This is a genomic window from Corynebacterium sp. 335C, from assembly GCF_053525695.1.
Window position 1 is genome coordinate 573,017 of record NZ_JASTTB010000001.1, and the last position, 115,343, is coordinate 688,359.

The following is a 115,343-nucleotide window of genomic DNA, read 5'->3' on the forward strand; positions in this document are numbered from 1 at the left end:
CGGCGAGCTCGTCGCGCGTCGCCCCGGCGATGGCGTCCAGCGACCCGAACTTCTGCGCCAGCGCGCGGGCGGCGGTCGGGCCGACGTGGCGGATGGACAGGCTGACCAGCACGCGCCAGAGGTCGACGCCCTTGGCGGCCTCGATGTTGGCGAGCAGCTGCTTGCCGTTGGCGTTGACGTCGCCCTTCGTCGTCACGTAGGCGGTGGAGCGCTTGAGCGCGTCCTCGTCGAGCTCGAAGACGGCGCCGTCGTCGACGATGATGCCGCGGTTGACCAGGTCGGCGACGCCGGTCTCGCCGAGCTTCTCGATGTCGAATCCGCCGCGCGACGCGAGGAACTCGACGCGCCGGCGCAGCTGGCCGGGGCAGCGTCGGGTGTTGGGGCAGCGCCAGTCGGCGTCGTCCTCCTTGGACGGGGCGAGCGGGGTGCCGCATTCGGGGCAGAGGTGCGGGTAGATGAAGCGGCGTTCGGTGCCGTCGCGCAGCTGGGCGACGGGTCCGAGGACCTCGGGGATGACGTCGCCGGCCTTGCGGATGGTGACGCGGTCGCCGATGAGGACGCCCTTGCGCTCGACTTCGGTGGGGTTGTGCAGGGTGGCGCGGGCGACGGTGGAGCCGGCGACGGAGGCGGGCCGCAGGACGGCGTAGGGGGTGGCGCGGCCGGTGCGTCCGATGGAGACGCGGATGTCGAGGAGGTCGGTGGTGACCTCCTCGGGCGGGTACTTGTAGGCGATGGCCCAGCGGGGCGCGCGGGCGGTGGCGCCGAGCGCGCGCTGCCCGGACAGCGCGTCGACCTTGACGACGAGCCCGTCCATCTCGTGTTCCGCGTCGTGGCGGTGCTCGCCCCAGTGCTGCATCTGCTTGACGACGTCATCCGCCCCGGCCACGCGCCTCGTGTACGGCGAGACGTGGAAGCCCCACGTGGCGAGGGCCTCGTAGGCGGCGTGCTGGGATTCGGGGCGCCAGCCGGAGATCTCGCCGATGCCGTGGCAGATCATGTTGAGGTTGCGTTCGGCGGTGACGGACGGGTCCTTCTGGCGCAGGGATCCGGCGGCGGCGTTGCGGGGGTTGGCGAAGGGCGTCTGGCCGGCGTCGGCGCGGGCGGCGTTGATGCGCTCGAACTCGTCGGGGCGCATGTAGACCTCGCCGCGGACCTCGAGGAAGGCGGGGACGGGGAGGTCGTCGCCGGGGGTGAGCTCGTGGGGGATGTCGGCGATGGTGCGGGCGTTGGCGGTGACGTTCTCGCCGACGCGGCCGTCGCCGCGGGTGGCGGCGCGGACGAGCTTCCCGTCCTCGTAGACGAGGTCGATGGACAGGCCGTCGATCTTCAGCTCCGTGAGGTAGGCCTCGGCCGGGGTGCGGGCGAGCCAGTCGCGCAGCTCGGCCTCGTCGAAGACGTTGTCGAGGCTGTAGAGGCGCTGGGGGTGCTCGACGGGCTCGAAGACGACGCCGTCGGCGGGGCGCGCTCCCCCGGCGGCCCCGGAGCCGTCGCCGTCTCCCGCCCCGTCCCCGGCCGCCGCGGCGGAGCCGTCCGCGGGGCGGGTCCCGTCGTCAAGCTCCTCCACGGGCGCGCCGACGGTCTGCGTCGGGCTGTCGGGCGTGGCGAGCTCCGGGTGCTCGGCCTCGAGCTGCTGGATGCGGCGGAAGAGCCGGTCGTACTCGGCGTCGGAGACGACGGGCTCGCCGGCGTAGTAGCGGGCGGAGTGGCCGCGGAGATCCTCCGCCAGCTCGGCCCATTCGCGGCGGACGTCGGACGGGGTGGTGTCGCTCACGGGGACCCAGTGTAGGCGCCCGGGCGGACGCGGCCGCGCGGTGTCGGGCGTCCGCATAGACTGGCCCGCATGTACAGCTTCGACGTCGCCAAGATGGTCGCCTTCGACCTGGAGACCACGGGCAAGGACCCGCTGACCTGCCGGATCGTGACGTCGTCGCTGGTGCGGCTGACGTCGGGGCAGGCGCCGGACAAGGCGGCGATGCTGGCGGACCCGGGCGTCGAGATCCCGGAGGAGGCGACGCGGGTGCACGGCATCACCACGGAGCGGGCGCGCGCGGAGGGCCGACCGCACGCGGAGGTGCTGAACCGCACGATCGGGATGCTGCAGTCGGCGTGGAACGACGGCTACGCGGTGGTCGCCTACAATGCGGCGTACGACCTGACGGTGCTGCGGGCGCAGGAGCCGTCGTTCACGGTCGACGGGCTGGTGGTGGACCCGTTCGTGCTGGACAAGCACTTCGACCGCTACCGGAAGGGCAAGCGGACGCTGGAGGCGACGTGCGCCCACTGGAACGTCCGGCTGGATTCGGCGCACGATTCGACGGAGGACGCGCTGGCGGCGGCGCGCGTGGCGTGGATGCTCGCGCGGGCGCATCCGGAGCTGGCGACGATGGACGGCGAGGAGCTGATGGAGCTGCAGGCCGTCGCCGCGTGGGAGCAGGCGGAGAGCTTCCGGGAGTACCTGACGGGCCGGGGACGGGACGCCTCGGACGTCGACGGTTCGTGGCCGATGCGGGGCTGAGCGGGCGCCGATGCTGGTCGTCTGGGACATCGATCTGACGCTGCTGCAGCCGAACCGGTTCGGGCACGGGTGCGCGGAGGAGGTCATCGCGGCGCGTGGCGGGTCGGTGCCGGCGGACCTGGTGTTCGCCGGGCGCACCGACCACGCCATCTGGGGCGAGGCGCTGGCGCGGTCGGGGGTGCCGGCGGCGGAGCTGCCCGGGGTGCTCGCGGACTACGGGCGGGCGTGCGCGGCGGCGCCGTGGGAGGGGCGGGTGCTGCCGGGGGCGCGGGAGGCGCTGGCGGCGGCGGCCGCGGTGGCGTCGGCGCAGACGGTGGTGACGGGCAACGTCCGCGCGACCGCGGAGCTGAAGCTGCGGCACGCGGGGTTCGCGGTCGCGGGTGCGGTCGCCGGCGGTTCCGGGGTGTCGCGTGACGACGTCCCCCGCCCCGGCTCCTCCCCCGCCGCGGCGGCGGGGCCCGTGCTGGATCTGGGGCTGGGGTCGTTCGGCGACGAGTCCGACGACCGGGCGGCGCTGCTGGCCTCGACGCTGGAGCGGTGGCGGGGCCGGGTGCGCGCCGGCGGGGCGGTCGGCGGTGCCGGCGGCGCGGTCGGCGGTGCCGGCGGCGCGGTCGGCGGTGCCGGCGGCGCGGTCGGTGGTGGCGTTGCCTGCGGCGACGCGCGGGCGGTGGCCGTGGGCGACACGGTCCACGACGTCGCGGCCGCCCTGGCGTGCGGCGCCGGGATGGTGGCGGTGGCGACGGGGCCCGATGACGCGGCCCGGCTGCGCGACGCCGGCGCCCACGCCGTGCTGCCGGACCTGCGGGACGCGGGCGCCGTGGTGGCGGCGCTGCGCGCGGCGGCGAGGTAGCGGCTGCGCCGCCGACCCGGGTCGTTTCGACCCCGTTGCGCACTCCCCTGCCGGCCCATCCGGACCCCGGTCTGGCCACCCCGCGTTCCAGCCGGGTCATTTCGACCCCGTTGCGCACCCTCCCCGATCCTTCAGACCCCGTTCTGGCCGTTCAGACCCAGTTGAAACGGGGTCTGAACGGCCAGAACGGGGTCTGGACCGCGGAGCGGGCGGAAACGGGTCGGAACCGCGGGGCCGAGAGGCCGAGCCTCCCCAGGCCCGAGGGATCCGGGCGGCCCGGACGGCGTCTATGTCCGCTCGGCCGCGGCCGGCTTCCCGTCCGCCGGCTCCCCGTCCGCAGGCTCCTCGTGCGCCGGCGTCGAGGGCCACAGGGCCCGCCGGCCGAACAGCCGCACCAACGCCGGGACCATGAGCGGGCGGACGACGAAGGTGTCCAGCAGGATGCCGATGGCCATGGCGAGGCCGAACTGGAACAGGTCGCGCACCGGCATGACCGTCAGCACCGCGAAGGTGGCGGCGAGGATGAGGCCCGCCGACGACACGACGCCGCCGGTGCGGGTCAGCGCCACGTTCATGGCCTCGCGCGGCGGGTGGTCGGCGAGCTCCTGCCGGTACCGGGCCATGAGGAAGATCGTGTAGTCCACGCCGAGGGCGACGGCGAAGATGAGGACGTAGGCGGGGACCTGGGAGCCGATGCCCTCGTCGCCGCCGATGAGGACGGCGGCGATGACGGTGGCGCCCATCGTCGCGGCGTAGCCGAGGGCCTGCAGGGCCATGAGGTACACCGGCGCCAGGACGCTGCGCAGCAGCACGCCGAGCACGACGCCGACGACCACGATGAGCAGCGGCAGCAGCACCAGCAGGTCCCGCTGGACGGCCTGCTGGAGGTCGCGGTTGGTGGCGGCGTCGCCGGCGGCGGCGAGGCGGAGGCCGGTCACGGCCTCACCGGCCGTGCCACCCGCACCGCCGGTCACCTCCGCCGGCAGCGCCTCCGGGTAGGCGCGCTCGAGCACCGCCACGTCGTCCATCGCGGCCTGCCCGTAGGGGTCGTGGGCCAGGACGACGGTGAGCTCGGCGGCGGTGCCGTCGTGGGCCACCGCCCCGGGCTCGGCGCGGGCGACGGTGTCCGGGAGCTTCTCCGGCATGTCGGCGGCGATGGCGGCGACGGTCTCGGGGGTCAGGCCGCCGTCGGCGGTGAGCAGCACGGGCTCGGGCGAGACCTCCCCGGGCCCGATCTCCTCGGAGATGACCTTCTGGCCTTCGCGGGCGTCGGATTCGACGCGGAGGCCGGAGACGATGTCGTAGCTCTCCCGGTAGCCGGCCAGGCCCGCCGTCAGCGCAAGAAGCAGCGCCAGGCACCCGGCGAGGACGGCGACGGGCCGGCGGTCCACGACGTCCGCGACGCGGCCCCAGACGCCGTCGCCGCCGCGGCGTACCGCCTTCGCCCGGCCGCCCGGCCAGAACACCGCGTCGCCGCACGCGACGATGGCCGCGGGCTGCAGGGTGACGCCGGCGAGCAGCAGCACGACGACGCCGACGGCGAAGTACGGGCCGAAGTCGCGCAGCGTCGGGGTGACGGCGACGACGAGGGCCAGCAGTGCCAGCACGATGGTGCCGGCCGAGGACATCAGGGCGGAGCCGGCGCGGCCCATCGCCCGCACCATCGCGGGGCCGTGCGGGCGACGGCCGCCGGTGACGTCGCGTTCGTCCACGGCCACGGCGCCGCCGCGCGCCGCGCCGCGCCCGTCCTCCCCGCCGGCGCCGGGCGAGGGGGCGGGGAGGGTGCCGTCGTCACGCGACGCGCGCGCCAGCTCCTCCCGGTAGCGGGCGTTGACGATGAGCGCGTAGTCCGTGCCCACGCCGAACAGCAGGACGGTGAGGATGGCGGTCGACTGCGTCGTGATGGTCACCACGCCCGCCTGCGCCAGCCACGCCGCGACGGCGTTGGCGGTGAACAGCGCGACGGCGACGACGAGCAGCGGCAGCACCGCCAGCACCGGCGAGCGGTAGACGGCCAGCAGGATGACCAGGACGATGACGGTCGTCGCCGCGCCGAGCACCCAGTCGGCCTGCCCGAACGCCGCGGCGAGGTCGTTGGAGACGCCCGCGGGGCCGGTGACGTGCGTCTCCGCGCCCGGGGTCGCCGACGCCGCGGCGTCCTGCACGCCGGCGCGGAGGTCCTCCATGAAGGCGTCGTAGCCGTCGTCGTCGGGCTTCCCCTCGAGCACGGCGGTGATGGTGCGCGTCGTCCAGTCGTCGGAGATGGTCCCCTCGCCCCGCGCCGGCGCGCAGTCCGGGCCCGGCCGCAGCCCCGCCGCCGGGTCCAGGCACAGCGGGGTGGCCACCGTGATCACGCCGTCCCGCTGCTGCAGGTGCTTGACGACGGCCACCGCCGCGGCGTCCGTGCCCTCCGCCGACGGGGTGGTCACGGTGACGATGCCGGGCGGGCCGGCGTCGGCGCCGCCGGAGGCGCCGGGGCCGGGGCCGGCGCTCTCGCGCGCCCGCGCCTCGTCCGCGCGGAGGGCGTCGAGGCGCTCGGCCGCGACGACGGAGCGGGAGTCCTCCGGCGCCCCGCCCCCGCCGCCGCCCTCGCGGACGTCCGACGTCGACGGCGACACGAGGATGAGGACGCCCGCGACGACGAGCCAGGCGACGATGGTCAGCAGCGAACGTTTACGGGAGGACAGCGCGGCGGCCATCGTCTTTTCGAACATGCGTCAACGATGTCACGCCGGCGGGGAAAAGTACATGGCGGGCCGCGGATCGTTCCGGGGCGGCGCCGGCGCCGGGCGGATCGGGACGGCCGGGCCACGGGCATGCGCGCGGCCGAATCGGTTGCGCGGCATCGCATATGCGCAATGCAACATATGCGTCACGATAGTATTGAAAACGTTTTTCAACAGTGCAATGGTGTTAGCGCGCCGCCCCGCCGTGCCGGCCGCCGTCACCGGGCGACCGCCCGTTCGGCTCCATCCGGGCCCGCCCCGCTTCCAGACGGCCATCCGATTCCCGCCCGGCGGGCGGCGCGCACCATCCCCCGTTCCTTCCCGTCACGAGGAGAACCACGCACATGACCCGTCGCCTCCGCACGTCCGTCGCCGCCGCCGCGCTCGCGGCCGCCGCCCTGGCCGGCCCCGCCGCCCTCGCCCCGCAGACCCTGGCCGCCGCCGACGCGGCCCCGATCGTCGACGTCGACGGCGCCACCAAGGAGCGCCAGGGCGACGTCGCCTTCACCGACCCGAAGGTCGAGTACCGCGACAACGACTCCAGCTACGGCAAGGTCATCCGGATCACCTGGACCGTCCGCAACGACTCCAACGTCCACGTGAAGTCGATGGGCACCGCCTACTCCGCCGCGGGCCAGCGCTACAACGACGCCGCCGGCGACGAGATGCTGATGCACTGCACCGACCGCGCCGTGCCGTTCCGCCCGGGCGTCACCGCCACCTGCCACCAGTACCGCCTGGTCACCGACGCCGAGCTGGCGCTGGGCCGCACCGCCCCGGACGTGCCGAAGTACAACGTCCTCTACGGCCTGAACGAGCAGTCCGGCGAGCGCGCCTGGGTCAACGCCGAGGCCGTGCCGTCCATCGACCTGCCGGGCGGCCAGGCGCCGGAGCAGCCGGGCCAGCCGGGCCAGGAGCCCGAGCAGCCGGGCCAGCCGGAGCAGCCGGGTCAGCCGGGTCAGCCGGGCGGCGGCATCCTCGACGTCGTCCGCACGTTCGCGGAGGCCATCTTCGGCGAGAAGATCGGCGGCGCGCTCGTCGACGTCATCGCGAAGATCGCCGGCGCCATCGGCCTGGGCGACGGCTTCGGCTCCTCCGCCGCCGTCGTCGGCCGCTAGGCCGCATCCGCGGAAGGACCCCGGGCCGGTCCCGGGCGCACGATCACGGTCGTCGCCCCGGGGCCGGCCCTCCGTCGTCTCCTCCCCCGGCGAGCGCGGCCGGCGTGGCCGCCCCCGGCCGATCAGACCGGCGCCGACCCCGGCCGGCCCGAACGCCGCCGGATCCGCCCCTACAGGTCGCCGGCGGCGCGGGCGACGAGCTCCGCCGCCCGGCGGCCGCACCGCAGCGCCATGGCCGGCCAGTCCGCCGCCTGCCGCTCGAAGCCGCCGGCCGGCGTCAGCGTCACGTCCCCGGCCAGCTCGGCCCGCGGGAACGACAGCTCGTCCCACAGCCGGGCCGCCGCCTGCGCGGGCCCTCGCTCGTCGGGCGCGATCCACGCGCCCGTGACGGGGTCGCGGCCCGCCTCCGGGGCATCGGGGACGACGCCGAGCTCCGGGCGCACCCCACCGGACAGCAGCTCCCCCAGGCAGTCGAGGCGCTCCGTGCCGGTCACCCGGCCGGCGCGCACCCACACCGCGTCGGGCGCGGCCTCCGCGATCGCGCCGGCCGAGACCCGGTCCGGCGGCGTCGCCGGGCGCAGCGTCACCGCCGCCCCCGCGTCCCGCACCGGGTCGATGACGGCGCGCAGCAGCGCCGCGGCCTCGATGCGCCCGAGCGCCGGCAGCGTCGCGCCGCCGGTGGCGTCGGGGACGGCGCCGCGCAGCACGTCGTCAAGCACCGCCTCGTCGAGCTGCACCACCACCCGGGCCCCGTGCCGGCGCCGCGCGTCGGCGATGCGGGCGCGCAGGCCCTCGCCGAGCGCCTCCGCGAGGTAGCGGGTGGCGCCCATGTCCGTGAGCATCCGGTGCCCGGCGGGCAGCTCCACGACCGCCGCCATGGTCAGCGGCCCCACCGCGGGCAGGCGCACCACGTCGGGCGCGGTGCCCCAGGCGGCCTCGCACGCGTCGGCGTCGGCGTCGAGCAGGTCGCGGGCGACGGCGCCGAGGTGCGTCGCGGTGCCCGCCGCGCGTGACGACGCCACCCGCAGCCCCCTCGGCCCCCGATCCAGCGGGAGGTCCGCCAGCATCGCGCCGGTGCGCGCCACCGGCCCGGCGCCGAGGCCGCGCGCGGGAAGGACCGGCAGGTGGACGACGCCGCCGGACTCGCCGCCGATGACGTCGGCGGCCTGCACCGGATCCGTGCCCGGCATGGGGCCGAGCCCCGCGAAGGCGGTCATGCGGCGCTCCCCCCGGAGTCGGCGTCGGTGGAGGCGGCGGCGGAGTCAGCGTCGATGGCGGAGTCGGCCGAGTCGGCGTCGGAGTCCGCGGGGGCCGGCGTCGCGGAGGCGCCGTCGGCGGTCCCGTCCGCGCCCGTGCGCGCCGTCGACCGGATCGTCCCGGAGCCCAGCACCACGTCCCCGCCCGGCTCGGCGCGGTAGAGCACCGCGGCCTGGCCGGGGGCGACGCCGCGGATGGGCTCGTCCAGGAGCAGGCGGAAGGCGCCGCCGCGGCCGGTCTCCGCGTCGTCGGGTCCGGCGAGGACGTCGATGCGGCAGCCCGTGGCGCGGCCGTGGGCGCGGACCTGGACCTCCAGGCGGCCGGAGGCTGCCGCGATCTCCACGTCCTCCGGGTCGGCCGGCCACACGGCGCGGTCGACGTCGAGGACGTCGACGTCCAGCGCCTCCGCCGGACCGACCGTCACCGTCGCCGTCGCGGCGTCGAGCGCCGTGACGTAGCGCGGCCGGCCGTCGGCGGCGGGACGGCCGAGGCCCAGGCCCTTGCGCTGGCCGATGGTGAAGCCGTGGACGCCGTCGTGGCGGCCCAGCACCTCGCCGGTGGCGCCGTCGACGATGTCGCCCGCCCCCGCGGACAGGCCCGGCCGCATGCCGATGCCCGCCCCCAGGAACGCCCGCGTGTCCCCGTCGGGGATGAAGCAGATGTCGTAGCTGTCCGGCTTCGACGCCGTCGTGAGCCCCAGCTCGCGGGCCTCGGCGCGGATGGCGGGCTTCTCCGTGTCGCCGCACGGGAACAGCGAGCGGCCCAGCTGCACGCGGTCCAGCACGCCGAGGACGTAGGACTGGTCCTTCGCCGGGTCCGCGGAGCGGCGCAGCAGCCCGTCGTCGCCGACGACGGCGTAGTGGCCCGTCGCCACGGCGTCGAAGCCGAGCGCGACGGCGCGCTCCAGCAGCGCCGCGAACTTGATGCGCTCGTTGCAGCGCAGGCACGGGTTGGGCGTCTCGCCGCGGGCGTAGGAGTCGGTGAAGTCGCCGATGACCTCCTCGCGGAACCGCTCGCTGAAGTCCCACACGTAGAACGGGATGCCCAGGGCGTCGCACACGCGGCGCGCGTCGCCGGAGTCCTCCAGCGAGCAGCAGCCGCGCGAGCCCGCCCGCAGGGTCTCCGGGTCGCGGGAGAGGGCGAGGTGGACGCCGGTGACGTCGTGGCCGGCCGCGATGGCGCGCGCCGCCGCGACGGAGGAGTCCACTCCCCCGCTCATCGCCGCGAGCACCCGCATGCGCTTCCCCTCTCCGTCGTCAGGCCATGCCCGCCGCGCGGGCACGGGCGACGGTATCACCCCATGCGGCGAGCACCGCGTCCACGTCGGCGTCCGCCGTCGTGTGGCCCAGCGTGAAGCGCAGGGCGCCGCGGGCGGCGCGCTCCGGCACGCCCATCGCCAGCAGCACGTGCGACGGCCGGTTGACGCCCGCGGAGCACGCCGATCCCGTCGAGCATTCGATGCCCGCGTTGTCCAGCAGCATGATGAGGCTGTCGCCCTCCGCCCCCGGCACCCCGACGTGCAGGTGCCCCGGCAGCGACGGCTCCGTCGTGTGCACCGTCAGGTCGGGGGTGAGCTCCAGCAGTCCGTCGCGCAGGCGGTCGCGCAGCGCCCGCAGGCGCGCGTCCTCCGCCTCGTGCGTTGCGACGGCCTCCGCCAGCGCCGCCGCCATCCCCGCGGCGGCGGCGACGTCCGGCGTGCCGGAGCGCAGCCCCCGCTCCTGCCCGCCGCCGTGGACGTGCGGCACGGGGGCGACGTCGCGGCGCACCAGCAGCGCGCCGATGCCGCGCGGGCCGCCGAACTTGTGTGCCGACACCGCGAGCGTCGCCGCCCCCAGGGCGTGGAAGTCGACGGGCAGGTGCCCGGCGGCCTGGACGGCGTCGACGTGCAGCGGCACGTGGGCGGCGCGGCAGGCGGCGGCGACGGCCTCGACGGGCTGGACCGTGCCCGTCTCGTTGTTCGCCATCATGCAGGCCACCAGGGCCGTGCCGCGCCGGTCGAGCTCCGGCAGCCGGTCCACGTCGATGCGCCCGTCCGCCCCGACGGGGGCCTCCGCGATCTCCGCCCAGTGCTCCTTCTCCAGGTGCCGGGCGGCCTTCCGCACCGCGTCGTGCTCGATGGCCGGCAGGACGATGCCGGAGCCGGAGCGGGACAGGTACAGGCCCTGGACCGCGAGGTTGTCGGCCTCCGTCCCGCCCGAGGTGAACACGACTTCTACCGGGTCGGCGCCGAGGAGGCGGGCGACCGTCTCGCGCGACTCCTCCAGGATGCGGCGCGCCTCCCGGCCCGACGCGTACTGGCCGTTGGGGTTGCCGGCGCCGAGGGCGGCGGTGAACGCGTCGCGGGCGGCGTCGCGCAGCGGCGACGTCGCGGCGTGGTCGAGGAAGTGCCGGGCCTGCGTCATGGCTCCACAGCGTAGCGGCCGCGGACACGGCGAAGCCCCCGCCTCGGCCGTGGGGCCGGGCGGGGGCCGTCGTCACGCACGCGATGGTGCGCGGGCGAAGGAGCCGGAGGCTACTTCTTGATCTCCTCGGTCAGCTTCGGCGCGACGTCGAAGAGGTCGCCGACGATGCCGAGGTCGGCGATGTCGAACATCGGGGCCTCCTCGTCCTTGTCGACGCAGACGACCAGCTTCGAGGTCTGCATGCCGGCCTTGTGCTGGATGGCGCCGGAGATGCCGAGCGCGAGGTACAGGTCCGGGGAGACCGTCTTGCCGGTCTGGCCGACCTGGAACTGGCCCGGGTAGTAGCCGGCGTCGACGGCGGCGCGGGAGGCGCCGACCGCGGCACCGAGGGCGTCGGCCAGCGGCTCGACGACCTTCTCGAAGTTCTCGGCGGAGCCGACGCCGCGGCCGCCGGAGACGACGATCTTGGCCTCGACCAGCTCCGGGCGGTCACCGCCCTCGGCCGGGGTGAAGGAGACGATCTCGACGGCGTCGCCGCCGATCTCCGGGAAGTCCACCGGGGTGACGGTGGCGTCGCCGGCCTGCTCGACCGGGTCGACGGAGCCCGGGCGCAGGGCGTAGGCCGGGGAGGCGCCGAAGCCCTCGCCGTCGACGAGGAAGTCGCCGCCGAAGATGGCGTAGCGGACGGAGCGGTCGTCCTTGATCTCCACGACGTCGGAGAGGATGCCGGAGCCGGTCATCGCGCCGACGCGGCCGGCGATCTCCTTGCCCTCCGCGGTGGCGGACACGAGCACCGGGACCTGGTACTCGGAGGCCAGGGCGATGAGGGTGTTGGCCTGCGGGGAGATGAGGTACTTGTCCGCATCGTCGGACTCTGCCGCCAGGACGGAGCCGGCGCCGTACTTGCCCAGCTCCGGGGCCAGCTTCTCGGCGGTGCCCGGGGCGCCGACGACGACGGCGGCCGGGGTGCCGAAGACGCGCGCGGCGGTCAGCAGCTCGAGGGTGTTGTTCTTCAGCTCGCCGTCGACGTGATCGACGAGAACGAGGACGTCAGTCATGTGATTCTTCTCCTGGTATCCGTGTTCGGTGTTCTGTCTTCGCGTCGCGGCTTAGATGAACTTGTTGGTCTTGAGGAACTCGGCGACCTTGACGTGGGCGTCGCCCTCGTCGACGACCTTCTCGCCCGCGGACTTCTCCGGCTTGGCCTCGAAGGCGGTGACGTTGGTCGCGGCGTTGGCCAGGCCGACGGTCTCCGGCTCGACGCCGATGTCGGCCAGGGTCAGCTTGTTCAGCGGCTTCTTCTTCGCGGCCATGATGCCCTTGAAGTTGGCGAAGCGCGGCTCGTTGGCCTTCTCGGTCACGGACACGATGGCCGGGAGGTTGGCCTTCAGCTGGTGGATGCCGTCCTCCGTCTCGCGCTCGCCGGAGACGGTGGAGCCGTCGGTCTCGACGGAGCGCATGTGGGTCAGGACCGGCCACTGCTTGTAGACGCCCACGATGGCCGGGACGGTGCCCGTGCCGGAGTCGGTGGAGGCGTTGCCGGTGATGACCAGGGAGACGTCCTCGAGGGTGTCGAGGAGCGTGGACAGCACGTAGCCGGTCGCGATGGCGTCGGAGCCCGCGAAGGCCTCGTCGGAGAGCAGCACGGCGTCGTCGGCGCCCATGGACAGGGCCTTGCGCAGGGCCTCCTCGGCGCGCTCGGGGCCGATGGTGGCGACGGTGACCTTGCCGCCCAGCGTGTCCTTGAGCTGCAGCGCGGCCTCGACGGCGTTCTCGTTGATCTCGTCGAGCACCGCGTCGGCGGAGTCTCGGTCGAGGGTGTGGTCGTCGTCCGAGAGCTTGCGCTCGGACCAGGTGTCGGGGACCTGCTTGACCAGAACAACGATGTTCGGCATGTGTGTGTCGTCCTTCACTGTCGGTTGCGTTCACTGGGCCGCGCGGTGGCGCGGCCCCCGGTTGAGGTCGAACCTAACAGAGCCGCGGCCGCTAATCGCGTGATCCAGATAACAAACTGGTTATTTTTTCGGACGCGTCTCACATACGGGGTATGTGGGGCGCGAGGGACGGACGGGGCGCGGACGGCGGCTGCGGGGGCGCGGCCGCGGTCCGGCAGACGCCGTGGGCGGCAACGGGTGCGGGGCGGAGTGCGGGGCGCCGCGCCCGGCCGGGTCACGCCGGCACGGTCTCGCGCGGTCCGCAGATGAAGGCGGTGCCGCGGTCGCCGATGCGCGTGACGACGACGGCCAGCGCCGCCCGGCCCTTCAGCCGCCACGACTTCCGCAGCCGGTCCGGGTCGGCGTCCAAGCCGCGGACCAGGATCTCCGCCGACCCGCAGTCCCGGGCGGCCAGCGCCGCGCGCACCTTCTTCAGCGGCACCTCCTCCAGCACGGGGAAGCCGGAGGCCCCCGGCGGGACGGCGTCGCCGGTGAGGTGCGCGATGCGCTCGTCGAGCTGCCGCAGCCCGTGGCGGCGCGCCCAGTGGCGGACCAGCCCCGCGCGGACGACGGCGCCATCGGGGTCGATGATGTACGCCCCGGCGTCGCCGGCTCCGCAGTCGTCGTCCATCGCGTCGTCGACGAACTCCGGCGCGGAACGGGCGCCCCCGAGCAGCGCCGCCGAGCGGGTGACGCCGGGCCGCGACAGCCCCGGCGTGTACAGGCACGCCTCCTTCACCCCGCCGGCGACGGAGGCGACGCACACCTCCCCCTCCCACCCGGAGAAGTCGAGGCCCGGGGCGCACTTCACCGACAGCTCGCGGCCGGCGTACGCGTCCAGCAGGTCCGGCAGCGGCGGGACGAGGTCCTCCGGCCGGGCGATGCGGCGGCCGCCGGCGCGGCGGGCGGGGTCCGCGACGACGACGGCGTCCCGGCTCACCGGCGCGAGCGCGTCGGCGACGGCGACGAGCGCCCCCGGCGCGGCGCCCGCGAGGTTGCGGCGGGCCATCTCGGCGCGGGCGGGGTCGAGGTCGGTCGCGAGCAGCGCGGCGGGAGCGGGCGCGGCATCCGCGGGCGCGGCAGCCGCGGGCACAGCGGGCGCGGCATCCCCCGCCGCCGGCTCCCCCGCATCGGCCGTCCCGCCGCCGGCCACCATCGCCATCGCCGCGATCTCCGTGCCCGCGGCGCACGTGACGTCGTGGACGACGCGGCCCGGGGCGAGCTCGGCGATCCGCCGGGCGCGCAGCTCCGCGACGGCCCACGGCGTCGCCTGCTGCGCGGCGTCGGAGTCGAGCAGCCACGCCCCCTCCCCCGACAGGAACGCCTCCGGCAGCTTGCCGGCGGCGGAGCGGCGGGCGGCGCCGACCTCCGCCGCGGCCCGCGCCAGCTGCGGATCCCCGGCGGCCTCGCGCAGCACGCCGAGGTCGGCGAGCATCGTCTTCCTCGTCAGCGCCAGCCCGTCGGCGGCGGCCAGCAGCTCCGGCCGCGCGGCGAGGGCGCGCACCTCCTCGCGGGTGAGGCTCACCGGCCCTCCCGCAGGTGGCCGAGGTGCGTGGCGACGGCGAAGAAGCCGTCCATGAACGGCTCGCCCAGGAAGTCGCTGCTGGTGCGGGGGATCGGCGTCCCGTCGGCCAGCGCCAGCGCCGCGTCGACGTCGGCGGCGTGCTCCAGCCGGCGCAGCTGCGCCCACGTCGGCGGCATGAGCCCGACCTCGCCGGCGGCCCACCGCTCCAGCAGGTCGGCGGGGCGCGCCCACCCGGCGGCGTCGGCCTCGCCGGTGCGCCCGTCGGGGTCCTGCCCCTCCGGCACGGCGGCGAGGAAGAAGAACGTGTCGTAGCGGATGGGGTTCGACTCCGGCGTCAGCCAGTTCGCCCACGGCCGCAGCAGGTCGGCGCGCAGCCGCAGGTCCCGCCCGGCCAGCAGATCGGCCAGCGCAACCTCGCGCGATTCCAGCGCGCGCCGCGCGTCGTCCGCCTCCGCGGGGTCCAGCGGGTGCCTTGCGACGTCACCCTCCCCGGCCCGGCGCGCCAGCAGCACGCCGGATTCCTCGAAGGTCTCGCGCACGGCGGCGCAGACCAGCGCCCGCGCGGTGCCCGGCTCCACGCCCAGGACATCGCCCCACCAGGACGATTCGGGGCCGTCCCAGGCGATGGCGGGGCTCGGGCGGCCGTCGCCGTCGACGTCGCCCGGGAAGTCCCGGTCGTCGACCCCGCCGCCCGGGAACACCGTCATGCCGGCGGCGAAACGCATGGACGCCCGCCGGCGCTGGACGAAGACCTCCGGGCCGGCGTCGCCGTCGCGCAGCAGCAGCACCGTCGAGGCGAGCCGGGGCGTCGCGGGCCCGCCGGGGCGGGTCCCGTCGTCACGCGCATCCGCCGGGGACACGTCAGCCCCTCCTGCGGTGCCGGCCCGCCTCGCGGTCCCGGCGGGCGAACCAGCGGCCGTCGATGCGGTCGACCCGGATGGCCTGGTGGAACGCCTTCGTGAGGTTCTCCGACGTCAGCACGTCCTCGATGAGGCCCTGCGCCACGACGCCACCCTGATCCAGCAGCATCGCGTGGGTGAAGCCGAACGGGATCTCCTCCACGTGGTGGGTGATCATCACCATCGCCGGGGCGTCCGGGTCCAGCGCCAGCTCCCCCAGGTAGCCGACGAGGTCCTCGCGGCCGCCGAGGTCCAGGCCCGCGCCCGGCTCGTCGAGCAGCAGCAGCTCCGGGTTCACCATCAGCGCGCGGGAGATGAGGACGCGCTTGCGCTCGCCCTCCGACAGCGTCCCCCACGTCCGGTCCGCCAGATGCTCGGCGCCCATCCGCTCCAGGATGTCCGCCGCCTGCGCGAAGTCCATCTCCTCGTACGTCTCCCGCCAGCGGCCCAGCACGGAGTACGACGCGGAGATGACCAGATCCGCCACCTTCTCCTCCGCCGGCACGCGGTGCGCCAGCGCCGAGGACGTCAGGCCGATCATCGTGCGCAGGTCGCGCATGTCGGTGCGGCCGATGCGCTCGCCCATGACGTACGCCTCGCCGCCCGACGGGAACTCCTCCGCCGCCGCCAGGCGCATCAGCGTCGTCTTGCCCGCGCCGTTGGGACCGAGCACCACCCAGCGCTCGTCCAGCTCCACCCGCCAGTCCAGCGGGCCGACCAGATCGCGGCCCCCGCGCGTGTACCGGACGCCGCGGAAGTCGACGAGGAGGTCCTCGTCGAAGTCCATGTCGTCGAAGTCGTCGATGTCGTCGTCAATCGCAGCCACGTCCCCATCGTGCCCCATCCCCGCGCCCCCATGTGGGATCGACACTGCTCATCTACGCTTGGTGGCACCGTTCCCGGCGGTGCCCGACGCGACGCCTCCCGGCAGGGCGGCGGACGCGGGCCTCCCCCGCGGCGACGTGCACCGACGGACGGCGATGAACGACAGAGCAACGACCACGACGACGACGCGACACGGCGAACAGAAGGAGACGGCAACGGTGACTGGACGACTCGGCATCGACGACGTACGGCCCCAGGTGGACGGGGGCGCCACCCCCGCCAAGGCGGTGGTCGGGGAGGTGGTCCCCGTCTTCGCCGTCGTCTGGCGCGAGGGCCACGACCGCTTCAACGCCACCCTCAACGTCAAGGGCCCGGCCGACTCCCCGTCGGCCGCCCGCACCCAGCGCATCCCCATGAAGGTCTCTGAGGCCGACCCCAACCAGGTCAACGCCACCTTCGTGCCCGACGCCCCGGGCCTGTGGACGTTCCGCGTCGACGCCTGGTCCGACCCGATCGCGACGTGGCGCTACGCCGTCGTCAAGAAGATCGAGGCCGGCCAGGGCGAGGCCGAGCTGGCCAACGACCTGGCGATCGGCGCCCGCCTCTTCGACCGCGCCGCCGCCGGCGCCGCGACCGTCCACCGCCCCCACCTGCGGGCCGTCGCCCAGCAGCTGCGCGAGGGCGGCGAGGACATGCGCGCCCGCGTCTCCCTCGCCCTGTCCGACGAGACGCTGCGCATCCTGGAGATGCACCCGCTGCGCGAGCTGCTCACCCGCGGCAAGACCCGCAAGGTGAAGGTCGACCGCCGCGCCGCCCTCGTCGGCGCCTGGTACGAGTTCTTCCCCCGCTCCACCGGCGGGGTCGACGAGGCCGGCGTGCCGGTGCACGGCACCTTCGCCACCTCCGTCCCGCAGCTCGACCGCGCCAAGCGCATGGGCTTCGACGTCGTCTACCTACCGCCCATCCACCCCATCGGCGAGATCAACCGCAAGGGCCGCAACAACACCCTGACCCCGGAGCCCGGCGACGTCGGCTCCCCGTGGGCCATCGGCTCCGCCGAGGGCGGCCACGACGCCATCCACCCGGAGCTGGGCGACGAGAACGACTTCAAGGCGTTCGTGAAGGAGGCCGAGGACCGCGGCCTCGAGGTCGCCATCGACCTCGCCCTGCAGTGCGCCCCCGACCACCCGTGGGCCGCCGCCCACCCGGAGTGGTTCACCGTCCTGCCCGACGGCACCATCGCCTTCGCCGAGAACCCGCCGAAGAAGTACCAGGACATCTACCCCCTGAACTTCGACAACGACCCGAAGGGCATCTACGAGGAGATCCTCCGCGTCGTGCGCCTGTGGGTCCGCCGCGGCGTCAAGACGTTCCGCGTCGACAACCCGCACACGAAGCCGGGCAACTTCTGGGAGTGGCTCATCGCCACCATCCACGAGACGAACCCCGAGGTCATCTTCCTCGCCGAGGCGTTCACCGCCCCGGCCCGCCTCTACGGCCTGGCGAAGGCCGGCTTCCAGCAGTCCTACATCTACTTCCCGTGGAAGACGACGAAGGAGGAGCTGACGGAGTTCGGCGAGGAGATCGTCCGCCACTCCGACATCGCCCGCCCGTCCCTGTGGGTCAACACCCCGGACATCCTCCACGAGTTCCTGGTCACCGGCGGCCGCGCCGCGTTCGCCATCCGCGCCGCGCTCGCGTCCACCATGTCCCCGCTGTGGGGCATGTACTCCGGCTACGAGCTGTACGAGAACGTGCCGGTGAAGATCGGCTCCGAGGAGTACCTGGACAGCGAGAAGTACCAGGTCCGCCACCGCGACTACGACGCCGCACTGGAATCCGGCAACTCCCTCGAGCCGTTCATCGCGCTGCTCAACCGCCTGCGCCACGAGCACCCGGCCCTGCAGCAGCTGCGCACCCTGCGCTTCCACGAGGTCGACAACGACAAGATCATCGCCTACTCCAAGTTCGACCCGCTGACCGGCGACTGCGTCCTGGTCGTGGTGAACCTGGACCCGTGGAACGCCCAGGAGGGCACGCTCACCATCGACATGAACGCCGTCGGCCGCCGCAGCGTCGACCGCATCGAGGTCAAGGACCTGGTCACCGGCCAGACCTTCGACTGGGCGAAGCACAACTACATCCGCCTCGAGCCCTGGAACAACGTGGCCCACGTCGTCTCCCTCCCGGAGATCCCCGAGGGCCTGCGCCGCACCCTCGCCTGGCGCGACGTGCCCGACTACGCGGGCTAGGCGCGCCGGCGGGTCCGCAGGGCCCGCCCGGCGCGGCCGGCGGCCGGCCCGCTGAACCGGCGGCCGCCCGCCGCACCGCCTCCCCGACACCGACGGAAACGACCTCGACGACAACCCGAGAAGGACGAGCATCACCGTGACCACCCCCTCCGACCCCCGCCTGGGCATCCCCGAGGGCGACCTCGAGCGCCTGCGCACCTGCACCCACCACGACCCGCACGCCTTCTACGGCGCGCACGTCATCGACGGCGACACCGTCATCCGCGCGCGGCTGTTCGGTGCGGAGGCGGCGACCGTCGTCACGCCCGGCGGCGAGCACCGCATGGAGGCGATCGGCGACGACGTCTTCTCCGCGCTCGTCCCCGGCGAGACCGGCTTCGACTACCGCCTGCGCATCACCTGGTCCGACGGCAACGTCGAGGAGCGCGCCGACGGCTACGCGTTCCTGCCGACCGTCCGCGAGGGCGACCTCCACCTGCTCCTCGAGGGCCGGCACGAGCGCCTGTGGGAGGTCCTCGGCGCCCACCCGGTGACCTACGAGACCGAGATGGGCGAGGTGTCCGGCACCTCCTTCGCCGTGTGGGCCCCCAACGCCCGCGGCGTCGCCGTCATCGGCGACTTCTGCGCCTGGAACGGCGCCCAGCACCCGATGCGCTCCATGGGCTCCGCCGGCGTGTGGGAGCTGTTCATCCCGAACGTCGGCCCGGGCGAGGTGTACAAGTACGCCATCACCACCCAGGAGGGCCACCGCCGCGACAAGGCGGACCCCATGGCCTTCGAGACGGAGGTGCCGCCGTCGACGGGTTCCGTCGTCACGCGCTCCGAGTACCAGTGGGGCGACACCGAGTGGATGGCGCGCCGCGGCCGCGTGGACTGGAACGCCGCGCCGATGAGCGTCTACGAGGTCCACCTCGGCTCCTGGAAGCAGGGCCTGTCCTACGAGGTGCTGGCCGAGCAGCTGGTGAACTACGTCGTCGAGATGGGCTACACCCACGTGGAGTTCATGCCCGTCGCCGAGCACCCGTTCTCCGGCTCCTGGGGCTACCAGGTGTCCTCCTACTACGCCCCGACCTCCCGCTTCGGCTCCCCCGACCAGCTGCGCTACCTCATCGACGCGTTCCACCGCGCCGGCATCGGCGTCATCGTCGACTGGGTGCCGGGCCACTTCCCGAAGGACGACTGGGCGCTGGCCCGCTTCGACGGCACCGCCTGCTACGAGCACCCGGACTGGCGCCGCGGCGAGCAGCGCGACTGGGGCACCTACGTCTTCGACTTCGGCCGCAACGAGGTCCGCAACTTCCTGTACGCCAACGCCCTGTACTGGGCGGAGGAATTCCACGTCGACGGCCTCCGCGTCGACGCCGTGGCCTCCATGCTGTACCTCGACTACTCCCGCAACGATGGCGAGTGGCTGCCGAACCAGTACGGCGGCCGCGAGCACCTCGAGGCCGTGCAGTTCCTGCAGGAGTTCAACGCTACGGTGCACAAGCACTTCCCCGGCTTCCTCACCATCGCGGAGGAGTCGACGTCGTGGCCGGGCGTCACGAAGCCGACGTCCGAGGGCGGCCTGGGCTTCTCCATGAAGTGGAACATGGGCTGGATGAACGACACCCTGGAGTACTTCGCGAAGGACCCGATCCACCGCTCGTACCACCACAACGACGTGACGTTCTCCATGGTCTACGCCTACAGCGAGAAGTTCGTGCTGCCGTTCAGCCACGACGAGGTCGTCCACGGCAAGGGCTCCCTGTGGACCCGCATGCCGGGCGACAACTGGAACAAGGCCGCGGGCCTGCGCACCCTGCTGGCCTACCAGTGGGCGCACCCGGGCAAGCAGCTGCTGTTCATGGGCCAGGATCTGGGCCAGGAGCTGGAGTGGAACCACGACGCCTCCATCTCCTGGGACGACCTGGAGGGCTGGGGCGGCGAGTTCCACCGCGGCATCCAGCTGTTCGTCCGCGACCTCAACGCCATCTACCGGGACACCCCGGCGCTGTGGCAGCGCGACGACCGGCCGGACGGCTTCCGCTGGATCAACGCCGACGACGCGCAGAACAACGTGCTGTCCTTCATCCGCGAGGGCGAGGACGGCTCGAAGCTGGCGTGCGTGCTGAACTTCTCCGGCACCACCTACCCGGAATACCGCGTGGGCCTGCCGGACGGCGGCCGCTGGACGGAGGTCCTGGCGTCCGACTCCGAGCGCTACCAGGGCGCGGGCTACTCCAACGACGGCGGCGTCGACGCCGTCGACGAGGGCTGGAACGGCCTGCCGCATTCGGCGGACCTGTTCCTGCCCGCCATGTCGGCGACCTGGCTGAAGCTGGAGCGCTAGGCCCGCATGGCCGCGGCGGCACGCGAGCACCGCGCCCCCTCCCCCGGTGACCGCCGCGGGGAGGGGGCCGGTCCGCGCGCCGCTTCCGCGTCCGCGGGGGATACGCGTCATTCGCGTGACGACGGGACCCGCCCCGGGTCCCGCGCCGCCGCGGACTCGGACGGCGGTGCGGCGCGCACGGAGTGCGCCGGCGGGGACCGTGCGGGCGGCGACGCCATCCCCGAGCGCGGCCCCGGCAAGCGCGTGGAGATGGAGAAGCGCGTCGCCCGCATCCTCGCCCGCACCGTCACCCGCCACGAGCGGTGGAAGCGCGGGCGGCTGCGGCACTTCGTCGGCCCGGCGACGCTGGTGGCCGGGTTCGTCATGCTGATCGTCGGCATCATCATCCTGCCGACGCCCGCCCCCGGATGGCTGCTCATCTTCACGTCGGTGGCCATCCTGTCGCTGGAGCTGCGCCGCGTCCGCGGCTTCGTGCTCATGGCGGCCCGCCGCTTCGACGACGCCGAGGACTGGTTCCGCGGCCGGCACCCCGCCCTGCAGGCGGTGCTGACGCTGGCGGTCGTGGCGTTCATGATCGCCGCGATGGGCTCGGCGTGGTACTTCGTGGCGCCGGACGGGCTGCCGCTGACGAACGGCGCGGCCACGGGCGCGGTGGCGGCAGCGGCGTAGCGGGCACGGCGGCGGCAGCGGCGTAGCGGGCACGGCGGCGGCAGCGGCGTAGCGGACGCGGCCACGGGCGCGGTGGCGGCTCCCCCCAGCCCGCCCTCCCCGCGGCCACCGCGCACGACGACGGCCCCGGACCTCGACTGGTCCGGGGCCGTCGTCGTGCGCGGCCGCTCGCTGCGGAGCGGCTCCTAGAACAGCGCGGAGGCCATGCGGCGCCGGGCGGACAGCGCCACCGGGTCTGCCGGGTCGATCATGGCCAGCAGGTCGAGCAGCCGGGCCTTGACGCGCTCGCGGTCGTCGCCGAAGACCGCCGGCAGCAGCCGCAGCAGGCGGTCGAGCGACGCCTCCGGCTCTCCGATGAGCATTTCCACGTCCGCGGCGTCGAGCGCCAGGTCGACGTCCTTCGGGTCGGCGTCAGCCCGGCCGACGGGGTCGGAGGTCTGGTCGATGCGCCCGGCGCGCGCCAGGAACGCGACGTTCGTGCGGGCGAGCTTCAGCTGCGTGTTGGCGGGCTCGGACTCCAGGATGGCGTCGTAGACGGCGACGGCGCCGTCGAAGTCGCCCTCGTTGAGCTTCTCCTCCGCCTCCGCCAGGCGCGGGTCGTCGGTGACGGGGTCCGGCTCGGGGTCACTGCCGCCGGAGCCGCCCTCGCCGGCCATCGTCGTGCCGGCCGGGAGGCCGCGCAGGCGGCCGCGGGTGGCCTCGAGGACCTGGCCGACCCACTGCTCCAGGAAGTCGCGGGTCTGCTCGCCGGCGAACTGGCCGATGGGCCCGCCGCCCGCCACCGCGATGACCGACGGGATGCCCTGGATGCCGAACGCCCGGGCCACCGCCGGTTGCGCGTCGACGTCAACCCAGCCGAGCAGCCAGTGCAGGCCCGCGTCGCGGACCATCGTCTCCAGCGTCGTGCGCATGCGCGCCGAGCCCGGGTCGCCCGGGGAGCCGACGAGCACGACGACGGGCACCTGCTCGGAGCGGATGACGACCTCGGCCTCGAGGTTCTCCGCCGTCACCTCGACGACCGGCGGGATGCCGTCGCCCTGGTCGCCGGTGGCGCGCTCGATTTCGGCCTTGCGGGCGGCCTCGGCCTCCGCGCGGCGCTTCATCTCCTCCAGGTCGACGGTGCCGGGCGGCGGCGGGGGCGTCGAGCACTCGCGGTGGCCGTGGGCGTGGCCGTGCGAGTGGCCGTGCCCGTGGGAGTGGCCGTGTCCGTGCGCGTGGGTCATGGGTTCGCGTGTCCTCCTGTGCGGCTGTTCGTGGTGGTTGTTCGCGTCGTACCGGCGCGCCCGTCGTCGGCGCGCCCGTCGTCAGGCATCCGTCGCGTCCGCGGCGCCGCCGGCCAGGTGCGCCTCGACGCGCTCGACCTTCGACGCCAGCTGCCCGGAGTAGCCCGGGCGGATGTCGGCCTTCAGCACCAGGGAGGTGCGCGGCGAGACCTTCGACACCGCCTCCGTCGCCCGCTTCACGACGTCCATGACCTCGTCCCACTCGCCCTCCACCAGGGTGAACATGGCGTTGGTCTCGTTGGGCAGGCCCGATTCGCGGACGACGCGGACGGCCTCGGCCACCGCCTCCGACATCCCGGCGTCGGGGTCGGCGGTCGCGGGGGCGACGGAGAAAGCGACGATCATGGCCGCCATCGTAGCGGCGCGGCGACCGTCGCCGCGGGGCGGTGGCCGTCGTCAAGCACCCGACCGTGACGCGGGCACCCCCGTTCGTGGCGAACGCGGCCCGCACCCGGCGCCCGCATGTCCGCCGCGCGCCTAGGATCGGGCGCATGAGCGAAGCCGCCAACACCCCCGTCCCCCACGAGTACGTCACCCACGTCGACCACGTCGGCGTCGCCGTGCCCGACCTCGACGCCGCGCTGGAGTTCTACCGCGAGTCCCTCGGCTGGGTCGCCCACCACACCGAGACCAACGAGGAGCAGGGCGTCCGCGAATCCATGGTCGGCCCGAAGACGATGCCGGAGGGCGGCGCGATGGTGCAGCTGCTGGCGCCGCTGAACGAGGAGTCGACGATCGCGAAGTTCATCGGCAAGAAGGGCCCCGGCCTGCAGCAGTACGCCGTGCGCGTCAGCGACCTCGACGCGCTGATGGAGCACCTCGCGTCCGTCGGCACGCGCGTGCTCTACCCCGAGCCGAAGCGCGGCACCGCCGGCTCCCGCATCAACTTCATCCACCCCAAGGACGCCGGCGGCGTGCTGCTCGAGCTCGTCGAGCCCGCCAAGTAGCCGCATTTTCGCGTCCTCTGCGTGACGACGGCCCCGCGCCGCCCCCTCGACGGGGCGGGCGGGGGCCGCGTTGCGCTTGATGGCCGTCGCGCCGAGCGGCCTGACGCGGACCGTCTGGTCCGCCTACTCGGCGCCGTCCTACTCGGCGCCGTCCTTCGGGGCCAGCGCCAGCAGCATGTCGCCCGGCTCCACCCGCGTGCCCGCACCCGGCCCGGTCACCGGCCCGAAGCGGCGGTGGTTGGCGATGACGACGGGGCTCGCCGTCGGCAGGCCCGCCTCCGCGATGGCCGCGCGGTCGAACCGCAGCACCGGCTGACCCGCCGCGACGTGCTCGCCATTGCGGACCAGCACGTCGAAGCAGCCCTCCGGCATGTCGACGGTCCCCAGCCCGACGTGCACCAGCAGCTGCACCCCGCCCGCGAGCTTCAGGCCGATGGCGTGGCCCGACGCGACCGTCATGACGACCTCGCAGTCCTGCGGCGCCACGACGACGTCGCCGTCCGGCTCGATGGCGACGCCATGGCCGACGCGCCCCGCGGCGAACACCGGATCCGGCAGATCCGCGAGGTCCACCACCGTGCCCGACATCGGCGACGGGATGCGCAGCCCGTGGGCCCGCACCGCGTCGGGTCCGTCGGGGACGGAGGGGCGGGCGTCGTCACGCACCCCCGCTGCGGCCGCGGCACCCGGGGCCTCCGCGTCGGCGGCGAGCAGCTCACGGGCGTGGCGGTAGGTCGACGCCTTCGGGACGACCTCCAGCAGCGGCTCGCCCGGGCGGATGGGCCCCGGCGCCGCGAGCGCCTCGATGGAGCGGCAGCGGCGGTGGTTGACGACGATGACCGGCGTCATCCGCGAATGCCCCGCCGCCTTGATCGCCGCGCGGTCGAAGCGCAGCAGCGGTTGGCCCGCGGTGACGCGATCGCCCTGCTCCACGAGGTAGGCGAAGCCCTCGCCGCCCATGTCCGCCGTGTCGACGCCCACGTGGACGATGAGCTGCACGCCGCAGTCCAGGCGCAGCGCGATGGCGTGGCCGGTCGGGAACATCGCCGCCACGACGCCGTCGCCCGGCGCGACGATCTCCTCCCCCCTCGGGTCGATGGCCAGGCCGCGGCCGACGTGGCCGCCCGCGAAGGCCGCGTCCGGGACGTCGGAGAGCGGCACGACGTGGCCCTCCACCGGGGCCGTGACGACGGTCGCCGGGACGTCGGCCTCCGGGTCCGCCGCCGACGTCGGCGACTTCAGCGGCCACCAGCGGCGGCGCGGCTTCGGCTGCTCCAGCTCGCAGCGCAGGAGCGGGTCGCCGGGGCGGACGGAGGCGGCTTCGGCTTCCGCCGCGGGCGTGACGGCGCGGAAGCGGCGGTGGTTCTCCACGACGACGGGCGTCAGCGGCGACAGGCCGGCGGCCTCGATCGCGGCGCGGTCGAAGCGAAGCAGCGGCTGACCGGCGGTGACGTACTCCCCCTTCGCGACGAGGTACTCGAAGCCCCGCCCCGCCAGCTCCACCGTGTTCACGCCGACGTGGACGATGATCGTCGCGCCGTTGTCCAGGCGCAGGCCGATGGCGTGGGCCGTCGGGAACGCGACGACGACCTTGCCGTCCGCGGGCGCCGTGACGACGTCGCCGTCCGGGTCGATGGCCACGCCCTCGCCGACGCGGCCGGCCGCGAACACCGGGTCCGGGACCTCCGACAGCGGGACGACGCGGCCGGACAGCGGCGCGCCGACGATGACGGGGGCGCCGGGGGCCGGCGCGCCGGCGGCGGTCTCCCGCGAGCCTGCTGCGTCCCGCAAACCTGCGGTGTCCGGGGCGGCCGGGGAGCCTCCGCCGGCTCGCGCGCTCCGGGCGTCCGGGGTGGCGTCCGCCTTCTTCGGGAACATGGTCTTCTCCTCCGTCGTGTCCTTCGTCGGCGCCGGGCGACGGCCGTCCGGGCCTGGCGGCGGGGTCCGCTGCGCCGCCCGGCTCTCGCCGACGTTCGCCGTCCGGCTCGCGCCGGCCGCACCGATGCCGCCCGGCACCGGCCGTCCAGCCCGCGCCGACGTTCTCGGTCCGGCTCGCGCCGGCGTTCGACGATGTCCGCCGCGGGCGGGCGCGGATCCCTCCGAGACCATCTTCGCCGGGCGAATCATCGGCGGGCGAATGGTTGCACGACGTTGCCGGAGCTCGGTGCCGGCTCCGACTCCCCGTCCTTCCCGCCGGTACCCGTGCACAAGTGGCCAGATATCCGCCGCGGAGGCCGGAGAAAGCCCAGGTCGCGTCCCCTGTCACGGCGGCAGGATGGCACAAAGCGCACGAGTACCCGGGGTAGTCGCCGCGGATCCGGCGCCTCGGCGGACGTCCAACGTCCTCACCGAGCATTCGGCGTCCTTGCGGCAATCAACCCAGCGGGTTCTCGGGGCAAACTGCGCTTCGTGGCCAACGAACCACCGCATCCCGCGGCGTTTACCCAGGTCGGATACCGACCTCGCGGTAGTTCGCCGGCCACTTGCGCACGGGTGCCCGGCAGGCGGGCCGGAACGGCCGCAGAGCGACGGTCCGCGGGCACTCGTGCACGACGTGCCAGATATCCGCCGCGGCGGGCGGAGAAAGCCCAGGTCGCGTTTCCGGGCGCGGCGGCAGGATGGCACACATTGAACGAGTACCCGGGTTTGAGCGCGACAGCCGGCGAACTGATGACGCGGATACGAGCGGATACGGGCGAATACGAGCGAAATGGCCGAAGCGTGCCGGGGTGGGCGGACACGACGCCGCCCCGGCCCGCGGAGTGCGGGGCCGGGGCGGCGATTCGTGTGATTCGGGCCGGGGCCCGGGTGGCCGGCACCGCGCCGGTCACGCGGCCGGAGCCGGGTGGCCGGGCCGGTGCCAATCGGGCCGGGGGCTACTCGGCGGCCTTCGGCGTCGGCGGCTTCGGGACCGCGCGGATGAGGCCCGCGCCCGACTCGACGTCGCCGGACTCGATGAGCGGCTCGATGACGTCGAACTTCCTGTGGTTCGTCACCAGCACGGGGGTCACGGCCGGATGGCCCGCCGCCTCGATGGCGGCGCGGTCGAACCGCACCAGCGGCGTCCCCGCGGTCACGTGGTCGCCCTTGGCGACGAGGAACTCGAAGCCCTCGCCCTCCATCTGCACCGTGTCGATGCCGATGTGGATGAGGATCTGCGCCCCGTCGTCAAGCTTCATGCCGACGGCGTGGCCGGTCGGGAACGTGACGACGACCTTGCCGTCCGCCGGCGCCACGACCGTGTCGCCGGACGGGTCGATGGCCACGCCCTTGCCGACCGCGCCGGAGGCGAAGGCGTCGTCGGGCACCTCGGACAGCGGGACGACGCGGCCGGACATCGGCGCGTAGAGGACGGTGCCGGGCTCGTCGTCGGACTCGTCGAGCTCATGGAGGCCGTGGTGCGCGCCCGCCGCGGCGCCGGCCGCACCCGCACCCGCCGCCGCGGCGGGGGCGACGGAGCCGGAGCGGGAGGCGTCGTCAAGCGACTGCGCGGCTCCCGCGCCGACCAGCGCAGGCTCGCGATCCTCCGCAACCTCGGCGGCCTCCGCGTTCTCGCGCGCGATGCGCTCCCGCGCCTCCGCCTTCTCCGCCGCCGAGCGGTAGTCGAAGAACAGCACCAGCAGCATCGAGGTGAAGAACGCCACCGCGATGCCGATGGCGTAGCCGCCCATCGGGTCGAACGCCGGGATGGTCAGCAGCGACGTGAACACGAACGCGTTCGCCTTCACGTTGAACAGGCCCATGACGATGCCGCCCGCCAGGCAGCCCGGCAGCAGCCGCGCGTACGAGTTGCGGAAGCGCAGCAGCACGCCGTACAGCGACGGCTCCGAGATGCCGCCCAGCAGGCCCGCGAACATGCCGCCCGACGCGACCTGGCGCATCGACCGGTCCTTCTCCTTGATGGACAGGATGGTCACGCCCGTGATGACGCCGAAGCACGCGAAGTTCCACGCGCCCATCGGGCCCTGGATGAAGTCGTAGCCCAGCGTCGCGATGTTCTGGATCATGATGGCGTTCAGCGGCCAGTGCAGGCCCAGCGGCACCATGAACGGGTAGATGAGCGGCACGACGATGGCGAGGATGAACGGGCTGAACTCGTTGATGGCCAGCAGGCCCTGCGAGATGCCGTTGCCGACGCCGATGCCGAACGGGCCGACGATGAACGCCGTCAGCGGGATCATGATGAGCAGGGAGAAGAACGGCACGAACACCATCTGGATGGCGCCCGGGATGATCTTCTTCAGGCCCTTCTCCACGAAGAACAGCAGCACCGCCGCGAACAGGGGCGGGAACACCTGGCCGGCGTAGTCGTTGAGCACCAGCGGCAGGCCGAACACGTGGGTGGTGTAGATCTCGACGCCCTCGGCCGCGCCCTGCGTGACGTCGGCGGTCTCCTTGAGCTTCAGGAACTCCGGCGTCATCAGCGCCGCGGGGATGGCGGCGCCGACCCACTCGTTCGCGCCGAGCTTCCGGGCGGCGGTGGCGCCGACCATGATCGGCAGGAAGTAGAACACCGACCGCCACATGGCGTGCAGGAACTGCCACGTCGGCGGCAGCGTCTCACCCTCCGGCGGGCTGAAGGACTGGATGCCGAACGTGTCCGCCAGCACCAGCAGCGTGATGATGAGCGACGCGCCGAGCAGCGCCCACAGGATCGGCCGGAACGTGTCCGACAGGAACTCGAAGCAGTAGTCGACCCAGCCGAAGCGGCCGCGGACGCCGCCGTACTCCTTCTTGCCGTCGGCGCCGCCGGGGGCGGGCTTCGCGCGGCGGGAGCCGCCGTCGCCCTTCGCCCGCATCTCCGGGGTGGCCAAGATGGCCTGGTGGTAGTTGCCGACGTCGCCGCCCATGATGACCTGCAGGCCGTCGGAGCTCTGCGGCACGACGCCGAGGACCTTCGGGTCGGCGTCGATGGCGTCGCGGTCGACCGCGGACGCGTCGTGGAGGTGGAAGCGCAGCCGGGTGGCGCAGTGCGTGAGCGAGACGATGTTGTCGGCGCCGCCCACGCCGTCGAGGATGGTCTTCGAGGTCTTCGCGACGGTGTCCGCCACGGTGTCCCCTTTCTGTCCGCGGCGCGGCCCGTGTTCCGGGGCGCCGCCTTCGCGAACCGGGGACACGGTCGGACCCCGGCAGCCCCGCCCCGTCGTCGTCTCCCCCGAGGCGCCTGGCGGGATGACCGGGACCGTCACGTGGATACTACCCCCGCGGCGGGCGCGAACGGAAGACGCGATGCCCGGGTTCCGGTGGGGTCTGCGCATATTGCGGTCGCAACCGGACACGCGGGTGTTGCGTTCGTGCGTGACGACGGCGACCGCCCCGGCTCAGCGGCGCCGGTGCACTCCCCTGTCGGCGCGCTTGCGCCAGCAGTTCCGGTGCCAGTGGCGGCGGTCGTCGGCGCGGCCTCCGTAATCGACGGGCCACGCGACGACGTGCGCGACGCCCGGCGGGATCTCCTGGTCGCAGCCCGGGCAGCGGTACCACTTCGTCGCCTGCCCGGCGGTGATGTCGCGGACGTGGAACTCCTCGCCGGACAGGCGCCCGGGGCCGGCCTCGACGCGGGTGGCGGCGAAGCTGGAGCCGAACGACGGCAGCGGGCGCGGCCCGGCGCCTCCCCGGCCGCCGCCGCGGCCCCCGCGCCCGCGCGAGCCGCCGCGCGCTCCCCCGGGGCCGCCTCCCCCGCGCCGGTTCCGGCGCGGCATCAGAACAGCCTCAGCTCGCCGGATTCGGAGCCGCGCAGCTCCTCGTAGTCGACGACGACGCAGTCGATGCCGCGATCCTCGGCCAGCGTCCGGGCCTGGGGCTTGATCTCCTGGGCGGCGAAGACGCCGCGGACGGGCGCGAGCAGCTCGTCGCGGTTGAGCAGCTCGAGGTAGCGGGTGAGCTGCTCGACGCCGTCGATGCCGCCGCGGCGCTTGACCTCCACGGCGACGACGGCGCCGGTGGCGTCGCGGCCCAGCAGGTCGACGGGCCCGATGGCGGTGGGGTACTCGCGGCGGATGAGCTCCCAGCCGGCGCCGAACGTCGTGAAGTGCTCGGCGAGCAGCTCCTGGAGGTGCGCCTCGACGCCGTCCTTCACCAGGCCGGGGTCCTGCCCGAGCTCGTGGCTGACGTCGGAGTACACCTCGGAGACGGTGATGCGCAGCTGCTCGCCCTTCTTGTTCTCGACGACCCAGAGCTGCTCGCCGGTATCCTCGCCGTCCTCGTCGAGGATGGGGCTCTCCCGCAGCGTGCACGGCGGGGTCATCCAGTTCAGCGGCTTGTAGGCGCGGTCGTCGGCGTGGACGGACACGGAGCCGTCGGCCTTGACCAGCAGCAGGCGCGGGGCCTCCGGCAGGTGGGCGGTGAGGCGGCCGACGTAGTCGACGGTGCAGCGGGCGATGACAAGGCGCATTCCCCCACCCTAACGGTCCCCCCCGCTGCCGCCGCACCGGCCCGGCCCGCACGCGGTCGGCGGGTGGCCGGGGAGGCGCCCGTCGTCACGCATCGCATCTGCTTGCGTGACGACGGCTGCCGCGCCGGCTACGCGCGGCCGACCCCGCGGCGACGGATTTCCCGGTAGCGGCGCTCCATGTCGGACGGCAGGCGGCGCGTCTGGCGCGTCGACGGCGACGACTCGATCCACGCGACCAGCGCGGTGTCGGCGCCCGAGTCGACGGCGAACTCCCAGCCGGCGCCCGACTCGCAGGCGATGCCGATGACGTGGGACCCCCGATCGAAGAATCCCGCCTCGACCTCGGTCAGGTCGCGGCGGGACGTCACGTGCGCGGAGCGGCGGTCGATGAAGAAGTCGGCCGACGGACGCAGCGAACGGAGCTTGTACATGCCGGCGCAGTCGTTGGTGAACGTGAGGACGCCGTGGCGCCACCCATGGCCGTCGCCCGCGGTGCCGAGGGGGCGGACGGCGACGGGGAGGCCCTTCGAGCGCAGCAGCACGAAGCGGAGCAGCGCGGCGGCGACCACCGCGGCGAGCAGCAGGACGCCGCCGATCAGGAACGCGAAGAAGGCGGTCACGGTGACCTCGACTTTCCGAAGGGCTGGAGGCCGCGCCGGGTGGGGGCGCCGCCAAGGTAAGCCGTCACGTACATGAAAAACAGGTGAGAAATAGCTTAGCCCACGGTGGATGGTCCGCGAAACCGCGCCGCCGACGCGGGGTTCGCCCGCGCATCCCGCGCGACCGGGGGTCTTCGGTGTGCCGAACTTCTCGGGGCAGACTAACACGGATGCGCGACGACGGCAGGTGGGGCGGCGAAACGGGGCGGTCCCCTGGGGACGTCGTAGCGCTCCCCCGACGGACGTCGTAACGCTCCCTGACGGCGTCGACGTCCGCGACGGGCGGCGGCCCGAGCGTCGCCGGACACGACGGAGCCCCGGCCCTCGGAAGAGGACCGGGGCTCCGGCAGCCGAGTGAACGGCGGGGTGCGGCGTGCGGGGCCGCAGGCCGGCCTAGGCCGAGGCGGCGCGCTCCTTGGCGCGCAGCTCGGACTGGGCCTTCGCCACGACTTCCTCGTCGTCCGAGTCGAGGGCGGCCTTGGCGGCGGACTCGTCGACCTCGTCGGCCCAGACCGCGCGGTCCGCGAGGACCGTGATCTTGGTGCGCGACACGGACAGGAACCCGCCCTGGACCGCGGCGACGAGGGTCTCGCCGTCGGCGGTCTTGATGGTCACCGTGCCGTTGTCGACCAGCTGGCCGAGGAACGGCTGATGGCCGGGCAGCACGCCGATCTCACCCTCGGTGGTCTGCGCGGAAACCAGGGAGGCCTTGCCCTCCCAGAGCTTGCGCTCGACGGCCACCAGTTCAGTGGTGATGTCAGCCATGAGGTTCGCCCCTTACTTGCTCTGCATGTCGGCGTACTTCTTCTCGACGTCGTCGAGGCCGCCGAGGCCGTCGAAGGCCATCTCCGGGTAGTTGTCGAAGTCGCCCTTGCAGATGCGGTCGAACGCCTCGATGGTGTCCTTCAGCGGCACGTAGGAGCCCTTCAGGCCGGTGAACTTCTCCGCGACGAAGAAGTTCTGGCCCAGGAAGCGCTGGATGCGGCGCGCGCGCTGGACGGTGATCTTGTCCTCCTCGGACAGCTCGTCCATGCCCAGGATGGCGATGATGTCCTGCAGCTCCTTGTTCTTCTGCAGGATGTTGATCACCGTCTGGGCGACGCGGTAGTGCTCCTCGCCGACGATCGACGGCTCCAGGATGCGGGAGGTCGAGGTCAGCGGGTCGACGGCCGGGTAGATGCCCTTGGAGGCGATGGAGCGGGAGAGCTCCGTGGTCGCGTCCAGGTGGGCGAAGGTCGTCGCCGGAGCCGGGTCGGTGTAGTCGTCGGCGGGCACGTAGACGGCCTGCAGCGACGTGATGGAGCGGCCCTTGGTGGAGGTGATTCGCTCCTGGAGGACGCCCATCTCGTCGGCCAGGGTCGGCTGGTAGCCGACGGCGGACGGCATGCGGCCCAGCAGGGTCGAGACCTCGGAGCCGGCCTGGGTGAAGCGGAAGATGTTGTCGATGAAGAGCAGCACGTCCTGGTGCTGCACGTCACGGAAGTACTCCGCCATGGTCAGGCCCGACAGCGCGACGCGCATACGGACTCCCGGGGGCTCGTCCATCTGGCCGAACACCAGCGCGGTGTCCTGGAGCACGCCCATCTCCTCCATCTCGAGGAAGAGGTCCGTGCCCTCACGGGTGCGCTCGCCGACGCCGGCGAACACGGAGGTGCCGGAGAACTCGCGGGCGATACGGGTGATCATCTCCTGGATGAGGACGGTCTTGCCGACGCCGGCGCCGCCGAACAGGCCGATCTTGCCGCCCTTGACGTACGGGGTCAGCAGGTCGATGACCTTGATGCCCGTCTCCAGGATCTCGGTCTTGCCCTCGAGCTGGTCGAAGGCCGGGGGCTCGCGGTGGATGCCCCAGCGCTCGCCGTCCTGGCCGACCGACGGGTCGTCCAGGCAGTCGCCCAGCGCGTTGAAGACGTGGCCCTTGACGACGTCGCCGACCGGAACCGAAATCGGCTTGCCGGTGTCGACGACCTCCTTGCCGCGGACCAGGCCGTCGGTCGGGGCCATGGCGATGGTGCGGACCATGTTGTCGCCCAGGTGCTGGGCGGTCTCGAGGACGATGGTCTTGGCGACCGACTCGAGGTCGACCTCGACGGTCAGGGCGTTGTACAGCGCCGGAAGCTCGTTACGCGGGAACTCCACGTCGACGACGGCACCGATGACACGCGCGACGCGACCATGGGTCGTCGCAGTGTCCTGCTTGAGAGCTGTGCTCATATCTAGTCACTTTCTCCGCTGTCGTCGAGCGCACCGGCGCCACCGACGATCTCTGTGATTTCCTGGGTGATCTGCGCCTGACGGGCCTGGTTCGCGACCCTGGACAGGTCCTTCACCAGCTCCGTGGCGTTGTCCGTCGCGGACTTCATCGCGTTGCGTCGAGCGGCCGACTCGGAGGCGGCCGCCTCCAGCATCGCGGCGAAGAGCGTCTTGGACACGTACTGGGGAAGCAGCTCCGACAGGAGGGTGTCGGCGTCCGGCTCGAACTCGTAGTCCGGCTGGACGTCGGCGCCCGAATCGCTGAGCATGTCCTCCCCCAGCTCGAGCTCCTCATCCTGGATGACGGGCTCGATCGGCAGCATCCGATGCGCGACGGGCTGCTGGGACAGCATCGACACGAACTTCGTGTACACGACGTGCACCGTGTCGAAGCCCTGGATTCCCTCGCCCTCGGCGACGCCACGCAGGCCGTCGCGCCACTTCGCGGTGTCGCCGGAGCCGGCGACGAAGCCGTCGATGAGGTGGCGGCGGACGTCGTGGGTCAGCGCGTAGTCGGGATCCTGGGAGAAGCCCTCCCAGGTGCCCGACAGCGGGACCTCGCGGAAATCGTAGTAGTCGATGCCCTTCTTGCCCGTCACGTAGAGGGCGACCTCGTAGCCGTCCTGCTCCAGCTTGGAGCGAAGCTCCGCGGCCTTCTTCAGGACGTTGTGGTTGTAGCCGCCGCACATGCCGCGGTCGCTGGTCACGACCAGGACGGCGGCGCGCTTGGCGTCCTCGCGCTCGTGGAGCATCGGGTGGTCGAGCGAGGATGCCGAGGCGAGCCGCCCGATGACGGACTCGATCTCGTCGGCGTACGGCTGGGAGTCGGCGACGCGTCGCTGCGCCTTGGTGATGCGCGACGTCGCGATGAGCTCCTGCGCCTTGGTGATCTTCTTCGTCGAGTTGACCGACTTGATGCGGGCCCTCAGTTCACGAAGATTCGCCATTGCCTAACGCCTCCCTTCTTTTCCGATGTTGGTCTCTGCCTGCATGTCCCGCCCTACTTCTGGGCGGACTTGCGGGAGACCTTGATCTGCTCCTTCTGCACGTCCTTCTCGTCGATCGGGTCGGCGGGGGCCTCGGAGGCCACCGGGGCGCCCTCGGAGGTCTGGAAGGACTTCTTGAACTCGTCCGTGGCCGACTCGATGGCGGACTTCGACTCGTCCGAGAACGCCTTGCCGCCCTCGATCTGGTCGAACACGGCAGCGTTGTTCGCGTGCAGGTGCTCGAGGAGCTCGGCCTCGAAGCGGCGGACGTCCTCGACCGGGACGTCGTCGAACTTGCCCTCGCCGGCGAGGTAGATGGAGGTCATCTGATCCTCGACGGCCTGCGGGTTGTTCTCCTTCTGCTTCAGCAGCTCGACCAGGCGCTGGCCGCGCTCCAGCTGGCGCTTGGAGGCGTCGTCCAGGTCGGAGGCGAACATGGCGAACGCCTCGAGGTCGCGGTAGGAGGCCAGGTCCAGACGCAGGTTGCCGGACACCTTCTTCATGCCCTTCGTCTGGGCCGCGCCACCGACTCGGGAAACGGAGATGCCGACGTTGATGGCCGGGCGGACGCCCTGGTTGAACAGGTCGGACTCCAGGAAGACCTGGCCGTCGGTGATGGAGATGACGTTGGTCGGGATGAACGCCGACACGTCGTTGGCCTTGGTCTCGATGATCGGCAGGGCGGTCAGCGAGCCGGCGCCCATGTCGTCGGACAGCTTGGCCGCGCGCTCCAGCAGGCGGGAGTGCAGGTAGAACACGTCGCCCGGGTAGGCCTCGCGGCCCGGCGGACGGCGCAGCAGCAGGGAGATGGCGCGGTACGCCTCGGCCTGCTTGGTCAGGTCATCGTAGATGACCAGGACGTGCTTGCCCTGGTACATCCAGTGCTGGCCCAGGGCCGCGCCCGCGAACGGGGCGAGCCACTTGAAGCCGGCGGAGTCGGACGCCGGGGCCGCGACGATGGTCGTGTAATCCAGGGCGCCGTGCTCCTCGAGGGTCGCGCGGACGCCGGCGATGGTCGAGCCCTTCTGGCCGACGGCGACGTAGATGCAGCGCACCTGCTTCGTCGGGTCGCCGGACTCCCAGTTCGCCTTCTGGTTCAGGATCGTGTCGAGGCACACCGCGGTCTTGCCCGTCTTGCGGTCGCCGATGATCAGCTGTCGCTGACCGCGGCCGATCGGGGTCATCGCGTCGATGGCCTTGATGCCGGTCTGCATCGGCTCCTCGACCGGCTGACGCTGCAGCACGGTCGGGGCCTGAAGCTCGAGGACGCGGTCCTCGTCGGCCTTGATGTCGCCCAGGCCGTCGATCGGCTGGCCCAGGGGGTTGATCACGCGACCGAGGAACTCGTCCCCGACCGGGATGGACAGGACATCGCCCGTCCGCTTGACCTCGTCGCCCTCGGAGAGGGACTCGAAGTTGCCCAGGACCACGACGCCGATCTTGTCGGTGTCGAGGTTCTGCGCGACGCCGATGACGCCGCCCGGGAACTCGAGAAGCTCGTTGGTCATGACCGACGGCATACCCGAAACCTGCGCGATGCCATCAGCCGCGCTGATGACCACGCCGACCTCCTCGCGGGAGGCCTCCGGGGAGTAGCTCGAGGTGTAATTCGCAATCGCGCTACGGATCTCGTCGGAGGAGATCGTCAGCTCCGCCATGTTCTTCCTGCTCTCGCTTAATTCTCTTCCAGTGTTACTTCGTGAAACCATCCGTCAGCCGAGGCCGACGCGCAGCTTCTCGAGCTTCCTCGAGAGGCTGCCGTCGATGACCTCGTCGCCGACCCGGATGACCAGACCGCCCATGATCGACTCGTCGATCTCGGTGTGGATGGACATCTCGCTGCCGTAGACACGGGCGAGCTTGTCCTCGAGCGTGCGCTCCTGCTCCCCGGTGAGGGGCGCGGCGCTGGTCACTCGGGCGACGGTCCGGTTCCGGAGGCCGGCGGCCTGCCGGGACAGGGCGTCGATGTCGTCCGCGGGGCGGGTATCGGGGCGGCCGACGGCCTGCAGTGCCAGGGCCTCGGTCACGGACGTGACCTTGCCGTACAGCACGCTGGCCAGGAGACCGCGCTTGGCTTCGGGGGTTGCGGCCTTGTCGGCCAGCAGCTGCTCCAGCTGCGCTTCGTCGACGAGGAGGCGTCCCAGGCGGAACAGCTCCTCCTCGACCGTCTCGAGCTGGCCCTGGCCCTCCGCGGAGCGGAGCAGCGCACGGCGGCCGAGGTCAACCAGGCCGGCGCGGAACTCGCGCGTGTTGGACCAGTCCTGCGCGGCGGCCTCCGTCAGGACCTCGAGGGTCTGAGCGGCGACCTTGCCCTCCAGCAGGGACCGGACGATGCCGGTTCGCTGCTCGGCCGGCGTCGCGGCGTCGGCGACGGCGACACGCAGGCCGCGGTCGGAGTCGAGGAGCTCGACGACGTCGAAAAGCTCGGAACCGATCTGGGCCGCGGCCGCGACGGAGTCGCCGGACCCGCCGAGGCGGGCGTCCAGCTCCGTGCGGAGCTTCGCCAGGGATTCGCGGCTAGCTGCGTGCATGTCGCCTACTTTCCGTTCGGGGCCACAGAATCGAGGGAGCCGAGGAAGCTGTCGATCGTGCCGGACTTCTTCACGCCGTCCGACAGCTCCTCGCCGAGCAGGCGCTCGGCCAGGTTGATCGAGTTCTGGCCCATCTCCTTGCGGAGATCGGCAACGATCTGCTCGCGCTGGGCGAGCAGCTGCTTCTCGCCGGCCTCGATGATGCGGGCCTGCTCGTCGTTCGCCTTCGCCGTGGCGTCGGCGATGATCTTCTGGCCCTGGACACGGGCCTCGTCGCGAATCTTCGCGGCTTCGGTGCGGGCCTCGGCGAGCTGGCTGTTGTACTTCTCGAGAGCGGCCTTGGCCTCGTTCTGCGCGGCCTCGGCGCGCTCGATGCCGCCCTCAATCCGGTCCTCCCGCTCGGTCAGGACCTCCTGGAACTTCGGAAGGACAGCCTTCCAGAAGATGACCAGGATCACGACGAGCGGGACAATGGACCAGACGATGTCGTAGTTCATCGGCAGGAGGGGGCCCAGCTGGTTGTCCAGCGGCAGCGCCCCTTCCGCCAGGAAGGTGAAATCAGTCATGGTTCAGTGTTCTCCGCGTCGGGTCCGGACTTAGAAGATGAAGCCGGCGACCAGGCCGATGAGGGCGAGGGCCTCGGTGAAGGCGATGCCGAGGAACATCGTGGTGCGGAGCTGACCGGCCATCTCCGGCTGGCGCGCCATGCCCTCGACCGTCTTGCCGGCGAGGATGCCGATGCCCAGGCCCGGGCCCAGGGTCGAGATGCCGTAGCCGATGGTCTTCAGGCCGCCGGTGGTGTCGACAGCGCCCTGGGCGAGGTTGATGACGTCGTTCATGGTGAACCGTTCCCTTTCTGAGGAGTCCCGGGTGAAGGTGTCGAAGTTGAAGGGCACCCGGGGCATGGAAGTGGGGTCGTGTATTCAGTTGGAGTTTTCAGCCCCCGGCGAGAGCCGGGTTCCGGGTGCCTAGTGCTCGTCCGCGTGCAGCGACAGCTCGATGTACACCGCGGTCAGCAGGGCGAAGATGTACGCCTGCAGGAAGATGACCAGCAGCTCGAACAGCGTGAACAGGATGGAGGCGACCAGGGTCAGTCCGGCGAAAGCCGTCCAGCCGTTCAGCTGCCAGAAGAAGAAGTTCGTGGCGCCGAACAGGAGGACGAGGACCATGTGGCCCGCCAGCATGTTGGCCATCAGACGGATGGTGAGGGTGGCGGGGCGCAGGACGAACGTGGAGAAGATCTCGATGGGAACCACGATGACGTGGAGCAGCGGCGGCAGGTTCGGGATGACGACGGAGGACTTCACGTAGCGGAAGAACCCGTACTTCTTGGCGCCCGCGTAGATCATCGTGATGTACGCCAGGATCGCCAGAACCAGCGGCATGCCGACTCGTGCGTTCGGCGAGATGTTGAGGCCCGGAATGACGGCCGCGACGTTCATCGCGAAGACCAGGAAGAAGATGGTGGCGATGACCGGCAGGAACCGGCGCCCCTCCCTCTTGCCCAGGATGTCCTCGGCGATGTGGATGCGGACGAAGTCCAGGAAGTACTCCGCGACGTTCTGCAGGCCCGACGGCACCAGCTTCGGCCGCCTCATGGCGATGAGGAAGAACACGCCGACGACGACCGCCATGAGCAGGCGGACGAGCATCAGACGGTCCAACGCGTACCAGTCACCAGCACCGCCAAGGATGAACTGGTCGTAGTACTCACCCGGGAAATACTCCTTCTCCAAGGTGGGGGCGTGGAATCCGCCCCGCATCTCAGCAAGTGTTGTAACGCTCAGCGTTCTCTCCCGTGTTTGGGCCGCATGAACAAGGTCAAGCGGTGCGAGGGATGGCGTTTAACGTGGGCCGCCGGGGATTCCTTCGCACATCCGATCGGCGCTCACGGGGTCCGCCGGCCCGGTCCGCCGCATCCTCCTCGGGGGATGCCGCGGGGCCGTCCGGACGCACCCGTGCCCCACGCGCCTCGCGGCGGTTCTCATGGGGCGGCGGGGAATCCGGCGCAGGCCGTCTTACCCATCGCTCAGGATAACAGTTACGTTGCGACGTTTCCCACCCGGCACCCCCCGGATCCGAGCGGGTTACGGGCATTCGCCGGAAAGCGCGGTGCCCGTACCCCCTCCCCGATGGGTGGGTACGGGCACCGCGCTCCGTGGTCCGCATGCTCGGCGCAGGTGACGGGCCTGCGCGCGTGTCCGGGGGCGGCCTGCGGCGCCACCCCCGGTCCCGCTCAGCGGGATCCGTAGTACGTGAGGTTCTCCTGCGACATTCCCCACATTTCCGCGCCGAGGGTGACGGCCATGGCCAGCAGCACCGTGACGAAGAAGGCCCAGCGATCGTAGAAGGCCATGCCGTCGATGACGGCGAGGATGACGATGAGGACGATGATCTTCACCAGCCAGCCGCCCATGACGACGGCGCCGGTGACGGTCGGGGTGGTCTTCGCGGTCGCCCAGATGAGCAGGACGGTCACCAGGACGAAGCCGCCGCCGATGGCGCCGCCGAGGACGACACCCCAGATGCCGGGCATGCCCTCCTTGCCGCCCCAGGCGAGCAGCGACAGGACCACGACGCCGAGCAGGGCGAGGGCGCCGGTCCGCGCGGCCGCGGCGAGCGGGCGGCGGGAGTCGTCGTACTGCGAGATGGTCGCGGCGTCGGCCTCGGCCTTCGCGCGCTGCCGGTCGGCGAGGGACTCGCCGGCGGCGTCGTCGGTGGGCTGGTCGTCGTGTTCGGTCACGTCCGGGGATCATACCGGCGGGCGGCGCCGCGGCCGCGCCGCGGGTCCCCGCCGCTCCCCCGGCCCGGGTCCCCGGCCCCGGTGCCGCGCGCGTCGGCGCCAGCCGCGCGCCGGTTCCGGCCGGCGTGGCGCCCCGGCCCGGCGATGCGGTCGGCGCGGACGAGGCCGCGGCGGCGCCAGCCGTCGCGCGCCGCCTCCCGCCGCTCGTCGCCGTAGCGGCGCGACAGCAGGCGGCGGGTGGGGCCGAACGTGACGACGGCCGCCGCGATGAGCGCGAGCCCGAAGGTCACGGCGACGAACGGCAGCGGGAACATGGTGGTGCCGACCGCGCCGTAGGCCACGACGGACAGCCACATGTACAGCACGAGGACGACGTCGCGGTGCGAGTGGCCCATCGCCAGCAGCCGGTGGTGGAGGTGCCGCTTGTCCGGGGAGAACGGGGACCGCCCCTGGGAGGTGCGGCGGACGACGGCCATGAACAGGTCGAGCAGCGGCACGGACAGGGCGGCGACGACGATGATGACCGGGGCCATGAGGGCGAAGACGTCGGCGGTGCCGTACATCGACGGGGAGATGCGGCCGGACGCCGAGGTCGAGGCGGCGGCGAGCATGAGGCCGATGAACATGGCGCCGGAGTCGCCCATGAAGATGCGGGCCGGCTCGAAGTTGTGGGGCAGGAAGCCCGCGCAGGCGCCGAGCAGCACGGCGGAGATCATCGCCGGCGGGTAGGCGGAGACGGCGCCGCCCTGGTCGTAGAGCATGATCATGGAGTAGACGAGCAGGGCGGCCGCGGCGATCATGCCGAGGCCCGCGGCCAGCCCGTCGATGCCGTCGACGAAGTTCAGGGCGTTGATGAGCGCGACGGTGAACACGACCGTAAGCACCGTCGACAGGACGGGGTCGAGGATTACGGTGCCGACGCCGGGGACGTAGATGATGTACCAGGTCAGGCCCATCACCGACATGGCGAGGGCGGAGGCCACCTGGCCCAGCAGCTTCGCCAGGGCGTCGAGGTCGAACAGGTCGTCCAGCACGCCCGTGATGAGCAGGAAGAACGCGGCGACGACGACGGCGGGCATGTCGCCCGTCGACGGCGGGAACCCGCGGGTCAGCGCCGGGAGCTCGCTGGCCAGCCAGATGGCGGTGAGCGCTCCGGTGAACATGGCGACGCCGCCGAGGCTGGGCTTCGGCATGTCGTGGACGTCGCGGGTGCGCGGGGCGTCGAGGCGGCCGGAGCGGATGATCGCCCACCGGACGACGCCGGTGAGCAGGTAGGACACGGCGGCGGAGACGAGCGTGAGCAGTGCGAGCTCGCGCAGGGGCACGCCCGCCCCGGCGCCGGCCGCCGCCAGCGTCATCGTCGCCGCCTCCACGGATGGGTCCCCTGGTCCGGGGTCAGCGGCCGCGGAGGGCGTCGGGGGACTTCGACAGGACCTCGGCGATGCGCTCGACCGGCACGGCGCCCTCGCGCAGGACGCGGGGCTCCTGGCCGGACATGTCGACGATGGTCGACGGCTCGCCGATGGTGGCCTGGCCGCCGTCAAGGTAGACCGCGGCCTCGTTGCCCAGCTGCTGCTTGGCGCGGACGGCGGTGAGCGCCGGGTCCTGGCCGGAGATGTTGGCCGAGGAGACGGCCATCGGGCCGGTCTCGCGCAGCAGGTCGATGGCGATGGGGTGCAGCGGCATCCGCACCATGACGGTGCCGCGCGTGTCGCCGAGGTTCCACGGCAGCGACGGGGCCTGGTTGACGACGAGCGACAGCCCGCCCGGCCAGAACGCCTCCACCAGGGCCTCCGCGGCCGGGGTAAACTCGCGGACCAGGCCGCGGACGGTCGTCCAGGAGCCGACGAGCACCGGCACCGGCATGTCCGGGCCCCGGTGCTTCGCGCGCAGGAGGTTCGCGACCGCCTGGTTGTCGAAGGCGTCGCAGCCGAGGCCGTAGACGGTGTCGGTGGGCGTGACGACGAGGCGCCCGGCCTTCACCGCGTCGACCGCGGCCCGCAGGCCGTCGGCGCGCCCCTTCTCGGTGGAGCAGTCGTAGATCCTGGCCATGGGGCCGTCCCCTTCCGTGGTGGTTGGTCGTCGTCGTGTCGTCCGTCGCCGCCCGGGTCGCCCCGGTCCGGCCCGTGCCCGTCCGGCGCGTCCGGGCCGGTCCCGGCCGTTCCCCGGACCGCGCCGGCTCAGGCCCGGCGGGCCGTCGTGTACCGGTCGCGGCCGGCGAGGTCCCGCCGGCAGGCGACGCCGCGGAAGCCGCCGGCGTCCGCGAAGGCCGCCGCGGCGCCCTCCGCGCCGTCGTCGTCGTGCTCCACCGCGGCGAACCCGCCGGGGCGCAGCAGCGCGCGCACGACGCCCATCATAGGACGGATGACGTCCAGGCCCGTCTCACCCGCGAAGACCGCGTCATGGGGGTCGGCGCGGACCTCCGGGTCGACGGGCGTCGGCTCCGGCACGTACGGCGGGTTCGACAGGACGACGTCGGCCAGGCCCGCGAGCCCGGCCAGCGCTCCCCCGTCCTCCAGGATGGCGGGGTCGGTGACGTCGCCGGAGACCAGGGACACGTCGCGCTCCGGGCCCGGCGCCTCCTCCCAGCGCCTGCGGCAGACCGCCGCGTTGCGCAGCGCCCATTCAAGGGCGGCGTCGGACTTCTCCACGCCGACGACGCGGGCCGACGGCACGAGATCCGCCACCGCCAGCGCGATCGCCCCCGACCCGGTGCACAGGTCGACGACGACGGGCCGGCGGACACCGTCGCGGATCATCTCCCGCAGCACCCCCGCCGCCTCGTCGACCATCAGCTCGGTCTCCGGGCGGGGCACGAACACCCCGGGGCCCACGGCCAGCTCCAGGCCCATCATCGGCGCCGTGCCGAGGATGTGCTGCAGCGGCTCCCGGGCCGCCCGGCGCCGCACCAGATCGGGCAGCGCGGACGCCAGGGGGTCGCCGTCGTCAAGCGAATCGTTGCGGGAGAGCAGCAGATCGGCGCGCGACCTGCGGGAGCAGTGCAGCGCCAGCGCCTCCGCGTCCGCGCGCGGCGAGGCGACGCCCGCGGCGGCGAGCTCCGCCTCCGCGGCCGCCAGCGCCGCGCCGACGGTGCGCGGCGCGTCCGGGGCCGTCACCTACTCGGCCTCCAGGCGCTCCCGGCGCTCCGCGTCGTGCAGCGCGGTCAGCAGGTCCGACATGTCGCCGCCGAGCACGGCGTCGAGGTTGTGGGCCTTGTAGCCGATGCGGTGATCGGACACGCGGTTCTCCGGGAAGTTGTAGGTGCGGATGCGCTCCGAGCGGTCCATCGTGCGCACCTGCGAACGGCGGGTGTCGGACGCCTCCGCGGCGGCCTCCTCCTCGCGCATCTGCTGCAGGCGCGCGGCCAACACCTGCATGGCGCGGGCCTTGTTCTGGATCTGCGAGCGCTCCTTCTGGCACGTCACGATGAGGCCGGTCGGCAGGTGCGTGATGCGCACCGCCGAGTCGGTCGTGTTGACGCCCTGGCCGCCCTTGCCGGAGGCGCGGTAGACGTCGACGCGGATGTCCTTGTCGTCGATCTCCACGTCCTCGACCTCGTCCGGCTCCGGGTACACCAGCACCGCCGCGGCGGACGTCTGGATGCGGCCCTGCGACTCCGTCACGGGGATGCGCTGCACGCGGTGGACGCCGCCCTCGAACTTGAAGACGCTCCACGCGCCATCGCGCGACGGGTTCTTCGCGCGCACGGACATGGACATGTCCTTGACGCCGCCCAGATCGGACTCGGAGACGCCGAGCACGTCGATGACGAAGCCGTTCTTCTCCGCGTACCGCTGGTACATGCGGGCCAGCTCGCCGGCGAACAGCGCCGCCTCCTCGCCGCCCGCACCGGACTTGATCTCCATGACGATGTCGTCCGCGTCATGCGGGTCGCGCGGGGCGAGCAGATCGGCGAGCTCCTCCTCGAGCTCCACCCGCTCCGCCTCCAGGCGCTCCGCCTCCTCGGCGAACTCCGACTCCTCGCGCGCCATCTCGCGCGCCGCCTCCAGGTCCTCCGTCACCTGCGTCAGGCGCCGGTGGCACTGGATGATCGGCTGCAGCTGCGAGAAGCGCTTGCCGACGCGCCGCGCCGCGGCCTGGTCGTTGTGCAGCTCCGGGTCGGCCATCTGCTGCTCGAGGCCGTGGTACTCCGCCAGGACGTCGTCGACGGCGGTCACCTGCTGTGCCATGTGAATTCTCCTTAGACCATCTCGTCGACGTCGACGTCCGCGGCCATCGGCGCCGACGACGCCACCTGCATGAGGAACTCGCGGTTGTTCTTCGTCTTCTTCAGCTGCTTGATGAGCAGGTCGATCGCGGCCTGCGGCTCCAGCGCCGACAGGATGCGGCGCAGCTTGTGCATGATGCGCGCCTCCTCCGTCGACAGCAGCAGGTCATCCTTGCGGGTGCCCGACGGGTTCACGTCGACCGCCGGGAACACGCGGCGCTCCGAGATGCGGCGATCCAGCTTCAGCTCCGCGTTGCCGGTGCCCTTGAACTCCTCGAAGATGACCGTGTCGCCGGCCGAGCCCGTCTCCACCATCGCCGTGGCGATGATGGTCAGCGAGCCGCCCTCCTCGATGTTGCGCGCCGCGCCGAGGAAGCGCTTCGGCGGGTACAGCGCGTTCGAGTCGACGCCGCCCGACAGGATGCGGCCCGACGCCGGCGAGCAGTTGTTGTACGCGCGGCCCAGGCGGGTGATGGAGTCCAGCAGGACGACGACGTCCTGGCCCTGCTCCACCAGGCGCTTCGCCCGCTCGATGGCCAGCTCCGCAACGGCCGTGTGGTCCGACGGCGGACGGTCGAACGTCGAGGCGATGACCTCGCCGCGCACCGACCGCTGCATGTCGGTGACCTCCTCCGGGCGCTCGTCGACGAGGACGACCATCATGTAGCACTCGGGGTTGTTCGTCGCGATGGCGTTCGCGATGTTCTGCAGGATCGTCGTCTTGCCCGCCTTCGGCGGGGACACGATGAGCGCGCGCTGGCCCTTGCCGATCGGCATGATCAGGTCGATCACGCGCGTCGTCAGGATCTTCTGCTCCGTCTCCAGGCGCAGGCGTCGGTTCGGGTACAGCGGCGTCAACTTCGCGAACTCGCGGCGGCGCGTCGCCTCCTCCGGCGCCAGGCCGTTGACCTTGTCCACCTGGACCAGCGGGTTGTACTTCCGCTTGTTGCGGCCCGAGCCGTGCGTGACCTGGCCGGCGGTGCCGCCGTCGCGCGGCATGCGCACCTGGCCGACGACCGCGTCGCCCTTGCGCAGCCCGTGCTTCTTCACCATCTGCTGCGAGACGAACACGTCGTTCGGGCCCGGCAGGTAGCCGGAGGTGCGGACGAACGCCGAGTTGTTGTCCAGCACGTCGACGATGCCGGCAACGGGCTGCAGGACGTCGCCCTCGCGGATCTCGTCCGGGCCTCCCCCGCCCTTGTTGTCGCGGCCCTTCCGATCGCGGCGGTTGCGGCGGTTGCGGCGCCCGCGGCGGCCGCCCTGCTCGTCGTCGTCGCCGTGGCGGTTGTTGTTCTTGTTGTTCTGGCCGCCGTTGCTGTTGCCGTTGCCGCCGTTGTTGTTCTGGCCGTCGTTCTTCTGGCCGCCGTCGCCCTTGTTCCGGCCGCCGTCGCCGTCGTTGTTCTGGCCCTTGCCGCCGTTGCCGTCGTTCCGGTTGCGGCCGCCGTCGTCGTTGCCGTTGTTCTGGCCGCCGTTGCCGCCGTTGCCGCCGTTGTTCTGGCCGTCGCCGTCGTTGCCGCGGTTGCGGTTGCGGGTGCGGCGGGCGCGGCGGGCCTGCGAGCGGGACTGGGGGCGGACGTCGCCGTCGTTGCCGTTGCCGCCGCGGTCGTCGTTGCCGCGGTCCCCCTTGTCTCCGCGGTCGCCGCGATCCCCCTGGTCGCCGCCCTTGCCGGACTTCCCGGAGCCGCCGTCGCCGGCGTCGCCGCCCTTCTTCGGGGCGTCGTTCTTCGGCCCGTCGCCCTTCGGCGCGTCGCCGCGGTCGGCCGCGCGCTCCTGCGCGGCGGCCTTCTTCGCGGCGCCGCCGCCGTGACCCTGGATCGCCGCGATGAGGTCGCTCTTGCGCATGCCGGAGATGCCCCGGATGCCCTTCTGCGCGGCCATCGCCTTCAGCTCCGGCATGCGCAGCGCGGCGAGGTTGTCCTGGCCCTTGTCCTGGGCGGTGGTGTCCGTATCGCTCACGGAATTCCTTTCATTCGGCTGCCCGCCTCGTGGCCGTGCCGGCGGATTCGCATCCGGCGGTCGCCTCCCGGCGGTCGGGCTCCCCCGCCCGCGGCCGGCGACGTCGGATCCGTCGGGGCGCCCGCGCGCCGTCGTCGGCGCGGGGATGCTGCGGGGGCGTGCACGGCCGGATCGGCGGGCGAACAACTCCCTCGATGCGGTCCTGGTCGGCGTGGGGCGTGTGCGGCGGGGTCCTCCCCCGGAAGCGGTCGCCGGCGTCGCCGGTTCGCTCGGGGCCCCGCCCCGGTGCCGTGGCTTGCGCCGACCGGACGGCCGTATCCCTGACAGGGTAACCCCGCCGCCGCGGGTCGGGCAACACCCGGGCGCCCGACGCGTCGCGGGCGCCCGTGGCGGGCGCACCCGCGCGATAGGCTGGGCGCATGCGCAGCACGATGCAGGAGATCCCGCTGTCCGTCGCGCGGATCCTGGAGTACGGCAGCACGGTCCACGGCGGCACGACCGTCACGACGTGGGGCCCGTCGGGACCGGAGGTGACGACGTTCGCGGCGATCGGCGCCCGCGCCGCCGCCCTGGCCAACGGCCTGCGCGATGATCTGGGGATCGACGGCGACCAGCGCGTCGGCACACTCATGTGGAACTGCGCGGAGCACCTGGAGACCTTCCTGGCCGTCGCCTCGATGGGTGCGGTGTTCCAGCCGGTGAACAAGCAGCTGATGCCGGACCAGATCGCCCACATCATCCGGCACGCGCACGACGAGGTGCTGATCGTCGACCCGCGGATCGCCCCGTCGCTGGGGCCGATCCTGAAGGAGACGCCGTGCGTGCGGGCGATCATCTTCATCGACGCGGAGGGCCACACCCTGGCCGACGCCGCCGCCCACGTGCCCGACGGCATCGAGGTCCACTCCTACGAGGCGTTCCTCGACGGCCGGCCGTCGTCGTTCGACTGGCCGGTCATCGACGAGACCGAGGGCGCGGCGATGTGCTACTCCACCGGCACCGTCGGCGCGCCGAAGGGCGTCGTCTACTCGCAGCGCTCCATCTACCTGCATTCGCTGAACCTGCGGACGACGGACGCGTTCGGCATCACCCACGGCGTGCCGTGGCTGTGCTGCGTGCCCATCTACCACGTCCTGAGCTGGGGCGTCCCGCTGGCGGCGTTCGCGTGCGGCGCCCCGCTGGTGTTCCCGGGCGCCGATCTGTCGGCGCCGCGCCTGGCGGAGATCGTCGAGACGTCGATGCCGCGCGTGGCGCAGGGCGTGCCGACGTTGTGGATCGGCCTGATGGTCCACTACCTCAACAACCCGCCGGAGAGGATGTCGCTGCAGGAGATTTTCGTCGGCGGCTCGCCGTGCCCGCCGGGCCTCATCCGGGTGTGGGAGGAGCGCTACGGCGTCGACGTCATCCACCTGTGGGGCATGACGGAGACGTCGCCCATCGGCACGGTGTCGCGCCCGCCGTACGGCGCCTCCGGCGAGACCCGCGAGCGCTACCGCGTCAGCCAGGGCCGCTTCCCGGAGCTGATGGAGTTCCGCATCGTCGACGAGAACGGCGAGGTCCTGGAGCTCCACGACCGCAACTCGGGTGAGCTGCAGGTCCGCGGCAACACGGTGACGGGCCGGTACTACCACTCCCCCGACCAGGACGACGGCGGCGACGCCCACGTCTTCCGCGGCGACGAGGTCGACGACGCGGAGTCGAAGTTCACCGACGACGGCTGGCTGCGCACCGGCGACATCGGCTCCATCACCCGCGACGCGTACCTGACGGTGCAGGACCGGGCGAAGGACGTCATCCGCTCCGGCGGCGAGTGGATCTACTCCGTGCAGCTGGAGAACCTGGTCATGGAGGCGCCGGAGGTCGTCGAGTGCGCCGTGATCGGGTACCCGGACCGGAAGTGGGGCGAGCGCCCGCTCGCGGTGACAGTGCTTATCGACGGGACCCCGCGCGACGAGTCCACCGCCCACGCCCTGCGCGAGCGGCTGAAGAAGAAGCTGCCGAACTGGATGGCGCCGGAGTACTGGACCTTCGTCGACCACATCGACAAGACGTCGGTGGACAAGTTCGACAAGAAGGACCTGCGGAAGCACCTCGCGGACGGGGACTTCGACATCGTGGAGCTGCCGGGCCCGGGCTCGATCTGACGGGCGGCGGCGCGCCGGCCGATTCCCCGCCGCCCCATACGGAGCCCTTCCGGCGAACGGGACACTTTCCGCCAAACCGGACCCACCTACGACACGACCCACCGGCCCCGGCCGTGCGGTCCCGCTCGCGGTCGCCCATCGGCCGCGGCGGCCCCCTCACAGACGGAGCCGTTCCGGCGACCGCGACCCTCGACCCCGCCTCGGGCGCTCCCCGACCCCTCCGCGCGCGTCTCCCCGCCCGAGCCGTCGGCCCCTCCCCGATCCCTTCCCCAGCGGTTCCCCGCCCGCCTCCCCGCGGCCGGCCCGGGCACAGTACCTTTCAGGGGTTCCCGATGACCCCGACGGCCGTTGCGCATGACCGAAAAGCGCGCGCGGCGAAAGGTGATGCTCCGTGAAAGCCCAGTTCTTCGGTTCGATCGCGGTCGGACTGGCCATCTCGGCGGTCCTCTGGCTGCCGCTCCTGGTCTGGCAGTACCGACGGTACGGCCGCGGCGATCTGCTGCGGATGCTCTGGACGTTCGCCGGCTTCATCTACATGGCGGCGATCGTGGCGTTCACGATCTTCCCGCTGCCGGAGTTCGGCCCGGGCTACTGCGAGAAGTACGGGACGTCGCCGCAGCTGGACATCCTGAACTTCCCGAAGGAGGTCGCCGAGTACCTGTCGGCGAACAGCGCGGCGGCGTTCGCGCGCAGCCCGCTGCTGTGGGAGGTCGCGCTGAACGTGCTGCTGTTCGTGCCGTTCGGCGTGATCGTGCGGCGCCTGTTCGAGATCCCGCGCTCGGTCGTCGTGGTCCTGGCGTTCCTGACGTCCCTGCTCATCGAGGCGACGCAGCTGACGGGCAACTGGGGCCTGGCGCCGTGCAGCTACCGCGTCCCGGACGTGACGGACCTGGTCTCCAACACGTCGGGCGCCGTCATCGGCCTGGTCGTCGAGCGGGTGACGCCGCGTCTGCTGTCGAAGAAGGAGTACCTCCTGGAGCACCGGGAGAAGCCGCGCCCGGTCAGCCGCTTCCGCCGCCTGGTCGGCATGCTGCTCGACGTCGTCATCCTGTTCTTCGCGGCGGCCGCGGGCAACACGCTGGGGTCCGCGGCGCACCGTGCGTGGGAGGAGTCCTCGGGCTCCCCGGTGCCGATGACGGTCGAGCAGGCCGGCGCGACGGGCACGTGGATCGCGGGCATGCTCGTGGTCCTCATTCCGGCGATGATCACGACGGGCGCGTCGCTCGGCCAGCGCATCGTCTTCCTGTGCCCGTGGAGCGGGGACGGTTCCCGTCTCCACCTCCTGTGGCGCGCGCTGTCGGTGCAGGGCCTCATCCTGACGACGTTCCGGCTCGGCGCGGTCGCGGCCATCCTGGGCGTGGCGTGGACGGTCGCCGCGATCGTGACGGTGCTGTTCACCCGCCGCGGTCTCAGCGGCCTGCTGTCGGGCTGCGACATCGTCGACTCCCGGCTGCTGGTCCGCGCGGACGGTCCCGCGACGGGCGAGGAGTCGCCGCGCGCGGAGGACGCCGGGTCGTACTGACCCCGCATCGTCCGTTGCGTGACGACGCCCCGGGCGTTTCGCGGTGGTCATCCGCGGGCGCCCGGGGCGTTCAGCGTGCCCGGCGGCGCGGGCGGGCCCGGACAGCGGGGGCGCGGCCGGATGCGGCGACGCCCGCCGCACCACGTGGTGCGGCGGGCGTCGTCACGCGCGCGGACCGGGCCCGGCCGGGCCCGGTCGGCGGCCTATGCCTCGACGGTGACCTCGACGGGTCCGGCGACGGTGAGGTGCTCGACGCGGATGCCAGCCTCGCGGGCCTCGGCGAGCACGGACTCCGGCACGCCCTCGGTGTCGAGGACCAGGCAGGTCGGGCCGGCGCCGGACAGGAACGCCGCGTAGCCGCGGTTGCGCAGGCGGTTGACCCACTCCGCGGTGACGGGCAGGACCTCGGCGCGGTACGTCTGGTGCAGGCGGTCGCGGGTGCCCTCCCACAGCAGCTCCGGGTGGTCGGTCAGGGCGGTGACCATGACGGCGACGCGGGAGACGTTGAAGCGGGCGTCGACGTGGCTGACGTCGGACGGCAGCACCTGGCGCACCGCGTTGGTGGAGGCGTGGAACGACGGGATGAGCGCCGTCGCCTCGATGTCGGGGTGCACGTCCAGGCCGACCGCGTGGTACTGCGGGGCGGTGCGGCCGTCGACGGGCTTGTCGGTCCAGCTGACGACGGCGCCGCCGAGCACGGAGGCCGCCGCGTTGTCCGGGTGGCCCTCGAAGACGGAGGCCTCCTGGATGACCTGCTCGTCGGTCAGCGCGAAGCCCGCCAGGCCGTTGGCCGCGGCGACGCCGGCGACCGCCGCGGCGGCGGAGGAGCCGAGGCCGCGGGACTGCGGGATCCGGTTGTGGCAGACGACGCGCAGGCCGGGGGCGTTCATGCCCGCGGCGCGGAGGCCGGCGCGGATGGCGCGGACGACGAGGTGCGAGTCGTTGCGGGGCAGGTCCTCGGCGCCCTCGCCGTGGACCTCGACCTCGACGCCGGACTCGATGACCTCGACCTCGACCTCGTCGTGGATGGACAGGGCCAGGCCGAGGGTGTCGAAGCCCGGGCCCAGGTTCGCGGAGGAACCGGGGACGCGGACGCGGACCTTCTGGCCGGGGAACAGCTCCTGCGCCATGCCTAGACGTCCATCCCCTCGATGCGGATGACGGAGTTGACCGCCAGGACGGAGTCCTGCTGCTTCAGGGCGTCGACGGTGTCGCGCAGCTCGGCCTCGCGGGCCTTGTGCGTGATGATGACCAGGCGGGCGCCCGGGGTCGCGCCCTCCTGGCGGACGGTGCGCAGGGAGATGCCGCGGTCGGCGAAGACGCGCGCGATGTCGGCGAGGACGCCGAGGCGGTCGTCGACGTGCAGGTCGATGTGGTAGCGGCTCTCCACCTGGCCGAAGTCGAGGATCGGCAGGTTGGCGTAGGTGGAGTCGCCCGGGGCGCGGCCGCCGTGGACCTTGTTGCGGGCGGCGGCGACGACGTCGCCGAGCACCGCGGAGGCGGTCGGGTTGCCGCCGGCGCCGCGGCCGTAGAACATCAGCCGGCCTGCGGCGTCGGCCTCGACGAACACGGCGTTGAAGGACTCGTGGACCGTCGCCAGCGGGTGACGGCGCGGCACCAGCGCCGGGTAGACGCGGGCGGAGACGCCCTCGGTGCCGTCCTCGGAGACGACGCGCTCGCAGGTGGCCAGCAGCTTGATGGTGCAGTCGGCCTCCTTCGCCGCCTCGAAGTCGGAGGCGGTGATCTCCGTGATGCCCTCGCAGTGCACGTCGTCGGCCGTGACGCGGGTGTGGAAGGCGAGGGAGGACAGGATGGCGGCCTTGGAGGCGGCGTCGTGGCCGCCGACGTCGGCGGTCGGGTCTGCCTCGGCGTAGCCCAGGCGGGTGGCCTCGGCGAGCATCTCGTCGTAGTCGGCGCCGGTGGAGTCCATGGCGTCGAGGATGAAGTTGGTGGTGCCGTTGACGATGCCGACGACCTTGTTCACCTGGTCGCCCGCCAGGGAGCGGCGCAGCGGGCCGACGACCGGGATGGCGGCGGCGACGGCGGCCTCGAAGAAGAGGTCGGCGCCGGCGGCCTCGGTGGCGTCGGACAGCTCGGCGCCGCAGGCGGCGACGAGGGCCTTGTTGGCGGTGACGACGGACTTGCCGGCGGCCAGCGCCGCCAGCACGACGCGGCGCGGGTAGTCGATGCCGCCGATGACCTCGACCACCACGTCGACGTCGTCGCGCTCCACCAGGGAGAACGCGTCGTCGGTGAGCAGGTCGCGGTCGACGCCCGGGCGGGGCTTGGACTTGTCCCGCACGGCGACGCCCTTGATCTCGACGGGGCCGCCGATGCGGCGCTCGAAGTCCTCGGCCCGCTCCTGCAGCAGGCGGAGGACCTCCTGGCCGACGGTGCCCAGGCCCAGGATCGCGACGCCGACGGGCTGTCCCTCGCCCTTTCCGGGGTTGTAGGTGTTATCGGTCATTCGGGTTCTCACACTCCAGGCTGATCAGATCGGTCAGGGTCTCGCGCCGCAGGATGGCACGTGCGGCGCCGTCGCGCACGGCGACCACGGCGGGCCGGCCGAGCATGTTGTAGCGGCTCGACATGGCGTAGCAGTACGCGCCCGTGGCCGCGAGGGCGAGCAGGTCGCCCTCCGCGATGTCGTCGGGGTACGACGCGTCGGGGATGAGCACGTCGCCGGATTCGCAGTGCTTGCCGACGACGCGCGTCGGAATGCGCCCTCCCTCGACGCGGCGGTTGATGACGCGGCCATCATACGGGGAGCCGTACAGCGCCGGGCGGATGTTGTCGCTCATCCCCCCGTCCACGGCGATGTAGCGGCGCGTGACGTCGTCGCGGACGTGGACGTCCTTGACGGTGCCGACCTCGTAGACGGTGACGGCCGACGGGCCGGCAATGGCGCGGCCCGGCTCCACGGCGACGGTCGGGGCGGGCACCCCCAGGTCGTCGGCGACGTCCTTCACCGCGGCGAGGATGGACTCCGCCAGGGGCTTGACGTCCAGCGGCCGGGCGGTGGCGACGTAGGCGATGCCGAAGCCGCCGCCGAGGTCCAGGGTGTCGAAGTGGTCGGCGATGCCGGGGCCGTGGGCCTCGACCAGGTCGCGGACGACGCCGAGGACGCGCTCGGCGGCCAGGACGAAGCCGTCCGGGTCGAGGATCTGGGAGCCGATGTGGCAGTGCAGGCCGGTCAGGCGCAGGTGGGGGTCCCGCTCCGCCTGGTCGGCGGCGCGCAGCGCGGCGCCGGAGGCGACGGAGAAGCCGAACTTCTGGTCCTCGTGCGCCGTGGCGATGAAGGAGTGGGTGTGCGCCTCGACGCCCGGCTTCACGCGGATGAAGACGTCCTGCACGACGCCGAGCTCCTCCGCCACCTTCGAGAGGCGGTCGAGCTCGGAGAAGCTGTCGGCGACGATGCGGCCGACGCCCTCGCCGATGGCGAAGCGCAGCTCCTCCATCGACTTGTTGTTGCCGTGGAAGGTCATGTCGGACGCCGGGAACCCGGCGTGCAGCGCGACGGCCATCTCGCCGCCGGAGGCGACGTCGAGGTGCAGCCCCTCCTCCTTCACCCAGCGGGCGACCTCGCCGCACAGGAACGCCTTGGAGGCGTAGTGCACGCGGTCGGGGCCGCCGAAGGCCTCCGCCATCGCGCGGCAGCGGGCGCGGAAGTCGTCCTCGTCGTAGACGAAGACGGGGGTGCCGTAGTCGCGGGCGATCTCCGCCAGGGCGACGCCGCCGACCTCGACCTCGCCGTCCTCGCGCCGGGTCGCGCCGGCGGGCCAGACGTGGGCGGGGATCTCGTTGAAGTCGGAGCGGTCGCGCCGCTTGACGCCGGTGAGCTCGAAGCCGGATCCGTCGACCGTCATCCGCTACATCCTCTCCGGCGCGTCGACGCCCAGCAGGCCGAGCGCGTTGGCCAGCGTCGTCCGGGTGGCCTGCGCCAGCGCGAAGCGGGCGACGTGCAGGTCCGCGACGTCCTCGCCCTGCTTCGGCAGGACCTGGCAGGAGTCGTAGAAGCGGTGGAAGGTGCCGGCCAGCGTCTCCGCGTAGCGGGCGACGCGGTGCGGCTCGCGCAGCTCCGCGGCGGCCTTGACGACGGCGGGGAACTCGCCGAGCGTGCGGATGAGGTCGCCCTCGCGCTCGTGGTCGAGCAGGCCGTAGTCCGGCTCCGCGCCCTCGAGCGAGACGCCGGCCTCGGCGGCGCGGCGGGCCAGGGAGCACAGGCGGGCGTGGCCGTACTGCACGTAGTAGACGGGGTTGTCGTTGGACTGGGACTGCCACAGCTCCAGGTCGATGTCCAGGGAAGAGTCGACGGAGGAGCGGATCAAGGAGTAGCGGGCGGCGTCGACGCCGATCGCCTCCACCAGGTCGTCGAGCGTGACGACGGTGCCCGCGCGCTTGGACATGCGCACCGGCTTGCCGTCCCGGACCAGGTTGACCATCTGGCCGATGAGCACCTCCACGACCTCCGGGTCGTGGCCCAGGGCCGCCGCGGCGGCGCGCAGGCGCGCGATGTAGCCGTGGTGGTCGGCGCCGAGCATGTAGATGCACAGGTCGTGGCCGCGCGCGATCTTGTCCTCGACGTAGGCGATGTCGCCGGCGATGTACGCGGCGTTGCCGTCGGACTTGATGACGACGCGGTCCTTGTCGTCGCCGAAGTCGGTCGACTTCAGCCACCACGCGCCGTCCGCCTCGTACAGGTTGCCGCCGTCCTTGAGCTTGGCGACGGCCGCGTCGACGGCGCCAGACTCGAACAGGGAGTTCTCGTGGAAGTACACGTCGAACTCGGTGCCGAACTCGTGCAGCGTCTCCTTGATGTGGGAGAACATCATCTCGACGCCGCGGGAGCGGAACGCCTCGTTCTGCTCCGCCTCCGGCAGGTCGAGCACCCCCGGGACCTCGTCGACGATGCGCGCCGCGTAGTCGTCGATGTACGCGCCGGAGTAGCCGTCCTCCGGCGGCGGCTCGCCCTTCGCGGAGGCGATGAGGGACTTGGTGTACCGGTCGATCTGGTTGCCGTGATCGTTGAAGTAGTACTCCCGGGTGACGTCGGCGCCGCGGGCGGCGAGGACGCGGCCCAGCGCGTCGCCGACGGCCGCCCAGCGGGTGCTGCCGAGGTGGATCGGGCCCGTCGGGTTGGCGGAGACGAACTCCAGGTTGACCTTGCGGCCGGCGTACTCGTCGCCGCGGCCGAACGCCTCGCCCGCGGCGAGGATGTCGCCGACCAGGCGGCCCTGCGCGTCGGCGGCCAGGCGGATGTTGATGAAGCCGGGGCCGGCGACGGAGACCTCGGAGATGCCCTCCGCCTCGCCGATGCGCTCGGCGAGCCAGCCCGCGACGTCGCGGGGCTTCGCGCCGGCGCGGCCGGCGGCCTGCATGGCGACGTTGGTGGCGTAGTCGCCGTGCTCGGGGTTGCGGGGGCGCTCGACGACGACCTCATCCGGCAGCACGGCCGGGTCCAGGTCGTGCTCCGTGAAGACGTCGACGGCGGCGGCGCGGATCAGGGCGGACAGTTCGGCTGGAGTCATGGTTGCACATCTTAGCGCCCGGCCCGACACGCGATGCCCCGGGCCGAGGCGCGCCACGGGCCGCTCCCCCCGCTGCCGCGTTCCCGCCGGTCCCGGGCGCGCTGCGGCGCCCGTGTCGGCCCCGGACGTAGAATCGGCGTCCACCCATGATCACCGGCCGCGGACCGCCCTCCGCGGCCACCTGCAACGGAGCCGCCCATGAAGGTCGCGATCTTCGCCACCTGCATCGGGGACGTCATGTTCCCCGGTGCGGTCCAGGCCACCGCCGCCGTGCTGACCAGGCTCGGCTGCGACGTCGTCTTCCCGCCCGCGCAGACCTGCTGCGGGCAGATGCACGTCAACACCGGGTACCAGAAGGAGGTCCTGCCGCAGCTGGACCGGTACGCGGACGCGTTCCTGGATCGATCCATCGACTACGTCGTCGCCCCGTCCGGCTCGTGCGCCGGCGCGGTGCGCGACCAGCACCCGTTCATCGCCCGCCGCCACGGCACCGCCGCCCAGGCCGACGCCGCCGACCGCACCGCCGGCAAGACGCTGGAGCTGTCGGAGTTCATCGTCGACGTCGCCGGCGTCGTCGACGTCGGCGCGTGGTTCCCGCACCGCGTCACGTACCACTCGACGTGCCACAGCCTGCGGGTCCTCCACGTCGGCGACCGGCCGCGCCGCCTGCTGGAGGCCGTCGACGGACTCGAGTTCACCGAGCTGCCGGGTGCCGCGGAGTGCTGCGGCTTCGGCGGCACGTTCAGCGTGAAGAACGCCGCGACATCGCAGGCCATGGTCGCCGACAAGACCGCGTCCATCCGGTCGACGGGCGCGGAGTTCGTCACCGCCGGCGACGCGTCGTGCCTGATGAACATCGGCGGCGCCCTCGACCGGCAGACCCGCGACGGGGCCGCCCCCGTGCGCGCGATCCACTACGCCGAGATCCTGGCGTCGACGCGCCGCCGCCCGTGGCGCCCGGCCGACGGCGCCTCCCCGGCGGCCGCGGCGACCGCCGGCTCCGCCGCGCCGACGGCGGGGCCCGGCCCGGCCACCGCGTGCGCATCGGCCGGCGACGCGGCGCGGTGCACGTCGTCAAGCAACCACTGCGCGACCGCGGGAGGTGCGCGATGAGCGCGCCGGCGACCCACGCGGTGCCCCTCGGCATGCCGGCGATGCCGCCGACCGCGCCCGACGGCGTCGGGCACCTGCGCGGCGCCGAGACGTTCACCTCGGCGGCGGTGCACGAGCTGGCCAACGGCCAGCTGCGCGCCAACCTGCGGAAGGCCACGCACACCATCCGCGCCAAGCGCGCGGGCGTCGTCGCGGAGCTGCCCGACTGGGAGGACCTGCGGCTCGCGGGCTCCGCGGTGAAGCGCGACGTGATGGCGCGGCTGCCGGAGCTGCTGGAGGAGTTCGAGCGGCAGGTCGTCGCCCGCGGCGGCCACGTCCACTGGGCCCGCGACGCCGTGGAGGCCAACCGCATCGTCACGGACCTGGTGGAGGAACGGGGCACCCGGGACGTCGTCAAGGTCAAGTCCATGGCGACGCAGGAGATCGGCCTCAACGAGGCGCTCGCCGACCGCGGCATCCACGCGCAGGAGACCGACCTCGCGGAGCTCATCGTGCAGCTCGGAGGCGACGCGCCGTCGCACATCCTCGTGCCGGCCATCCACCGCAACCGCGACGAGATCCGGGACATCTTCCTCGACGGCATCCCCGGCGTGCGCGGCGACCTGACCAACGAGCCCGCCGACCTCGCGGAGGCCGCCCGCCTGTTCCTGCGGCGGCGGTTCATGGAGGCCGACGTCGCCATCTCCGGCGCCAACTTCGGCGTCGCGGAGACCGGCACCGTCGGCGTCGTCGAATCCGAGGGCAACGGGCGCATGTGCGTGACGCTGCCGCGGACGCTCATCACGGTGATGGGCATCGAGAAGCTGCTGCCCCGCTTCACCGACCTGGAGGTGTTCCTGCAGCTGCTGCCCCGGTCCTCCACCGGCGAGCGCATGAACCCCTACACCTCCCTGTGGACCGGCGTCACCGACGGCGACGGGCCGGAGGACTTCCACGTCGTGCTGCTGGACAACGGCCGCACCGCCGCGCTCGCCGACCCGGTGGGCCGGGAGGCGCTGAAGTGCATCCGCTGCTCCGCCTGCCTCAACATCTGCCCCGTCTACGAGCGCGCCGGCGGCCACGCCTACGGCTCCGTGTACCCGGGGCCCATCGGCGCGATCCTGTCGCCGCAGCTGACCGGCATCGACTCCGCGAAGGACCCGAACGCGTCGCTGCCGTACGCGTCGTCGCTGTGCGGCGCCTGCTTCGAGGTGTGCCCCGTGCGCATCGACATCCCCGCCGCCCTGCTGGAGCTGCGCAACCGCAAGGTCCGCGACCACCGCCCGCCGGTGGAGGGCCGCCTGTTCGGGCTGCTCGGCGCCGTGATGGGCGACCGGCGGCTGTGGGCGACGGCCGTGCGGTCGGCGTCGATGGCCCGGCTGCTGGGCCACGGCCCCTTCGGCGGCGACGGCGCCATCACGGACCTGCCGGGGTTCCTCGGCGGCTGGACGGACGCCCGCGACACGCGCGTGCCGCCGAAGCGGCCGTTCCGCGCGTGGTGGGGCTCCGACGACGCACGCGCGGAGCTGGCCGACGAGCGCGCCCACCAGGTGCCGAGCCGGGTGAACGGGCGCGTGGGGGCTGTTTCGGATGGTGCCGATGGTGCGGGTCCGCGCGTGGCGCGGGATTCGCGTGACGACGAAGGGAGCGCCCGATGAGCGGCGACGCCAAGGCGGAGATCCTCGCCCGCATCCGGGCGGCCCACGCGGCCGGCGCCCCGGGCGCGGACGACTGGACGCGGGAGGTCCTGGCCGGGGAGGCCCTCGTGCCGGGGCGGGAGCACCCCGTGCCGCGGGACTACGTCTCCGGCCGGGCGACGCCGCCGGAGGAGCTGGTCGACCTGCTCGTCGACCGGCTGGAGGACTACGGGGCGGCCGTCGCCCGCTGCGGCGGGTCGGACGCGGAGATCGCGGCGGCGGTGGCCGCAGCGGTCGGGGCCGCGCTGGCGGCGGCGGAGGGCTCCCCCTCCCCCGCCGCCGGGCGCCGGCCCCGCATCGGCGTGCCGCCGGGCCTGCCCGCGGCGTGGACCGCGGAGCTGGAGGCCGCGCTCGGCGCGGAGATCCTCGTCGACGACGCGGCGACGGACCCGCGGGAGCTGGACGCGCGGGACGCCGTCGTCACGTCGTCGGCGGTCACGGCCGCAGAGACCGGCACGATCATGCTGGACGGCACCGCCGCGTGCGGCCGTCGCGCCCTGACGCTGGTGCCCGACGTGCACGTGTGCATCGTGCCGCTGCCGACGCTGGTCCACGGCGTGCCGGAGGCCGTCGCGACGCTCGCGGAGCACCCGGAGCGCCCGGCGACGTGGATCTCGGGCCCGTCGGCGACGTCCGACATCGAGCTCAACCGCGTCGAGGGCGTCCACGGGCCGCGGACGCTGTCGGTCATCATCGCGGGCTGACGGCGGCGGCCCACGGACGCCGGCCCGTGGACCACGGTCCGCCGGCCGCCCCGTCGGCGACGCGCGCCACCGGCGTTCCGCGAGCCCGGCGGGGGGAATTTCGGCACCGCCGCCGCGCGGTGCTAATATGGCCCGCGTTGCCTCGCAAGGGGCGCACGCCTCCGTAGCTCAGTGGATAGAGCACCGGTTTCCGGTACCGAAGGTCGCACGTTCGACTCGTGTCGGGGGCACCCCAGGACAGGGCCGTCCTCCTCCGGGAGGGCGGCCCTTCCGCATGTCCGGGGCCGCACGGGGCGGGGCGGGAGCGCGGGGCACGGTGCGCACGGGGATGCGCCGACCCGGGCGCGTGCCGGAGGGGCCGGAGGACGGCGTCGGGCACCGAGGCGGGCGTGGTGGACGTCGTCAAGCAACTCTTGACCTGCGGAGACGGAAAATCGGGGCGTTTCCGGATTTGTTGTTGACACGACAGCCCTGCAGACTTATAGTCAATGTTGTTGACGCGCCAACGCCGGGTCGCCCGGGGCCGCGTCACCCGGCTCCCCCGCACCCCGACGGGCGCGGCGCGAGAAGCCGGGACAACCGAACGAGCAACGCACGACAACGAACACTCAGGAGAATCATCATGGCCCTGCCCACCGCTTTCGCCGGCACCTGGAACGTCGACCCCACCCACACCAGCATCGGCTTCATGGTCCGCCACGCGATGGTCACCAAGACCCGCGGCGAGTTCACCGATTACCAGGCCTCCTTCACCATCGACCCGGAGAACCCGGCCGCCTCCTCCGCCGAGGCGACCATCCAGGCCGCGTCCGTCGACACCCGCAACGCCGACCGCGACGCCCACGTCAAGGGCGACGACTTCTTCGCCGTCGAGGCCCACCCGGAGATCACCTTCCGCGCTACCGGCGCCGAGCTGACCTCCGAGGACGAGGGCACCCTGACCGGCGACCTGACCATCCGCGGCGTCACCAAGGAGATCACCCTCGACGTCGAGTTCGGCGGCACCGCCGTCGACGCCTTCGGCGCGGAGCGCATCGGCCTGTCCGCCACGGGCGTCATCAACCGCAAGGACTTCGGCGTCGACTGGCAGGCCCCGATGAACTCCTCCGGCCTGATGGTCTCGGAGAAGGTCACGCTGGAGCTGGAGATCTCCGCGGTCAAGGCCGACTAGCACGAGGTCCCGGGCCGAGGCTGTCCCGGTTCGCCGGCTTCGGCCCGGCCGGCTTCGAGCGGCCGGGGGCCAGCCCCGGCCCCGCCGACTCCGCCTCTCCCGCGCCATCATCCCACCCGTCTCACCGCGGCGCGGGAGGGACGGCGCCGGCGACGGCACCCACCCCGCCACGCAGCACCCGACTGGTGCGCGCGGCGGGGTCCGTCGATCGCGGGGCCGATGCGGGACTGCGGGAAGACGGCGAGGGGCGACGGGGTCGTTCAGACCCGGTTGCCGACCGCCCGCTTTCCGGCCAGACCCACTTTCGGCCGTTCCGACCCAGATAGAACAGGGTCGCAACGGCCGAAAGTGGGTCTGACCATTCAGGGGACTGTTCGGGACGGGGTCGAAACGATGGGGTTGCGACGGACATCGCCTGCACCGGACGCTGCTGCCGGTGTTCGGGGCCCCGCTGCCATCGACCCGGAGTAGTTGGACGTACTTCGCCTCCGGGGCCGCCGGAGTTGGACATAGTTGGCCGAACTTGGACGTAGGTAGAAGTACGTCCAGGTGGCGCTACCTATGTCCAGGTTGCGTGGGCGCCGGGGCCAAGTACGTCCAGGTTGCGCCGACGATGCGGCGAAGTACGTCCAGGTTGCGCCGACGATGCGGCGAAGTACGTCCAGGTCGGCGAGCCGTGACGAAGGACGGCGCTGACGAGGGCCGGGGAGCGCCGCCCTCCCCTACTCCGGCCAGGTCTCGCCGCCCGAGACCTCGCCCAGGCGGACGGGCGCCCACGCCCCGCGGAAGTCGGCGCGGGGGTCGGACAGGTCGCGGGGGCCGTCGTCACGCCAGACGCGGGTGACGCGCGCACCCGGCTCGTACGCGTCCCACCCGGGCCCGGCGCCGGCGATGAAGGCCGACCAGGCGCGCCGCATTGAACGCGCCACCTCGCGGAACGTCTCGCGGCCGCCGAAGCGGAGGGCGTACCAGCCGAGGCCCCGGTCCTCGCGCAGCAGCAGCGGCAGGTCGAGGGAGTGGCACGCGCCGAGGCCCGTGCGACGCAGCGCCGGCGGCGCGTAGTCCAGGCGGTACATCCACGTCGGGCCGGCGTGACGCTCGGCCAGGCGCACCGACGGCGCCCAGAACAGCGAGTCCGACAGCATGCGCGCGTAGTCGACGCGGGGGCGCGCGCCGCGGTAGGCGCCGAGGAGCGCGCCGGCGTCGGCCTCCGGGTCGATGCGCTCCACGAACCGGCGGGCGGAGGATTCGCGCGCCGACGGGCCCCGCTGCACGAGCGCGGCCATGGAGAACTCGTCGGCGGTGGTGCCGATGAGCAGCGGCGGGCCCGGCTCCCCCGCCGCGGCCGGGTCCAGCGGATGACGCGGCAGCAGGTCGCCGTCGACGACGGGCGCGAAGCAGCCGGCGTGCGTCGAATCGCGATCCTTGCGGGCGACGAGCTCGCGCCCCGCCGCGACCAGGGCCTCCGGCGACATGCGGCGCAGCTCGCGCAGCGCGTGACGACGGTCCACGCCGGCGATGGCGGGCACCTCGCGCGCCCACCCGGCGGCCTCGTCCGGGAAGTGCGTCGAGCACACCGCCGGCGACTGGGCGATGGCCCCGGCGGCGATGCGCCGCACCCGGGGCACGGCCAGCATGTGCGCGATGGCGGCGCCGCCGGCGGACTGGCCCATCAGCGTGATGCGATCGGGGTCGCCGCCGAATGCCGCGATGTTGGCGTGCACCCACTCCACCGCCGCGACCTGGTCGGACAGGCCCGGGTTGGGGTCGGCGCCGCCGAGGGACGACAGGTCCAGCTGGCCAAGGAGGCCGAGACGGAAGTTGACCATGACGACGACGGCGCCGACGGCGCGGGCGAACTCCTCGCCGTCGTAGAGCGGCTCCGCCGCCGACCCGGAGATGAACGACCCGCCGTGGAAGAACACGACGACGGGCAGGCCGCGGCCGGTGCTGCCCTCGGGAAGCGCGCCCGACGCCGCGCGCGAACCCGAGCCCGCCGCGCCCCACGCCCGCTCCGCCGCCGCGACGGCGTCCGGGTGCGCGATGCCGCGGTCGACGACGTCCGCGTCCGGGACGACGACGCTCAGCCAGGCGGCGTCCTCGGAGCCGCCGGAGCGGCCGCGCGGCCGGGGCTGGACGGCGAAAGGGCCGGAGGCGGAGGCGTCGTACGGCTCCCGGAAGGCCTCGGCCGGCACGGCGTGGCGGAAGCGCAGCTCCCCGGTGGCGGGCCGGGCGTACGGGATGCCCCGGAACGCGGTCACCCCCGCCCCGCGGATGCCGCGGACGGGCCCTGCGGGCGCGTCGGCGACGGGTCGGCGGTGGTCGGGGGTGGTGCGGGGCCGGGCCGTGTCCATGCCCGGGAGGTTACCGGCGGGTGCCGGGGCCGATCAGGCCTTCGGCAGGAAGTACCAGCCGGCGATGTAGAGGGCGACGGAGACGGGGAAGGCGACGACGAGGCCGATGGCGAAGGCGGCGCGGAGATAGTTCGGGTCGAAGCCGAAGGTCTCGCCGATGCCGCCGGAGACGCCGGCGATCCACTTGTTGGAGTGGCTGCGGCGGACGGTCTTTCCGGTGAGGGAGTCGAGCTTGCGGGAGACGTCGTCGGGGTTGAACGAGGACTTGTCGATGGCCATGTCTCCCAGGGTACGGACTCCGCACAGGCGCGCAGGTGACGTTCGCCACGTGAGGCTGGCCCAACCTGACATAAAACCGTATTCTGGATTCTCATTAAGAATTCCCCCCGCACGGCCGGTCCCGCGCCCGGGGAGCACCGGACGAGGAGGACGCCATGACCGGGAACCTGCCCATGCACGACCGACGCATCGAGGACCTGCCGGGCCACTGGCTGCTGGCCCGCCTGGGCAAGCGGGTGCTGCGCCCGGGCGGCCGGGAGCTGACGGAGAAGCTCATCTCCGCCGCGTGGACCGCCGGCGCCGACGTGGTGGAGCTGGCCCCCGGCCTGGGCAAGACCGCGAAGCTGCTGATGGCCACGAAGCCGAAGTCCTACCGCGGCGTCGACGAGGACCCGGGGGCCGTCGCCATGACCCGCGCCACCGTCGGCCCCGCCGGCCACGTGACGGAGGCGAAGGCCGCCGACACGGGCCTCGACGCGGAGTCGGCGGACGTCGTCTTCGGCGAGGCGATGCTGACGATGCAGGGCGACAGGGCAAGGCCGCCATCGTGGAGGAGGCCCACCGCATCCTGCGCCCGGGCGGCCGCTACGCCATCCACGAGCTGTGCATCGAGCCGGACACCCTCGACGACGAGGAGAAGCTGGAGATCCGCCGCGCGCTCGCGCGCTCCATCAAGGTCAACGCGCGGCCGCTGACGACGCGGGAGTGGACGGAGCTCTTCGAGTCCCACGGCTTCACCGTGCGGTCCGTGCAGCACAACGGCATGGAGCTGCTGAAGCCGCGCCGCAACCTCGCCGACGAGGGCGTCCGCGGCGTCGCGACCATCGCCGTGAACCTGCTGCGCAACCCGGGCGCCCGCAGGCGCGTGCTGGGGATGCGGAAGGTGTTCAACCGATACTCGGACAACCTGTCGGCGATCGCGATCGTCGCAACGAAGGACGCCTGACCGTGGCCGCGCCGGATCGCAGGTACGTCGCCCGCCGCCGCGACCGCACGTCGGTGCTCGCGTAGACGGGTGTGGCGGTGCTCGCCGTGATCCTCCTGGTCGCGGTGGGTGCGCTGGTGTGGACCACGCGTGACGACGGCTCCCGCCCCGGCTCCTCCCCCACTGCCGCCGGGGGAGGCCTCCCCCGGCTCGTCGGGCACGCCGATGCCCGGCGGCGAGACCGTCCACCATGCGGACGCGGCCGGGGCGGCGGGCGCCGCAGGCTCCGGCACCGGCGCCGGCGCCGGCACGGGCTCTGGTTCGGGCGTGGCCGGCGGCGCGACGAGCGGCCGCTCCCCCGACGCCGGCCGGCGCCGCCCGCTGCTCGCCCGCGCCATCCGCGCCGAGGCCGTGCGCCTGGCCGGCCGCCGCGGCCCGTGGGTGCGCGTCATCCTGCCGCTGGCGCTGGTGCTGCCGGTGGCGGTGACGCCGGGGGCGGCCGCGGCGGCGGAGGCGCTGGCGCGCACGGGCGGGCTGCTGCGGGTGCGGGCGGCGACGACCGACAACGCCATCTACTGGGTCATCCATCTGGGCGTCGCCGTGCACGCGATGGCGGCGGCGCACGCGCAGGCCTCGGCGGACCGGGGCGCGCCCGGGGAGCTGGCGCGGGCGCTGCTGCCCGGGCCCGTGTCCGTGCCGGCCCGGTGGGCCGTCGCCGGCGCGGCCGGCGCCGCGTGCTCGCTCGTGGCCGTCGCGGTAACGCTGACGCTCCTGCCCGCGCTGTTCCCCGGCGTCTACGGCGGCGTGTCGGCGCTGTCGCCGGCGGGCCTGCGGTTCCTGTGGGCGGTGCCGGTCTACTGCGTCGCGGCGTGCGGCATCGGCGTGGGCGTCGGCGCGCTGGTGCGCCCGCCGGCGGCGGCCGTGGCCGTGGTGGTGCTGTGGTCGCTGCTGCTGGAGGGCGCCCTGGTGCACGTGCCGGGCGGGGCCGAGGTCATCTCCTGGATGCCGTTCCTCAACGGCGTCTACGGCACGGGGCAGGTCATCGCCCTGGAGCCGCCGTGGGGCCCGGACGGGGCGCTGGCGTGGACGATGCTGGTCGCCGCCGCGCTGGTCGCGGCGGGGATGGCGCGGGCGGCCCGCCGCGGGTGATGCGGCGGGGCCGGCCGCGCTACTCGTCGGCCAGGATGGCGTCGAAGGCGGCGCGCAGCCGCGGGATGTCCTCGTCGGACAGCGGCGCGAAGACCTCGTTGCGGACGGTGGAGACGTAGTCGGGCGAGGCCTCCTGGAAGACCTTGCGGCCCACGCCGGTGAGCACGACGGTGTAGTCGCTGTCGGGGTCGGCGCCGCGGTCCTCGATGGCGATGACGTCGCGGGCCTCCATGCGGCTGGTGTGCAGCAGGGCGCGGGGGTGGTTCCACTTCAGGCGCTCGCAGAGCTGGTCGACGTGCATGACGCCGTCCTCCGTCTCGTGGAGGGCGATGAGCACCGTGAAGTCGCCGAAGGAGAGGCCCGTGCGGTCGCGGAGGGACGTCTCGATGTTGCGCTCGACGGCGCGGAACGTGGCGACGAGGGTCTGCCAGAAGTCCTGCTCCTCGTCGGTGAGCCAGGCTGCGTCGGTGTTCATTCGTTCGGCCATGGGGGAAGGCTAGCGACACGCGCGCGAAATGTTTCGAAAACAGAAAGAATCCGCGGGGTTAATTTCCCCGCGGACGTCCGCGCGCGGCGTGCGGCCGGCGCGCGGGTTCCGCGTGACGACGGCCCCCGCCCCGGCTGCGCGCCTACTGCGCGTCGGCGTCGTCCCGGCGGTTCCGGCCGACGGGCGCGCTGTTGATCGCGACCTCCTCGCCCCGCAGGCGGGCGGAGGCGGTGGCGATGCGCTCGAACATGGCGACGGAGCGCTCCAGGTCGATGGGGCCCATCTGGTCGAAGACCATGTGGCGGACGCTCTCGACGTGGTCGGGGGCGGCCTTCCGGACGACGTCGAGGCCCTTGTCGGTCAGCGCGACGTTGATGCCGCGGTTGTCACCCTCGCACTTGCACTTCTCGACGAGGCTGCGCTTGCCCATGCGGGTGATCTGGTGGGACACGCGGGAGCGGTCCCAGGCGAGATGCCGGCACAGCTCGCGCATGCGGATGCGGCCCTCCGGCGCCTCGGAGAGGACGACGAGGACGGCGAAGTCGGCGGAGGAGATGCCCGCGACCTCCTGGAGGCGGTGGTCGATGGCGCGCTCGACACCGCGGAAGGCGGCGATCACCACGCGCCACAGCTGCTGCTCATCGTCGCTGAGCCAGTTCACGTCCTGCATAGCGGGTCACCGTAACCGATTCCGGTGGCACGTCGCCAGCTTTGCGACCTCCCGCACAGTGGGAAGGTGACGAATCTACTGTAAGTCACCCCCAATCAGGGCAAGAGGTTCGCCCGACGAACGGATGGGCGACTCCCGGCCCCGGCCGCCCGCCGCGCCACGTGCGGCGACGGGGAGGCCACGCGGGGTTCGTCGTCACGCACGGCGGCGTCCGGCCGTCATTCCGCGGCTCCGGCTGCCGTCGCCGGCTCCGGCTGCCGTCGCCCGCGCCGCCGTCACGCCCCCTCACCGGGTGCGGCGAGGCGGCGGCGCTCGGCGCCGACGTACCGGAACCGGTCCGGGTCGCAGGTGAGGATGATGACCTGCGCGTCGGCGGCGGTGCGCCCGATCGCCGCGCCCATGCCCATGAGCCGCTCCTGGTCGGAGTACGTCAGGGAGTCGTCGAGGATGACGGGGGCGGATTCGCCGACGTCGATGACGGACGCGGCGGCCAGGCGCATGAGGATGTCGCACTGCTCCTGCGCGCCGCCGGACAGCGACGCGAAGGGCACGGGCTGCTCCCCCGGCAGGGTGCGGTCGACGATCGCGAGGGTCGACTCGTCGAGCGTGAAGTCGACGCCCGGGCCGAACACCGGCGCGGCGAGCTCCCGGAGGCGGCGCAGCAGCGGCCCCTGGTACTCGCGCATCGCGGCGGTCTCCGCGCGGCGCAGCGTCTCGCGCAGCAGGCGCCACGACTCGGCGTCGGCGGCCTCCTCCTCCGCTGCCGCCTCCCCGGCGGTGATGCGGGCGTCGAGGTCCGCGATCCGGTCGTCGAGGCCGACGGCGCCGGAGATGCGCTCCTCCATGCGGGCCCGGGTCATCTCGTCGTCCTTCATCCGCGACAGGCGGTTGGCGACGGCCGCGGCGGTTGCGTCGGCGGCGACGCGGGCCATGTCGGGCGAGGCCTCGTCGACCGCGGCGCGGGCCGCGTCGCAGTCGGCGGCGGCCTCGCGCAGCGCGGCGGAAGCGGTCTCCGCGGCGGCCTCGAGGTCGGCGTCGGCGACGGCCTCCCGGGCGGCGGCGAGCTCGCCGGCGGCGCGGCCGGCCTCCTGGCAGGCATTGTCCAGGTTCGCCTGGGCGCGGGTGCGGTTCTCGAGGGCGCCGGTGGCGCGGCGCTCCTCGGCCAGGCCCTCCCACTTCCGCAGGCCGGTGCGGGCGTCGGCGGCATCCGCCTCGGCGCGGGCCACGGCCTCCGCGGCGGCGGCGGAGTCGGCGGGCGGCTCCGGCGGTTCGCCCTCGCCGCTCCAGGCGGCGGCGCGACCGGGGTCGGCGGGCACGGCGGGCACCGCGTCGGCGTCGTCCACGTCGTCCGCATCCGCGCCGGCGCCGGCCCCGGCATCGTCGGCGTCCGGCGAATCGGCGCCGGCGCCGGACACCGCCCCCTCCCCCAGCACCCGGGCGACGAGCTCCCGGTCGGCCTCCGGGTCGGCGGCGCGGCGGGCGGCGGCCAGGTCGGCCTCCGCCCCGCGCAGCGCGTCGTCGGCCGCGGCCCGGCGGGCGGCGGCCTCCCGCACCTCCCCGGCGTCGGCGCAGCCGGCGCGCTCCAGCAATCCGGCGAGCGCGGCGGCCGCGGCGTCGCGGTCGGCGGCGACGCGGCCGACGTCGTGCCCGGAGCGCACCACCACGGTGACGTCGTCGATGGTCAGGGTCGTCTCCCCGTCGACGGTGCGCTCGACGGCGTCGGCGCCGATCTCGACGTCCTCGCCGTCGACGCCGACGACGCGGGCCGATTCGGCGGTCAGGGTCATCGACGCGGCGGCGGCCTCCAGCCGGTCGGCGGCGATGCGCAGGTCGGTCTCGGCGGCGCGGACCCGCTCGGCGAGCTCCGCGGTGACGGTCTCGGCGTCGCGGGCGCGCAGCGCCTCGTCGCGCACGCCGGTGAGGCGGTCCAGCTCGGCGAGGCGGCCGCGGGCGGCGAGCGCCCCGTCGACCTGCGTCAGCCAGGCGGCGTCGCGGCGGGCGAGCTCCAGGCGGGCGTCGGCGGCGGCGAGCGCCGTCCGGGCGGCGCCGAGGTTCTCCTCCGCCTCCGCGAGCGCGGCGTCGGCCTCCTGCGCCTCCTCCTCCGCGCGGGCGAGGGCGGCCTCCGCCTCGGTCGCGGCGGTGGCGCGGGCCACGGCGGCGGCGGCCGCGGCCCGGCGGGCGTCGCGGGCCGCGACGGCGGCGGTGACGGCGCCGCGGCGGGCCTCCAGGCGCTCGGCGGCGGCGGTCAGCCGGGCCTGGACCTCCTCCACGCGGGCGAGGCGCTCGGCGGCCTCCTCCGCGGCGGCCTTCTCGGCGGGCAGCTTCTCCGCGTGGGCGGCGAGCGCGGCGGTGAGGCGCTCGTGCTCGCCGATGGCGTGGTCGAGCTCCCGGCGCCGCCGCTCGACGCCGGCCAGCTCCTCGCGGGCGGAGGCCAGGGCGTCGGCGGCCTCCTGGCGGGCCCTGGTCACCCGGCCACTGTCGGTGTAGTAGCGGCGGAAGCCCTCCTCCACCCCGTCCATGACGGCGCGGGCGGCGGCGGAGGCGACGCCGGCCTCGGCGGGCCCGGCGAGCGTCTCCCCCGCCGCGCCCGCGTCCCCGCCCGCACCGGACGCGGCCGCGGCGCGGGTGCCGTCGTCACGCGCTCCCGCGGCGGCGAGCGCCCCGGTCATCGCCTCGACCTCGTTGAGCTTCAGGGTGTTGAGGTCGCCGCGCTGGCCGGCGGTGAAGGCGTTCCACAGGTCGCCGAGTCCCGCGGCCTCGCAGCGCTCGTGCAGCCAGTCGTCGGCGGCGCCCTTCTTCAGGGTGCGGCGCTCGGCGGCGGGCTCGAGGATCTCGACGGTCGCGTCGGCCTTCGAGATGAACGTCTTGTCGACGATGAACCGCCGCCCGTCCAGCGTCATCTCCAGCCGGATGCCGACGGGCTCGGAGGTGCCGTAGGTGACCATGTCGCGGATCGCGGCCTTCTTCGCGCTGTGCTTCTCCGTCAGGCACACGGCGACGGCCTCGGCGACGGAGGACTTGCCGGATTCGTTGGGCGCCTCGATGACCAGGGCGCCGGTGTCGGGGATGTCGTCGATGACGGCGTGGCGGATGCCGCGGACGTTGCGCAGTTCGATGGAGTGCAGCTTCACGGGTCAGCGCCCCTTCGCGGTCAGGTGGTACAGGTGCGCCAGCGCGCGGCGGGCGGCGTCGGCGTCGGCGTCGGCGCCGCCGGCGCGGACGAGGCCGGCGAGTTCGGCGGCGGCGTCGGCGATGAAGCCGCCGGGGCCCCAGTCGAGGTCCTCCAGGTCGTCGGGCAGCAGCGTCAGGTCGTGGTGCCGGGACCATTCGGCGACGTAGGGGAAGCGGCTGCGGTAGTTCTCCAGCCGCCGCTCGAGCTCGAGGTGCTGGGCGAACGTGACGGTGCCGGTGAGGTGGTAGCGCAGCATGGTGCGCGACTTGTCGGGCACAGCCTCCACCGCGTCGAACCACGCGCGCAGCGACTCCCCCGAGGAGACGTGGCCCGGCAGGTCGAGGAAGGTCCAGGCCCCCACGTGATGCGTGACGACATCCACCGCCCCGGCGGGGTCGGCCTCGTCCACCTCCACGACCAGCACGTTGCCCGTGTCGGCGGGGTCGCCGCGGAACTCGGTGGGCTCGGGGCTGCCGGAGTAGCGGATGCGGTCGGCGACGCGCTGGGTGAGGTGGCGGTCGCCGAAGGCGGCGTAGTGGATGCGCCCGTCGTCGAGCGCGGCCTCCACGGCGGCGAGGTCGGGGCGCTGGGCGGAGGTGCGGCGGGTCGCGTCGTCCTCGTCGTCGGCCCCGAAGCCCTCGAACTGGCCGTGGCCGCAGAAGACGCGGACGACGCCGTCGGGGGCGGGGTCGAGGGCGGCGAGCGCGGCGGTGGCGGGGTCCTCCACGGGGAAGCGGGTGAGCAGCGGGGCGCCGACCAGCTCGACGCCGTCGGCCACCGTGATCGGCTCCGCCGAGTCGATGACGTGGACGCCCGGCAGGTCCCCGAACTCCTCGCGGCGGTAGACGCTGCCGCGGTCGAGGCTGTCGTGGTTGCCCGGCAGGAGGTAGACGGGCACGGGCAGGGCGGCGAGGGCGTCGACGCTGCGCTGCAGGTTCCGCTCGTCGGGGTTGTTGGAGTCGAAGACGTCGCCGGCGACGACGATGAACGCGCAGCCCTCGGCCTCGGCGAGTTCGCCGATGCGGGCGACGGCGTCGAGGCGGCCCGCGGCGAGCAGGCCGGGGGTGTCGGCGTCGGTGCGGGCGTAGCGGGGGTTGCGCTTGCCCAGGTGCCAGTCGGAGGTGTGCAGGAACTTCATCGTCGGTCTCCCGCGCCCGCGGCGCGTCGGTGGTCGTGCAGGTGGTCGTCGTGCGGGTGGCCCGTGCCGCGGCGGAGGCCGGCGGGCCGGTGGCCGGCGTCGTGCCGGGGTCCGGCGGGCCGGAGGCGGTCGGCGGTCATCCGCCGTCCCCGTCGCCGTCGCCGTCGTCGTCGGGCGGCCCGTCCGCCGACCATTGCCCCATCAGCCGCTCGTAGAGCTCCTCCAGCTGGGAGTAGCCGCGCAGCTCGTCGGCGGGGCCGTGGCTGACGACGTCGAGGGCGTCGTGCAGCAGGCCCGTCTCCGTGTCCCGCAGGGCGGGCTCCGCGCTGATCTCCGGACGCGGCGGCCGCGCCCGGGAGGCGCCCCAGAAGTCCAGCGCCGGCACGTCGCCGTCGGCGGGCACCGGCTGGACGGGCCGGGAGGCGCGGATGGCGGCGTCGGCGCCGCGCCGGGCCAGCCGGTCCTGCAGCTCCTCCTGCGTGATGCCGCGCAGGGCCAGCAGGTCCTCCGGGCTCGCGTCGATGCGGGCGGCGAGCTCCAGGGCGACGGCGACGATGTGCTTGCACGGCGCCGTCGCGTCGGGGCAGTCGCAGCTGGCGTGGATGCGCTCGTCGGGGTCGATGAGCAGCTCGTCGGCGAAGTCCGGGGCGTCGCGCCCGGCGAGCGCCGGGCCCATGCCCTCGGGGGCGCCGAGCAGCGCGTCCAGCAGGGCGTCGCGGCGGCCGCCGCGCCGGGCGGGCAACTGCAGCACGACGGTGAACGGCTCCAGCTGGGAGCCGGCGACCTGCGCGACGACGGTGCCGGCGCCGAGCTGGACGTCGACGACGTGGCCGTCGCGGTGGTAGTCGGCGCCGCGGGCGGCGCGGCCGTCGGTGACGCCGTCGAGCAGCTCCTTCAGCAGCCGGCGCGATGCCCACCCGCGGGCGCGGTCGTCGCGCGGGTCGCGGGTGCGCCCGCCGGTGCGCGACGACGATCCCGCGATCGCCCTGCCCCGCGCCGCGGCGGCGGACCCGGCTCCGGCGGAGGCGCCGCGGCCGCCCGGCGCGGCGACGCCGCCGGGCAGCCCCGGGATCCCCGGCAGGCCCGGCCTCCCGGGCAGTCCCGCCTGCCCGCCGGGCCGGCCCGGCCCGGGGGCGGGACGGCGGATGCCGCCCCACGCCTCCGCGCCGGTCAGGGGCCGGGAGGTGGGGTGCGTCGGCGGGGGCACGGTGCCCGGCGCGGGGCGCCGCCCCCGCGAGCCGGAAGCGCCGCCGCGTCCGCGGTCGGCGGGGCCGCCGGAGCGGGAGGCGTCGTCACGCGAACCGTGATCGGGGCCGTCGGCGTCCGCGTCGCGCCCGGCGGCGCCGGCCCCCGGGTCAGCGCCTGCGCCCGTGCCTTCGCCCGCATCGGAGGCGTCGGCGGAACCGGCGGCCTCGTCGCGGCGGCGCCGGCGCGCGGCGAAGTCCGCCCAGATGACGTTGTCGTCGCTCACCGGCCGTCCACCTCCTCCGTGTCATCATCGCCGACCGAGTCCGGCCGCGCGGCGTCGTCGACCGCCGACCCGGCGTCGACCTCCGCCCGCGCCCGGCGCGCGTCCTCGGCCCGCATGTCGGCGCGGATGCGGTCGAACAGCTCGCGAGACATCAGCTCCTGCGCCTCGCGGGCGCGGATGCGCTCCGCGGCGGCGGCCTCCCGCTCGGCGCTGCGCTCCTCCACCACGGCGCGCAGGTCGACGATGCTGGCGATGGCCTCGTCGTCCAGCTCCGTGATGGCGCCGCCGGAGCGGCCGCCGAGCACCGCGTCGGCCAGGTCCGTCTTCTCGTCGATGATGGCGGCGATGCGCTCCTCCAGCGTGCCGATGGTCGTCAGCTTGTGCACCGTCACGTCGCGCTCCTGGCCGATGCGGAAGGCGCGGTCGGTGGCCTGGTTCTCCACCGCCGGGTTCCACCAGCGGTCGACGTGGATGACGTGGTTCGCGGCGGTCAGGGTGATGGCGGTGCCGCCGGCCTGCAGCGACAGCAGGAACACCGGCGGGCCGTCGGGGCCGTTGAACTCGTCGATCATCTGCTGCCGGCGCTTCGCGGGCACCCCGCCGTGCAGGTACGGGATGTCGGTGCCGAAGCGGCGGCGCAGGTACGGCAGCAGCATCTCGCCGAAGCGCCGGTACTGGGTGAACACGAGGGTGCGCTCGCCGGCCGCCATCGCGTCGCCGATGAGCCGCTCCAGCTCCGCGACCTTGGTGGAGCGGTGCATGCCGCCGTCGAGGATGGCGGAGCCGTCCTTGAGGTAGTGCGCCGGGTGGTTGCAGATCTGCTTGAAGTCCGTCAGCGCCGCCAGGATGAGCGCCCGGCGCTGGATGCCCTGGGCGTTGTCCAGGTCCTCCAGGAACGCGTCGAGCCGCGCGCGGTACAGCGCCGCCTGCTCGCGGGTGAGGCCGACGCGCACGACGTGCTCGGTCTTGTCCGGCAGCTCCGGCAGCAGGCCCGGGTCGGTCTTCGCGCGGCGCAGGATGAACGGGTCGATGAGCCGGTGCAGGCCCTCCATCGCCCGCTCGGAGCGATCGCGCTGGATGGGCAGGGCGAAGGCGGTGCGGAACGACTTCTCCGTCCCCAGCAGCCCCGGATTGCAGAACGACATGATGGAGTGCAGCTCCAGCAGGTCGTTCTCGACCGGCGTGCCGGTCATGGCCAGGCGGTGGCGCGACGGCAGGGCGCGGGCGGCGCGGGAGACGCGGGCGCGGGGGTTCTTGATGTTCTGCGCCTCGTCCAGCGCCACCCGGTCCCACTCCACCGACGCCAGGTCGGCGATGTCGCGGCCGAGGACGCCGTAGGTGGTGACGACGACGTCCGCCGACGCCGCCAGCTCCCGCAGCTTCTCCCCCGCCGCCCGGTCGGGCCCGTGGTGCAGGACCACGCGCAGGTCCGGCGTGTGCCGGCGGGCCTCGGCGACCCAGTTGCGGGCGCCGGACAGCGGCGCGACGACGAGGGTCGCCGCCACGCGCGGCCGGTTGCGCGGCCGCCCGTGCGCCACCGGGTCGGCCGCCGCGCCGGGGCCGCCGTCGCCGCGGGGTTCGCCCGCGGTGCCGCGCGGGTCGCCGTCGTCACGCGCCTCCCGCTCCCCCGCGTCCTCCGCGTCGTGCTTTACGACGGTGACCTCCCCGGCGGCCTCCCGCAGCCCGCGCTCGAGGGCGATGAGCGACAGGACCTGCAGCGTCTTGCCCAGGCCCATGTCGTCGGCCAGGATGCAGCCGAAGCCGGAGGCGGACATCCACCGCAGCCACGCCAGGCCCTCCAGCTGGTAGCCGCGCAGCGTCGCCGCCACCGACTCCGGCTGCGCGACCGGCTCCGGCCGGGGCGGCACGCCGCCGTCCATGAGGCGGCGCAGGGCGTCGTCGCCGCCGGCGTCGACCAGCACTTCGGCGTCCAGGCGCTCGCGCTCCAGGGCGCGGCGGACCTCCTCCAGCTCCCGCAGCAGCGCGGCCTTCGACCCCGCCCCGTCGTCGCCGGCGTCCTGCCCGGCCTCCGCGCGGCGGGCGAGTTCCTCCCGGAACTCCGCCAGCCGCCGCAGCTGCCCGACGACGCGGGCGAGCGAGGTGTCGCGCGTGCGCACCCACCGGCCGCGCATCCGCACCAGCGGCGACGCCGAGCGCAGCAGCAGATCCATCTCCGCCTCGGAGAGCTCCTCGCCGTCCAGCGACATCCGCCAGTCGAACGCCGCCAGGTCGTGGGCGCCCGCGCCCGCGCCGTCGGGGGCGCGGTCGACGGTGCCGCGGGCGACCGACACCGACGCCGTCGCCCGCGGGTTCCACTCCGCCGGCAGCAGCACCGTCACGCCCGCCTGCTCCAGCGCGGGGACGTCGCGGGAGACGAACGTCATGAAGTCGTCCAGGCCCAGCCGCAGGTCGCAGCCGCCGGGCTCCGCCTCCGCCGTCCGCAGCGTCGGCGCCGCGTCGAGCGCCGCCGCCAGCAGGGGCTGCAGCTGGGCGCGGACGCCGGAGCGCAGCATGTCCGGCGTCACCCGCACCGGCGCCGCGACGCCCGTGCGGTAGTGCAGGCGCACCAGCCAGCGCAGGTCGGAGAGATCGGGGGCGGGCTCCGCCTCCTCCCGCGCGGACTCCGCCTCCGCGAACCCCGGCACCAGGCCCGCCATGCCGCGCGGGTCCTCGTGGACGCCCTCCGGGTCCTCCACCTCCAGCACCAGCTCGACGCTGCGGCCGCCGAGGCTGTCGCGCCACCGCGCGAGCTTCGCCGCCAGCTCCGCCGGCGCCGAATGCAGCGGCGAGGAGTCCAGCAGCGCGGAGACGAACCCGTGGCGCACCCGCGTCGGCCCGCCGTCGGAGTGCAGGATGCGGGAGGCGACGGCGTGCGCCATCTCCTCGCACATGTCGTCGACGAAGCCGGGTCCGCCGTTGACCGTCAGCACCGGCGGCGCCGCCGCGGCCGTCGCCGACCGCCACGCCGCCTCGTCCAGACCGTCGGCCAGCTTCCACCGCGGGTACCACTCCCCGTCGTCCCAGGCGACGGTGACCAGGACCCGGCCGGCGCGGACCAGGTCGCGGATGCCGGCGGCGACGTCGACGAGGAACCGCAGGTCCGGCGCCACCGCCGCGTGATCCGCGTGCGGCTCCAGCTCCGCCAGCACCTCCGCGGCGGTGAACGGGTCGAAGCCCCAGGCGGGGATGGGCTGGCGGACGCGCCGGCCCTTCGGCGTCTGCAGCGTCACCGCCGGCCGGCCCCGCGGCACGCGGCCGCCCAGGCGCAGCGCCGCGGCCTCCGGCAGCTCCGCCAGCGCCGGCTCGGCGGTGCCCAGCACGCGGTGGCCCTCGACGCGCTCCAGCCACACGTGCAGGCCCCCTCCCGGGAGCCAGAGACCGTGCAGCAGGTGATTCGCCATGGCCCCCATGATGCCGCACGACCCGACATCCGCCCGGCGGGCGGCCCGTCGTCACGCACCATCCGTCCACCGCCGCGCACCCCCGATTCGACGGTCTTAATCGATCAACCGCGGACTTTTTTCAGGCCGCACACATAACCGCAGGTCAGCACACCCCCATGGGGTACCGCGAAACGGCTCCAAGCAGGGCCGGGGATTTGCCAGAGACCCCGGTCACATGAAACTTTCGCCATAAGCACCCACGTGCGACCATCCGCCCTTCCACCGGGGGTCGCGCGCACGACCCCGCGCGGCGTCCGGTGCCTTTTTCGGGCCCGGGGCCCGCCGCGCCGACCAGAGAAAGGACGGATATGGCGGACCACACCTGGTTCCTGATCGCCATCGCGATCTACATGGCCGTGATGCTCTTCATCGGGTGGTCGGGCTACCGCAAGACCTCCGAGTACGACGACTACGTGCTCGGCGGCCGCGGCCTGAACCCCTTCGTCGCCGCGCTGTCGGCCGGCGCCTCCGACATGTCGGGCTGGCTCCTCATGGGCCTGCCCGGCGCCATCTACCTGTCGGGCCTCAACCAGACCTGGATCGCGATCGGCCTGCTGGTCGGCGCGTTCCTCAACTGGACGCTGACCGCGCCGCGCCTGCGCGCCTACTCGCGCGTGTCCCGCAACTCCATGACCGTGCCGACGTTCTTCGAGAACCGCGTCCGCGACACCTCGAAGGCGCTGCGCGTCACCGCCGGCCTGGTCATCCTGGTGTTCTTCACCTTCTACGTGTCCTCCGGCATGGTCGCCGGCGGCCTGTACTGGGAGTCCACCTTCGGCGGCGACTACCTCACCGGCATGCTCATCGTCGCGACCGTGACCATCCTGTACACCCTGTTCGGCGGCTTCGTCGCCGTCTCCAACACGGACGCGGTGCAGGGCGTCATCATGTTCATCGCGCTGCTGCTGGTCCCGATCTTCGCGCTCTTCGCCATCAAGGACCTGGGCCAGGATCCGGCCGTCATCTTCTCCTGGCCGACCGAGCACGCCTACCCGGGCTCCGAGGGCCAGCCGGTCGAGGGCTTCTTCAACATGTTCACCGGCATCCCGCTGATCACCATCATCGGCCTGGCCGGCTGGGGCCTCGGCTACTTCGGCCAGCCGCACATCGTGGTCCGCTTCATGGCGCTGCGGAAGCCGTCGGAGGCCAAGCAGGGCCGCCTCATCGGCACCGTCTGGCAGCTGCTGTGCCAGATCGGCGCCCTGTTCGTGGCGCTCGCCGCGACCGTGTTCTTCGCGCTGTCGCCGAACGCGTCCATCTCGGACATCGACTCCTACGAGTCCATCTTCCTGGACATGACCCGCGTCCTGTTCCACCCGCTGGTCGCCGGCCTCATCCTCACCGCGGTGCTGGCCGCCATCATGTCCACCATCTCCTCCCAGCTGCTCGTCTCCTCGACGGCGCTGGTGGAGGACCTGTACCACGGCATCTTCAACCGCCACCTGAAGGCGAAGCAGTCCCTGCTGCTGTCCCGCCTGGCGGTGCTCGCCATCGCCGTGTTCGCCGCGTTCCTGGCGTCGAACCCGAACAACTCCATCCTGGATCTGGTCGGCTTCGCGTGGGCGGGCTTCGGCTCCGCGTTCGGCCCGGTGATGCTCGCGTCGCTGTACTGGCGCCGCCTCAACGCCCCGGGTGCGCTCGCGGGCATGATCACCGGCACGGTGGTGTCCTTCGCGTGGGGCTCCTCCCCGCTGACCGACACCCTGTACGAGATCGTCCCGGGCTTCGCCGCCGCGACCGTCGTCATGGTGGTCGTCTCCCTGGCGACGAAGAAGCCGTCGCAGGAGGTCCTCGACGAGTTCGAGGAGGCCCGCGAGGCCGCGAAGGTCTAGCCGGGAACCTCCCCCCTCCCCTCCCCCGGGGAACCGCGGGGCGGCGGGCCGCGTCCATTGAGGGCGTGGACCGCCGCCCCGTTTTTCGCGCCCTTTTCCGCTCCCCCGCCCCCGCTCCCGGCCGCCCCTCGCGCGCCCCGCGCCCGCCGTCCGCGTCGCGCGCCGCCGCGTGCGCCGCGCGCTCGCCGTCGCCTCCTGCATCCTCTGCTTTGCGACGCTCCCCTCCTGCGGCGCCGGCCCCGATCCCGCCGACGCCCGCCTGGCCGCGCAGGCGCTGCCCACCGTCGCCGTCGTCGCCGAGCGCCCCACCGTCGTCGGCTACTCCCGCGAGCTGTTCGGCGGCTGGGGCCCGGTGGGCGCGTGCGACGCCCGGGAGGTCGCCGTCGTCACGCTCTTCGGCGCGGGCGACGGGCCCTGCCTGCCGGCTCCGGGGACCGCGCGCTGCCCCTACACCGGCCGGGAGCTGCGGCCCGGCGCGGTGGAGGTCGACCACGTCTACCCGCTGGCCGCGGCGTGGGACCACGGCGCGCACGCCTGGGAGCCGCGGCGCAGGCGTCGGTTCGCGTCCGACCCGGCGAACCTGCTGGCCGTCGAACCGGCGGCGAACCAGGAGAAGTCGGACCTCACGCCCGGCGAATGGCTGCCCGACGGCGGGCGGCGGGCCTGCGCCTACGCCGCCCGCTACGCCCGCGTCGCCGCCGCCTGGGGACTGCCCGTCACCGGCGGCGACTGGGCGGCGATGGCCGAGTCGTGCGAAATCCGGGCCGTTCGTTAGAGTTGCGGGCGGACGTTGATTTTCTGAATAGGTCGCCCAGCCCGGCGACGGTTCGGACTATCGCCGCGGGCCACGCGCCCGGACCCGCCCCGCACCCGGGGCCGCGGTCCGAGGTCCGCGCAGGCCCGCCGGCCCAGCCCACCAGCCCCACCGACCCGCACCGAGGAGACGCCCCTCCCCATGACCATCAACATCGTGCTCATCGCCCACGTCCTCGCGGCCCTGCTGCTGCTCGGCCCCGTGACCGTGGCCATCTCCATGTTCCCGAAGGTCGCGCTGGCCGCGAAGAACGGCGAGGCCGGCACCATCGGCTCCGCCCGCACCCTCCACGCCATCACCCGCACCTACGGCATGATCTCCCTGCTCGTGCCGGCCCTCGGCGTCGGCGTGATGTTCACCGACCTGGAGCTGTACCTGAAGAGCGGCATCGTCCACACCTCCATCCTCCTGTCGGTCATCGCCTGGGCCATCCTGTTCTTCGCCATCATCCCGCAGCAGCGCCTCATGATGGCCGGCCTCGGCGTCGGCGACGAGGACGAGGACGTCGACGACCCCGAGTTCCGCGACCGCGCCGAGAAGGCCCGCACCGCCGACTGGGGCAAGATGAAGTCCAAGCTGGCCATGCTGTCCGGCATCTTCTCCCTCATCTGGGTCGTCATGGCCGTGCTGATGTTCTTCATCTAGCAGCCGCGGCCGGCGGGGTCGCCCGCTCGTCGCCGCTCCGCGTGCGCGTGACGACGGCACCCGCCCGCCCTCATGCCGAACGCCCCGCCCGGGACCTGCCCGGGCGGGGCGTTCGTCGTGTGCGGGGCCGGCGCGGCCGGCGACCGCCGGCGTCGCTCAGTCCTCCTCGTCGTACGGGCGCGGCGGCAGCGTCCACACCACCGCCTGCATGACGGCGACGATGAGGGCGACGGCGGCCATGCCGGCCCAGAAGCCCATGTCGACGCCGAAGAGGCGGTCGGTGCCGAACACGTCCAGCCAGAGGTCGTTCCAGTCCACGAACACGGGACTCTCCTTTCGGTAGGGGGATGCTCCGCAGCAGCCGCCCGTCAGAGCAGCTCGCCGTAGCGGCGGACGTAGGCCTTCTTCAGGCTCGTCGCCAGGAGCATGTAGAGGATGATGCAGGGGATCAGGTAGGCGAAGAACGCCCCGGGCAGGGCCACGAAGCCCAGCGCCCCGCCCAGCGGGGTGAACGGGATGGCGGTCAGCACCGCGATGCCCGCCAGGGTCAGCAGCGTCAGCGGCGCGGAGGCGCGCGACTGGATGAACGGCAGCTTCGGGGTGCGGATCATGTGGATGACCAGGGTCTGGCTCCACATCGACTCGACGAACCAGCCGGCCTGGAACAGCCCGATGTACATCGCCTGCACCGCCACCAGCTCCGCGCCGGAGTAGTGGGCGGGCAGGTCGTTGAACAGCACGCCGTCGGAGACGAACTGCGGGCGGATGACGAAGTACATGACCAGGTACGTCGTGAAGTCGAAGATGGAGCTCGTCGGGCCGAGCCACAGCATGAAGCTGCCGATGCTGCGGGCGTTCCACTTGCGGGGCTTGACCAGGAACTCGCGGTCGACGTTGTCCCACGGGATGGCGGTGCAGGACGGGTCGCAGATGAGGTTCAGCAGGATGAGGTGCAGGCTCATCATCGGCAGGAACGGCAGCAGCGCGGACGCGGCGAGCACGGAGAAGACGTTGCCGAAGTTCGACGACGCGGTCATCTTGATGTACTTGATCATGTTCGCGTAGGTGCGGCGGCCCTCGACGATGCCCTGCTCCAGGACCATGAGGTCCTTCTCCAGCAGCACGACGTCGGCGGCGTCCTTCGCGACGTCGACGGCGGTGTCGACGGAGATGCCGATGTCGGCGGCCCGCATCGCGCCGGCGTCGTTGATGCCGTCGCCCATGAACCCGACGACGAGGCCGGATTCGCGCAGGACGGTGACGACGCGGACCTTCTGCTCCGGGTCAGCTTCGCGAACACCCGGGTGTCCCGCACCGCCTCCGCCAGCTCCGCGTCCGTCATCGCCTCGATGTCGGGGCCGAGGAGCATGGTGCCGACGTCCATGCCGACCTGGCGGCAGATGGTGCGGGTGACGCGCTCGTTGTCGCCGGTGAGGATGCGCGTGTCGACGCCGTGGCCGGCCAGCGCCGCGATCGCGTCGGCGGCGGAGTCCTTCGGCGGGTCGAGGAACGCGAGGTAGCCGATGAGGATCATGTCGCGCTCGTCGTCGACGCCGAAGGCGCCGGGCGGGGCGTCGGTCGGCTTCTGGGCGATGGCGAGGACGCGGAAGCCCTTGGCGTTGAGTCCGTCGACGGTGTCGAGGATGCGGCGGCGGACCTCGTCGCCCAGCGGCAGGATGTGCCCGGCGAATTCGGCGCGGTCGCAGATGGCGAGCATCTCCTCGACGGCGCCCTTGGTGACCAGGCGGGTGGTGCCGTGGACGTTGCGGACGACGGCGCTGAGGCGGCGGCGGGAGAAGTCGAAGGGGATCTCGTCGATTTTCTCGTAGTGCTCGGACAGGTCGACGAGCTCCGGGTCGGCGGCCTCCTCCTCTTCCGTGCGGGCGATGATCGCCTGGTCCATGGCGTTGCGGTAGCCGGTCTGGAAGTAGCTGTTGAGGTAGGCGTAGCGCAGGACCCGGGAGTCCTCCTCCTCCGCGATGTTGAGGTGGTACTGGAGCACGACCTTGTCGCGGGTGAGGGTGCCGGTCTTGTCGGTGCACAGGACGTCGATGGCGCCGAAGTTCTGGATGGAGTTCAGGTTCTTGACGATGGTCTTCTTGCGGCTCATCGCCACGGCGCCCTTGGCGAGGCTGGTGGTGACGATCATCGGCAGCATCTCAGGCGTCAGGCCGACGGCGATGGAGATGCCGAAGAGGAACGCGGCGAGCCAGTCGCCCTTGGTGATGCCGTTGATGACGAAGACGACGGGGACCATCACCATCATGAAGCGGACGAGCACCCAGGACACGGCGTTGACGCCGCGGGGGAAGCTCGTCTCGGCGGCCTCGCCCGCGACGGAGCGGGCCATGGCGCCGAACATGGTGTCGTCGCCGGTGCGGACGACGACGCCGCGGGCGGTGCCGGAGATGACGTTGCTGCCCATCAGCGCGAAGTTCGGGGCGTCGGACGGCGAGGCGCCGGGGGCGCCGGCGTCGGCGACCTTCTCCACCGGCTCGGATTCGCCGGTCAGGCTCGCCTGGCTGACGAAGAGGTCCTTCGCCTCGAAGATGCGCATGTCGGCGGGAACCATGTCTCCGGCGGAGAGGCGGACGATGTCGCCGACGACGAGGTCGTCCATGGGGATTTCGCGCTCGACGCCGTCGTCGCGGACGACGCTGCAGGTCATGGAGATGAGCGACAACAGCCGCTCGGCGGCGTCGCCGCTGCGGGACTCCTGCACGAACCGCAGGGTGCCGGAGATGGCGACCATCGCGACGATGATGGCGACGGCGGTGCCGTCGGCGTCGGCGGGTTCGCCGCCGAAGAGGCCGAGCAGCGGGAAGACGATGTCCGTCATCGCGGAGACGACCGCCAGCACCAGCAGGATCGCGGTGAAGGGGTTGATGAAGGCGGAGAGGATGCGGCGCGCCAGGGGCGCGCGCTTCTCGTGCGTGACGACGTTGTCCCCGTACTTCACGCGCCGCAGCTCGACGTCGCGGGGGTCGAGTCCGCCGGGGCCGACGCGCAGGCGGTGGAGCACGTCGGCGGGGTGCTCGGCGACGGCGACGGCGACGCGGGCGTCGGTGTCGGGGCCGGCGGCGGGCACGTCAACGCGGGCCTCGTCGTCGAACGTCCAGGCCATGGTCATGGGGTTCACCTCGCTTCGGTGAGGTCGGGCGCCACGGGCGTTTCCCGTGGTCGGCGCCAGATTAGGAAGCGGGGCGCGGCGATCCCATGGCCCGGATCCTGCGTTCCCCTTGCGATTCCGCAAGGGTGCGGCGGGGCCGTCAGTCGGCGTACTTGTAGCCGATCCCCCAGATGGTGAGGATGCGCCGCGGGGCGTCGGGGGCGGGCTCGATCTTCTTCCGCAGCTTGCGGATGAACGCCATGGTGTTGCTGTCGTCCATGAGGTAGTCCTGCTCCCACACGGCCCGGTAGATCTGCTCCTTGGTGAACACCTGCCCGCGGTTGACGGCGAGCAGGTGGAGGATGCCGTACTCCTTCGGGGTGAGCCGCACCTCGCGGCCGTCGACGATGACGCGGCGGCTGAGCGGGTGGATCTCCACCCCGTCGGCGACGATGACGTCCGGCTCGGCGGGCGCGGCGGCACCGTCCTCCGGCACGAGCAGGACGGAGGCGACGCGGCCATCGGCGAGGTCGCGGAGGCCGCCGCCGAGTTCGGCGGCCGCGGCGGAGCGCGGGACGCGGGCGGCCAGGGCGTCGGCCAGCCAGCCGAGCAGGGGCCGGTCGGCGGCGATCATGGTGAGGTTGCGCGCCATCAGAAGGTGACCTCCCGGTCCGGGGCGGGGGCGGTTCGCAGGACCCGCTGCTTCACCGCCGTGGTGGCCAGCATGTAGGCGGCGGCGACGAGCAGCAGGAACGCAAGGTACCAGGTGGGCAGGACGACGAGGCCGACGACGGATCCGGCGCTGGTGAACGTCAGGGCGGTGAGGGCGACGAGGCCGAGCAGCGTCGTCGCCAGGACCGGGGCGGACGGGCGGGACCGGATGAAGGGCAGCTTGCGGGTGCGGAGCATGAGCAGGATGAGCACCTGCGTCCACAGCGACTCCAGGAACCAGCCGGTCTGGAACGCCTGGACGTAGGCGGCCCGCAGCGCGGGGTCGGCGATGTCGTGGAACGTTGCGCCGCCGGCGACCGAGGGGGCGAGGACGTGGTACAGGAACGCGAACGTCGCGATGTCGAACACGGAGCTGACCGGCCCGAACGCCAGCATGAACCGGGTGAGGCGGGCGCCGGACCAGCCGCGGGGCCGGGCGACGTCCTCCGGGTCGACGGAGTCCCACGGCAGGACGATGCACAGCAGGTCGTAGACGAGGTTGAGCAGCAGGATCTGGATGGCGGCCATCGGCAGGAACGGCAGGAACGCCGACGCCAGCGCGACGGACAGGATGTTGCCGAAGTTCGACGCCGCGGTGATGGACACGTACTTCTGCATGTTCGCGAAGGTGCGGCGGCCCTCGACGATGCCGTCGGCGAGGACGGTGAGGTCCTTCTCCAGCAGCACGACGTCGGCGGCGTCCTTCGCGGCGTCGACGGCGGTGTCGACCGAGATGCCGACGTCGGCCTCCGTCAGCGCCGGGATGTCGTTGATGCCGTCGCCGAGGAAGCCGACGGTGCGCCCCGAGCCGCGCAGCGCCGCGATGATGCGGACCTTGTGCGCCGGGGCCAGCTCGGCGAAGACGTGCCGGCGCTCGACCACGTCGCGGAGGGTCCCGTCGTCAAGCTCATCGATGCGCGCGCCGGTGACCACCGCATCCGCGGCGATGCCCACGCGCCGGCAGATGTTCGCGGCGACGGCGGCACGGTCGCCGGTGAGGACCTTCGGCGCCACCGCCAAGTCCCCCAGCGCCGCGACGGACGCGGCGGCGGTGTCCTTCGGCGCGTCGAAGAAGGCGAGGTAGCCCAGCAGCGTCAGGTCCCGCTCGTCCGCGAGCGTGAGCCGGTCCAGGCCGCACGCGTCGTGCTCGGCGACGGCGATGACCTTCATCCCGTCGTCCAGCATCTCGTCGACCACCGCGGCGACGCTGCCCGCCGCGTCCTCCGGCGCCCCCGGGCCGCGCACCGGGATGCGGCCGCCGCGGTGCGCGACGTGCGAGCACCGCGCGACGACCTCCCGCACGTCGCCCTTGACGACGAGCGACCGCCCGCCCCCGTCGTCCTCCACCAGCACGCTGACCAGCGACCGGGCGTAGTCGAAGGGGATCTCGTCGACCTTGCGGTGCGCCCGCTCCAGCTCCGCGAACCGGCCGCGCTGCCCCGGCCGCGACGCCACCGCCAGCACCGCGTCGTCGACCGGATTGCGCACCCCCGAATGGTGGGCGGCGTTGAGGTAGGCCAGATCCAGCACCCGGGCGTCCTCGTTGCCCAGCACGTCCATGTGGTACTCCAGCAGGATGCTGGCGTGCGTCAGCGTGCCCGCCTTGTCCAGGCACAGCACGTCCATCGCCCCGAAGCCCTGCATCGCGTCGATGTCCTTCACCAGCGCGCGGCGGCGCAGCATCGCCAGACCGCCCTTCGCCAGGCAGGCGGTCACCACCATGGGCAGCAGCTCCGGCATCAGCCCGACCGCGATGGACAGGGAGAACGCCAGCGACGTCAGCCACCGGCCGTGCGCGACACCCAGCAGGATGAACACCACCGGCACCAGCACCGCCATGAACCGCAGCATCACCCACGCGATCGACGTCGCCCCGCGGTGGAACGCCGTCGCCGGCCGGGACCCCGGCGACGCCGCGCGGCCGTAGACAGTCGCGTCGCCGACCGCCGCGACGACGCCCTCGCCGCGGCCGCCGATGACGGCGGTGGACATGAGGGCGACGGCGGGGAGGTCGACGGCAGTGGCGGGGACGGCGGTGGCGGGGACGGCGACGGCACCGTCGGGCGCGGTGCCGTCGATCGCGGCGCGGGCGTCGTCGGGCGCGGCAGCGGCCAGGTCCGCAGGCGCCGGGGACCCCGCGGCGGTCTTCTCCGCGATGGCGCTCTCCCCCGTCAGCGACGCCTGGGAGACGTAGAGGTCGTGGACGTCGGTGAGCACGATGTCGGCGGGCACCCGGTCGCCGGCGGCGAGGCGGACGACGTCGCCGACGACGAGATCGCGGGCGGGCACCTGTTTCCAGCGGCCGTCGCGGCGGACGTCGACGTCGTCGTCGATGAGCCTGTTGAACTGGTCGGACGCGTCCTTGGCCCGCAGCTCCTGCGTCAGCCGGATGGTGCCGCCGACGAGGATCATCGTGAGGATGACGGCGGCGGTAGTCCCCTCCCCTCCCGGGTTGCTGGTCTGGGCGACGTCGGCGACCAGGCTGACCAGCGCGACGGCGGCGACGATGCCGTTGAAGGGGTTGAGGAAGGCGCGGCGCAGCCGGTGCGCGACCGTGTCCTCCCTGCGCCTGCCGACGGCGTTGCGGCCGTGGCGGTGGCGCATCCGCTCGACGCCCTCGTCGTCCAGGCCCCCTGCGGGCGCGCCGAGTTCGACGTGCACGGCGGCGGGGTCCATGGCCGCCAGCCGCGCCAGGCGGTCCTCGGTCCTCGTGGCCGCGGGCATCGCGCTCACCTCCCGGGATGTGGTGGAACGCCGGATGCTAGCACCGCGCGGACCTGGGCCTACCTGCCTTTTCTTGCGATTCCCTTGTTTTCCGGGGGCACGAACGGCCCCTCAACAGCCGGCCATCCGGGGCTTCACCACCCGCCGCTCCATTGCACCTGCAGGAAGGTACGGTATGACCCATGACGATGATGCGCGCGACGATGCGAGGGGCCGGCCGGTTCACGATGGCTACGTCCCCGCGCCTGCACGCGATCACGGAGGAAGCCCACCGGCGCAACCGCACGCGAACGGCCCGGTCCTTCCAGACGGTCGGCACGTCGATCCGGGCGCGGCTCAACCCCCGCTTCCCGGCCTAGACGTCCTCCGCTCCTACGAGCTGCAGTATCACGGGCCACTGCCGCCACCGGGGATCCTCGAGGAGTACGAACGCTTCGTACCCGGTTCCGCCCGGCGCATTCTCGATGACGCCCACGCCGATGCCGCCCTCAATCGCGGCATCACCCGCAATTCATTCGACGCCGCGGTCCGGCTCGAACAGGCCGGGTTCGCCGTCGCCGCCACGGTGGTCTTCGTGTGCCTGGCCCTCATGGGCCTGTGCCTGCTGTTCCTGGATTTCCCGGAGTCGGCGATCGGTGTAGCGGCCTTCGGTTTCACGGGTGCGACGCCGGTCGTCCTCGGTTTCCTGGGTAATCGCCGGGGTCACCGGAACGGAGGCGACCAGCGGACGAATTCCGGCGGCGAGTGATTGCAGGCATGCGTGCCGGCATCGGCGCCACGCGTTGGGGCTTCGACCGCCCGTTACTATGTGCGCGGCCTACCGGCGTCCCGTATCGGCACGGCCGTCAGATGGTCCCTGACCTGATGCGCCCCGGACGTACATGGCCCTTCGCCCGCGGGAACCCGGACGTACATAGCCCTTGGCCTGCGGCAACCTGGACGTACGTAGCCGAACCTGGACGTACTTCCACGTACGTCCAGGTTCGGCTAACTGGGTCCGGGTCGGGCCGGGCCGGAGGCCAACTACGTCCGGGTCGGCGAACTCTCCCGCGAAGACCGGGTGCTGCACGCCGTCGCCGTCTCCTCGTGCACATGACGACGGCCCCTCCCCGGCTCCCATGCCGAACGCCCCGCCCGGGTGCTGCCCGGGCGGGGCGTTCATCGTGGTGCGCCGGCGGTCAACCGCCGGCCGTCAGGCGCAGGCCGTCAGTCTCGGCCGCGGTTCTTGAAGCCGCCCTTGAAGCCTCGGCCGCCACGGCGGTCGCCGCCGTCGCGTCCGCCGAAGCCTCGGTCGCGCCGGCCGCCGCGGTCGCGGTCGCCGAAGTTCCGGCCGCCGCGGTGGCCGCCGCGGCCACCCCGGTCGTCGCGGTCGCGGAAGCCGCCGCGGTCGCCGCCCCGGTGGCCGCGGTCTCCGCGGTCGTCCCGGTCGCGGTCGAAGCGTCGGCCGTTGCCGCGGTCGCGGTCGAAGCCGCGGCCGCCGTGGCCCCGGTCCCCGCGGTCGCGGTCGCGGTCGAAGGCGCGATCGCCCCGGTCGCCCCGGTGCCCGCCGCGACCGCCATGGCCATGGCCACCGCGCCCGTGATCGTCGCCCTCCGGCGCGCCCTCGTCGACCTGGATGTTGATGTTCCGGCCGGCGATCCGGGTGTCGGCGAGGTTGTCCAGCACCTGCTTCGGCAGGTTGGCGGGCAGCTCCACCAGGGTGAAGAACTCGCGGATGTCGATGTGGCCGAAGTCCTTGGAGTTCAGGCCGCCCTCGTTGGCGATGGCGCCGACGATGGCACCCGGGCGGACGCGGTTCCGGTGGCCGACGTTGATCTTGTAGATCTCGGTGCCCTTGCGCTCGAACTGCACGGGCTCGGCCTTCTTGCCGCGGTCGCCGCCCCGGTCGCCGCGATCCCCGCGGTCGCCGCGGCGGTCGCCGCGGTCCCGGTCGAAGCGGTCGCGGTCGCGGTCGCGGCGGCGCTCCTGCTTCGGCGCCTCCTTCATGTAGAAGTCGCCGGCCTGGCCCATCGTCGCCAGGGCGGCGGCGATGTCGGCGACGGGGGTGTCGTGCTCCTCCGCGTAGCGCTCGATGAGCTCGCGGAACAGCGGGACCTGCGAGTCGGCGAGGGCCTCGGTGATCGAGTCGGCGAACTTCTCGCGGCGGGAGTCGTTGACCTCGTCGACGGACGGCAGGTGCATCTCGTGGAGCTTCGACTTCGTCGCCTTCTCGATGGACCGCAGGAGGCGGCCCTCGCGCGGGGTGACGAAGAGGAGCGCCTCGCCGGAGCGTCCGGCGCGGCCGGTGCGGCCGATGCGGTGGACGTAGCTCTCGGTGTCGTGCGGGATGTCGAAGTTGACGACGTGGCTGATGCGGTCGACGTCGAGGCCGCGGGCGGCGACGTCGGTGGCCACGAGGATGTCGAGGCGGCCGTCCTTCAGCTGGTCGATGGTGCGCTCGCGCTGGGACTGCGGGTTGTCGCCGTTGATGGCGGCGGCGGTGAAGCCGCGGGCGCGGAGCTTCTCGGCGAGCTCCTCCGTGTTCTGCTTGGTGCGGACGAACACGATCATCGCCTCGAACTCCTCGACCTCGAGGATGCGGGTGAGGGCGTCGAGCTTGTTGCGGTGGGCCGTCATGAGGAACCGCTGCCGGATGTTGTCGGCGGTGCGGGTCTCGGACTTGACGGTGATCTCCTCCGGGTCCGTCAGGTACTGCTTGCTCAGCCGTCGGATGGCGGCGGGCATGGTGGCGGAGAAGAGGGCGACCTGCTTGTCGTCGGGGGTGTCGGCGAGGATGCGCTCGACGTCCTCCTGGAAGCCCATCTGCAGCATCTCGTCGGCCTCGTCGAGGACGAGGAAGCGGAGCTCGGAGATGTCGAGGGAGCCCTTCTCCAGGTGGTCGATGACGCGGCCGGGGGTGCCGACGATGACCTGCGCGCCGCGGCGGAGGCCCGACAGCTGGACGCCGTAGGACTGGCCGCCGTAGATCGGCAGGACGTGGATGCCGCCGAGGTGGTCGGCGAACTGCTGGAAGCTGTCGGCGACCTGCAGGGCCAGCTCGCGGGTGGGGGCGAGCACGAGGGCCTGCGGGCGGCGGACGCCGGGGGCGATGCGCGCCAGGATCGGCAGGGCGAACGCGGCGGTCTTGCCGGTGCCGGTCTGGGCGAGGCCGACGACGTCGCGGCCCGACATCAGCGTCGGGATGGTCGCGGCCTGGATGGGCGAGGGCGACTCGAAGCCGACCTTGGCGACGGCGTCGACGACGTCGTCGGGCAGCTCCAGGCCGTCGAAGCCGGTGCCGGCCTCGTCGTCCTGGTCGTCCTCGTCCTGGTCCTCGTCGGCGGTGCCGCCGTCGTGGGCGGCGGCACCGCCGCCGGTCGCCTCGTCGTCACGCGCATCGTCCTGCGCGTCGGCGGGGGCGTCGCCGTTGTCGCCGGCGGTGTCGCTCGCGGTGGTGGTCTCGGGGTTGTCGTCGTCTCCGGAAATGCCCGCGTCCCTGCCTTCCAGCACCTCTCCCACGGTGATGGGGGTGCCGTCCTGCGAGCTGTCCTGAGATTCCGATGCTTGCACGTTGTCCGGCTCGTACGCGTCGCCGGTGACGCTATCGGTATTGCTCATTGTCCGTCCAGGCTACGCGTCTACCTGCGCAAAAGCGATTCGGCGGCGACCGCGGGCCCGCGGGTGGGGTTCGGGGCTGACCGCGGGGGCGGGCGTGGATCGTCGCCGGGCGGGGCGCGCGGGGCCGTGTTAGAACCGTGGCGTCGCGGGGCCGGCGCAGGCGGGCCCCGCGCGCGGACATGATTTCCGGGGAGGGATCCGCTGCCGGCGTCACGCGCGCCGGGGATGGGGATCACCGCAGCGTGAGGGGGATGCGATGGCAGCCGGTCGGTTCAGGGTGACGGTCGCCGCGTGGTGCGCGGCGCTGGCGGGGGCGTGCGCGGGGTGCGCGGGTGCGGCGGAGGCGGATGGTATGCGTGACGACGCCCCGCTCGGCCCCGCGGGCGTCATCCCGCCGGAGGGTCCGGCACGGCCCGGGGAGGCGGCGCTGGGGCCGGACGGGCTCTACGACTACGCCGCGGTGCCGGGCTTTACGCCGGAGAATCCGTGCGAGGGGGCGTGGCGGGCGGCGGCGAGCGCGGCGGGCTACGAGCAGCGTCCAGGCGACCTGCCGCCAGGCCACAACCCGCAACGCCCGACATGCGGGCTGTCCAAGCTCGACGGCACCGCCACCGCATTGTCGGGGGATCATCGGGGACGCAAGGAATACGCCGCTCTCGGCTTTGAAGTCACCGACCACCGAAACGATGACGTGACCTGGTACACGGTCAAACTCCCATCCGAAGGCATGGAGGGCACCGGGGTCTGCCGAGCCACGCTCGACTTGCCGTCCGGCTCCATCGGCATTCTTGCCATGTACACGAATCTCAACCCGGATCAGTTTCTAGAAGCAGCCTGCGAATCCTCGTCTGAACAACTTCTCGAGATTTGGAGTCACTGGAAATGATCCGTGTCAGCCTCAGCTCTCTTGGAAACATCCATGCGCAGCTATCAATGGGCTACGCACAAACCCCCTTTAACCTGACGCCACCGCCTCTCGCCAACTACTCCCCGGTACCGAGTCTGCAGAAGCTCGCGACCGAGCACTCGTCGGCGATGTCCACCGCGTCAGGTTCCGCTGTGCTCGTAGCAAGCGCCATCCAACGGGAGATGGCCTGGGCCGCCACGAACCTCGCGTCGTTCATCAACGCCGTCGAAAGCCACGAGGGCCTGTCGTCCGCGGCGCTGGCCACGGCGCTCGACGGCGGGGCCCGGGCGCTGACGGTCGCGGCGCATCAGTTCCAGGCGCGGCCGATGTTCCAGCCGGGCAACGTCCTCTTCACTCCCCCGGCGCTCACCGTGGAGCTCTCCGCGGACCCGGAGGCGCTGCTCCAGCAGTTCCAGGCCAGCAACGACGGCGCCGTCGGGGCGGCCGCCCAGTACTGGACCGGCTACGCGGCGTCGATGACGGACCTGGCGGCGACGCTTGCCACCCTGGCGGGGCGGCTCACCTCCGAGAACTCGGGCCCGTCGGTGACGGCGGCTGCGGCGATGCTCGGCAACCTCGGCGCGCGGGCCACGAAGGTCGCGGAGTCGTCGACCATCATCTCCGGGCATCTCGCACAGATGCCGGCCATCAAGGCGATGGCGGTCAACCAGCTGTCCGGCATCATCGCGTCGACCTCGGGCATCACCAAGCCCGCAGCCCGCGAGGCCGTGCAGCGCGCCGAGACCGCCGCCTTCCTCACCGGCACGTACCTGCCGCAGCTGACCACGGCGACGCCGGCCATCAGCAGCCTGACGGTCCCGAATCACGGCGGCCTCCCCGCGCCCGCGATGTCGGGCGTGACGACGACTCCCCCGCCCCGCATCGCCCCCGACGCGCGCATCGCGGGCGGCTCCGCCCTGGAGTCCGCCACCACCGCGCTGACGGCGGCGCCCGGCGCGGCCGACGCCGTCCCGCACGCGGCCTCCACCATCGCCGAGGCCACCCCGGCCGGCATGTCCGGTCCGCTGGAGGCGGCCTCCGCCCGCCAGTCCGCCGCACCCTCGACGGTCGGCGGGCAGGGCGGCATCCCCTCCCCGTCCGGCCAGACCGCCGGCGCGGGGCAGCCGTCCGGGGCGTCGGCTCCGGCGTCCTCCGGCACGTCGATGCCGTCCATCGCGGGGGCCAGCTCCGACACGGGCACCCCGTCCACCGGCTCGGGCTCGGGCTCCCGCGGCGGCACGGGCGCGCTCTCCCCCGCCGCCCAGCCGGGAACCACGCGCACGCCCGCATCCGGCACGGCGCACACCACGGGAACCGGGGGCCACGCGGCCACGGCCCGCTCGGGCGTGACCGGCATCGTCGGCCGGGGCGCCTCCACCGGCATGGGCGCGCCCGTCGGACGCACCCCTGCTGCCGCTCCCCGGTTGACCGGCGCCACCCCCCTGGCCAGCCCGATGGGCGGACCCGGCTCGGGTGCCATGTCCGGCACGTCGGGCGCCGGACGAACGGGCGGGACGTCGGCCGTCGTCACGCGCGGCGCGGGCGGCACGGGGCCGGCGGCGACGGCGGCCAACCCCACGGCACCGGGCACGCCGTCGGTGACCGGCATCCGGCGGCGCCCGGCGCGGTTCGAGCAGGACGACAACCAGCGGCGGCTGTTCGGCCCGAAGCCCGTCACCGTCCCGGCGACCATCGGGGCGAACGTGCGCGGCTGAGGCTCCGCGCCCGCCCGGGCGGCATCCGGAAAGGAATCGGACCCGGACGGACGGGAAACACGGACGACACGAACGGCCCGCCACCGCGCCGGCCCGCCACGGAAGGTGAACGAAGAGTTAACAGGGCGATGACACGGGCTCCGTAGCTTCGCCGCCATGACGATTCTCTCCCTCGGGCGCGCCCGGCCGCGCCCCGCCACCGCGACCACCGCCACCACGACCCCGGCCGCCGCCGGCACGGCCGCCGGACCCGACGCCCACTCTGACGGCAACCCCGGCCTGAACCGCAGCCTCGGCTGGTTCACGCTGGCGGCGCTCGGCGTCTCCTTCGTCATCTCCGGCGACTTCGCGGGCCGGCAGTTCGGCCTGGCGGCCGGCGGCTTCGGCGGCCTGTTCGTCGCCCTGTTCATCGTCGCGGCCCTGTACCTGGGGCTGTGCCTGGTCCTCGCGGAGCTGTCCTCGGCCCTGCCCAGCGCCGGCGGCGGCTACCTGTTCGCCGCCACGGCGATGGGCCCCGTGGCGGGCTTCGCGACGGCCGCCGCGATCCTCCTGGAGTACGTCCTCGCCCCGGCGGCGATCGCGACGTTCATCGGCGGGTACGCGGAGTCCCTGGGCATCCCGGGCGTCTCCGCGGGCTGGCCGCTGTACCTCGCGTGCTACGCCGTGGTCATCGCGATCCACCTGGCGGGCGCCGGCGAGGCGATGAAGGTGATGATGGCGATCACCGCCGTCGCCGTCGTCGCGCTGGGCGTCTACTGCATCGCCATGGCCCCGCACGTGGACCTCGGCTCGGTGGCGGAGACCGCCGCGGGCGTGCCGCAGGGCGTCACCGCGGTGAACGTGCGGGCCGCGGTGCCGTTCGCCATCTGGTTCTTCCTCGCCGTCGAGGGCGTGCACATGGCCGCGGAGGAGGCGCACGCCCCGCACCGCACGATGCCGCGCGCCATCCTCGGCGCGATGGCGTTCCTGCTCGTCGCCGCCGTCGCGATGATGGTGTTCGGCCCGGCCGCCGGCGGCGTCGCCGTCTTCGCGGAGTCCGACAACCCGCTGGTCGACGGCCTGCGCGCGGTCGGCGCGAACGGCGCCGTCGTCGCCGCGGTGAACTGGGCGGCGCTGGCGGGCCTCGTCGCCAGCTTCTTCTCCATCATCTACGGCTACTCCCGCATGACGTGGTCGGTGGCCAACGCGGGCCTGCTGCCGGGCTTTCTCACCGGCGTGAACCACCGCGGCGTGCCGGCGGCGGCGCTCATCGTGCCGGGCATCATCGGCTTCGCCCTCACCCTGTTCGTCGACGGCGACGTGCTGATGTCCGCGGCTGTGTTCGGCGCCGTCGTCAGCTACGTCCTCATCTGCGTCGCGCACCTGGTGCCGGCGACCCGCCGCCCGGACATCGACCGGCCCTACCGCGCCCCGGGCGGGCGCGCGACCTCCGCGGCGACGCTGGTGCTGGCGCTCGGCGCGGCCGCCGCGACGTTCCTCAACGACCCGGTGCTCGGCGCGGTCCTCGTCGGCGTCCTCGTCGCCGCGACCGCCGCCTACGCCGCCGTCCGCCGCATCCGCCTGCGGGCACTGGAGAGGGAGGCGACGGCATGACGTACGCCGCGACCGTCGGCACGCGCACCTACCGCTTCACCGACCTGGCGGAGCTGCTGGCGAAGGCGAGCCCGCAGCGCTCCGGCGACGAGCTGGCCGGCTGCGCCGCCGAATCCGCCGCCGAACGCGTCGCCGCCCAGATGGCGCTGGCCGACGTGCCCCTGACCGAGTTCCGCGACCGCCCCGTCATCGACCCCGACGCGGACTGCGTCTCCCGCGTCATCGCGGAGACCCACGACGACGCCGCCTTCGCCGCCGTCTCCCACCTCACCGTCGGGGGTTTCCGCGAGTGGCTGCTCGACGCCGCCTACTCCCCGGACGCCGCGGACGTCCTCGCCGCCGTCGCCCCGGGCGTGATGCCGGAGATGGCGGCGGCCGTCTCCAAGCTGATGGGCAACGAGGAGCTGGTGCACGTGGCGTCGGCGGTGGACGTCGTCACGCGATTCCGCACCACCGTGGGCGGGCGCGGCCGCCTGGCCACGCGCCTGCAGCCCAACCACCCGACGGACGACCCGCTGGGCGTCGCCGCGTCCATCCTCGACGGGCTGCTGCTCGGCGCGGGCGACGCCGTCATCGGCATCAACCCCGCCTCCGACTCCCCCGCGGCGACGCGCCGCCTGCTGGAGCTGGTCGACGAGGTGCGGCTGGCCCACGGCATCCCCACCCAGTCGTGCGTGCTGTCGCACATCACGACGACGCTGAAGCTCATCGAGGACGGCGCGCCCGTCGACCTGCCGTTCCAGTCCATCGGCGGCACGGAGGGGACGCTGCGCGGCTTCGGCGTGGAGCTCGCGATGCCCGACGACGCGCTCGCCGGCGCCCGCGAGCTGCGCCGCGGCACCGTCGGCGACCAGGTCATGTACTTCGAGACGGGCCAGGGCTCCAGCCTGTCGGCCGACGCGCACCGCACCGCCGACGGGCGGGTGCTGGACCAGCAGACGCTGGAGGCCCGCGCCTACGGGCTGGCCCGCGCGTACGACCCGTTCCTGGTCAACACGGTCGTGGGGTTCATCGGCCCGGAGTACCTCCACGACGGCCGGCAGATCATCCGGGCGGGGCTGGAGGACAACTTCTGCGGGAAGCTGCTGGGCATCCAGATGGGCGTCGACGTCTGCTACACCAACCACGCGGAGGCCGCCTCCGACGACATGGACGTGCTGCTGCATCTGCTGGCGTCGGCGGGCACGGGCTTCGTCATCACCGTGCCGGGCTCGGACGACGTGATGCTGGGCTACCAGTCGCCGGCTCACCACGACGTCGCGATGCTGCGGTCGACGACGGGCCTGCGCCCCGCCCCGGAGTTCGAGGAGTGGCTGGAGGCCGCCGGCATCACCCGCGGCGGGCGCCTGGATCCGGCGGCGACGCTGGAGCTCGCCGCCCCGGGGGCGCGTGCCCTCGGCGCCGGGGAGGTGAGGTCCGCATGAGCGGCACCGTGGTTCATCTGCCGGTCCCGCCGGCGCTGCGCGCCGCCACGCCCGCCCGGGTGGAGCTGGGCCGCGCGGGCGGTGCGCAGCCGACCGCGGCGCGGCTGGAGCTCGCCGCGGCGCACGCGCTCGCGCGGGACGCGGTGCACGCCGAGTCGCCGCGGTCGTTGGAGGGGCTTGACGACGCGCCGATCGTGCGGTCGCGCGCCGCGGATCGGCGCGAGTACCTGACCCGCCCGTACCTGGGCCGGCTGCCCGATCCGGGCGACCTGGCGGCGCTGGGCCGGGACCCGGCGGACGTCGGGGTGGTCGTCGCCGACGGCCTGTCGCCCGCTGCGCTGGCCGAGCACGGCCCCGGGCTGTGGCGCGCCCTGTCCCGAGCGCTGGCGGAGGCCGGCGACGGGAGCTGGTCGGTCGGGGCGCCGGTGCTGGCGCAGCAGGCGCGGGTGGCGCTGGCCGACCACGTCGCGGAGGCCCGCGGCTGGGAGACGGTCATCATGGTCATCGGCGAACGCCCCGGACTGTCGGTGCCGCACAGCCTGGGCCTGTACATCACCCACCGCCCGCACCCCGGCATCGGCGACGGGATGCGCAACTGCATCTCCAACGTCCACCCGCCGGACGGGCTGGGCTACCGGCGGGCGGCCGACATCGCCGTGGGGCTCATCACGGAGATGCGCCGGCTGGGCATGTCCGGCACCGCCGTGAAGGACATGATCGGCGGGGCGGACGAGGCGCCGATGCTGGAGGGGACGGAGTAGCCGGGGCGGGCCGGCCGCGGCGCTTTCCGCCGGTTCGGGCCGCGGGCGCCGTGCACGGGATGGGCCGTGCGCGGCGCCTCCGCGCTTTCCGGGCGCGGTACCCTGCGGACATGGCCGAGGAGGAGCAGTCCGAGACGGGGGACGACGCCGCCGGCGTGGCGGCCTCGCTCCACCGGTCGCCGAAGCCCCTCAACGCGACGGTCTCGCGGAACATGTCGAAGGTCCGCCGCCGCAACACGAAGCCGGAGCTCCTGGTCCGCCGCGAACTCCACCGCCGGGGCCTGCGATTCCGGGTGGATTACAGGGGCGTTCCCGGGCACCCGGATCTTGCGTTCACGCGGGCCCGCATCGCAGTGTTCATCGACGGCTGCTTCTGGCACCGCTGCCCCATCCACGGCACCCTGCCGAAGAACAACGCCGACTGGTGGCTGGCGAAGCTCAACCGGAACGTCGAACGGGACCGGGCGACGGACGGGAAGCTCGCGGACGCCGGTTGGCTGATCCTGCGCTACTGGGAGCACGACGACCCGATGGAGATCGCCGACGAGGTCGAGGCGACGTGGCGGGGCATCGTCGGCGGCTGAATACCACTCACCGGAGCGGAACTTCGTAACCACCTGCGTGATGTCCTCGCAGGATACGGTCGCCGACCCGCTCCCCGGCAGGGGTGAAGACGGGGGCCGGCCATGCGTTCGATAGCTGGATAACTTGGGTACGACGAACGTTCACGAGGAGAACCCAAGTTGACGCTGAACAGGTACGGGAAGAGTGCGGCCCGCCGATTCAGGAGCCATTTCCGGCGATATGGAGCTGAGTCGGCGCGCCGCCGGTTCAGTCATCTCTCGAAGTCGGACCTCGACGAACTTGAACGGAGGGAAACGGAGAAGGCGGACCGTACCCGCAACAGCGGGCCTCCGGCGATGCGAGCCGCCGGACTCGAAAGCTGGTACACGGGAACCTTCGACAGCGACGACAATTGGCCCTCCCTCGAGGACTACTACGACGACTCGGGGCGTCCCGAAAAACTCATAGCCTCCCTCGACGAATCGGCCAACAAGGTCGTGGCGCATACGCCGCGCACCAACGATTCCAGGTACGGGGGCCGGGGCCTCGTCGTCGGATACGTGCAATCCGGAAAGACGATGAACTTCACCGCCGTCGCGGCGAAGGCCGCGGACGTCGGCTACCGTCTCGTCATCGTCCTCTCCGGCATGCAGAATTCCCTGCGGAAGCAGACCCAGGCCCGACTCGACCGCGAACTCGTCGACCTCGACGGCGGTACCTTCGAGGGCCTCACGGACACCCGGTCGGATTTCCACGCTCCTGAACACGCCATCGATTTCGGAACCAGCGGCGAATCCGGATCCGGGGCCGCCACCTACCTTATCGTCGCGAAGAAGAACCAGGCCGTCCTGCGTCGGCTGATCGATTGGCTCGGTTCAACCGACGGCATCCGATCCACTCCGATCCTGGTGATCGACGACGAAGCCGATCAGGCATCGGTTCGCACGAAGTCCACGAAGGTCATCAACGAGCAGATTCGCTCCATCGTGAAGATGTCCGACAGGTGCACCTACATCGGCTACACCGCGACTCCCTTCGCCAACGTCTTCATCGACCCGGACGACGAAGACGATCTCTACCCGAGGGATTTCATCCTCAGCCTGCCGAAACCGGACGGCTACTTCGGGCCCGAGGCCCTCTTCGGCCGCTTCGACGGCCAACCCGATTCCATTGAAACGGAGCCGCTGGACGTGGTGCGATTCGTGGACGACGAGGATCTCCGGAACCTCGTCCCCTCCACCCGGGACGACATCCCGGATTTCAAACCGGTCGTCACCGGAGCGTTGCGCGACGCGGTCGACTGGTTTCTGCTGGCGACTGCCATCCGACGCGTCAGGGGCATCGACGGGCACAGCTCCATGCTGATCCACACCCACGTCAACACCGACGTGCACGAAAAGTTCCGGGCCCCCCTGAACGACTACCTGACCTCGCTCCTGGAGGACCTCGGTTCCCGTCATTCCCTGGTGAGGCAACGCCTCCGCCGGCTGCTGGGCGACGAGCAGGATCGCGTCACGATCGACGGGTTCTCCCCGGCCCCGGTTACGGAGGAGCAGATCTTCGCGGAGCTCCCCGCCGTCGTGAAACGAACGTCGGTCATCCTCGACAACTACAAGAGCAAGGACACGCTCGACTACGGGGACGGAGCCTCCCCCATCTACGCCATCGCAGTCGGCGGCAACACCCTTTCCCGCGGTCTGACCCTGGAAGGCCTCGTCAGCTCGGTCTTCGTCCGGACCGCCCACGCCTACGACACGCTGCTGCAGATGGGCCGGTGGTTCGGATTCCGGCCCGGCTACGCCGATCTGCCCCGCATCTGGACCACCGAAAAGCTCCACGAGCAGTTCGGCCACCTCGCATCGGTCGAACACGGCATGCGCCGGGACATCGAGCTCTACCAGGTGCTCAACGTGAATCCGAAGGACGCCGCCGTGCGCATCCGGACCCACCCTGCCCTCGCCATCACCGCGAAACTCGGATCGGCCAAGCGCTACTCGATGTCTCTCGTCGGGCGCACGATGACCACCCGGTACCTCCACCATGCGGATGAGAACATCCTCCGCGGGAACCTCCGGGCCGCCGACGACCTCTACGCGAAGCTCCTTGCCGCGGATGATGCCATCACCTACGAGACCATGAAGACCGGCTCACGCGTCTTCAACAACGTGCCCAAGCAGGTGGTTACTGATTTCCTCGGCGCCTATCGGCTTCACCCGAACTCCCAGAACCTGCAGGCCGACTCCCTGCGGGTGTTCATAGAACGGGCTTCGCAGCAGGTCCCGGAGTACCTGGACCACTGGACCGTCGCGTTCATCTCCGGTAGCGGAAGCCCGGTCCCCGAAGGTTCGTTGAAGGGATTCCGCACGTCGGTCCGTTCCGCGAGCGACAAGCAGGACGACCACGTCCGCATCCACACCCTGACCAACCCGACGGACTTCGGGGCCGGCCTCGGACTGACGCCCGCTCAGCTTGAGGAACGGGCGAGGAAAATGCTCAAAGACGCCAGCATCACACGTCGGAGAAACGCGTCGGATCCGACGATGCTCGCCGTGAGGGCCCACGATGAGCGTCGGCGGTCCCAGGGAGTGCTCCTCGTGTACCCGATTGATCCGGAGTCCCGACCGCGCCTCGAACCGGAATCGAAGACCCGACGAGGGATAGGCGAAACGGGCAACGCCCCGCGGAAGCCGATTGACGCGGCGGAGGGGATTCCGCCCATCGGCATCGGCATCGGGTTCCCCGATCCCTCCTTGTCCGGCGGTCCCGACGTTTCGGCGACTCTGACCGACGGCGAATACATGTCGGTCGAAATCGCCGGCGACGCGTTCGTGGCTGCCGAGTTGGACGAGATCGGCGCCGAGGATACGGAGGGAATCGAGTGAAGCTGCAGGACATCCGGGAAATCTGGTCCGAAATCGGCGTACCCGAGGAAGGCCGTGCCCTCTACAACTGGAGGACCGTGGCGACGACCACCGGCGGAGATGAAGTGCGGGTCGCCGTCGACGCCGACGAGGGCCGGCATCTCCTCGTCCCGAGTCCGGAACGCCTGAGCGAGAACAGGGATTCCGGCGCCAATCTCCAGCTGTACGGCGAGACGGTGCCATTGCCTGGCACCCATGGCGGTATTCGCTGCCTGAACATATTCTGCGCGAATTCCGAGTGCCATCATGTATTCGACAGCCTGATCGCCGAGCTCGTGACGGAGATCGGCACCTCCGACGACCCCATCGAAACCACTCACGCCATCATCCGGGCCTGGAAGAGGCTCTTCACCTCGGCCAGACCCCGCGGACTCGGGGAAAAGGAGCAGATCGGCATCTTCGCGGAGCTGAAGCTTCTCCAGGAGTTCATCATCGGAGAGGCGGCGACCGACTCGTCCATCTGGGCGGGGCCGGAAAAGGCCCCCCACGATTTCGAAACCGGCCTCCTGTCGTTGGAGGTCAAGGGCTACGGCGCCGATGATGACGGAATCACGTTCCACGGAATCGACCAACTCGCGAACCTGGACGACAAACCGCTTTACCTGCTGCTCCGCGAGGTCGAGCAGGTTGGGGAGGAAGAAGGCGAGACGCTCAACGAACTGGCCGACGACATCGAATCGCGGATACCCGACAGGACCCGGTTCCGGGGCCTGCTCAATTCCCTCGGCGTCCGTCATGACGACGCGAAGATCAACTCCAACCATCTGAGGATCAACGCCGACCACATGATCGAGGTCACGGAGCGTACACCGCGCCTGACCCGCGACATGCTCGAGGGCGGTTGGTTCCCCGAGCAGATCACCTCGCTCAAGTACGAAATGGACAGACGGAGCCTCCTCGAGGAGGACGGCTGGTCGTCCGTCCCCGAATGGATGAAGGAGATGACCGCATGACGGCCGCGGAATGGTGGGCCCAGCCCTACGCCCCGGAAGGGGGAATGGCCGGCACCGGCATCAAACAGCAGATCCAGTCTTCACAGATGGATCCCCACGAAGTCCTCGTGCGCGAAGCTGCCCAGAACAGCTGGGACGCCACAATCGATTCGTCTGCACCGGTCGCGTTCAACATCAGCTTCCGCAGGTTGGGACGGCATGCCGAGGCATGGGCGGAATTCGCCGGACTCGAGACGAGGCTCGGGGGCGCATGTCCGTCGGTCACGGAGCTGACTGAAGATGCGTGGATCCTCATCATCGGCGATCGCGGTACGTCGGGCCTCGGCGGCCCGCTTTTCGCCGATGATCCCGTCGAGCCTGGTGAACCGAATGATTTCGTTCAGTTCCTCCGCAACGTCGGGAACACCCGTGATACGGAGCTCGGAGGCGGAACCTACGGCTTCGGCAAGGGCATCTTCTACCAGATCAGCGACTGCGCCACGATCATCGTCGACACGAAGTGCAATGGCCATTCGCACCCACGCCGGCTCATGGGCGCCGCGTTGGGAGAGGAATACCCGGCAGAGGACGGTGTCAAGCGAACGGGCCGACACTGGTTGGGCGTCCGCGACGCCGCGAAGCACCGCGGAGTCCCCGCTCCGCTGTGCGACGACGCTGCCGAGACCGCATCCGAGGCCCTCGGACTGCCGGGATTCGCGTCCGACGAAACCGGGACGGATGTCGTCGTGCTGCTCCCCCGCGTACTCTCCCTCGCGGATCCGGAAAGCGGCGAGCCGAGCCCCGCCCCCGAACGTCCCGGATTGGACGACATCAGACGGACCGCTCAGCGGATGGCCGATGCCGTCCTGTGGCATCTCTGGCCGCACCTCGGTTCCTCGAAGCGCGCAGCGACGATGAAAGTGTCGATAGACGTCGAGGGCAAGAAGGTCAAGGTCGTCAGACCCGAACGGCATCGGGTCATCCAGCTGTTCGCGGACGCCCTCGACCTCATCGGGGATGAATCCGCGGGCTACGACGTGAAGCGGTCCCCTTCGGTGCCGGATCCCGGGACAGTCGGACGATTAATACCCATCGACTGCGATGCGAATGTGTGCCGCCGGATCCCGAAGAAGGAGTTCATTCCGGCTCAACTCACTTCTCCCATCCATCATGTGGCGCGGATGCGACAGGCCCGCCTGGTCGTCGATTACGTTCCGGGTCCCGAACCATCGGATCCCGATACCGGATATGCGGCGGTCTTTCTCGCATCCGAGAAGTACGACGAGGTGTTCGCCCATGCGGAACCTCCCACGCATGAGACGTGGAGCCTGCAGAAGGACGAACGCACGAAGCGCATGATCAAATACGTCAACATGCGAATCCATCAGCTACTCCGGGATCAGTATGCCCCCGCGAATAGCAGCCCTTCGTCGGATGCGGCCAATGCGGGATTCGTGGCCAAGGTACTCACCGGAATCGTTCCGACCAGATTCGGCTCCGGGGCATCCACGATCAGGAGCCGGGGCGGCGGTTCGTCGAGGGACGGCCGGAAAGCTCCCGTGGGCCGGCTGCTGGAGGATCCGCGTCTCGTCGCTGATGGCCCGCACGTCCATTACGAGGCGCCGGTCTCGATTCCGGACGGCGAGAATCGGGATTTCACTCTCAGGGCGATTCCCTCGGTGATCCTCGAAAACGGAAAGAAGGAAGGACAGCGCCCTGCGGGGGCTCCCGTGCCCGAGATCATCGGCTGGTCGCTGCCGTCCGGCGAGGAAATCACCGACGCGGATTCGATAGCCGGCGATTCCCTGCCCGACGACGTCGACCACGTGATCGTGAGGATCTCCCATCACGCGGACATGGTCATCGACATCGACATCAAGACGGAGCGTGAATGATGGGCGTTCTCCCGTACCTGTTTCCGCCGGACTCGGCCGTCGATGCCTCTCCCTGGCGGCTTCTGCACGGTGACGACTCGGCGGAGCTGTCCGGCTCCGTCGACGGCTGGGCCCCCGGCAATGACATCCGCCTCAGGCGAACCATCGATGTCGACGAGGCTGCGGTTCGCATGAGCAGTCGAACCGGGACCGAGTCGGAACTATTGCTCACGGTTTCCTGGTACAGCCTCACGTCCAAGGCCGGCGGGGTCCTCCTACGGTGCCCATGCACGGGCGCATCCCACGCAATCGATGTCACGCTCTCCGGTGACCGCATCGGCGGAATCGTCGTGCTGAAGACGACGCTGACGGTCAAGCCCTCCGGCGACATCGTCCCCGGCGCAGCGAACAGGACCGGCTCCACGCTATGGGCCGACGAACACCAGTTGAACCTCGATGCCGAGGGCGACGAGCTCCCCGTCTACGTACACAATTTCTCGGACTCTCCGCACTTCGATCCTTCGGCGTCCTGGCATGTCGAGTACATCCGCTCCGGCCTGGAAATGTCGTTCAATTCCTCGATCCTGGTGCACGTGAACCTTCAGGACGAAAAACTGGCGAAGGCGTGCAGCGCCGTGAAGCCCAACCGCGAGCAGACGCTCCTCATCGACGTTTTCCGACAGTCGATTACGCAAGAATTGCTCCTGCTCGCATTGGCCGAGGTCGCCACCGCAACCGATGCCGAGCAGCTACTCCCGTCGGACAAATGGGAGGAGGGGTCAGTGGGGTTCGCGTTCGCGTACCTCCTCGAAGAAGCCGGCCTCACCGGAGTGAACCTCACTGATAATCCGTTCGATCTTCCCGATGTCCTCGCGAGGACCCGAGGCGGCGCCCGCCGAACCGGTAAGGGGTATTCCTTCTCATGAACAGCACAAGCGACACCCTGCTCAACTGGCCGCGCCTTCCGCGGGCCGCCGCGGAGCGCGAACTCGCGGCGATCGGCGGCGCCACCGAATCACCGCCATCGACTGACGGGGATTTGTCCGGATTTCCCGAGCTCTTCTACACCCCGACGGGCTCCCGAGCGAGTAAGTCCGATCGTCTCAAGCTCCACGAGGAACTTGTCGACTGCGCCCGTCGAAACGGTTACGGCGACAGCAACGCCAAGCCCACGAAGGACGACAACCGTCGATTCGATTGTGAAGCAGGCAGAATTCTCGTTCGGCTGATGCCCATGACGTGGTCCGAGGCGGGACGCCAGGATGTCTGGACCGCGCTCTCCGTTGCGGTCCTCCCCGACATCACGTACCTGCGCTGGCCGTACATCACGGGCGCTCCTGCGGCACAGACTGCGAAAGGTGGTGCACAGAACAAGGAACGCTGGATCTGCACGGATCGCACACGGCATGCCTGGTGCCGGCTCTGGTGGCAGGAGACCCTGTGCGCCGAAAATCCGACCCTGCTCGATTTCTACGGCGAAGCGGAACTCAATCAGTTCTTCGAGCGCACGACCTTCATGAGGGTTCCGGAATTCCTCGTCTCGCTCATGTCGAATATCCGGGAGCACCTCCAGAAGAACCCGAGACTGGAGAAGACCCGGCGAGACTTCGTCCGCGACGTCTGCCGTCGAGTACGCAGGCTCCTCGGGTTCCTCGACGTCGCGGCGTTGGAGCGTCCCGAGTTGGACGCGCTGGTGGCATCCGTGGTCGACGAGTCGATCGTCAATCTCGGAGCCGTAGATGAAGTCGGAACGACGTCGCATGACGCGATCGACGTCGGAGCGCCGGTTGCCCGCATCATCGAAGACGAGGAACCGCATGTCCCGGGACGTTCCGTCACCGGCGGAGCCTCGGCGGCGCTCTTCGAGTTGACCCGGTCATCGGACGAGGGCGAGCGTCCCGATACCCTGTTCTGATGCACGACTCGGCGATCCGCACGGTGGACCTCTTCGCCGGCGCCGGCGGCCTCACCGAAGGGCTGCGGCAGGCGTCGGAGCGTTTCCGCTCCGTGCTCGCCGTCGAGCACGACAAGGACGCCGCGGAGACCTTCAGGGCGAACCACGGTGGCCCCGTGCACGACGGAGACATCGAAGCCTGGTCCCGCCCCGCGGATCTCCGTGCGGATGTCATCGTCGGCGGACCTCCCTGCCAGGGTTTTTCCCAGCTCGGCCGGCAGGCTGCGGACGACACGAGGAATTCCCTGTGGCGCCATTACGCGGCCACGGTGAGGGACACCGAAGCCGACTACTTCATCATGGAGAACGTCCCGCAGTTCATGTCGTCGCTCGAGGCGCCGCTGTTCTTCGGGGAATTCGAGGAGGGCGGCAGGCTCTCGGAGTACGACGTCGACGCCCGGATCCTCAATTCGCACGACTACGGGGCAGGTCAGGCCCGGAAGCGGTTCATCGCGCTGGGCTGGAGGAAGGGGCTCACCGCCCCGGGTTGGCCCGCGAAACTCCCGGAGGACCGGCGGCTGACGCTCCGCGACGTGCTGGCGACGGTCGAACCGCACGTCACCTCGACGCACCTCAGGGCCGAGCGTCCCGTCGAAACGCATGAGCTGCATTTCGCGCGCAACTACCAGGAGATCTCCCTGATGCGGTTCCGCGCCATTCCCGAGGGCGGCAACCGGTTCGATCTGCCGGAGGAGCTCCTCGCCCCCTGCTGGAGGAGGCACAGCAGCGGCTCGGGCGATGTGATGGGGAGGCTGACCTGGGATAAGCCCTCGGTCACGATCCGCACGGAGTTCTACAAGCCGGAGAAGGGCCGCTACATCCACCCGACGGAGCACCGGGCCATCACGCATCTCGAGGGCGCGCTCATCCAGGGATTCCCCCTCGACTACAAGTGGCACGGGTCGAAGACCTCCATCGGCCGCCAGATCGGCAACGCCGTGCCCGTGCCCCTCGGTAAGGCGCTCGGGGAATCGCTGCTGGCCGCCATCGACGGCATCGAGGCCGAGGATCCGGCCATCGCGCGGAAGGCGATCGGCGACGACGGCCAGGGAGCCCTCGTCTTCGACTGACCCCTACTTCGCCTTCCCCACCGGGTGGTCGTCGCTTTCGGCGGCGCGCTCCCCGGTGCGGAGCATGGGGTTGGTCTCGCGGCCGAACAGCCACGCCACGAGCGCCAGGCCGGTGATGACGCCGCAGGCGACGAAGCCGACCGTGAAGCCGGCGACGTCGACCAGCGCGCCGACCAGCAGCGGCCCGGAGATGGCGCCCAGGTCCTGGGCCATCTGGTAGCGGGCCAGCACGCGGCCGCCCTGCCGGTCGGGGCCGACGACGTCGGCGAGCACGGCCTGCTGCGACGGGTTGAGCAGGCCGGCGCCGACGCCGGCGGCGACGCAGGCGAGAATGAGCGACACGTTGCCGTGCATCAGGCCGAAGATGCCAGTGAACACGGCGTTGACGGCCAGGCCCGTGAGGATGAGCGGTTTGCGCCCGTACTTGTCGGACAGGGTGCCGGAGAACGTCAGCGCACTGACGTTGCCCAGGGCGAAGAACGTCAGCGCCAGGCCCGCGACGGCTGCGCCCTGGCTGAACGTCGCGGCGGCGAACAGGGGAACGATGGCGACGCGGACGCCGAAGTTCGACCAGCCGTTGGCGAAGGCGGAGCACAGCGCCGACCGGTAGGCGGAGTCGGACCACGCCTCGCGCAACGTCATCATCGGCTGCGCGGACTTCGGCACCTTCTGCCGCAGTGCCTCGGGGTTGAGCAGGACGGCAACGACGGCCGTCGCCAGGAACAGCGCGACGCCATAGATGAGGAACGGCACGCGCATGCCCCACGACGCCATCGCCGCGCCCGCCATGGGGCCGACGACGTTGCCGGTGAGGAACGCGCCGCCGTACAGGGAGGAGCACCGGCCGCGGATGGCCGGGGGCGAGATGCGGACGATGAGCGCCATCGCGCTGACGGTGAACATCGTGGAGCCGACGCCGCCGAGGGCGCGGAACGCCAGCAGCTGCCAGTAGTCCTGCGCGACCGCGACCAGCAGCGTCGACCCGGCGACGATGGACAGGCCGGTGAGATAGGTGCGGCGGTGGCCGATGCGGTCGACCAGCCGCCCGGAGGCCGGCGCGAAGCACAGCCGCATGATGGAGAAGGAGCTGACGACGAAGCTCGCCGCGAACACCGACACGTCGAAGCTGCGCGCGTACTGCGGCAGCACGGGGGCGATGAGCCCGAAGCCGAGGGCGATGATGAACGCCGCGGAGACGAGCACCCAGATCTCCCGCGGTACGGGGATGCGCGCGACGCGGTGCTCCTCCGCCGTCGTGGGGTTCCGGTGCAGGCCGGGGATTCGCGGCACCTGGGCTCCTCTCGTGCGGTCGGGTGGCCCGCGGGTCCGCGCGGGCATCCGCCCCACCCTAGCGTGACACGTAAACGACCCGCCCGCCGTGCGGGCTCCCGGCCGTCCGTTCCCAATATTCGCTCACGCGTTCGATTTTCGTGCTAGTGTTCGAACGTCCGTGTCGCCCCTCCCCCTACGGTCAGGTCCATGAACGACATCACGCAGCTCGCCCCGTCCCCGACCTCCGCGCCCGCGCTCGCCCATGCGGGTGGGGTGCTTGACGACGGCACCCGCGCCGCCACCTCCCCCGTTCCCGGCGGGGCGCCCACCCCGGCCGGCGACGGGCTGCCGTACGACGATCCGACGTTCCTGGCGGAGCTGTACCGCCGCGAGCTCGCCGACGACCTGGGCCTGGTGGCCACGTTCCTCCGCCACCCGGTGGCCGCCCGCCGCGGTGCGGGGCCGGAGCACTCCGTCGCGGTGCCCGGGCTTCCGGGCGTGACGGCCTCGTTCCGGGCCCGCCGCGCCCCGGTCCCGCCCGCGCTGGTGCGCCAGCTGGCGCTGCGCCACCCCGAGTACCGGCGGGCGGAGGGCCGGCGGGTGTACGCCTCCGAGGTGACGGTCCGCCTGTCGGCGCCGCCCGGCATGGAGCCGCAGGAGGCGGCCGCGGCGACCGTGGCCCGCGCGCTGGCGGAGGCGATGCATCCGCGCGGCTGCGCCGCAGACGTGCACGACGCGGGCGCCGACGGCCGCGGGGCCCGGCGCTTCCGCTGGATGCACGACCCGGCGGGCACGGTGCTGCCGACCCCGGCGGAGCTGTTCGCCGGCCGCGCCGCCTGACGCGCCGGCTCTCCGCTCGTCCTACCGGCGGCCCGGCCTCTCCGCCCATCTGCCCCGGCGGCCCGGCCCCGGACATGACGACGGCCGGCGGCAGACCCGTCTCCGGTCCGCCGCCGGCCCGGCGCACTCCCCGCTACTGCGCGGGGCGGTGCGCGGTCTACTTCACGCCGCCGCCGGAGCGGGAGGCGTCGTCACGCTCATCGCCGGCGCCGTCGGCGTCGTCACCGTCCTCGTCGTCGGCAGCGTCATCATCGTCGTCCGCGTCGTCATCGTCGAGGTCGTCATCGTCCTCGTCGTTGTCGTCGTAGTCGTCGTCATCGCCGAACTCGTCGTCATCGTCGTCGAAGTCGTCGTCCAGCAGATCGGAGTACAGGTGCTCCACCAGCGACCCGTCATCCACCGGGCCGAGGGACTCCTCCCACTCCTCCGCGTGCTCGACCGCCAGCGCCAGCACGTCCAGCAGGCGGTCGACGTCGGTGAAGCAGCCCAGCGACATGACCTCGTTGCGCAGCGACTGCACGTCCGCGTACAGGTCCGCGAACATCTTGCGGCGATCGTCGTCGGTGAGGATCGTCTCCGTGTCGGAGTCCCAGAACTCCGCGATGGCCTGGTCGACGACGTCGTCCAGGTTCGCGTCCTGAGCGATGAAGCGGACGTGCGCCTCCGGCACGTTGTCGTGCGCGGTGACCATGACCTGCAGCAGCGCCGCCTCGCCGACCTCCGCGGTCAGCAGCGTCGCCTCCTCCGGGTCCTGCTCGAACTCCAGCTCCTGCAGGCGATCGTCTTCGCCGTCCAGCAGGATGCGCAGGATCGCGACGACCCGGTCCGTGGCCACGTGGTGCGCCACGGCCTTCACCGCGTCCTCCACCGAGAACACGACGGAGACCAGCACCGCCTCGAAATCGTCGTCCTCGTCGTCGACGTCCGCCGCCGCCACGTACACCTCCGCGGCCGGCAGCTTCTCGTCGATGGTGACGAACTGCACCTCCAGGTCCTCGGTGATCGGGACGAACAGCGTGTCCTCGTTGACGCGGCTCTCGATGCCCTCGGCATCCAGTCCGGCCGCAATCTGCTCAAAGAAGCTCATCGGGTTCCTTCCCACGGGTCAGGCGATGGCCGCGGCACGTCGGTCGCCGCGAGGCCCGTCCGCCATCGTAGACGCAGATCACCCGGTCACGCCGGGCGCGGACCGGCGCCCACCCGGCGGATCGGCCGGCGGCTCAGCCGGTGGCGGCCATCCAGCCGGCCTCCCGCTCCTCCCGCGGCCGCCGCGGGCACGACGTGCACATGTCCGCCACCGGCGAATGGAAGATCATGCAGCACGACGACCGCACCAGCGCGCACGTTGTGTCCCAGTCCGGCTCCTCCCCCGCCAGCGCCGCCGCCACGTCGCAGTCCTCGACCGCATCCTCCGTGACGTCGGCGAAGCGCGGCGCGGGCATCCGCGCCCCTGCCTCCTCCGCCGCCCCCGCACAGCCCTCCGCCAGCCAGGTGCCGACGGCCACCCCGCGCCACGGCTCCATCAGCTCGTTGCCGATCGCGACGGCCGCCCCCGCCAGCTCATCGCCCAGGATCGCCCACAGCGGCGCGGGACGTACGCCGAACGCCTCCCCGAGTGCCGCGATCGTCGGCTCCAGCCACCGGCCCACGTCCCGGCCATGCGCCCGGACCGCATCGGCGTCGTCGGCGGGGACGTCGCCGACGGTCCCCGTCGCAAAGCCCGGCCAGAAGCCGTCGCGCACGAAGAACCGCGCACCCTCCCACGACGGCCGCGGCGCCGCGTCCTCCAGCAGGATCATCGCCGCCGTCACCCGCAGCCACGCCCCGCACGCCGAGTACCACCACAGCTGCGCGACGTACCGCTCCGCCGAATCGCCGGCCTCCGGCATGGGGAACAGGTCCAGGCCCGGGCGCACCAGCGACGCGACGCCCGCGGGCGTCGTCAGCAGCTCCCCCGTGGCCGCGCCGTCGTGCACCACCGCGTCCGCCGACGCCTCCACGTTCGCGCGCAGCCAGGGGATCTCCGCGACGACGCGGCCGTATTGGGCGGGCAGGCTGGGTTCGGCGTCCATGCCACCAGGGTAGGCGCGGCGGCGGACACGGCCCGGGTGCCGCCCAGACGCTCACGGACCCGTAACAATCGGGGAACACCATTCACCACGGGGCATGTCCGCGGCGCCCGTCGGAATAAGCTGGCCGGGTCATCGCGTTGCACGACGCGACACACCCCCGGCGCGGGAGCCCCGGGCCCCGCCCCGCACCTCCGGCCGCCCACGCGGCCGGACGGACGGGCGGCAGCAGCCCGCCCCGCGTCCCACGAATCACCGCACCCAGGAGGATCCACGCATGTTCGGGCTGTTCGGCAAGGACAAGGACAAGAAGGACGACCAGGCGCAGGCGCCGGGCGAGACCGTCACCGACGCCGTCGCCTCGGACCCGAAGGCGCTGGAGGAGGACGCGGGCATCACCGGCCGCATGCTCATCCGCTCCCTCGACACCGCGATGGGCTGGCAGACCGACATCATCACCGCCTACGTCCGCCAGCTCCGCGCCCGCCACCCGGAGGCCACCCCGGCGGAGCTGCAGGAGCGCATCGACTCCCACTTCATCAACCTGGTCACCGGCACCGGCGGCGCCACCGGCGGCGCGTCCGTCATCCCGGGCATCGGCTTCTTCACCGGCCTCGCCGCCATCGCGGTCGAGTCCCTGTTCTTCCTCGAGGCCGCGGCGTGGCACACCCTCGCCTCCGCCCGCCTGCGCGACATCGACATCGAGCACGACGAGCGCCGCCGCTCCCTCATCCTGGTCACCATCCTCGGTTCCTCCGGCACCGCCGTCGTCGCCGCGACCATCGGCGGCGAGTCCCTGCGCAAGAAGGCCAACCGCGACGTCTCCGCCGGCCTGCTGTCCCGCCTGGGCCTGCCGCAGCTCGGCGGCCTCAACAAGCGCCTGCTGTCCATGGCCCGCAAGCGCGTGATGAAGTCCGCGCGCCTGGCCATCGTCGGCAAGCTCATGCCGATGGGCATCGGCGCCGTCCTCGGCGCCACCGCCAACCGCAAGCTCGCCCGCGGCTTCATCGACAACTCCCGCGCCTCCCTCGGCCCGCTGCCGAAGGACTTCGACGACAACCTGGTCATCGACGAGTCCGACATCGCCGCCGCCAAGGAGGCCGGCGACGAGCCGGAGACCCCGCTGTCCCCGGCCGACTCCGCCCGCCGCGTCAAGGAGGACGCCGAGGCCGGCGCCGAGGACCTGAAGAAGGACATCAAGGACGAGGCCGAGGCCCCGTCCGACGCCGAGGTCAAGGGCGACAAGTAACGCCCCTCCGGCGCACATCCGGCGCCCAACCGGCCGGGCCCGCCCTCCGGATGGGGCCCGCCCCACCGCCTCCGGGCGCCGGCGCCGCCGACCCGGCAAGCGCCGCCGGCCGATGTCGGCCCCGGCGCTACTGTTGGGCCATGGATCGCAGCACCCGCACGCACCGCACCGCCGACCGGCGGCCGGGGTCGATGCGGGTGCTGCTGTCGTATGCGGCCAAGCACCCCGTCGCCCTGCTGCTGGTCGCGCTCACGGGCGTCGGCGTCACCGTCCTGGAGACCGCCGCTCCCCTGCTGACGCGCGACGCCATCGACGCCGCCACCGGCCAGGGCGACGGCGGCGCCGCCGCGGCCTGGCTGCCGTCGATCGCGCCGCTGACGGCGGTGCTCGCCGTCTTCGCCGCCGTCGCCGTCGGCACCTTCGCGCTGCAGGCCGGCCGGCGCCTGTCCGCCGGGGTGCTGTCCCTGTCGGTGCAGCACGACCTGCGGATGCGGCTGCTCGACTCCCTCCAGCGCCTCGACGGCCCGGCGCAGGACCGCGTCCGCACCGGCCAGGTCGTCGCCCGCTCCATCTCCGACCTCAACGCCGTGCAGACGATGCTGGCGATGCTGCCGCTGGCGCTGACCTCCGTCATCCGCATGGTGCTCACCGTCGCGGTGATGCTGGCGATGTCGCTGCCGCTCACCCTCGTCGGCCTCGCCGTCGTCCCCATGGTCGTCGGCGTCGCCGCGAAATCCCGCACCAGCCTCCACGCCGCGACGTGGACGGCGCAGCAGCAGGCGGCGGACGTCGCCACGCACGTGGAGGAGACGGTGACGGGCGTGCGCGTCGTCAAGGCGTTCGCGCAGGAGGAGCGGGAGTCGGCGGCGCTGGAGCGGCTGTCGCGCCGCCTGTTCTCCCTGCGGATGCGCGCCGCCCGGCTCAACGCCCGCTACCAGCCGATCCTGGTGTCGCTGCCCCAGCTGTCGCTCGTCGCGGTCATCGCGCTGGGCGGCTGGCTGGCGCTGCGCGGCGACGTCACCGTCGGCACGTTCGTGGCCTTCGCGACGTACCTGACGACGTTGACCAACCTCTCGCGCATGGTCTCCCGCATGCTCATCTCCGTGCAGCTGGCGGCGGCGAGCGTCGACCGCGTCGCCGACGTCATCGCCACCCGCCCCGACCACGACGATCCGGCCGACCCGCGGCCGGTGCCCGCGGGCCCGCTCGGCGTGCGCTTCACCGGCGTCGGCTGCGACCGCGGCGGGCACGCGGTCCTCGACGGCGTCGACGCGGAGGTCCCCGCCGGCACGACGCTCGCGCTGGTCGGCCCGCCCGGCTCCGGCAAGACGGTGCTGACCCAGCTGATGGGCCGCCACTACGCCGCCGACCGCGGCCGCGTGGAGCTCGTCGGCCCCGCGGGCGCCGTCGACCTGCGCGCCGCCCGCGCCGCCGACGTCCGCCGCGCCGTCGCCGTCGTGCCCGACGAGCCGTTCCTGCACTCCGGCACGCTGTTCGACAACATCGCCATGGGCGCCACCTCGCGCCTGGCGTCCGGGAAACTGAAGGCCCGGGACCTCGAGGCCGCGGTCCTCGCCGCGGCCGCCGACGCCCAGGTCGACTTCGCCGACGACCTCCCCGACGGCTGGCGCACGAACCTCGGCGAGCGCGGCCTCACCCTCTCCGGCGGCCAGCGCCAGCGCATCGCGCTCGCCCGCGCGCTGCTCGCCCGCCCCCGCGTCCTCGTGCTCGACGACGCGACGTCCGCCATCGACGCCGCCACCGAGGCCCGCATCTTCGACGCGCTGCACCGCCGCCGCGGCGACGTCACCGTCATCGCCGTCGCGCACCGCTCCTCCACCCTCGACCTGGCCGATCAGGTGCTCGTGCTTGACGACGGCCGCCCCGCCGGCTCCGGGACCCGCGCCGAGCTCGTGCGCGACCTGCCCGGCTTCGCCGACCTCATGGACCTCTCCGACGAGGAGCGCGCCGCCGCCCGCGCCGCCCACCGGGCCCGCGCGGCCGGAGAGGCGGAGCTGCGGCTCGACGACCCCGGGGCCGCCGAACCCGACCCCGCCCTCCTGTGGCCGGAGCCCGCCGGCGACGACGCGGCCGGGGCGGGCGGGTCCGGCCCCGGGGCGGGCGGCGCCGGTGCCGCGGGCGGCGCGGCAGCCGGGCGGGGCACGTCGTCACGCACCGCGGGCTCCGGCGGCGACGACGGCGCCGACGCCCGCTCCCTGCGCGCCGGCGCGCTCGTCGCCGCGATGCCCCGCGGCGTCGGCCGCGGACGCGGGGGCGGCGGCGGGCGCGGCGGCTCCCTGCAGGCCTCCGCCATGATGGGCCCCGCCACCCCGGAGCTCCTCGAGCGCATCCGCCGCCTGCCCGAGGCCGACGAGGAGCCCCGCGTCGACGCCGACGCCCCCGCGCCCGCCGGCCGGTTCCGGCTGACGCACCTGCTGGCCCGCGTGCGCGGGCTGCTCGTCGCCGTGACGGCGCTGCTCATCGTCTCCGCCGCCGTGGACCTGGCGTTCCCGATGATCATGGGCGCCGTCGTCGACCGCGGCATCGCCGGCCACGATCCGGACGTGCTGCTGTGGGCGTCCCTCGGGGCGCTCGCGCTCGTCGCCGCCGGCTGGGCCGCCACCGCCGCCACCACCGTGCTCACCGCCCGCACCGGCGAACGGCTGCTGTACCTGCTGCGCGTCCGCAGCTTCCGGCACCTGCACCGGCTGTCGCTCGACTACTTCGAGCGCACCCGCTCCGGCCGCATCATGACCCGGATGACCACCGACATCGACGCCCTGTCGTCCTTCCTGCAGACCGGCGTCGCCCAGGGCGTCACCGCCCTGTTCACCCTCCTCGGCGTCGTCCTCATGCTCGTCGCCACCGACGCGCAGCTGGCGCTCGTGCCGCTGGCGGCGCTGCCCGCCATCGTGCTGACCACCCTGGTGTTCCGCCGCTACTCCTCCCGGCTCTACGGCGCCGCCCGCGAATGCGTCAGCGACGTCAACGCCGACTTCCAGGAGGCCATCGCCGGCCTGCGCGCCAACCAGATGCACCACCGCACCGCCGCCGTCGCCGCCGGCCTGAACCGCGGGTCCCGCCGCTACCGCCGGCTGCGCATCCGCGCCCAGGCCGCCGTCGCCCTGTTCTTCCCCGGCATCGCGCTCGTCGCCGATCTCACCATGGTCGCCGTCCTCGCCGTCGGCGCCGCCCAGATCGCCGACGGCGGCGCGACCGCCGGCGTCCTCGTCGCCTTCACCCTCTACCTGGGCATGCTCTTCGGCCCCATCCAGCACCTCTCCCAGGTCTTCGACGGCTACCAGCAGGCCCGCGTCGGCCTCGACCGCATCGCCGACCTCCTGGCCACCCGCCCCTCCGTCGCCGACGACGGCGTGGAGCCCGGGGCGGGCCGCGCCGCCGCCGGGGAGCTCGCCCTCGACCACGTCGGCTTCGGGTACGGCGACGACGACCGCGGCGTCCTCGACGACCTCGACCTGACCATCCACCCGGGCGAGACCGTCGCGCTCGTCGGCGCCACCGGCGCCGGGAAGTCCACCGTCGTCAAGCTCCTCGCGCGCTTCCACGACCCGCGCACCGGAACCGTCCGCGCCGGCGGACGCGACATCCGCTCCTTCCCGCTCGCCGACTGGCGGCGGCAGCTCGGCTACGTGCCGCAGGAGGCGCACCTGTTCGCCGGCACCATCGCCGACAACATCGCCTACGGCTCCCCCGGCGCCACCCCCGCCGAGATCACCGCCGCCGCACGCCGCGTCGGCGCCCTCACCGCCATCGCCGCCATCCCCGGCGGCTTCACCCGGCACATCGGCGAACGCGGCCTCGGCCTGTCCTCCGGGCAGCGCCAGCTCATCGCCCTGGCGCGCGCGGAAATGGCCGATCCACCGGTGCTTTTGCTGGATGAAGCGACCGCGACGCTCGACCCCGCGACCGAACGCGCGATCCTCGCCGCCTCCGAGCGCGCGGCCCGCCGGCGCACCGCCGTCATCGTCGCCCACCGCCTCGCCACCGCCGCCCGCGCCGACCGCATCATCGTGCTGGACGGAGGGCGGATCATCGAGCAGGGCACCCACGCGGAATTGACGGGGGCGGCGGGTGCCTACGCCGAACTGTGGCACACGTACCATGGACGGCGTGCGCCCGTGGAAGGACGGGCGGAATCCGGTTAGTCTGGTGTGACACCAGTGGGGTGGTAACCCCCGTTCACGCCCCGGCCCCGGCCCCTCACCCGGGGGCCACGGGCCGCGGCCGCTGGACACGTCACCCACCTCGCCGGCGCGACAAACGCCACCGACGACAAATCTGATGACGAACACGAAATGAGGCGAGTACCTGCCGTGAGCAGCGACATGAGCTTCGGCCAGAACGAATGGCTGGTCGACGAGATGTTCCAGCAGTTCAAGAAGGATCCCGAGTCCGTTGGCAAGGAATGGCGGGATTACTTCTCCACCAACGCCTCGGGCGCCGACGTGGCCGCCAGCAGCGCCCCGGCCGGGACCTCCGCCCCCACGGCTCCCGCCGACGCCGCGCCGATGGCCAAGCGCGCCGCCGCCACCAAGGAGGAGGCCGCCGCCACCGGCAAGCGCCCCTCCAAGGGCCCCGAGCCGACCAAGACCCCGCAGGCCCCCGTGCCCACCAAGGCGAAGAAGTCGCCGATGGAGAAGGCGGCCGCCGCGGAGCAGCCGGAGGCCAACGAGGAGGCCATGCGCGGCGTCGCCAAGGCGATCGCCAAGAACATGGACATCTCCCTGGAGATCCCGACGGCGACGTCGGTCCGCGACATGCCGGCCCGCCTGCTGTTCGAGAACCGCTCCCTCATCAACGATCAGCTGCAGCGCTCCCGCGGCGGCAAGATCTCCTTCACCCACCTCATCGGCTACGCCATGGTGAAGGCCGTCATGATCCACCCGGGCATGAACAACTCCTACGCGGTCAAGGACGGCAAGCCGACCCTGGTCACCCCGGAGCACATCAACCTGGGCCTGGCCATCGACATGCAGAACAAGGACGGCTCCCGCTCCCTCGTCGTCGCCGCCATCCGCGAGTGCGAGAACCTGTCGTTCCGCGAGTTCGTCGACGCCTACGAGGACATCGTCGTCCGCGCCCGCAACGGCAAGCTGACCGGCAAGGACTTCCAGGGCGTCACCATCTCCCTGACCAACCCGGGCGGCATCGGCACCCGCCACTCCGTGCCCCGCCTCACCAAGGGCCAGGGCGCGATCATCGGCGTCGGCTCCATGGACTACCCGGCCGAGTTCGCCGGCGCGTCCGCCGACCGCCTCGCCGACCTCGGCGTCGGCAAGCTGGTGACCATCACCTCCACCTACGACCACCGCATCATCCAGGGCGCGGAGTCCGGCGAGTTCCTGCGCACCATGAGCCAGCTCATGGTCGACGACAAGTTCTGGGACGACGTCTTCGACTCCATGAAGGTGCCCTACACCCCGGTGCGCTGGGCGCAGGACATCCCGAACACGGGCGTCGACAAGAACACCCGCGTCATGCGGCTCATCGAGTCCTACCGCATGCGCGGCCACATGCTGGCCGACACCGATCCGCTGCAGTTCGACCACCCGAACATCGTCACCCCGGATCACCGCGACCTCGACATCGCCACCCACGGCCTGTCCCTGTGGGACTACGACCGCACGTTCAACGTCGGCGGCTTCGGCGGCAAGGAGCAGATGACGCTGCGCGAGGTGCTGTCGCGCCTGCGCAACGCCTACTGCCTCAAGGTCGGCACCGAGTACATGCACATCCTCGACGCCGACGAGCGCGAGTGGCTGCAGGACCGCCTCGAGGGCGGCCAGCCCCGCCCGACCCACGCCGAGCAGAAGTACATCCTGCAGAAGCTCAACGCCGCCGAGGCCTTCGAGAACTTCCTGCAGACCAAGTACATCGGCCAGAAGCGCTTCTCCCTCGAGGGCGCCGAGTCCCTCATCCCGATGATGGACGCCGCCATCGACACCGCCGCCGGCCAGGGCCTCGACGAGGTCGTCATCGGCATGCCGCACCGCGGCCGCCTCAACGTGCTGGCCAACATCGTCGGCAAGCCGCTGTCCCAGATCTTCACCGAGTTCGAGGGCAACATGGACCCGGCGCAGGCCGGCGGCTCCGGCGACGTGAAGTACCACCTCGGCACCACCGGCACGCACCTGCAGATGTTCGGCGAGGGCGAGATCGACGTCACCCTGACGGCGAACCCGTCCCACCTCGAGGCCGTCAACCCGGTCGTCGAGGGCCTCGCCCGCGCGAAGCAGGACATGCTGAACCAGGGCGCCGAGAACTACTCCGTCATGCCGCTGCTGCTGCACGGCGACGCGTCCTTCGCCGGCCTGGGCATCGTCCAGGAGACCCTGAACCTGATGAACCTCCGCGGCTACAAGGTCGGCGGCACGGTGCACATCGTGGTGAACAACCAGATCGGCTTCACCACCTCCCCGGATTCGGGCCGCTCCTCCTACTACTCCACCGACATCGCGAAGACCTACGGCTGCCCGGTCTTCCACGTCAACGGCGACGACCCCGAGGCCGTCGTCTGG

The 115,343-nt window shown here is 72.7% G+C and carries 84 protein-coding genes, 1 tRNA gene and 3 pseudogenes (2 of these 88 running past the window's edge); 36 read left to right on the forward strand and 52 right to left on the reverse strand.

Annotated features, from left to right (window positions below; genetic code table 11):
• Nucleotides 1-1,636, reverse strand: the 5' portion of a protein-coding gene (ligA, locus tag QQS41_RS02455; protein ID WP_448851946.1) for an NAD-dependent DNA ligase LigA. It extends 422 nt beyond the left edge of the window; the window shows 1,636 of its 2,058 coding nt (coding positions 1-1,636); the start codon lies at nucleotides 1,634-1,636; its stop codon lies off the left edge, out of view.
• Between the two features lie 204 nt (nucleotides 1,637-1,840).
• On the opposite strand from ligA, the gene QQS41_RS02460 reads away from it, so the two are divergent.
• Both QQS41_RS02460 and QQS41_RS02465 read left to right on the forward strand, forming a co-directional pair.
• The gene (locus tag QQS41_RS02460; protein ID WP_448851106.1) at nucleotides 1,841-2,515 is read left to right on the forward strand and encodes an exonuclease domain-containing protein; all 675 of its coding nucleotides are present in this window, start codon (nucleotides 1,841-1,843) and stop codon (nucleotides 2,513-2,515) included.
• A gap of 10 nt (nucleotides 2,516-2,525) precedes the next feature.
• Entirely contained in the window at nucleotides 2,526-3,365 is an 840-nt protein-coding gene (locus QQS41_RS02465; protein ID WP_448851107.1) for an HAD family hydrolase, read from the forward strand.
• Nucleotides 3,366-3,652: 287 nt separating this feature from the next.
• Here the strand turns inward: QQS41_RS02465 and QQS41_RS02470 are convergent, their stop codons facing one another.
• Entirely contained in the window at nucleotides 3,653-6,079 is a 2,427-nt protein-coding gene (locus tag QQS41_RS02470) for an MMPL family transporter (protein ID WP_448851108.1), read from the reverse strand.
• 356 nt (nucleotides 6,080-6,435) lie between these two features.
• On the opposite strand from QQS41_RS02470, the gene QQS41_RS02475 reads away from it, so the two are divergent.
• Nucleotides 6,436-7,209 (forward strand): hypothetical protein, encoded by a 774-nt coding sequence (locus QQS41_RS02475; RefSeq protein WP_448851109.1) that lies wholly within the window; start codon nucleotides 6,436-6,438, stop codon nucleotides 7,207-7,209.
• 170 nt (nucleotides 7,210-7,379) lie between these two features.
• On the opposite strand, the gene QQS41_RS02480 is transcribed toward QQS41_RS02475, so the two are convergent.
• The 8 genes from QQS41_RS02480 to QQS41_RS02515 all read right to left on the reverse strand — a co-directional run bounded on the left by QQS41_RS02480 (nucleotide 7,380) and on the right by QQS41_RS02515 (nucleotide 16,013).
• Entirely contained in the window at nucleotides 7,380-8,426 is a 1,047-nt protein-coding gene (locus tag QQS41_RS02480) for a methionine synthase (protein ID WP_448851110.1), read from the reverse strand.
• Nucleotides 8,423-9,703 carry a tRNA 2-thiouridine(34) synthase MnmA gene (gene mnmA, locus QQS41_RS02485; RefSeq protein WP_448851111.1) on the reverse strand — a complete coding sequence of 427 codons (1,281 nt, stop codon included), beginning with the start codon at nucleotides 9,701-9,703 and terminating at the stop codon, nucleotides 8,423-8,425. Before mnmA ends, QQS41_RS02480 begins: the two co-directional genes overlap by 4 nt.
• 19 nt (nucleotides 9,704-9,722) lie before the next feature.
• The gene (locus QQS41_RS02490) at nucleotides 9,723-10,868 is read right to left on the reverse strand and encodes a cysteine desulfurase family protein (RefSeq protein WP_448851112.1); all 1,146 of its coding nucleotides are present in this window, start codon (nucleotides 10,866-10,868) and stop codon (nucleotides 9,723-9,725) included.
• A gap of 110 nt (nucleotides 10,869-10,978) precedes the next feature.
• The gene (locus QQS41_RS02495; protein ID WP_448851113.1) at nucleotides 10,979-11,926 is read right to left on the reverse strand and encodes an electron transfer flavoprotein subunit alpha/FixB family protein; all 948 of its coding nucleotides are present in this window, start codon (nucleotides 11,924-11,926) and stop codon (nucleotides 10,979-10,981) included.
• Nucleotides 11,927-11,977: 51 nt separating this feature from the next.
• Nucleotides 11,978-12,763 carry an electron transfer flavoprotein subunit beta/FixA family protein gene (locus tag QQS41_RS02500; protein ID WP_448851114.1) on the reverse strand — a complete coding sequence of 262 codons (786 nt, stop codon included), beginning with the start codon at nucleotides 12,761-12,763 and terminating at the stop codon, nucleotides 11,978-11,980.
• Nucleotides 12,764-13,037: 274 nt separating this feature from the next.
• Nucleotides 13,038-14,327, reverse strand: a complete 1,290-nt coding sequence (locus QQS41_RS02505; protein WP_448851115.1) for a THUMP-like domain-containing protein — start codon at nucleotides 14,325-14,327, stop codon at nucleotides 13,038-13,040.
• Nucleotides 14,324-15,187: an NUDIX hydrolase gene (locus tag QQS41_RS02510; RefSeq protein ID WP_448851116.1), complete on the reverse strand. Its 864-nt coding sequence runs from the start codon at nucleotides 15,185-15,187 to the stop codon at nucleotides 14,324-14,326. The genes QQS41_RS02505 and QQS41_RS02510 overlap by 4 nt, the downstream gene beginning before the upstream one ends.
• 1 nt (nucleotide 15,188) lies before the next feature.
• Nucleotides 15,189-16,013, reverse strand: a complete 825-nt coding sequence (locus tag QQS41_RS02515; protein ID WP_448851947.1) for an ABC transporter ATP-binding protein — start codon at nucleotides 16,011-16,013, stop codon at nucleotides 15,189-15,191.
• A gap of 256 nt (nucleotides 16,014-16,269) precedes the next feature.
• On the opposite strand from QQS41_RS02515, the gene QQS41_RS02520 reads away from it, so the two are divergent.
• The 3 genes from QQS41_RS02520 (at nucleotide 16,270) to QQS41_RS02530 (ending at nucleotide 21,304) form a co-directional block, all read left to right on the forward strand.
• Nucleotides 16,270-18,303: a maltotransferase domain-containing protein gene (locus tag QQS41_RS02520; RefSeq protein WP_448851117.1), complete on the forward strand. Its 2,034-nt coding sequence runs from the start codon at nucleotides 16,270-16,272 to the stop codon at nucleotides 18,301-18,303.
• Nucleotides 18,304-18,439: 136 nt separating this feature from the next.
• Nucleotides 18,440-20,635: a 1,4-alpha-glucan branching protein GlgB gene (glgB, locus tag QQS41_RS02525; protein ID WP_448851118.1), complete on the forward strand. Its 2,196-nt coding sequence runs from the start codon at nucleotides 18,440-18,442 to the stop codon at nucleotides 20,633-20,635.
• Nucleotides 20,636-20,884: 249 nt separating this feature from the next.
• Complete coding sequence (locus tag QQS41_RS02530) at nucleotides 20,885-21,304, forward strand: TIGR02611 family protein (protein WP_448851119.1); 420 nt, start codon at nucleotides 20,885-20,887, stop codon at nucleotides 21,302-21,304.
• Between the two features lie 185 nt (nucleotides 21,305-21,489).
• On the opposite strand, the gene QQS41_RS02535 is transcribed toward QQS41_RS02530, so the two are convergent.
• Complete coding sequence (locus tag QQS41_RS02535; protein WP_448851120.1) at nucleotides 21,490-22,527, reverse strand: tetratricopeptide repeat protein; 1,038 nt, start codon at nucleotides 22,525-22,527, stop codon at nucleotides 21,490-21,492.
• An 81-nt stretch (nucleotides 22,528-22,608) separates the two neighbouring features.
• Nucleotides 22,609-22,932, reverse strand: a complete 324-nt coding sequence (locus QQS41_RS02540) for a thiamine-binding protein (protein WP_448851121.1) — start codon at nucleotides 22,930-22,932, stop codon at nucleotides 22,609-22,611.
• Nucleotides 22,933-23,078: 146 nt separating this feature from the next.
• On the opposite strand from QQS41_RS02540, the gene mce reads away from it, so the two are divergent.
• Nucleotides 23,079-23,534 carry a methylmalonyl-CoA epimerase gene (gene mce / locus QQS41_RS02545; protein ID WP_448851122.1) on the forward strand — a complete coding sequence of 152 codons (456 nt, stop codon included), beginning with the start codon at nucleotides 23,079-23,081 and terminating at the stop codon, nucleotides 23,532-23,534.
• 138 nt (nucleotides 23,535-23,672) lie between these two features.
• Here the strand turns inward: mce and QQS41_RS02550 are convergent, their stop codons facing one another.
• The 19 genes from QQS41_RS02550 to rho form a co-directional block, all read right to left on the reverse strand.
• Nucleotides 23,673-25,412: a PTS sugar transporter subunit IIA gene (locus QQS41_RS02550; protein ID WP_448851123.1), complete on the reverse strand. Its 1,740-nt coding sequence runs from the start codon at nucleotides 25,410-25,412 to the stop codon at nucleotides 23,673-23,675.
• 998 nt (nucleotides 25,413-26,410) lie between these two features.
• On the reverse strand, nucleotides 26,411-28,585 hold the full coding sequence (locus QQS41_RS02555) for a glucose PTS transporter subunit IIA (RefSeq protein ID WP_448851124.1): 2,175 nt from the start codon (nucleotides 28,583-28,585) through the stop codon (nucleotides 26,411-26,413).
• Between the two features lie 270 nt (nucleotides 28,586-28,855).
• Nucleotides 28,856-29,233, reverse strand: coding sequence for an ATP/GTP-binding protein (locus QQS41_RS02560; RefSeq protein ID WP_448851125.1), 378 nt, complete (start codon nucleotides 29,231-29,233; stop codon nucleotides 28,856-28,858).
• Nucleotides 29,233-29,925 (reverse strand): endonuclease NucS, encoded by a 693-nt coding sequence (nucS, locus tag QQS41_RS02565; RefSeq protein ID WP_448851126.1) that lies wholly within the window; start codon nucleotides 29,923-29,925, stop codon nucleotides 29,233-29,235. Before nucS ends, QQS41_RS02560 begins: the two co-directional genes overlap by 1 nt.
• A gap of 128 nt (nucleotides 29,926-30,053) precedes the next feature.
• Complete coding sequence (locus tag QQS41_RS02570) at nucleotides 30,054-30,545, reverse strand: DUF2550 family protein (RefSeq protein ID WP_448851127.1); 492 nt, start codon at nucleotides 30,543-30,545, stop codon at nucleotides 30,054-30,056.
• A 432-nt stretch (nucleotides 30,546-30,977) separates the two neighbouring features.
• Nucleotides 30,978-31,349: a F0F1 ATP synthase subunit epsilon gene (locus QQS41_RS02575; RefSeq protein WP_448851128.1), complete on the reverse strand. Its 372-nt coding sequence runs from the start codon at nucleotides 31,347-31,349 to the stop codon at nucleotides 30,978-30,980.
• Between the two features lie 12 nt (nucleotides 31,350-31,361).
• Nucleotides 31,362-32,798 (reverse strand): F0F1 ATP synthase subunit beta, encoded by a 1,437-nt coding sequence (gene atpD / locus QQS41_RS02580; RefSeq protein WP_448851130.1) that lies wholly within the window; start codon nucleotides 32,796-32,798, stop codon nucleotides 31,362-31,364.
• 2 nt (nucleotides 32,799-32,800) lie between these two features.
• The gene (locus tag QQS41_RS02585) at nucleotides 32,801-33,784 is read right to left on the reverse strand and encodes a F0F1 ATP synthase subunit gamma (RefSeq protein WP_448851131.1); all 984 of its coding nucleotides are present in this window, start codon (nucleotides 33,782-33,784) and stop codon (nucleotides 32,801-32,803) included.
• 53 nt (nucleotides 33,785-33,837) lie between these two features.
• Nucleotides 33,838-35,481, reverse strand: a complete 1,644-nt coding sequence (atpA, locus tag QQS41_RS02590; protein ID WP_448851132.1) for a F0F1 ATP synthase subunit alpha — start codon at nucleotides 35,479-35,481, stop codon at nucleotides 33,838-33,840.
• 54 nt (nucleotides 35,482-35,535) lie between these two features.
• Complete coding sequence (locus QQS41_RS02595) at nucleotides 35,536-36,354, reverse strand: F0F1 ATP synthase subunit delta (protein ID WP_448851133.1); 819 nt, start codon at nucleotides 36,352-36,354, stop codon at nucleotides 35,536-35,538.
• 5 nt (nucleotides 36,355-36,359) lie between these two features.
• Complete coding sequence (locus QQS41_RS02600) at nucleotides 36,360-36,920, reverse strand: F0F1 ATP synthase subunit B (protein WP_448851134.1); 561 nt, start codon at nucleotides 36,918-36,920, stop codon at nucleotides 36,360-36,362.
• A gap of 30 nt (nucleotides 36,921-36,950) precedes the next feature.
• Nucleotides 36,951-37,193, reverse strand: coding sequence for an ATP synthase F0 subunit C (locus QQS41_RS02605; protein ID WP_448851948.1), 243 nt, complete (start codon nucleotides 37,191-37,193; stop codon nucleotides 36,951-36,953).
• 129 nt (nucleotides 37,194-37,322) lie between these two features.
• A complete protein-coding gene (atpB, locus tag QQS41_RS02610) occupies nucleotides 37,323-38,117 on the reverse strand; it encodes a F0F1 ATP synthase subunit A (RefSeq protein WP_448851135.1) in 795 nt (264 codons plus the stop codon).
• Nucleotides 38,118-38,590: 473 nt separating this feature from the next.
• Nucleotides 38,591-39,004: a hypothetical protein gene (locus QQS41_RS02615; RefSeq protein WP_448851949.1), complete on the reverse strand. Its 414-nt coding sequence runs from the start codon at nucleotides 39,002-39,004 to the stop codon at nucleotides 38,591-38,593.
• Between the two features lie 89 nt (nucleotides 39,005-39,093).
• On the reverse strand, nucleotides 39,094-40,470 hold the full coding sequence (locus QQS41_RS02620) for an MraY family glycosyltransferase (RefSeq protein ID WP_448851136.1): 1,377 nt from the start codon (nucleotides 40,468-40,470) through the stop codon (nucleotides 39,094-39,096).
• Between the two features lie 22 nt (nucleotides 40,471-40,492).
• A complete protein-coding gene (locus tag QQS41_RS02625; RefSeq protein ID WP_448851137.1) occupies nucleotides 40,493-41,149 on the reverse strand; it encodes an L-threonylcarbamoyladenylate synthase in 657 nt (218 codons plus the stop codon).
• A gap of 128 nt (nucleotides 41,150-41,277) precedes the next feature.
• A complete protein-coding gene (prmC, locus tag QQS41_RS02630) occupies nucleotides 41,278-42,213 on the reverse strand; it encodes a peptide chain release factor N(5)-glutamine methyltransferase (protein ID WP_448851138.1) in 936 nt (311 codons plus the stop codon).
• A complete protein-coding gene (gene prfA / locus QQS41_RS02635) occupies nucleotides 42,214-43,287 on the reverse strand; it encodes a peptide chain release factor 1 (RefSeq protein ID WP_448851139.1) in 1,074 nt (357 codons plus the stop codon). It lies immediately after the preceding gene.
• Between the two features lie 11 nt (nucleotides 43,288-43,298).
• Nucleotides 43,299-45,281 carry a transcription termination factor Rho gene (gene rho / locus QQS41_RS02640; RefSeq protein ID WP_448851140.1) on the reverse strand — a complete coding sequence of 661 codons (1,983 nt, stop codon included), beginning with the start codon at nucleotides 45,279-45,281 and terminating at the stop codon, nucleotides 43,299-43,301.
• 419 nt (nucleotides 45,282-45,700) lie between these two features.
• Between rho and QQS41_RS02645 the strand changes: the two genes are divergently transcribed.
• Together QQS41_RS02645 and QQS41_RS02650 are read left to right on the forward strand one after the other, a co-directional pair.
• Complete coding sequence (locus QQS41_RS02645; protein ID WP_448851141.1) at nucleotides 45,701-47,425, forward strand: long-chain fatty-acid--CoA ligase; 1,725 nt, start codon at nucleotides 45,701-45,703, stop codon at nucleotides 47,423-47,425.
• A 391-nt stretch (nucleotides 47,426-47,816) separates the two neighbouring features.
• Complete coding sequence (locus QQS41_RS02650; protein WP_448851142.1) at nucleotides 47,817-48,947, forward strand: VanZ family protein; 1,131 nt, start codon at nucleotides 47,817-47,819, stop codon at nucleotides 48,945-48,947.
• A 203-nt stretch (nucleotides 48,948-49,150) separates the two neighbouring features.
• On the opposite strand, the gene thrB is transcribed toward QQS41_RS02650, so the two are convergent.
• Genes thrB through argS form a run of 4 tightly spaced genes read right to left on the reverse strand, consistent with a single transcriptional unit; the run spans nucleotide 49,151 to nucleotide 54,475 of the window.
• Nucleotides 49,151-50,077: a homoserine kinase gene (thrB, locus tag QQS41_RS02655; RefSeq protein ID WP_448851143.1), complete on the reverse strand. Its 927-nt coding sequence runs from the start codon at nucleotides 50,075-50,077 to the stop codon at nucleotides 49,151-49,153.
• 2 nt (nucleotides 50,078-50,079) lie between these two features.
• Nucleotides 50,080-51,414 carry a homoserine dehydrogenase gene (locus QQS41_RS02660; RefSeq protein ID WP_448851144.1) on the reverse strand — a complete coding sequence of 445 codons (1,335 nt, stop codon included), beginning with the start codon at nucleotides 51,412-51,414 and terminating at the stop codon, nucleotides 50,080-50,082.
• Nucleotides 51,404-52,813 carry a diaminopimelate decarboxylase gene (gene lysA / locus QQS41_RS02665; RefSeq protein WP_448851145.1) on the reverse strand — a complete coding sequence of 470 codons (1,410 nt, stop codon included), beginning with the start codon at nucleotides 52,811-52,813 and terminating at the stop codon, nucleotides 51,404-51,406. Before lysA ends, QQS41_RS02660 begins: the two co-directional genes overlap by 11 nt.
• Before the next feature lie 3 nt (nucleotides 52,814-52,816).
• Entirely contained in the window at nucleotides 52,817-54,475 is a 1,659-nt protein-coding gene (gene argS, locus QQS41_RS02670) for an arginine--tRNA ligase (RefSeq protein WP_448851146.1), read from the reverse strand.
• Between the two features lie 198 nt (nucleotides 54,476-54,673).
• On the opposite strand from argS, the pseudogene QQS41_RS02675 reads away from it, so the two are divergent.
• The 5 genes and pseudogenes from QQS41_RS02675 to QQS41_RS02695 form a co-directional block, all read left to right on the forward strand.
• Nucleotides 54,674-55,447: pseudogene (locus tag QQS41_RS02675) on the forward strand ((Fe-S)-binding protein); the annotation flags it as partial.
• 137 nt (nucleotides 55,448-55,584) lie between these two features.
• Nucleotides 55,585-57,225, forward strand: a complete 1,641-nt coding sequence (locus QQS41_RS02680; RefSeq protein ID WP_448851147.1) for a lactate utilization protein B — start codon at nucleotides 55,585-55,587, stop codon at nucleotides 57,223-57,225.
• Nucleotides 57,222-57,968, forward strand: coding sequence for a LutC/YkgG family protein (locus QQS41_RS02685; protein ID WP_448851148.1), 747 nt, complete (start codon nucleotides 57,222-57,224; stop codon nucleotides 57,966-57,968). Before QQS41_RS02680 ends, QQS41_RS02685 begins: the two co-directional genes overlap by 4 nt.
• Nucleotides 57,969-58,125: 157 nt before the next feature.
• A tRNA-Arg gene (locus QQS41_RS02690) sits at nucleotides 58,126-58,198 on the forward strand.
• Between the two features lie 392 nt (nucleotides 58,199-58,590).
• Entirely contained in the window at nucleotides 58,591-59,139 is a 549-nt protein-coding gene (locus QQS41_RS02695; RefSeq protein WP_448851149.1) for a YceI family protein, read from the forward strand.
• Between the two features lie 722 nt (nucleotides 59,140-59,861).
• Here the strand turns inward: QQS41_RS02695 and QQS41_RS02700 are convergent.
• Together QQS41_RS02700 and QQS41_RS02705 are read right to left on the reverse strand one after the other, a co-directional pair.
• A complete protein-coding gene (locus QQS41_RS02700; protein ID WP_448851150.1) occupies nucleotides 59,862-61,493 on the reverse strand; it encodes a carboxylesterase/lipase family protein in 1,632 nt (543 codons plus the stop codon).
• 33 nt (nucleotides 61,494-61,526) lie between these two features.
• Nucleotides 61,527-61,772: a PspC domain-containing protein gene (locus QQS41_RS02705; protein ID WP_448851151.1), complete on the reverse strand. Its 246-nt coding sequence runs from the start codon at nucleotides 61,770-61,772 to the stop codon at nucleotides 61,527-61,529.
• Between the two features lie 155 nt (nucleotides 61,773-61,927).
• Here QQS41_RS02705 and QQS41_RS02710 point away from each other — a divergent pair.
• Both QQS41_RS02710 and QQS41_RS02715 read left to right on the forward strand, forming a co-directional pair.
• Nucleotides 61,928-62,718: pseudogene (locus QQS41_RS02710) on the forward strand (class I SAM-dependent methyltransferase).
• A gap of 129 nt (nucleotides 62,719-62,847) precedes the next feature.
• Nucleotides 62,848-63,846, forward strand: coding sequence for a hypothetical protein (locus tag QQS41_RS02715; RefSeq protein ID WP_448851152.1), 999 nt, complete (start codon nucleotides 62,848-62,850; stop codon nucleotides 63,844-63,846).
• 19 nt (nucleotides 63,847-63,865) lie between these two features.
• Here the strand turns inward: QQS41_RS02715 and QQS41_RS02720 are convergent, their stop codons facing one another.
• The 6 genes from QQS41_RS02720 to QQS41_RS02745 form a co-directional block, all read right to left on the reverse strand.
• Nucleotides 63,866-64,333: a MarR family winged helix-turn-helix transcriptional regulator gene (locus QQS41_RS02720; protein WP_448851153.1), complete on the reverse strand. Its 468-nt coding sequence runs from the start codon at nucleotides 64,331-64,333 to the stop codon at nucleotides 63,866-63,868.
• 142 nt (nucleotides 64,334-64,475) lie between these two features.
• Nucleotides 64,476-65,003 carry a MarR family winged helix-turn-helix transcriptional regulator gene (locus QQS41_RS02725; RefSeq protein WP_448851154.1) on the reverse strand — a complete coding sequence of 176 codons (528 nt, stop codon included), beginning with the start codon at nucleotides 65,001-65,003 and terminating at the stop codon, nucleotides 64,476-64,478.
• A 275-nt stretch (nucleotides 65,004-65,278) separates the two neighbouring features.
• A complete protein-coding gene (locus QQS41_RS02730; protein WP_448851155.1) occupies nucleotides 65,279-68,134 on the reverse strand; it encodes an AAA family ATPase in 2,856 nt (951 codons plus the stop codon).
• 3 nt (nucleotides 68,135-68,137) lie between these two features.
• Entirely contained in the window at nucleotides 68,138-69,313 is a 1,176-nt protein-coding gene (locus tag QQS41_RS02735; protein WP_448851156.1) for a metallophosphoesterase family protein, read from the reverse strand.
• Between the two features lie 136 nt (nucleotides 69,314-69,449).
• Complete coding sequence (locus QQS41_RS02740; protein ID WP_448851157.1) at nucleotides 69,450-70,784, reverse strand: SWIM zinc finger family protein; 1,335 nt, start codon at nucleotides 70,782-70,784, stop codon at nucleotides 69,450-69,452.
• On the reverse strand, nucleotides 70,781-74,185 hold the full coding sequence (locus tag QQS41_RS02745; protein WP_448851158.1) for a DEAD/DEAH box helicase: 3,405 nt from the start codon (nucleotides 74,183-74,185) through the stop codon (nucleotides 70,781-70,783). Before QQS41_RS02745 ends, QQS41_RS02740 begins: the two co-directional genes overlap by 4 nt.
• Before the next feature lie 350 nt (nucleotides 74,186-74,535).
• Here QQS41_RS02745 and putP point away from each other — a divergent pair, with 350 nt between their 5' ends.
• The 3 genes from putP to QQS41_RS02760 all read left to right on the forward strand — a co-directional run bounded on the left by putP (nucleotide 74,536) and on the right by QQS41_RS02760 (nucleotide 77,518).
• Nucleotides 74,536-76,059 (forward strand): sodium/proline symporter PutP, encoded by a 1,524-nt coding sequence (gene putP / locus QQS41_RS02750; RefSeq protein ID WP_448851159.1) that lies wholly within the window; start codon nucleotides 74,536-74,538, stop codon nucleotides 76,057-76,059.
• 169 nt (nucleotides 76,060-76,228) lie between these two features.
• On the forward strand, nucleotides 76,229-76,834 hold the full coding sequence (locus QQS41_RS02755; protein WP_448851160.1) for an HNH endonuclease family protein: 606 nt from the start codon (nucleotides 76,229-76,231) through the stop codon (nucleotides 76,832-76,834).
• A 180-nt stretch (nucleotides 76,835-77,014) separates the two neighbouring features.
• Nucleotides 77,015-77,518, forward strand: coding sequence for a DUF2269 domain-containing protein (locus tag QQS41_RS02760; RefSeq protein WP_448851161.1), 504 nt, complete (start codon nucleotides 77,015-77,017; stop codon nucleotides 77,516-77,518).
• Nucleotides 77,519-77,674: 156 nt separating this feature from the next.
• Here QQS41_RS02760 and QQS41_RS02765 read toward each other — a convergent pair whose 3' ends face one another.
• The 5 genes and pseudogenes from QQS41_RS02765 to mgtA (QQS41_RS02785) all read right to left on the reverse strand — a co-directional run bounded on the left by QQS41_RS02765 (nucleotide 77,675) and on the right by mgtA (QQS41_RS02785) (nucleotide 84,062).
• Complete coding sequence (locus QQS41_RS02765; RefSeq protein ID WP_448851162.1) at nucleotides 77,675-77,842, reverse strand: hypothetical protein; 168 nt, start codon at nucleotides 77,840-77,842, stop codon at nucleotides 77,675-77,677.
• Between the two features lie 44 nt (nucleotides 77,843-77,886).
• Nucleotides 77,887-78,918 (reverse strand): HAD-IC family P-type ATPase, encoded by a 1,032-nt coding sequence (locus QQS41_RS02770; protein ID WP_448851950.1) that lies wholly within the window; start codon nucleotides 78,916-78,918, stop codon nucleotides 77,887-77,889.
• Nucleotides 78,852-80,648: pseudogene (mgtA, locus tag QQS41_RS02775) on the reverse strand (magnesium-translocating P-type ATPase); the annotation flags it as partial. The gene QQS41_RS02770 and the pseudogene mgtA (QQS41_RS02775), both read right to left, overlap by 67 nt.
• A 139-nt stretch (nucleotides 80,649-80,787) precedes the next feature.
• A complete protein-coding gene (locus QQS41_RS02780; protein ID WP_448851163.1) occupies nucleotides 80,788-81,279 on the reverse strand; it encodes a winged helix-turn-helix domain-containing protein in 492 nt (163 codons plus the stop codon).
• Entirely contained in the window at nucleotides 81,279-84,062 is a 2,784-nt protein-coding gene (gene mgtA, locus QQS41_RS02785) for a magnesium-translocating P-type ATPase (RefSeq protein WP_448851164.1), read from the reverse strand. The genes QQS41_RS02780 and mgtA (QQS41_RS02785) overlap by 1 nt, the downstream gene beginning before the upstream one ends.
• Before the next feature lie 175 nt (nucleotides 84,063-84,237).
• Here mgtA (QQS41_RS02785) and QQS41_RS02790 point away from each other — a divergent pair, with 175 nt between their 5' ends.
• Complete coding sequence (locus QQS41_RS02790; RefSeq protein WP_448851165.1) at nucleotides 84,238-84,810, forward strand: DUF2335 domain-containing protein; 573 nt, start codon at nucleotides 84,238-84,240, stop codon at nucleotides 84,808-84,810.
• A 458-nt stretch (nucleotides 84,811-85,268) separates the two neighbouring features.
• Here QQS41_RS02790 and QQS41_RS02795 read toward each other — a convergent pair whose 3' ends face one another.
• Complete coding sequence (locus QQS41_RS02795) at nucleotides 85,269-87,659, reverse strand: DEAD/DEAH box helicase (protein ID WP_448851166.1); 2,391 nt, start codon at nucleotides 87,657-87,659, stop codon at nucleotides 85,269-85,271.
• 352 nt (nucleotides 87,660-88,011) lie between these two features.
• On the opposite strand from QQS41_RS02795, the gene QQS41_RS02800 reads away from it, so the two are divergent.
• The 12 genes from QQS41_RS02800 (at nucleotide 88,012) to QQS41_RS02855 (ending at nucleotide 103,374) form a co-directional block, all read left to right on the forward strand.
• Nucleotides 88,012-88,545 carry a hypothetical protein gene (locus QQS41_RS02800; RefSeq protein ID WP_448851167.1) on the forward strand — a complete coding sequence of 178 codons (534 nt, stop codon included), beginning with the start codon at nucleotides 88,012-88,014 and terminating at the stop codon, nucleotides 88,543-88,545.
• On the forward strand, nucleotides 88,542-90,281 hold the full coding sequence (locus QQS41_RS02805) for a hypothetical protein (protein WP_448851168.1): 1,740 nt from the start codon (nucleotides 88,542-88,544) through the stop codon (nucleotides 90,279-90,281). Before QQS41_RS02800 ends, QQS41_RS02805 begins: the two co-directional genes overlap by 4 nt.
• 156 nt (nucleotides 90,282-90,437) lie before the next feature.
• Nucleotides 90,438-91,874 carry an amino acid permease gene (locus QQS41_RS02810; protein WP_448851169.1) on the forward strand — a complete coding sequence of 479 codons (1,437 nt, stop codon included), beginning with the start codon at nucleotides 90,438-90,440 and terminating at the stop codon, nucleotides 91,872-91,874.
• The gene (eutB, locus tag QQS41_RS02815; protein WP_448851170.1) at nucleotides 91,871-93,298 is read left to right on the forward strand and encodes an ethanolamine ammonia-lyase subunit EutB; all 1,428 of its coding nucleotides are present in this window, start codon (nucleotides 91,871-91,873) and stop codon (nucleotides 93,296-93,298) included. Before QQS41_RS02810 ends, eutB begins: the two co-directional genes overlap by 4 nt.
• Nucleotides 93,295-94,059 (forward strand): ethanolamine ammonia-lyase subunit EutC, encoded by a 765-nt coding sequence (eutC, locus tag QQS41_RS02820; RefSeq protein WP_448851171.1) that lies wholly within the window; start codon nucleotides 93,295-93,297, stop codon nucleotides 94,057-94,059. The genes eutB and eutC overlap by 4 nt, the downstream gene beginning before the upstream one ends.
• Before the next feature lie 110 nt (nucleotides 94,060-94,169).
• Complete coding sequence (locus QQS41_RS02825; RefSeq protein ID WP_448851172.1) at nucleotides 94,170-94,643, forward strand: very short patch repair endonuclease; 474 nt, start codon at nucleotides 94,170-94,172, stop codon at nucleotides 94,641-94,643.
• 159 nt (nucleotides 94,644-94,802) lie between these two features.
• Nucleotides 94,803-97,505 carry a Z1 domain-containing protein gene (locus QQS41_RS02830; RefSeq protein ID WP_448851173.1) on the forward strand — a complete coding sequence of 901 codons (2,703 nt, stop codon included), beginning with the start codon at nucleotides 94,803-94,805 and terminating at the stop codon, nucleotides 97,503-97,505.
• Nucleotides 97,502-98,497 carry a PD-(D/E)XK motif protein gene (locus QQS41_RS02835; protein ID WP_448851174.1) on the forward strand — a complete coding sequence of 332 codons (996 nt, stop codon included), beginning with the start codon at nucleotides 97,502-97,504 and terminating at the stop codon, nucleotides 98,495-98,497. The genes QQS41_RS02830 and QQS41_RS02835 overlap by 4 nt, the downstream gene beginning before the upstream one ends.
• Complete coding sequence (locus QQS41_RS02840; protein WP_448851175.1) at nucleotides 98,494-100,371, forward strand: hypothetical protein; 1,878 nt, start codon at nucleotides 98,494-98,496, stop codon at nucleotides 100,369-100,371. The genes QQS41_RS02835 and QQS41_RS02840 overlap by 4 nt, the downstream gene beginning before the upstream one ends.
• Nucleotides 100,368-101,276: a hypothetical protein gene (locus QQS41_RS02845; protein ID WP_448851176.1), complete on the forward strand. Its 909-nt coding sequence runs from the start codon at nucleotides 100,368-100,370 to the stop codon at nucleotides 101,274-101,276. The genes QQS41_RS02840 and QQS41_RS02845 overlap by 4 nt, the downstream gene beginning before the upstream one ends.
• Nucleotides 101,273-102,265, forward strand: a complete 993-nt coding sequence (locus QQS41_RS02850) for a DUF6339 family protein (protein WP_448851177.1) — start codon at nucleotides 101,273-101,275, stop codon at nucleotides 102,263-102,265. The genes QQS41_RS02845 and QQS41_RS02850 overlap by 4 nt, the downstream gene beginning before the upstream one ends.
• Nucleotides 102,265-103,374: a DNA cytosine methyltransferase gene (locus tag QQS41_RS02855; protein ID WP_448851178.1), complete on the forward strand. Its 1,110-nt coding sequence runs from the start codon at nucleotides 102,265-102,267 to the stop codon at nucleotides 103,372-103,374. Before QQS41_RS02850 ends, QQS41_RS02855 begins: the two co-directional genes overlap by 1 nt.
• Before the next feature lie 3 nt (nucleotides 103,375-103,377).
• Here QQS41_RS02855 and QQS41_RS02860 read toward each other — a convergent pair whose 3' ends face one another.
• Nucleotides 103,378-104,655, reverse strand: coding sequence for an MFS transporter (locus QQS41_RS02860; protein WP_448851951.1), 1,278 nt, complete (start codon nucleotides 104,653-104,655; stop codon nucleotides 103,378-103,380).
• A gap of 198 nt (nucleotides 104,656-104,853) precedes the next feature.
• Here QQS41_RS02860 and QQS41_RS02865 point away from each other — a divergent pair, with 198 nt between their 5' ends.
• Nucleotides 104,854-105,486, forward strand: coding sequence for a hypothetical protein (locus QQS41_RS02865; RefSeq protein ID WP_448851179.1), 633 nt, complete (start codon nucleotides 104,854-104,856; stop codon nucleotides 105,484-105,486).
• 157 nt (nucleotides 105,487-105,643) lie between these two features.
• Here the strand turns inward: QQS41_RS02865 and QQS41_RS02870 are convergent, their stop codons facing one another.
• Nucleotides 105,644-106,573 carry a hypothetical protein gene (locus QQS41_RS02870; protein WP_448851180.1) on the reverse strand — a complete coding sequence of 310 codons (930 nt, stop codon included), beginning with the start codon at nucleotides 106,571-106,573 and terminating at the stop codon, nucleotides 105,644-105,646.
• Between the two features lie 133 nt (nucleotides 106,574-106,706).
• Nucleotides 106,707-107,558 (reverse strand): (2Fe-2S)-binding protein, encoded by an 852-nt coding sequence (locus QQS41_RS02875; RefSeq protein ID WP_448851181.1) that lies wholly within the window; start codon nucleotides 107,556-107,558, stop codon nucleotides 106,707-106,709.
• Between the two features lie 274 nt (nucleotides 107,559-107,832).
• On the opposite strand from QQS41_RS02875, the gene QQS41_RS02880 reads away from it, so the two are divergent.
• The 3 genes from QQS41_RS02880 to QQS41_RS02890 all read left to right on the forward strand — a co-directional run.
• The gene (locus tag QQS41_RS02880) at nucleotides 107,833-108,804 is read left to right on the forward strand and encodes a hypothetical protein (protein WP_448851182.1); all 972 of its coding nucleotides are present in this window, start codon (nucleotides 107,833-107,835) and stop codon (nucleotides 108,802-108,804) included.
• Between the two features lie 140 nt (nucleotides 108,805-108,944).
• The gene (locus QQS41_RS02885) at nucleotides 108,945-112,970 is read left to right on the forward strand and encodes an ABC transporter ATP-binding protein (protein ID WP_448851183.1); all 4,026 of its coding nucleotides are present in this window, start codon (nucleotides 108,945-108,947) and stop codon (nucleotides 112,968-112,970) included.
• A gap of 168 nt (nucleotides 112,971-113,138) precedes the next feature.
• Nucleotides 113,139-115,343, forward strand: the 5' portion of a protein-coding gene (locus QQS41_RS02890) for a multifunctional oxoglutarate decarboxylase/oxoglutarate dehydrogenase thiamine pyrophosphate-binding subunit/dihydrolipoyllysine-residue succinyltransferase subunit (RefSeq protein WP_448851184.1). Its footprint extends 1,518 nt past the window's final position; only the first 2,205 of its 3,723 coding nucleotides appear in the window; the start codon lies at nucleotides 113,139-113,141; its stop codon lies beyond the right edge, outside the window.

What these genes read in the sequence shown, in the direction of transcription:
- QQS41_RS02535 (WP_448851120.1), bottom strand. Translation starts at nt 22,527, where the DNA reads ATGACCCACGCGCACGGACACGGCCACTCCCACGGGCACGGCCACTCG.
- QQS41_RS02800 (WP_448851167.1), top strand. Translation starts at nt 88,012, where the DNA reads ATGCGTGACGACGCCCCGCTCGGCCCCGCGGGCGTCATCCCGCCGGAG.
- QQS41_RS02805 (WP_448851168.1), top strand. Translation starts at nt 88,542, where the DNA reads ATGATCCGTGTCAGCCTCAGCTCTCTTGGAAACATCCATGCGCAGCTA.
- QQS41_RS02685 (WP_448851148.1), top strand. Translation starts at nt 57,222, where the DNA reads ATGAGCGGCGACGCCAAGGCGGAGATCCTCGCCCGCATCCGGGCGGCC.
- QQS41_RS02870 (WP_448851180.1), bottom strand. Translation starts at nt 106,573, where the DNA reads ATGAGCTTCTTTGAGCAGATTGCGGCCGGACTGGATGCCGAGGGCATC.
- QQS41_RS02500 (WP_448851114.1), bottom strand. Translation starts at nt 12,763, where the DNA reads ATGCCGAACATCGTTGTTCTGGTCAAGCAGGTCCCCGACACCTGGTCC.
- QQS41_RS02790 (WP_448851165.1), top strand. Translation starts at nt 84,238, where the DNA reads ATGACCCATGACGATGATGCGCGCGACGATGCGAGGGGCCGGCCGGTT.
- thrB (WP_448851143.1), bottom strand. Translation starts at nt 50,077, where the DNA reads ATGGCGCAGGAGCTGTTCCCCGGCCAGAAGGTCCGCGTCCGCGTCCCC.
- lysA (WP_448851145.1), bottom strand. Translation starts at nt 52,813, where the DNA reads ATGACGGTCGACGGATCCGGCTTCGAGCTCACCGGCGTCAAGCGGCGC.
- QQS41_RS02735 (WP_448851156.1), bottom strand. Translation starts at nt 69,313, where the DNA reads ATGAAGTTCCTGCACACCTCCGACTGGCACCTGGGCAAGCGCAACCCC.
- QQS41_RS02595 (WP_448851133.1), bottom strand. Translation starts at nt 36,354, where the DNA reads ATGCACGCAGCTAGCCGCGAATCCCTGGCGAAGCTCCGCACGGAGCTG.
- QQS41_RS02695 (WP_448851149.1), top strand. Translation starts at nt 58,591, where the DNA reads ATGGCCCTGCCCACCGCTTTCGCCGGCACCTGGAACGTCGACCCCACC.
- QQS41_RS02490 (WP_448851112.1), bottom strand. Translation starts at nt 10,868, where the DNA reads ATGACGCAGGCCCGGCACTTCCTCGACCACGCCGCGACGTCGCCGCTG.
- QQS41_RS02680 (WP_448851147.1), top strand. Translation starts at nt 55,585, where the DNA reads ATGAGCGCGCCGGCGACCCACGCGGTGCCCCTCGGCATGCCGGCGATG.
- QQS41_RS02560 (WP_448851125.1), bottom strand. Translation starts at nt 29,233, where the DNA reads ATGCCGCGCCGGAACCGGCGCGGGGGAGGCGGCCCCGGGGGAGCGCGC.
- atpD (WP_448851130.1), bottom strand. Translation starts at nt 32,798, where the DNA reads ATGAGCACAGCTCTCAAGCAGGACACTGCGACGACCCATGGTCGCGTC.
- QQS41_RS02460 (WP_448851106.1), top strand. Translation starts at nt 1,841, where the DNA reads ATGTACAGCTTCGACGTCGCCAAGATGGTCGCCTTCGACCTGGAGACC.
- QQS41_RS02760 (WP_448851161.1), top strand. Translation starts at nt 77,015, where the DNA reads ATGACCATCAACATCGTGCTCATCGCCCACGTCCTCGCGGCCCTGCTG.
- atpB (WP_448851135.1), bottom strand. Translation starts at nt 38,117, where the DNA reads ATGCGGGGCGGATTCCACGCCCCCACCTTGGAGAAGGAGTATTTCCCG.
- mce (WP_448851122.1), top strand. Translation starts at nt 23,079, where the DNA reads ATGAGCGAAGCCGCCAACACCCCCGTCCCCCACGAGTACGTCACCCAC.
- QQS41_RS02875 (WP_448851181.1), bottom strand. Translation starts at nt 107,558, where the DNA reads ATGGACGCCGAACCCAGCCTGCCCGCCCAATACGGCCGCGTCGTCGCG.
- eutC (WP_448851171.1), top strand. Translation starts at nt 93,295, where the DNA reads ATGAGCGGCACCGTGGTTCATCTGCCGGTCCCGCCGGCGCTGCGCGCC.
- atpA (WP_448851132.1), bottom strand. Translation starts at nt 35,481, where the DNA reads ATGGCGGAGCTGACGATCTCCTCCGACGAGATCCGTAGCGCGATTGCG.
- QQS41_RS02495 (WP_448851113.1), bottom strand. Translation starts at nt 11,926, where the DNA reads ATGACTGACGTCCTCGTTCTCGTCGATCACGTCGACGGCGAGCTGAAG.
- QQS41_RS02810 (WP_448851169.1), top strand. Translation starts at nt 90,438, where the DNA reads ATGACGATTCTCTCCCTCGGGCGCGCCCGGCCGCGCCCCGCCACCGCG.
- prfA (WP_448851139.1), bottom strand. Translation starts at nt 43,287, where the DNA reads ATGGCACAGCAGGTGACCGCCGTCGACGACGTCCTGGCGGAGTACCAC.
- QQS41_RS02725 (WP_448851154.1), bottom strand. Translation starts at nt 65,003, where the DNA reads ATGCAGGACGTGAACTGGCTCAGCGACGATGAGCAGCAGCTGTGGCGC.
- QQS41_RS02480 (WP_448851110.1), bottom strand. Translation starts at nt 8,426, where the DNA reads ATGACCGCCTTCGCGGGGCTCGGCCCCATGCCGGGCACGGATCCGGTG.
- QQS41_RS02845 (WP_448851176.1), top strand. Translation starts at nt 100,368, where the DNA reads ATGATGGGCGTTCTCCCGTACCTGTTTCCGCCGGACTCGGCCGTCGAT.
- QQS41_RS02865 (WP_448851179.1), top strand. Translation starts at nt 104,854, where the DNA reads ATGAACGACATCACGCAGCTCGCCCCGTCCCCGACCTCCGCGCCCGCG.
- QQS41_RS02720 (WP_448851153.1), bottom strand. Translation starts at nt 64,333, where the DNA reads ATGGCCGAACGAATGAACACCGACGCAGCCTGGCTCACCGACGAGGAG.
- QQS41_RS02470 (WP_448851108.1), bottom strand. Translation starts at nt 6,079, where the DNA reads ATGTTCGAAAAGACGATGGCCGCCGCGCTGTCCTCCCGTAAACGTTCG.
- QQS41_RS02540 (WP_448851121.1), bottom strand. Translation starts at nt 22,932, where the DNA reads ATGATCGTCGCTTTCTCCGTCGCCCCCGCGACCGCCGACCCCGACGCC.
- argS (WP_448851146.1), bottom strand. Translation starts at nt 54,475, where the DNA reads ATGACTCCAGCCGAACTGTCCGCCCTGATCCGCGCCGCCGCCGTCGAC.
- QQS41_RS02880 (WP_448851182.1), top strand. Translation starts at nt 107,833, where the DNA reads ATGTTCGGGCTGTTCGGCAAGGACAAGGACAAGAAGGACGACCAGGCG.
- QQS41_RS02600 (WP_448851134.1), bottom strand. Translation starts at nt 36,920, where the DNA reads ATGACTGATTTCACCTTCCTGGCGGAAGGGGCGCTGCCGCTGGACAAC.
- QQS41_RS02530 (WP_448851119.1), top strand. Translation starts at nt 20,885, where the DNA reads ATGGAGAAGCGCGTCGCCCGCATCCTCGCCCGCACCGTCACCCGCCAC.
- QQS41_RS02605 (WP_448851948.1), bottom strand. Translation starts at nt 37,193, where the DNA reads ATGAACGACGTCATCAACCTCGCCCAGGGCGCTGTCGACACCACCGGC.
- mgtA (WP_448851164.1), bottom strand. Translation starts at nt 84,062, where the DNA reads ATGCCCGCGGCCACGAGGACCGAGGACCGCCTGGCGCGGCTGGCGGCC.
- QQS41_RS02575 (WP_448851128.1), bottom strand. Translation starts at nt 31,349, where the DNA reads ATGGCTGACATCACCACTGAACTGGTGGCCGTCGAGCGCAAGCTCTGG.
- QQS41_RS02660 (WP_448851144.1), bottom strand. Translation starts at nt 51,414, where the DNA reads ATGACCGATAACACCTACAACCCCGGAAAGGGCGAGGGACAGCCCGTC.
- QQS41_RS02465 (WP_448851107.1), top strand. Translation starts at nt 2,526, where the DNA reads ATGCTGGTCGTCTGGGACATCGATCTGACGCTGCTGCAGCCGAACCGG.
- QQS41_RS02475 (WP_448851109.1), top strand. Translation starts at nt 6,436, where the DNA reads ATGACCCGTCGCCTCCGCACGTCCGTCGCCGCCGCCGCGCTCGCGGCC.
- QQS41_RS02585 (WP_448851131.1), bottom strand. Translation starts at nt 33,784, where the DNA reads ATGGCGAATCTTCGTGAACTGAGGGCCCGCATCAAGTCGGTCAACTCG.
- QQS41_RS02745 (WP_448851158.1), bottom strand. Translation starts at nt 74,185, where the DNA reads ATGGCGAATCACCTGCTGCACGGTCTCTGGCTCCCGGGAGGGGGCCTG.
- QQS41_RS02550 (WP_448851123.1), bottom strand. Translation starts at nt 25,412, where the DNA reads ATGTTCCCGAAGAAGGCGGACGCCACCCCGGACGCCCGGAGCGCGCGA.
- QQS41_RS02840 (WP_448851175.1), top strand. Translation starts at nt 98,494, where the DNA reads ATGACGGCCGCGGAATGGTGGGCCCAGCCCTACGCCCCGGAAGGGGGA.
- nucS (WP_448851126.1), bottom strand. Translation starts at nt 29,925, where the DNA reads ATGCGCCTTGTCATCGCCCGCTGCACCGTCGACTACGTCGGCCGCCTC.
- mnmA (WP_448851111.1), bottom strand. Translation starts at nt 9,703, where the DNA reads ATGCGGGTGCTCGCGGCGATGAGCGGGGGAGTGGACTCCTCCGTCGCG.
- QQS41_RS02885 (WP_448851183.1), top strand. Translation starts at nt 108,945, where the DNA reads ATGGATCGCAGCACCCGCACGCACCGCACCGCCGACCGGCGGCCGGGG.
- QQS41_RS02645 (WP_448851141.1), top strand. Translation starts at nt 45,701, where the DNA reads ATGCGCAGCACGATGCAGGAGATCCCGCTGTCCGTCGCGCGGATCCTG.
- QQS41_RS02795 (WP_448851166.1), bottom strand. Translation starts at nt 87,659, where the DNA reads ATGAGCAATACCGATAGCGTCACCGGCGACGCGTACGAGCCGGACAAC.
- QQS41_RS02700 (WP_448851150.1), bottom strand. Translation starts at nt 61,493, where the DNA reads ATGGACACGGCCCGGCCCCGCACCACCCCCGACCACCGCCGACCCGTC.
- QQS41_RS02705 (WP_448851151.1), bottom strand. Translation starts at nt 61,772, where the DNA reads ATGGCCATCGACAAGTCCTCGTTCAACCCCGACGACGTCTCCCGCAAG.
- QQS41_RS02625 (WP_448851137.1), bottom strand. Translation starts at nt 41,149, where the DNA reads ATGGCCAGGATCTACGACTGCTCCACCGAGAAGGGGCGCGCCGACGGC.
- QQS41_RS02825 (WP_448851172.1), top strand. Translation starts at nt 94,170, where the DNA reads ATGGCCGAGGAGGAGCAGTCCGAGACGGGGGACGACGCCGCCGGCGTG.
- QQS41_RS02855 (WP_448851178.1), top strand. Translation starts at nt 102,265, where the DNA reads ATGCACGACTCGGCGATCCGCACGGTGGACCTCTTCGCCGGCGCCGGC.
- QQS41_RS02850 (WP_448851177.1), top strand. Translation starts at nt 101,273, where the DNA reads ATGAACAGCACAAGCGACACCCTGCTCAACTGGCCGCGCCTTCCGCGG.
- eutB (WP_448851170.1), top strand. Translation starts at nt 91,871, where the DNA reads ATGACGTACGCCGCGACCGTCGGCACGCGCACCTACCGCTTCACCGAC.
- QQS41_RS02515 (WP_448851947.1), bottom strand. Translation starts at nt 16,013, where the DNA reads ATGGACTTCGACGAGGACCTCCTCGTCGACTTCCGCGGCGTCCGGTAC.
- putP (WP_448851159.1), top strand. Translation starts at nt 74,536, where the DNA reads ATGGCGGACCACACCTGGTTCCTGATCGCCATCGCGATCTACATGGCC.
- QQS41_RS02780 (WP_448851163.1), bottom strand. Translation starts at nt 81,279, where the DNA reads ATGGCGCGCAACCTCACCATGATCGCCGCCGACCGGCCCCTGCTCGGC.